Genomic DNA, 111383 nt, shown 5'->3' with positions numbered 1-111383 from the left:
CGCCATCGTCTCAGATGCGATCTGCCGGAAGGTCCGCGCCCCCGGTCCGCCCATTGTCACTACCCATTTCCGGCCCGCGATGATGCCGCCGGTTGCATGGAACATCGAAGGAGAAACGCCTTGAGCCGCATCGTCGAAGACGGCGCCGTCACCATGATCAAGTTCGACGGCACGTTGGAGGCCGCCGAGGAGATCGTCGCGTTCGCCGGCCTGCCGGAGACCGCCATCGTCCTCGGCGAGGAAGGACCGACCTCGATCCACGTCGAGGTTCACGATCACCTTGGCGAGCGCAATCCTGCCCGTCTGATGCCGGGCCAGATCCTCGTTCGCATCGCCGGCGAGTTCTGGGGCATCGTCGATCCCACCCCCGTCGAGGTCAATCCGAAGGTCGAGATGCTGGCGCGCATGTGGGTCGTCTGCGATCCGAACCGCGGCGGCGACGACATCGACGAGCTCCAGGGCTTCGGATCGATGCACGGTTCGCACAGCCCGTCGCGATACTGGGTCTCCGACCAGACGGGCAAGCCGAAGTGGCATTGGTTCATCCCGCGTGCCGAGGCGATCTTGCGTTTCCTCGACGAATAGGGCTTCCAGATCGTGCCGAAGGCGCAGACTGAGGAAATCAAGCGCCTCTTCCTTGAGCACCGCGAGACTAGGCTGGAGATCGCCGGCGCCCATGCGGCGAAGGACGCGGCGATGGCGACGCTCCTTTCGGAGATTGCAGACCTCATGGTCGCAGGAGCCTTCGGCGGGGAGCACCAGGAACGGGCGGAGGATCTCGCACGCAGGGCAAGCGCGATGGCCGACGCGCTCGCCAGGCGGACGGGAGGACTGCAGTGAGCTCCGTTCCCGCCCACGGCGACCGCGCCGGCACCGATCGCATGATGCGCACGCGCCTTCACCTCCCCCCGGCCGCCCGGTTCTGGCTCGGCTACCTCGCCTCCTACGCCGTCGTCGTCGCCCTGACGATCGGCGCCTTCGCCTGAACGCCGTCTCTTGCTGCGCCAACGCGTAAAACAACCAACGAAGATATCTCGAAAGGATTTCTCATGCTCGTTCCTCGTCCCAAGGTCACCAACGTCGGCGGCATCATCAACGCGGTGGTCCAGTGCCACGCCGCCGGCCGCTACAACCCCAACGTCGTCATCAACGGCAAGACCTACGCCCTATTCGAGGCGCAGGAGGGCGACATCGCCGTCGCCGGCGACGAGGGCGACTTCCAGTACCGCTCCGAGCTCCGCGTCAACGACCCACTCGACGACGTTGGCTCGCAGGATCTGACGTATTGGGGCTGGACGGGACTGATCCCGGCCGACTTTCCCGATCTCGTCGACCCCGTCACGGGGAAGAAGATCAAGGTCACGATCGGGCAGTGGCTCAACGGGGACTTCGATCCCCTGTGCATCGTCTACTACGGTGGCAAGGCCTACCTGCGCATCAACGCGCATGGCCCGGACGACAAGGACATCGAAATCGCTGGCGTCGTGAAGGGCACTCCCTTCCACCTCGATTTTGCGATCAAGTTCGTCGCCGGCGACAAGGCCTCCGCCGTCACAGTCTGGAAGGAAGGGGTCAAGATCATCGACATCCCTGCCGTCACGCTGTTCGTGAAGAAGTACACCAGCGTCTACTTCAAAATCGGCTGCTACCTGAACTCGACGCCGGCGCTCGACGACGCGGGATATCCGCCGTTGCGCTTCTACGTCGCCGACCTCTACGTCGGCCTCGCCAACAAGCCGAACACGACGCCGGTGGTGGTCGGGACGCCGACCGTGCCCGTGCCGGAGCCGACGAACGGCGTTTACGCCATCGTCGCCTCGATCCGGAAGCAGCTGTCCCAGCTTGAGAGCACGGTGAAGGACGGATACGGCGCCGAGACGTCCAAGTATTTGACTTCCAACGTCAAATACCTCGATTTGATGGTGACGAAGATGCGGAAGGCGGACGCGAAGGGATGACCGTCGAGATTACCTAGAGGAGCAGGCGGCGGCGGGGGGGGACCCCGCCGGCGCCTGCGGTACTGCTGGACACAGATCTGGCGCGTCCGCAACTAAGCTAAACTTCCCGGTCCTTCTTCATCTTTATCATTAGGCGTTCGCGAGCGAGGCGAGCGAGTTCCTTGTCGACCTGCTTTCTCCGACCCTCCGGCGACGAACTGCGCAGGCCGGCGATCGCTCTGGCTATAGGCGCCTCCAGCTTCGTGTAATGATCCTTGCGAACCCGATCGAGCCGTCGGAGTTCACCCAAGTGAACGATGAAGGACAACAACAGGTACCGATTGTTCCGGAGCCTCTCCGTCAGTGCGGTCGCGGTGGCTGGGGTCGCCGGTAGTCGCAGGTCGGCGACAAGGCTCGTTCGGAAGAAGTCATAAATTTTTGGCTCATGCTGTTCGTTCGGCGACGGTTCCGACAGCTGTCGTTCGAGCTTCTCGGTGCCCAAAGCGCCGGACAGCAGCTTCACGTGTATGTGTGGCAGCAACAGCATCATCTTCCGGAGAAGCGTCGTATCGCTCATACCGTGTGGAGCTTGGACCTCGTACAGGGCACCGTTGATCCTGATTCTCCTCTCTGTCGCGAGCCTCGGCGCGAGCCTTAGAGATGCGACGAGTAGGATCGCCCAACCACGCCAGATCTCGGAAAGATGCTCTCGCTTCACCGCGTCTGGGATCAACTCCATGTTCTTGATCAACCCGGAATACAGGAAGAGCGACAGGAGGACCTTGTCGCCGTCTTCCGTTATGCTCGGCCGGAAGACCTCCTGCCGATCCTCCGCATCGGTCGGTATCTCCGTCTCGAGTTCGGCATCTTTTTCGGCCTGAGATAGCGGCGGCGACGCGATTTCCCGTTCGAGGACCGAAACGGAGTCCCCGTCATCCCTTGGCAATACGATCGAGTCGAGCTGATCGAGGTCCAATGATTCGAACTCGGCTAGGGTTTCGACCAGGATCGTTTTGTGGCGTTCCGCAATCAGCGTAACTAGTCCGACGTCGTTTCTCAGCTTTCCAGCGTAGTATTGGATCTCGTTGACGTATCGCAGATATCGTTCGTCGGCGATGACCCATTCCTTAAACTCCGCATCAGTGGTCATGCGAAGTGCGATGAAGTACTCAAGGACACCACGGTATCGGAAGCTGATCCTCGAATCCGTCCGTTCGACGAAAATGCGTGCCGAAAGGAACTCAGCAAGGAGATCGTCGACCGGCTGGACGAGACCGACGTTCTCGATGTAGCTCTTCATTTCAGCTCGGACGGCCTCACGGCTGGGGACGTAATCATCGTTCCGCGCCATCCAAGCGGCGATCGATGAAAGCAGGCTGGTCTTGTTGGTGTAATCGAACGTTTCACGTCTACTCTGGTCGATCGAGGCCTTCCGGAGGGTCGAATCCACAAACTGCTCCATCAACACGGAGCGGTTGATGGGCGAGAAGTTGTACTTCTCAGCTAGGATCTCGATCAGGATCGAGCCGTTTGCTGCGGTGAACGGAAGGTTTATCTCGCGAAATTCGTCCTGCAGGCGGTCAAGCCAACCTTCGACGTCAGTGCATCGATCGTCTTTGACAAGCAGCTGGCGCATGTCGCTCCGGCGCAGTTCGAGGACCTCCACGAACTCGAACCGGACAGGCAGCTCAGGATCGATCGACGCCCCCATCTTCGTAGCCGAATATTGCGGGCTGGAGATGACGTATCTTGCCTTCGGATATCGTTCTACGAAGTCGCGAACGACCTTCATGCGCTTGGCGTCTGTGAACACCACATCGTCGATCATGACGCATGCGTGACCAAGCTTGAGGAGCGATTCGAGGTCGTTGGCTGCGGGTGTTTCCTCGCACCCTGCCTTCGCCTTCCTCAGCATGTTGTCGGCGTTCCCGCTGATGTCGGCGAATTCAATCAGGACCGGTACCCGTGGAAACCTTACCGCCGTCGCATCACTGAGTAGGCGGTAGCGAAGTTCGCGTAAGAGGGTAGTACGCCCGTACTCTGCGCGTGCGTAGAGGATGAGGTTCGCGTCGCCTTCAACGATCTCCTTGAACTGAACCGGCGTCTCGGCTTGAACCTTCGTGTCGTCACCGGTTTCTTCCTGAATGAACGTGCGTCTCAATGGCGGGGCAACGAACCGGTCGTGCAACTCCAGGTCGCCCTGACTTTCGCTTTCGCGAGCGAGCAGCGCCTCCAAGGCTGGGCCGCATAGATGCTTTCGGAACGCCACCTCGTCCACTGGCGCCGCGATCTTGCGGAAATGTTCGCGTGAAGCCTGGGAAGGCCACCAACGTCCCTCCTTCACGACGTCGGTGCCTTCGTCGAACTCGTCGCGGTCCTTGAAGTACGATCGGACCAGGATCTCCGCGTGACCGTTGCTGCGGTCTAGCGTGATCAGGGAGTAGCCGTTGTAATACTCCTTACGGCTGGTGAAGATAGCGCCCGCCTGATCAGTCAGCACCTCCCCACGAAGCCCGACAATGCTGCGCGGTTGCGGATCGTGCATGTGACCGAACAGATGAATCTGCGCGTGCTTGGTGATCTCGGATTCAAGATAGCGGGCTGACTGCTCGCTGAGATGTACCAGCGGATGGTGGGTCACGAAGATGCGTAGGGAGCCGGGCTCGAGGGTGCCGATCGCATCCATGACCGCGTATTCTGGAACGACGAGGTTGCGCTCGTCCCTTTCGTGCGCCTTATGGCCGCCGGTAGACAGAACGGCCGTATTGAACGTCACGACATCGACGTTCAGCGCTTCGATGTGGTCGACCGTAACGAACGCGTTTGTGAGGCGCCGTGCGCTGCTTCGAAAGCCCTTGCTGAGATACTTCTCGAGGTCGAGATAGTTCGCGAACTTTTCGCCTACGGCAGCGTCGAAGGCTCGCGCCTCATGCAGCTCGTTGAATTTCGCGGTTTCGTCCTGCCGTCCGATCAGCGCTCGCCATTCCCGCGTCTCCGTCTCGAACTTCTGTAATCCCGCCCAGGAGAGATCATGGTTGCCCGCTGCGATGTAGATGCGCTCGTCGCTGCATCCAGTCGCTTTGGAAACGCGATCCAGCAGGAAGTCGTACGCGGCGTCATGAAGATCTGTCCCCGCGGCCTGAACGAGGTCGCCGGTGAACATGACCAAATCCGGTTTGCGGTGTCCTATGCAGATATTCCGAAGGTCGGCCACAAGGGCGTCGACGATCGGCTTCTGTTCCCGGCTCCGACGGGAGGCGTAATGGAAGTCGCTGATGTGGAGGATCGTAAAAAGGGAACCGTTAGCCATCCAGTTACGATATTGACGCCCATCGGGTTCGACAACGTACAACTGTCGGTTTAACGCCCACGAATTTTCCTTCATCCACAATCATTGCGGTCTAGCCTGGCATTTGGCCGCATGACTCCGCCAGTCAGTCGTTCAAGCACGTCGCGTGGCTCGCGGCTGCACGTCGCGCTGCTTCGGACTCGGGAAGGCGGCCTCTCGATCACTCCGGCGCAGTCGGCCGTCCTGGCACGTCATTTTGGCGTGCCGATCGGTGGGATCGCCGTTAGTCCAGACGCCGGCACTCCTGGCCGCCCTTGCCGTCCGATATGACGGTGTCGAGGTCGATCACCCCGCCCATTGTCTCCTCGCGAAACTTACCACGTGCGAAATCGGCGTCCAGCAGCCGAACCGGCGAATCGAGCGAGTTATCGGCAGGCCGCGATATCGACGAGGCGACCACGCGCAGACCGTCGTCGGACCGCCAGACCGTCCCGTAGCGCACCGTGTCCGCATCTTCCGCCGGCCTTTTGCCCTCGGCGCGGGCGACAAGGAAGCCATCGGTTCCGTCGGTCGTCATCCGGACGAAGCGGCGGTTGGCCTTCAGACCGTCGGCGCCAACGCCGAAGGTCTCGCAGACCATCGATGCCGCGCCGGCATCGGTCGCGATCGCCAGCACGGCGATCGCAAGCATCGTCCTCATTCCGCTTCTCCATGCACGCAGTCGGCGAGGACGACTTCGTAGGCCGTCACTGTGGCCGGGTTTTCGAAGTCTCCAGGGTTGTCCGCAATAAACCGGCGCAGGTCGACGACCCGCTCGTCGTCCGTCCTCGCCTTGAGGCAGGCTTTCACGGCCTCGTCGCACGCCGCTGGAACGGAAAGGAAGGGCAGCGTGCGCAGGCCGTCGGCATACCCCCGCAGGAACGTCTTGAGGTCTCCGTCCGACATGGCGGCGAGGTCCCGTGTCGTGATGCTCCCGGTCAGGAGCTTCACCTCGACGTTCGGCAGGACGCAACCCGTTGCTGCATCGGCGGGACCGGCCGCGACGAGCATGAGGGCGACCAGGGCAGCGCGCATAGGCAATCCTTTCAGAGCAATCGGGACAGCATGTGTGCAATCCCACCCGAATGCTACATCCTCGACATGCATCGCAGGAGGCAGCGGACAGCCATGATCGAATCACCTATCGACCCGAGTGTGATCGCCGAAGTCGAGGATCTTCCTGCACAGTCCATCGGCCTTCGCAGCCGCCACGTTCTCATCGATACCAACATCTACAGGCAGGTCGGCTTCAACCTGCGTTCGAGGCTATTCTCCGCGTTCTACGACGTCGCATCTACCCACCAACTCAGGATCCACATCGACCCAGTAATTTCCAAGGAGATCGACCGCGGGATCGCCGAGGTAGTCGGCGAAATCTCCGCGCAACACAAGAAATGGGTCCGGACGCAGAACCAGTGGAATTCCCGTATCGCGAAACGCGAGACGGTCGAGCCGTTGGACGAAGCCGGTATGATACGAACTGCCAGGAGCCATTTCGATGGAATACTGCGACGGATCGGCATGGTCGATCACGGCCTCGGGCCACAGACCGTACAGGAGGCGTTGGAGCATTACTTCGCCCGGAAGCCGCCGTTCGACATGGAGGGATCGCGAGAGTTCCCCGACTACTTCATCCTGAACGCTGCAGCGCGTTCCGCCGAACTCTGTGGCGGCATGTACGTGGTCACCAAAGACAAAGCGATGCTTCGGGCCGTGAAGGAATTCGACAACCTCTATCCCGTCCAGGGTCTCGAAGCTTTCATGTCCATCATTGCGACGCTCCGCGATCCGAAAGTTGAAGAGTTGAAGGATCTGTTCCTTCGGGACGAGGATACGAAGTATCGGCTGGCCGACGCCTTCAACCAGGCCGTCGCGGACGAGGTCATCCTGTATGAAGGATGGAACTACGAGGACCTCGCGATCGATCGCTTCGACATTGAGAGCGTGGTCGATATCGTGGATTTCGTTGTTATCAGCATGACAGGCAACACCGTCGTCCTGAGCGGGATCCTGGTTGCCGATGGGCAGGTACAGGGGAACCAGGAGGTTGAGTACGACGAAGGTCCTGACAGGCCGCCGACCTCGGCTCGCGAGGAGGTCTATTTCACTGGACGCTCGTCTGCACGGGTCGTCCTGACCTTCGATCGCAGCACCTTCGATGTCGTCGAACTCGAAATCACGGATGCATTCCTGAACGTGAAAGAACCGCCTCGCTTTTAAGGCGGAGCGCTGAGGAATCGCCGATACGATTGCGGCCATCCACCACGCCTTATCCCCGGATTTCACACCTAAGCCGAGTTCGCCTAAGGACACTATTCCCAGACGCAACGTTCACGATATGTTCGATCGCTAGGCTGACCGAGTCGCGCCCTAGGAATCTAGCATGCTCCATCTCTCCAACCGCCCCCATCCGATCACTGCCATACCGCCCGGCTTTCGCCTGCGCGTCGTCGCGTCCGCCGGCGCCGGCTTTCCGAGCCCCGCCCAGGACTGGGAAGACGACGCCCTCTCGCTGATCGAGCTCCTACGGATCGACCGGCCGGCCGCGTTCGTGTTCCGGATATCGGGCTCGTCGATGGTCGAGGCCGGGATTGAGGATCACGACATCGTCGTCGTCGACCGAGATGCCCGACAGCGGAACGGCTCGATCGTGATCGCCACCGTTGAAGGCGGTTTCGTCTGCCGGCAGCTCTGCATCAAGTCCGGCACCGCATACCTTGAGCACCGCAACAGCCGCCTGACGTACCCGACCTGCATCTGCGACGAGACTGTCGAGATTTTCGGCGTCGTCCGCGCCTCCGTTCGGGACTATCAACGATGACCTGGGCGCTGGTCGACGTCGAAAATTTCTACGTGTCGAGCGAGCGCGTCTTCGATCCGAAGCTGCGGGGCGTGCCCGTCCTCGTCCTCTCCAACGGCGACCACTGCGCAATCGCGAGGAGCGCGGAAGCGAAGGCGTTCGGGGTCAAGATGGGCGCGCCGGTCTTCAAGATGCGCGATCTGATCAACCGCCACGGGTTCGAACTGCGGTCGTCGAACTACGAGCTCTATTCCGACATGAACCGGCGCTTCAACGCCGTCCTGGGCGAGTTCTCGGATCAGGTCGAGGTCTACAGCATCGATGAGTCCTGGTTCCGCCTTCCAGTCCTCCCGGACGGCCTCGGCGACACGCGGACTGCCTTCGCGGCGATCGCGAAGATCCGGCGCGACACCGGCCTGCCGACGCGAATTGGCCTAGGGCCGACTCGGACGCTGTCGAAGGTTGCGAACGCCTTGGCGAAGGCGGGCGAGAAGGTCTTCGGCCCGGTCGTCGATCTCCACGACGTAGAGCTGCGCCGGCGGCTCTTCATGACGTGGCCGGTCGGAGAGGTCTGGGGCATCGGACGAGCGTTGACGGAGCGACTCCATCCGTTGGGCGTTCGGACGACGGCCGACCTGGCTGTGATGGACCCGCATCAAGCTCGGAAGGTCGGCACCGTGGTGCTGGAGCGCCTGGTGCGGGAGCTGAATGGAATCGGCGACGAGCACCTCGTGGTCGAACCCGAGAAGCGGCAGGCGACGGCCGTAACGCGCATGTTCGGTGAGCCCGTCACGACGATCGACGAACTCAGGGAAGCTATGGCGCGACGGGCGGCGAGGGCGGCCGAGAAGATCCGGGAGCAGGGGAGCGTCGCCGGCCGGCTGATCGGCTTCGCGCACGGGAATGGGCGGAAGGCGAACGCGCCGAGCGCCCAGAGGTCCTGCCGCCTGTCGCCGCCGACGAACGACACGCGGGTGATCGTCCGCTGGGCGTCCCGGATGGTCGAATCGATGTGGCAGCCGGGCGGCATTTACACGAAGTGCGGCGTGATGCTCGAAGACCTGTGCGACGCAGGCAGGGAGCAGACCGACATGTTCGCACCGATCGACAGCCGCGGCGTCGACCTCATGTCGGCGATGGACGCCTTGAATGCCCGGTTCGGCCGCGAAGCTGTCGCGCTGGGTTCGGTAGGCATCGGCACTCGATCGTTCGACACGAAGCGTGCGATGAAGAGCCCCGCATGGACGACGCGCTTGGCCGAGATCCCGGTCGCGAGGTGAGGAGGACGGAATGAATCTCACGGGCGCCGCCGGCGAGCACTATGTCATGTGCCAGCTCCTGCGGAGGGACTTCATCGCCGCGCTCGCGCCCGTCGGCGTGCCCAACACGGACATCGTGGTCACGGACGCCGTCGGAGACCGCCTGGCTTCGATCCAAGTGAAATCTCGGCGGGATATCGGGTCCGACGGCGGATGGCATATGGGCAGGAAGCACGAGGGGATCGTCGGCGAACTGCTCTTCTATTGTTTCGTCGATTTCGGCGCGGACCTGAAGGCGCATCCGCGGTGCTGGGTGCTGCGGAGCGCCGTCGTCGCGGCAGCAGTCCGGGAATCTCATGCGAAATGGCTCTCGACACCAGGGAAGGGCGGAAGGGTGCGGAATCCAACCGATCTCCGCCGTTTCCTGCCTGACTATGATCGGACCGGCGTCGCGATCGATCGCGGGGCGGGATGGCTGGACAGGTACGAAGACAACTGGGAGCAGCTGCGGGGCGTCGTCTGACTCCACGAAGCGTCCGAACCCTGCCATCCTGAGCAGGAACGCTTCGGAGGATTCTATGGCATCGAAGAATGACGCGTCGATTTCGGTTCTGCTGACGTATCCATCCCACCGTCACTTCTTCGGATCCGGCCCGATCGAGCCGGACCGTTCCTACTACCACGACCGCAAGATGGCGCTCTGGACGTCCAACGGATCTCTGACGGCTGACGTCTGGATGACGATCGACGACGCTCCGAAGTTCGTCGACGCGATGGTCGCCGCGGCTTTGAACTACTCGGCCGCGGGGTATCACAGCGCCAAGAACCGAGCGATCCGGGAAATGCGGAGCGAAACCACCGATGACCGCAAGGCGGCACGTGTCGAACTGGCGGACGCGTTCGAAGCGGCGGCGAAGCGCCTGCGGGAGTCGAAGAAGCCGTAACCATCGACCAGGGTTCGCCTTGCGCTTCTCGCCAGCATCGTCGTAGCCTTCTTCTCGAACGGCACAGGCCGGAACACGATGGCGGACGAGCCTATGCGACTGCACCTCACCGTGTCGGGGCGGCCCGACCTTGCGTTCGAAACCGACGTCGCGACCGATGTCGTCGAGGCGGTAGCCGCATTCGTCGAGCGTTTGGACCGGGACGGTTTCGACGTCGAACAGGACATGCGGATCGTCGTCTCCGGGGACCACACCGGCTGGTATCGGCCGCACGTGACGTGGGTACCGATCGTGCGGGTTGAGCGGATCTCGCCCGTCGTCGACTATTCCGTGGAGCTGCACGCCGTCGGCTTCGACAAGCACGAGCCCCTGGGGACGATTGCCGTCCGAAGCACGTTTGGGCACGGCCATGCCGCAATGCTCGCCGTCGAGGACGCGCCAATGCCCGAGGGCGAACGCGCCGTCGAGGCGGTCGTCACGCGTGTCGGCGGTTCGCCGGTCGGCCGGATCCGGACGTTCGGACTGACGAGGACAAGGGCGCGGCCGGAGTGGAAAGTTACGCCAGCGGACCACGAGCCGGTCATGAAGGCCGTCTTCGGCATCGAGACGGAGTCGAGCGTCGCGGAGCGGATGGTGGCGCAGGAGTATCTCGACGCCGCGATTGTAGCGGCGTGGGAAGCGATCCTGCGGGAGCGGAAGCGGTGACGGAGCGCTTCCTCGGCGATATCCGGACCGCGTTCCGCGTGATGCGTGCCTACGGCCGTGTCGACGAGGCAACGGCGGCTGCGGTCGCGAAAGCCATTTGCCGTGCCGTGGCTCGAGGGCGATACGGGCTGCGTCTCATCCCGACAACCATCGCCGGTCCCGGCATCCGGAAGCCTGATCCGGAAATGCCGCCGGAGCTCGCAGCATGGGATCGTCGCGTCGTCGAGACCGGGCACTTCCTTCGGTTCGTCCCGAGCGATCTGCGAATGATCCGCGACTGGGTCCTGAGCACGAAGGGACGCGACCCAAGGCTCTACCTGAAGATTCCGCGCATGTCGTGGCCGGCGATCCGAGTGCACGCCGAGCGCCGGCACGCCCGGATCGCGAAGTCGGCCGTCAGGACGATCGAAAGGCCGGCAACACCTGGGCACGTCGTCGTCCGGCTCGACGGCGGCTGGACGTGGCAACTGCTCGACACGCCCGAACTCCTCGATGCCGAGGGCGCGGCGATGGGGCACTGCGTGGGGCACGGAGGCTACGACACGGACTGCATCATCTTCTCGCTCCGCGACGCCGGCGGCATTTCGCACGCGACGGTCGAGTTCCTAGTCGATGGAGGCCGAATCTCTCTCGGCAACGAGGCTGGGCCGAGAAACGCGAGAATCGGCGACGAGCATGACGCCGCGCTCCTGCGCCTCGTCCGTCGGATCGGAGCCTACGAGCCGGGAAGATCGATCCTGTAAAATCTTGCGTCGATACGGCGTATGACGGGACATGCCGGCCGAGGGCCGGAGATGGATGGCGAAAGGCCTGTACGATGACCGAGCCCAAGATTACCGACGTCCTCTGGATTCACTCCCGCCTATGGCGCGAGCCGTGGGACCTCGCAGAATCGTGGGTCGTCCTGCACACGACCCGACAGATCGCAAAAGCGGTCCGGATGAGAACGTATCCTCATCACCTCGAGGAAGCCCGTCAGCCCTATGCGTACGGAAAGCAGTATGCCTCCCGGGCGCCGACGATCTTCATGCAGGATCCTCGCCTCGTCAGGATGGCGGCCGAGGCGGCGAAGGCGCACGTCTTGCACATACCGCCGGCGTGGGATCTCGATCCAATCGGGGATTGGCTCGCGCACGTCGAGGTCGCGGAGCCGCGGGTCTGGGATGCAGTTCTGCGAATGCCCTTCCACGAGATCGATCGCCGTCAGCGGGAATGGCACCTGTCGATGCAAGACGGTGTCGCCAGCATCGCGCCGACGGCAGATATAGTCCATCGCTACGACGACGGTTGGAGCTGGCAGCACCTGCGGACGAAAGCGCAGCGTGTTGACGAGGGCCGCGTCATGCAGCATTGCGTCGGCAGCCCTGCCTTTGACGGCCTGGAGCCGACGTCCGCGGTCTTCTCGTTGCGCGACCCCGAAGGTAGGTCGCACATGACCGTCCTCATGCGCGGCACGACGATCGAACAAGCATACGGGCCCCGGAACACGAGGCCGTCTGACGCCGCCATCCTTCATACCGTCGACCTCCGGAATTTCGTTTTCGGGGGCTCGCTGCCGCCGGTTCCGCCAATCGACGATGACGACGCTTGGCGGAAGGTCGACTTTTGATGCAGAAGCCGCTCGGCTACGGCACCGGCAACGTCTTCCGCGATATCGGTGTCCCGGACCCGGACGAGCATCTGCGGAAGGCCGACATCGCGATCGCCATCCTGGACGAGATGGAGGGGAGGGGCCTCGATGCGGCCGAAGTGGCGGCGAAAACCGGGACCGATGCGGAGACGATCCGGCGGCTGACCGACGGGCAGTTCGACGATCTCGACCGTGATCAGTTGGAGGCGTTCCTGGCCGGCATTGTCATCTGACGCACCTTTCGCGGCACGACGCCTGAACACCCACCAGCGGCCCCGAGGATGTTCCTCCGGGGCCGTTTCACGTCTCGCCTCGTCGGACTCCCATGCAAACAACTGCAATCACCCCGTTTTCGCGTGTTTTCAAGCCGAGAGTCACGGAAACCGAGTCAGAGGAATCCGGAAACGGCCGGAGGAGGGCGACGGGAAGCCTTGTGGCGTTGATGATCCGGGCTCCCATGCAAACAACTGCAATCGGAAGGTTTTTTCGACTGCAATCGCTCCATGCAAACACGGAAGGCGAAGGGGCAGGAGAGGGCGGCCGAAGGGGCGGATCGGCGGCGGGGGGACGCGTGTGCAGGAGGCAGACGGGAAAAGCGTTTGCCACGCACACGGGGAGGAGCCCGGAATTTCAGAATCGGTGCGTGTCTTTAGAGGGGTCATGTGCCCTCCGCCACGGCGGCGAACCCCCTCCCCCCAGGGCGGCCGGCATGGGGTGTGGCGGGGGTCCGGATACGTCCGATAACGCATGCGGACAGGCGTGCGCATGCATGGAAACCCCTATGGCGCAGGCGATTGGCCCCTCAACGCATACGTCCGATAAGCGAACGTTATCGGACGTATGGGGCAGGCGGACGCAGGCTGGAAGGGCGGCGGCGGACAGGGGATTGACGCAGGCGGGATAGAGAACGGGCGCATGCGGGCGGGGGTGTGCGGGCGCATGTGCGGGCGGGCGCGGGCGCACGCAGGATATGTGAAGGCGTGCGTGAGGAGGGCGGAGCCTGGCCCCGGCGCCCTATCCTGCATCGGCAGCGGAGTCTTCCGTCGGCGCCCTGCATCGACGGGAGCGGCTAGTCTGGACCGTATGCATCCTGCACAGCTTCGCCGCATCTGCGACCTGGCCTGCCTTCCAGCGAAGCTGGCTGCGCGCTCAGGCGGCGGCGCCTTGCGCCCTGCCGCCGCCTGCCTTGTCGATGGCATCGTGCCTGGTCGTGTGCGGCTTCGTCGGTAGGGCACAGCTGCGTGTCGGCCGGACGGCGCCTTGCGCCCTGCCGTCCCGCCGGTATCGTGGCGACGTCGCTGGAGGAACCGCATGCAGACCTTCTACACCCGAGTCGTCCCTGTCCTGGTCTTCGGCTTCTTCATGTGGCTTGGGCTCGGCACCCTCGATCGCATCGACGCGAAGGTCGTGAAGGCCTGCGGACGGGTGGAGAACTGCGTGTCTATCGGCGAGGAGCGCGGGCTACTCTCCCTCGCCGTACTGATTGCTTCGGGCACGCTGGCTTGGGCTTCTGTCCGGTTCAACACTTCTGTCGAGAGCTGAGACATGGCCTTCCTCATGCTCGGCGTGTTCGGCGTCATGGCGTTGGGAGGCCTCGTCGCGTTCTGCACCGACTCCCGGAAGAGGCGTGAGTATCTGGACGACTGGCGCCGGGCTCCGTTCTCGACGACGCTGCTGCTGGCGGTCGTCTTCTTGATGTTCCTCTTCGCGGTCTCAGTCGTCCTACCGCCGATCGGCATGATCGAGCTACGGCTCGGACGGGAGCGGTGGCATCTATGGAGCGTGACAGGGATCGCTCTGATCGCGACGGCCGTGCCCGGGATCGTCTTCCACTTCGTCAGGGACGAGATGAGGGCGAGGCAACGGGGCAGACGACGCGGGTGAGCTCGTATGCATGGGCGTATGCATGGGCGACGGGCAGCAACGGCTTGCGGAGAGGCTGCCGCCGCGATTGCATCCTGCCAACGTCCTGTCCGATTGCAGATGGCATACGGCACGGTCGGACGGCGACACGGAAGAGGGATGCCGGCGTCGGGTGTGTGCATCCAGCATGCGGTTGCGTGCGGGGCGGGCGGCGGTGCTTCGAGGGACGGATTGTATATAGTGGTGGATACGGTGCAGGCGCCTGCCGGGAGGCAGGCACGTGCAGGTGTCTGAGGCTGCGCAGGAAGGCAGTAGGACTGCGTTCCGGACCGGATGCGCGTCAGAACCCGTACGCGTACGCCGGGGCGTCCCTGCCGTCTTGCTCGATCTCGGCGGCCGTCAGTTCGGACGGTTCCTCGATTGGCGCTGGCGGCGGCTCGTAGTCCGCGGCGATCTTCGTGAGGGCCCGCAGGCTGGGAGCTCGAAGCCAGACGCCGTGGACGGGATGCAGAAGGGCGTGGAAGCGTTCTTCCGCGAGGCGGGGGTAGCGGTGCGTGTCCCCCTTCGGTCGTGCGATCAGGCCGACGAACTTCAGAATGTCTACGCCGGCGCGCCTGACCTGGTCGACGGCGAGCGGCATGAAGAAGTCGACGTAGATCTCGGTTCCCTCCATGATCTCCTCGGCTTCCTCGACGGTCTCGAGGTGGTACGACACGTGTACGCCGAAGAGGTCTCGCCCTCGGCGTACAACCATGGCGGCGGCAGTCCCAGGCTCGGCAGGCGCGAAAGCCGTGTCGAGCCAAGGGTCTATCACCGCCACGTGCTCCTCGATGCGATTCTCGATGTCGAGCGACCTGCCGATGCGGTCGTGGTCTAGCCTAGGGTCGGCGTCCATCAAGGCGAGCGCGTTGCGGCCCGCCGTCGTCAGGACTGAACTGCTGGTCTTCGGGTGGATCCACCCCTTGCGATGCATGTCGGTAAAGCGGTCCCGGAACCGGGCGGAGCGGGGCAGCTCGTGGCCGGAATCGAAGCCATGATCGGCGATCCGCCGGAGAAGTGCGTAGTCGTATTCGACTTCGGTCGTCATCGTCCGTCCTATCGATCCTGCAGCAAGGATCGACGGACTGCCTTACTGGAGGGTGAACGGCATGATCGGCTCGATGTCCTCGTATTCCAGATCGGCGATGGCCAGCACGAGCGCCTCGTCGGTATCGAACAGGACAACGAGATCGTCGAGATCGAGACCGTCGAGAGCTGGATAATGGCCTCGCGTCCGGCGGTAAGCTTCAGCTAGGGCAGCGTGGTAAAGGGCGGCGCTCGAATTCACGGTTGCTCCTCGACGAAATCTCGATCTTCGAACTGGTGCGTCAGAAGCCGTCGGCCAGCGCCGCGTCGTCGATGTCGTCCTCTGCCGTTCGCGGCGCTGGCGAGGTCGGCGCGGTCTCAACAGGCACGTGCTTCTTCAACCGCAACTTCACGGCCCTCTCGGTCGGCGCGGAGATCCAGACGTCGTCGACGATCGACCGGATCAGGAAGATTGTCGTGACTGCCGGGTCCTGGCGCCGCAACGGCCTCCGCCAGCAGTGCTCGATACCCTGCACGCGATGCAGGACCTCGCCGCCGGGCAGCACTGACGCGTCGTCTCGAAGGGCAAGGACGTCGACGTCCTTCCAGATGCGGACGACGTTCGACCCGAGAAGCCGGCCGGCTTCGGCATACGCGTCCTCGTCGTAGCGGAGGCGGGCGGACCTGGGGGCGTAGAACGTGTCCATGCGACCGCCCCGGATCCGGACATCGATAGACGGGACGTCGCCCTTCGAGCAGGTCACCGTGTATTCGCCGAACCGCTCGAGGAACTGGCGGATACGATCCTGCTGCGCCAATGTGCGGTCGATCCTCCCATCTGCCCGGATGGCCTTGATCGCATCCTCTCCGCTAGCGGTCGTGGCATACTCGGAAGACACGATGCCGAACTTCGCCAGCCGCTCGACCGGGCGGTTCTCGATCAGGCCGCGCTGCTCGAGCCAATCGTATGCAGCGGCCATGAATGGGGACCAGCCGCTGATCTGATTCCTGCCGGCGAGCGAGTAGGCGCGGACGCGGCAGAGGATGCGGTAGCGGTACGGGGTGATCTCTGCGATACCGGTCATAGCGGGTCTTCCGCCAGCGTACCGATCGGCTCCACGACGACCTCGGTCAAAAACCCCCGACCCGGCTCCCGTACTTCCTCGGTTATAATTGCGTATGCGCCGTCAGGCCTGAGCATTGGCTTGAATCGGAAGACGTTGCCGTAACGGTCTCGCTGCGGCGGGGCAGCTTTCGTCAGCTGCCAGCCGTGACGAGCAAGCAGCTGCTCGATATCCGGGGGCCGCCGGTGCTCTTCAGTCGCGACCTTTTCGATCGGGCCGTATTCGCGTTCCAGCCGAAGAAGGTATCTCTTGGGCGGCTGTGCGAGATCGGTAGCGAACAGCTTACCCGCAACGGCGGCGCACACCTCCGCCAACGCAACGCCCGGTCCCTCGGTCTTGGTCGAGGTGGCCCGCGTCGAGTCGTCGCCAATATCCATCTTCACATTCCAGATTCCGTCGAGCTTGCGGACGAACGTAAAGCCGCCCGTCCTGAGCATATGTCCGTCGTCGGCGGGCAGTCTGACGCTCACAGTCTGCAAAGACTTGCGGCGGGCGATCGCGGCGGCGATCTCCCCCAAGCCTTCATCGTGGGAGAACCAGATTCCGACGTTCAGGCGGACTTCGACATTCGGCGGCAGGAGAGGCGTGGTCATATGCCCGACCCTTGATCGAGAAAGGGGTTGAGGGAGCGAGCGGCTAAGCCGCGTCCCTCATGCGTTTGATTGCCACCAGATCGACGAGGGCTCGAGCGACCGTGCTGGCCAGTTCGTCCGCGGCTCCTGGAATGTCTGCATTCGCAAGAAGACGCTTCGACACACGCCTCATCTCCTTGCGGCCAGCGAGAGGCAGCGTCTGGTCCGGATCGACGTCGTGCCAGTCGACCCGCATCCAACCCTTCTGGCCGTAGACCTGGCCAAACCGGGCGACGCACTGCGTGACCATCGGGTACGGTGCGTAGCCGAGATCGGCGACGTGCCATGCGAAGCCCAGCATCTCCCCAGCAAGCGCCGCGATCGGCGGAAAGGGATCGTCTTCGATGCCGGGAAGCCCGAACACTTCCGCCAGCGTGTCGAGGAGTTCGGCATTGAACGCTGGATCGAAACGCGCCCGGTCGAGCGCGAGCGCATGGCACTCGACGAGGAGCGGCCAGAGGGACAGGCAGACGAAAACGCGCTGGACGATCCAGGGCGGCCGAACTCCCGACGCGTCCGCTTCTCGGAGAGCGAGGCAAACGTCCGGACGGCCGGCGGGGTGCAGGAATGCGGCGGCGGCGAGGAGGCGGCTGGTCATGACATCTGGGTCTCTGAGAGACTTCGGGCAGGGCGACCGGGGCCGCCCTGCAGCTGGTTAGGCGGCGTCTTAGTCCAGATCGTCGTGGTTGGGCTTCTCGGCCCATTCGGCGAGCTCGCGCAGCGTCGGAAACCAGAGCCCCATCAGGAAGACGCCGCCGTCCTTCAGCTTGCGGCCGACGCGCCAGTCCCAATCGTGCGCCGGATCCTCGCCGACGATGACCAGGTCGGCGTCGCGGCGGGAAAGCGCGGCCTGCGCCTCCTCCTCGTCGATGTCGGGCACGTCGTGATCGGCGAGGTCGAAGTCCTCTTCGTGGACTTCCTCGCCCTCGGCGTCGTCGGCGTAATCGAAGACGCGGATCGTGGCAGTCTGGATGCGGCGCTCGATCAGATCGTCGCGGACGTCCTTGAGCTGGACGGCGAAGGCGCCATGGAGAGCTTCGAAGGCATCGACGTCGAGGTTGCCGTGCTTCTCGAAATCGTCCGAGTGGAGCACGACGGAAATGTAGTAGTTGCGGAGCTTGGGGGACTTCATGTGATCGATCCTTGCTGAGTTGCCGCATCCGAATTCGGACGCGGGGTAGCCGCCTTCCCGGCGGTGACGAGAGGAAAAAGGCGGCCGGAGCCGCCCCCAGGGATCGTCAGTTCTCGTCCGTCGCCGCAACGACGGAGCCGACGCGGCCGAAGCGTTCGACGAGCTCGTGGTCGCCAGCTTCCAGCGTTTCTGCGACCTTGGTCGGCACGCGATAGAAGTCGTACCCCTCCATGTTCAGGACAATCTGCCGAACTTCGACGTACGACGCGTGATCTCCACCGCCGACCTCGGCATCGACGGCCTCGGCCGCGACGGAAAGATCGTCGTTGTCGGGCACGACCGCCCAGACAAGGCGGTCACGATTACCGCCGCTGAGGACGGCGACGAGGCTGACATCCGATTCCAGCCACGCCTCGAGCGCGGCCCGAGCGTCGTTGAGAGCGACCGGCTCGCCGATACCGTACAGATCGATCTCGCGATCGCTGAAATTCGACTCGGTCTGGTGGTCAAAGGTCGCGACGTAGCTCCCTTTGGCGTCGTACGGCCTCACGCTCGCGTCGATCCGGGCACGACCGGGGTAGCGCACCTCGACGCGGGCGACGGAGTCCTCGGACCCGTCCGGGACGACCTTGCCGTCGGCATCCAGCTCGAAGCCGAGAGTGGGATTGGATTCATCCTGCTGCCACGTTGCGCCGGCGGCGACAGCATCGGCTTCGTAGGTGGCCTTGGCGGCAAGGTAGACGGCCTCGGCGGCGTCGTGGCCCGCAACGTGGGCCTCCGTTGCGTCGGCTTCGATGTCGCCCTCGTCCTCCTCAACAACTCTCTCTGACACGCATTCCGAAGCGACGGCCGAGCAGGCGGCGGCGCGGACGGGCTTCACGCTGTCCTCGTAGTCCCAGGTGAGTCCGTTGAGGTTGTCCTTCAGGGCCTCGAGCGTCTTCGGGCCGACGCCGCGGATGTCCTCGAGGCAGGCGCCCGGCTCCATCCTGTCGTTGTCGAGCGCGGCCTGCGGAGCGCGGTACAGGTCGCCGTAGGTGTGGATGCCGGCGGCGGCGAGGGCGACGATCGCCGACGGGGCGACGGGCGCGTAGTCGAAGTTGCGGCTGTCGAGGTCGGGCATGGCCGCGACGATCGGGAAGCCGGCGAGGTACGCGCCCTCGCGGTTCCAGGTGGAGGCGGGGGAGAGATTGATCCTGAAGGAGTGCTTGCGAGCGGTCATGGTCTCGGGTTCCTGTCTCGTGAAGTACGACAATCGCGGATACGTGCTGCTGTCCGGCCTCTGTCGGGCCGGTAATCAGAAAATTAACGCATATCCCGCGAATGGCAAGACAGGATAACGAGCCACAGACGAGAGTCGGTGAACTTTTTTGTCCGGCTAGCCGTCAGGTCAGTCCAGGCCGGCGATCTGGGCCGCAGCCTCGCCCCCCTTCGCGGTCATGAAATACATCCCGTACGCCGTTGCCCGCTTTTCGCAGTATCCACCGGCACAAAGAGCTTGCAATCTCGAATATGCGGCCTGTCGAGTAAGACCCATATGCTCTTTTACTTCGCCAAGGGAGCCTTTGCCACCGATCTCGGCAAGTGCAACGAGGGTGCGGGCGCGCTCTAGATTGAGGCCGGGATACCCGTCGAGCACTGACTTCATAGAGAATGCGGAGCGGCCGAAAATCCGGCTCGCAGCGATCGAGATCTGCTCGGCGCGGGCGATGCTCGGACGCTCTTCCCTTGTGGCTTCGTATGCTGTCAGGAATTCACTGAACAACAACTCGAAAAGCTCGGTAACCCTGGGATTCATGGCGGTTGTCTGAGGTGCCATGGCGGTCGGGCGCTTCCGTGCGGCGGGCTTGTCCATGCGAGTCGTCTCCGATGACTGTGTATACCAAACGGTTACAGCAACGGTGACTCTGTGTAAACAGATGGATTACAGGACGGGGAGATGGTCGCGAGGAGCGGACGGCGGTATGCGAAGTTGCAGGTGCCGCTGTCGTTGATAAATGTGATTCGGACTCCGAGAAAACGTTACGGCGTATGAAGGAGTAACGGGAGTGCTCTCAGGGTTGATGCACCGATCGCGCAACCTCCCGCCGCAGAATGCCGTCCGCGATTAGGCCACTGCGAAGGCGCTTCAGACGCAGTCCGATTGCGACGCGGGTCTTCCGACGCTCGTAACCCAGGTCCGCGAACGCCTCCCGAACCTCATCGACGATGCCGGGCAGGAGTTCAACAGGGCAGGCCCGAAGGAAGCCTTCGACCATCATCCGATCGACATCGCGCATCGACGGACGGTCTGCATTCGCGAGCCGCCAGTCGGCCGACGTCCGTCGGGCGTGCTCGCGACGGGCCTTATCCTCAGCTTCGAGTTCTCGCGACGTTGACACTTCTTCAATCCTTTCGTGTTCTGTTTTCCAGCAAGCCGGCCTCGAGCCGCACAACGATGGAGACGCTCCATGAACGCAGCCCGTTTTTGCGGTGGCCTCGAGGCCGGAATCTTCAACATCGTCAACGCGTCGATGCAGCAGCGTCGCCAGGATGCGGGCGGACAGCAGGCGGTTGATATGCTTGCCGACGCACTTCGTCGGGAGCGCATGGCCGTCGCCGCCCTCCGCGCCCGGGTGGCGGAATTGGAGGGCGACCTGACCATGGCTCGCGAGACGATCAACTCGCTCGTCTGACCGACTGCTTCTTCAGCTGCATCATGACGGCCGCCTGGCGGCCGTTTTCGTTCGCGTTGGCCTGGACCCGCGCCGATGCTTCCGACTTCTCGACGACATTGTCGAACTCGGTCACAAGCGGCATGGGCAACGCCCTCGTGCCGTTCAGATGGTTGTCCAGCCTCTTGAGGTCCGACATGGCCACGATCCCGAGCTGTACCCGGCTGAGAGACTGCAGCCATGCAAGCTTCCAAGCGTCGCCGGCGAACTGAGGATCCAGGTGGCGCCGGGACACCGTCTGATCCCTCATCAACTCTTTCGCGGCCGCCTGCACCCGCACGGCGTCGCGGCTCTCGTGCAGAGCACGAGCGGCTTTCGTCTCCGCCGACACCTCCGGCGGCTCGTCCTCGATCGCGTCCAGCGCCTGGTCGACAAGGGGAGGCTTGCGCCAAAGGATCTGACGGATGCCTGCGATGACGACCTCGACCGGCACGAGTGCGGCCGCCGCGATGTTACGCAGTATGGCTCTGATTGCCCTTCCGATGTTCTTCATTTCCGTTGCTCCACGGCATTTCGACGTGGGGACCGTGGCATACGGCGTAGCAAGAAAGGAGCGAAGGCTGCCGCGGGCGTAAGAGGGATAAGTTAAGTTGACCCGCCAAGAGCCTGCCGGCGATATCCGCGCCCTTCACAAACTTCGTATCGATCGCAGCGGATGCGGCGTTCGGCTTGAGAATCGCGGTTACCCGCCGTAGAAAGCTCGCATCGGTGTCCGCGGCGTTCGCGTCGAGGGTTACGATGCTGGAACTTCAGGCCGCCTCGGTGACGAGCGCGGCCTTTTTTCCGACCGGCGCCGGTCGCTTCTTCGTCCGCTTCGCCCGGACCTCGCGAAGATGATCGCGGAGGGCAGGGACGTCGATCACGATCTTCGCCGCGGCGGCTTCGACCGCGTCCGACCAGGCGGTCAGCAGACGAAGCTTTTCGTCCAGTTCCCGGAACCGGTCGTAGTGCCGTGCGGTCACGTCGTCGGTCCGACCCTCGCCGTGATCCAGGATCAGCGCAGCCGAGCCCCTTGGGAACCCGGCTGCCCGGACCGCCGTCGTGAAAGCACGCCGGACGTCGTGCGGCGAGAACCGGCTGCCCGGCAGCTCCGCGATGGCGTGCGTAAGAGAAGACTCATGGAGGTGCGTCATCGGCCCGCCTTCCCGACGAGGCCGGGTCTGCGGAAGAAGCCAGTCGCCGTCCCTCTCGAACGCAAGGGCGCGCTCGAAAGCCGACCGCGTTGCAGCGGGCAGGGGTAGCTCATGGTCGGGGACTGTCTCGCCGTGTCGACCGATGCGCCGATCGCCCGTTTTCAGATCCTCGAGTGGCAGGCGCCAGATCATTAAGTCGCCCTCAACGAGGAGGCACGACCGCCGAGCCTGGACGACGCTGAAGCGACGCTGCGCAGTCAGCATCGTCAGCTCGATCGCAGCCGACATGACGGGCGAGAGGGCGCCGCAACGGGCGATCGCGACTATGCGAGCAACGTCGTCGATGCCGGGGGTCCGTTCGACGCGCCGGCCGGACGAGACACGGCTACGTTTAGGCGCACGAAGACGGTCCATGACCCCTTCGGCGACACCCGATTTCGCCACGACGTGATCGGCCGACAGGAACGACCACATCGGACGAAGCGTGTTGCCCATATTTGTAGCCTGCGTCTCCGCGCCTAGGCCGAACACGTCCCCGAGAATGACCGCGAGGTCCTGCCTGCTGATGTCTGCGACCGGCCGTCCTGCGAGGGGGAGCAGGGCGGGGTGGGAAAGGAACTGCCGGTACCCTTCGACGGTCTTCGGCCGAAGGCGTCGGCCCGCGTCTTCTAGATACGCGTCGCGAGCCTGCTCCCACGTCCAGCGCGTCGGCCGATCGGGAGTCGGGGGAGCGACCGGGGCGTCGTCGATGCCGACCTCGACCCTCTTCGCTGCGATCCAGGCCGCGTCCACTTCGTCGCCGCGGCGCAGGGCGTCAGACGCATCGGACACCATCGACCTGGCCGACGCGATCGAGATGGCGGGGAACGTGCCGATGAGGAGGCGTCGGGGCTTTCCGGCGGCTTTCGTCCGGAGCCACCACGAGAGGCCGGTCGGCGCGGAGCGAAGGACCAGGCCGCGCTGCCGGCCGTCGGAAACGTCCTGCGGTTCACGGACACGTTGCGCCAGCAGTTTCTCGAGGAGCTTCTGAGTAAGGTCGGTCGGCACCCTGACACTTTCCTGACACCTCGGGTACACCATCGCCGGGTTGCGATGTCGAACCGATTGGCCCTTGTTAAGGCCTTAGTTGTCTGGAAACGCCCGGAACGCAAGGATTCCGGGAAGGATTGGTTAACGCGTCAAAATGGATTAAAAGTTACTGCACCTGAATGGGGTTCAGGGGGTCGGAGGTTCGAATCCTCTCGCTCCGACCACTTCCTTCCGAACAATTCACATCTCCCGAGACGACGCCGGCCGATGGCTGCGGCATTGCGCGTCGCGTTCGAGCCTCTCGACATCCGGCCCTTGGCTTTGGCACATTCGGGGGCAGCTATCGATCTGTCCTTCCGGCGGAGACGTCCGAGCTACCCATGAAGTCCGCGAACGATCAGGCAACAGCCTTGCTGGAGTTTCGCCTCTCAGCGCATCGCACTCTCGGCCCGAAGGAGCGGGATCTCATCTCGCATCTCTCCTGGCGCGTGGAAGAGTTGCCGGCGCGTCAGACCTTCATCCATGACGGCGACAAGCCCGCCCATTCCTGCCTGGTCCTTGCCGGGGTCGTCGCCCGCACGCAGTACACCGCCGGCGGGCAGCGCCAGATCCTGTCGGTCCACATCCCCGGCGACATGCCGGACCTCCAGAGCCTGCATATCGGGCGGATGGACCACGATCTCGAAACGGTCAGCGCCACGCAGATCGCCTTCATCCCGCACAAGGACCTCAATCATCTCTGCGCCATATCGCAGACCCTGAACGCCACCTTCTGGCGCGAGAGTCTCATCGACGCGGCGCTGCACCGGGCCGCGATCTTCCGCAACGCCCAGCTCGACGCGGATTCCCGACTGGCACATTTCCTGTGCGAGATGCACTTCCGGCACAAGGCCGTCGGGCTGGTCGACGAGGAGGGGTTCAGCTTTCCGCTGTCGCAGGAACTGATGGGCGAGGTTCTCGGCCTCACCATCGTCAGCATCAACCGTTCGTCACAGACCCTGCGGTCCCTCGACCTCATCCGCATGCAGAAGGGGCATATCCAGGTCCTCGACGTCGACGGCCTCGTTCGCTTTGGCCAGTTCGACGGCACCTTCCTGCACCAGCGCTTTGATCACGAAACGCTGGCGCGGGCGAGCTGACGGCTCGATCAATCAATGAGTCAGCCGAAGTTCGAGATTTCCGTCGTCCGGCGGACGCGGGATTGACTTTGCGCGTTCGAAAGCGAAATGCTCATTGCCGACAATAATCATTCCAAAGCTTGGAAAATCGCCATGTCGGCCGTCCTCGACGTTTCGCCCACCATCCGCCTGAACACCGACGACAACGTCGTGGTGGCGCGTCGCGCGGTCGTGCCGGGCGAGCCGATCGGCGTCGGCGACATCCGCGCCAAGGTTGAGATTCCGAGCGGACACAAAGTGGCGATCCGCGCGGTGGAGCCCGGCGGACGCGTCCTGAAGTACGGGCAGGTGATCGGCTACGCGACGGCGCCGATCGAGCCGGGCGACCATGTCCACCTGCACAACCTCGGCATGTTGGACAGCGAGGTCCACCACGAATTCTCCGCCGACGCTCGCCCGACGCCGCTCCTGCCGGAAGCCGAGCGCCGCACGTTCCTGGGCTACGCGCGGCCGGACGGGCAGGTCGGCACCCGCAACTATATCGGCATCGTGTCGTCGGTGAACTGCTCGGCCACCGTCTCGCGCGCGATCGCCGACCATTTCAACCGCAAGGGCGGGCTCGACGGGTTCCCCAATGTCGACGGCGTGGTGGCTCTCACCCACGGCCAGGGATGCGCCTTGAACCTCAAGACCGAAGGCTACACCTATCTCGCCCGCACGCTGAGCGGTTATGCGCACAACCCGAACTTCGGCGGCATCCTGATGATCGGTCTCGGCTGCGAGACCAACCAGATTTCCTTCATCACCGAGAAGTACGGGCTGGAGGAAGGGCCGCTGATGCGGACCATGACGATTCAGCAGCTCGGCGGCACCCGCAGGACGGTCGAGGAAGCGAGCGCGATCATCAACGAGATGCTGCCGGCGATCAACGCCGTGGAGCGGACCGAGCAGCCGCTCTCGAAGCTGAAGCTGGCGCTCGAATGCGGCGGATCGGACGGCTATTCCGGCATTTCGGCCAATCCGGCGCTGGGATACGCCTCCGACCTCCTGGTGCGGCACGGCGGTACCGCGTGTCTGGCCGAGACGCCCGAGATCTACGGCGCCGAGCACCTCCTGACCCGGCGCGCCGTCACCCCGGACGTCGCGCAGAAGCTGATGGACCGGATCGACTGGTGGCGGGACTACACCGCGCGCCACGGGGCCGAACTCAACAACAACCCCTCCCACGGCAACAAGGCCGGCGGCCTGACGACGATCCTCGAGAAGTCTCTCGGCGCCGTGGCTAAGGGCGGCTCGATGCCGCTGGAGGCGGTCTACGAATATGCCGAGCCGATCGACCGGACGGGTTTCGTCTTCATGGACACGCCGGGCTACGACCCGGTCGCCGTGACCGGCCAGATTGCGGGTGGCTGCAACATGCTGGTGTTCACCACGGGGCGGGGATCGGTGTCGGGCTGGAAGCCGGTGCCGACGATCAAGGTGGCCACCAACAACGCCATGTACGAGCATATGAGCGACGACATGGACGTGAACTGCGGCGGGATCGTCACCGGCGAGGAGACGATCGAAGAATCCGGCACGCGCATGTTCGAGACGATTCTCGCAGTCGCCTCCGGCAAGCGGACGCAGAGCGAGATCTACGACTACGGCGACAACGAGTTCGTGCCCTGGCAGCTCGGCGCGATCACCTGAGCGACCTCGCGCCACTCAATTCCGCCGATCGCGCGCCGACCTACGAGCGGATCGCGCGGCTCCTGCGCGAGGCGCTCGACGAAGGGCGGCTGCCGTCGGGAATCGTCCTGTCCGAGGCGCCGCTGGCACGTCTCTTCGGCGCCAGCCGATCGCCGGTCAAGCAGGCGCTGGCGCGGCTGGAGGCGGACGGGCTCGTCCGCCGGTTCGAGGGGCGCGGCCTCGTCGCCGGCTCTGCGGCGCCGAACCGGGCGGAGGTGACGCCCGCCATGCTCGGGCTCTCGGCCGGTGCGCTCGGCTCGCTCCACGAGCGGGCGGCCGACGCGCTCTACTACGGCGTCGAGCGCGAACTGATCCTGCACTCGCTGCGCGGCGCCTTTCGCGTCAACGAGCTCGCGCTCTCGCGCCACCTCGACATCGGCCGTAGTGTCGCACGCGACATCCTCCTGCGGGCGCAGGGCGCGGGGCTTCTCGACAAGGGGGACAACTCGCGCTGGGCGATCGTGCAACTCGGACCCGACCGGATCGACCATCTTTACGAAGTGCGGCTGCTGCTGGAGCCGGTGGCCCTGCGTCAGGCGGCGGACCGCCTGCCGCCTGACCTCCTGGCGGCCATCGCCGCGCGGCATCGCGAGGCCGGTGCGAACTGGCCGGAGCTCGACGCCGGAACGCTCGACCAGTTGGAGGAGGACCTTCACGTCGCCTGCCTCGGCTTCGCGCCCAATCCCGAGATCGCAGAGGCGCTGCGCCGCAGCCGGACGGTGATGCTGTCGGGCAAGCATGTGCAGCGGGCCCTGGGCGCCAAGGCCCGCGTCGATCGCTTCATGGACGAGCATCTGGAGGTGATCGATGCGCTGCGGGCCGGACGCGGCGAGGCGGCGGCCGAGCGCCTGACCGCGCATCTGGCGTCGTCGCGCGGAAAGGCGCTGGAGCGCCTTTCCGCGTTCCGCCAGCTCCCTGCGCCCGAACCCGTGCCCTATATCGACGCCTGAGCGCCGATCCATTCGCGGATGGCGGTTTCGGTCAGCACCGTCTCGATCTGCTGGCCGTAGCGCCGACGATAGACCGCGAGCATGGCGTCGTGCATTTCGTCGGAGGAAGAGCAGAGCGCGTCCACCGCGACGATGACACGGTATCCGCGATCGACCCCGCCGAGCACCGTCCCGAGCACGCAGACATCCGTCTCGCCGCCCGACACGATCAGCGTATCGACGCCGCGCTCGCGCAGGCGCACGTCCAACTCGGGCTCGCACCAGGGCGAATAGACGGTCTTGTCGATGATCTCGGCGGGCGGGTGGAAGGCGGCCAGCGAAGGGAGGAGGTCGGCCATGTCGCGGCCCATCTGCTCCAGCGTCATCGACTCCCAGCTCTCGTAGTATCGGCGCCAGGTGCCTTCGCCCTGGCCGGGCCGCTCGGCCGGAATGAAGCGGGTGAAGATGGTGCGATCGGGCGCGGCGCGGCATAGCGCCTCCACCCTCGGCAGCACCCGCTCCATCCAGGGCGTGCGCCAGTCCGTGTCCTCCGCGAACATGCGCTGCATGTCGACGCAGAGATGGACGCAGTTCGGCCCGATCGGGCCGTGGTGCAGGTCGAGATCGTCGCTCATCGTGTCTCCCTCCGGCAGAGGACGCGGCCGGAAGGGCGGAGTTCCCCGCCAAACCGGCAGGCGGCTAAGGGGCGGCCGAGGGTGGAACGCCGTCCCCGAATCGGACTTAACCTGTTCCGAAAGGGCCGGCGGGACGCGATCGGCCCCGAACATCGGAGACGATCGTGGCCCTTCCACCGACCACTCCCGAAGAGCGCGCAAACCGTTTCGCGGCGCTTCACTCGCACGGCTTCGTGCGCGTGGCCGTGTCGACGCCGCGCGTCCATGTGGCGGACCCGGCGGCGAATGCCGAGGCCATCCTGGCCGAGGCGCGGCGGGCGGCGGGCGAAGGCGTCGATCTCCTCGTCTTTCCCGAACTATCGCTCTCAGCCTATGCCATCGACGACCTCCACCTTCAGGACGCGCTGCTCGACCGGGTGGAGGAGGCGGTCGGCCGCCTCCGCGAGGCGAGCGCCGACATTCCGACGGTCCTGCTCGTCGGCGCGCCGATCCGGCGCAACGGCCGGCTCTACAACTGCGCGCTGGCCTTCTCTCGTGGGCGCATCCTCGGCGTCGTGCCGAAGATTTTCCTGCCGAACTACCGCGAATACTACGAGAAGCGCTGGTTCGCGTCGGGCCACGGGATTGTCGGAGAGGATCTCGACGTCGCGGGTGAGATCGTGCCCTTCGGCACAGACCTCCTGTTCGAGGCCGAGGATCTGCGCGATTTCGTCTTCCATATCGAGATCTGCGAGGACTACTGGGCGCCGAATCCGCCGTCGATCCGCGGCGCGCTGGCCGGTGCGCTGCTCTTATGCAACCTCTCGGCCTCGCCCATCGTCGTCGGTAAGTCGTCCGACCGGCATGTTCTGACCGCCGCGCATGCCATGCGCTGCATGGCGGCCTACATGTATTCGGCGGCGGGCGCGGGCGAGAGCACCAACGACCTTTCCTGGGACGGGCAGGCGGTGATCTACGAGATGGGGGACCTCCTCGTGGAATCGCAGCGCTTCGCCCGCGAGCCGCAGTTGACCGTGGCCGATGTCGATCTCCAGCGTCTGCGCCTGGAGCGCATGCGCACGCCGACCTTCAACGACGCGGCGGCCTTCGACGGGCATCCGGAACAGGAGTTCCGCCGCATCCGGTTCCGGCACGAGACGGTCTTCGCCGATCTCGGCCTGCGCCGACCCGTGCGCCGCTTTCCCTATGTGCCGAACGCGCAGGACCGCCTGGACGCCGACTGCTACGAATCGTTCAACATTCAGGTCCACGGCCTGGTGAAGCGGTTCGAATCGACGCCGGGCGACCGAATGGTGATCGGGGTCTCCGGGGGCCTCGATTCGACCCACGCGCTGATCGTCGCGGCCAAGGCCTGCGACTGGCTGGGCCTCCCGCGCACCACGATCCTCGGCTTCACCATGCCGGGCTTCGCCACGGGCGACGAGACCAAGGCGAACGCCTGGACGCTGATGCGGGCGCTCGGCATCGAAGCCGCCGAGATCGACATCCGCCCGACCGCGCGCCAGATGCTCTCCGACATGGGCCACGCCTTTTCCAAGGGGGAGCCGGTCTACGACATCACCTTCGAGAACGTGCAGGCGGGCCTTCGCACTGACTTTCTGTTCCGGCTCGCCAACCAGCGCAACGGCTTCGTGATCGGAACGGGCGACCTGTCGGAACTGGCTCTCGGCTGGTGCACCTACGGCGTCGGCGACCAGATGAGCCACTACAACGTCAACGCGGGCGTGCCCAAGACGCTGATCCAGTATCTGATCCGCTGGACGGTCGCGAGCGGCCAGTTCGACAAGGCGACGGGGCAGGTTCTGACATCGATTCTCTCGACCGAGATTTCGCCGGAGCTCGTGCCCGCCGACGCATCGGGCGCGATCCAGAGCACGCAGGCCAAGATCGGCCCTTACGAACTCAACGACTTCTTCCTCTTCCACACGATGCGTTACGGCCAGCCTCCGGCCAAGGTGGCGTTTCTCGCTTGGCACGCTTGGCGCGACGCGGCGACGGGCCGCTGGCCAGCGAATTTTCCGGAGGGAGCGAAGAACGCCTACGACCTCGCCACCATCCGCCATTGGCTGGAGCGATTCCTCGTGCGGTTCTTCCAGACGGCGCAGTTCAAGCGGACGGCCATGCCCAACGGACCGAAGGTCTCGGCGGGCGGCAGCCTCTCGCCCCGCGGCGACTGGCGCGCGCCGTCCGACGCCTCGCACAAGGCCTGGACGGCCGACATCGCGGCAATTCCGACGCAGGAGCCGCCCTGGCGCTAGGACGCACGGAAAAGGGCCGGTCCGATCCCGGCCCGCCGCGTCTTGGTCGTGTCATGGAAACGTGGAAATGGTGGGCGATACTGGGATTGAACCAGTGACCCCTGCAGTGTGAATGCAGTGCTCTCCCGCTGAGCTAATCGCCCGTCGCGCCGGTCGATGCCGTCTGCGAACGAGAGTGCGTATAGTCGGCGGCGGCGGGCTCGTCAATCCGCCAAGCGCATCCCTGTCTAGCGAAGAAGGCGCTCCACGAGACGGACGTCGATCTCGTCGAAATGCGACACGACGGCCGTGGCCTTCTCCCGTGCCGCGGCGTCCGCGTCGTAGCCGAAGCCGAGAAGGATGGAGGGCAGGCCGAGGCGACGAGCGGCTTCGATGTCGGTATCGGTGTCGCCGACCATCACCGCGCAGTCCGGGCGCCCGCCGGCCAGCGCGATCGTGCCGGACAGGTGAACCGGGTCGGGCTTGCGCGCGATGAACGTGTCGGCGCCGCAAATCGCCGCAAACCTCGTCGCCAAGCCGAGTTCGCCCAGCAGTCGGATCGCGAGGGCTTCCGTCTTGTTGGTGCAGACGGCGAGCGTCGCGCCCGCGTGCGTCATACGATCGAGCGTTTCCAGCGCACCCGGAAAGAGCGTCGAGGCGACCGCGATATGTTCGCCGTAAAAGGTTAGGAAGCGATCCGTCTGCCGCGCCAGATTGTCCGCGTCGAATTCGACGCCGGCGCGCGCATAGGCGGCCGTCAGCATGGCGCGCGCGCCGTGGCCGGCTTGCGGACGCACGGCTTCCAGCGTCGTGGCCGGCAGGCCGGCGCTCGCGAGGCAATGGTTCAGGGCACCGGTCAGGTCCGGCGCCGTATCGACCAGCGTGCCGTCGAGGTCGAACACCACCGTCGCGCCCTCCAGGGGCCGATCGCGGACCACCGAAAGCCCGCCGATCGGAAGGGCGGACGCGGGGCGGGCGAGGGACAGGGAACGTGCGACACTCATCGATGCGGACTTTGAGGAGCCTCGGGGCAGGGTCAAGCGACGCGGCCGGACGGAAGCGGTTTCGGGCGGCCGCACCGTCGCTTCCGCCCCGCGCTGGAACATTCGCGCCACAGATTAAGCCGCCATCCACCAAGAAAGAGTTGCGGCCTCCGGATGTCCGAACACTTTGCCTTCGCGCCTCGATCGACTAGACGCGGGCATGATTTTGCATGGAGACGGACAGATGGATGCAGCGGCGTTGAAGAAGGAGGTCGGTCGCGCGGCGGCGGTTCAGGTCGAATCCGGCATGCGGCTCGGCATCGGCACGGGCTCCACGGCGGAAGCCTTCGTCCGCGCCCTGGCGGTCCGTATCGGCGAGGGGCTGCGCATCGTCGGCGTGCCGACCTCCGAGCGCACGGCGGCGCTTTGCCGCGAGCTCGGCGTTCCGCTGTCGACCCTGGAAGAGGTGCCCGAACTCGATCTCACCATCGACGGCGCCGACGAGATGGACGCACAGCTTCGGCTCGTAAAGGGCGGCGGTGGCGCGCTCCTGCGCGAGAAGATCGTGGCCGCGGCCTCGGCGCGCATGCTCGTCATCGCCGACGCGTCGAAGAAGGTCGAGACCTTGGGCGCCTTCCCGCTGCCGATCGAGGTCAACGGCTTCGGCATCGTGTCCTCGCTGATCGCGATCGAGAAGGCCGGCTCGCTGCTCGGTCTGACTGGCTCGCTGGCCCTGCGCAAGATCGGCGAAAGCCCGTTCGTGACCGACGGCGGACATCTGATCGTGGACGCATCTTTTGGCCGTATTCCCGATCCAGAAGCGCTTTCGGCCGCCCTTCATGCGATTCCGGGCGTGGTCGAGCACGGCCTGTTCCTGGGTCTGGCGAACGCCGCCCTTCTGGCGGGACCGAACGGGATCGAACACGTCGAGCCGCGCTGACAGGGACCGACCGGCCCCTGCGGGGCTTGCGGTGACAGTCAGAGTTTGGCACTTGGGCCGCGAAAGCCCCATCGAGATCAATGGAGTGGGAACTTGAAGCTTCCTAGCGAAAAACTGCGTCGCGGACTGTGCGTTTCCGTTGCGCTGCTCGGCCTGTCGATGGCCCCGGCCATCGCGCAGGAGGTCAGCCCCTCGCACCTCTCGGCCGCGCGGGAAGCCGTGGACGCCCTCGACACGACCGAGCAGTTCGACCAGATCCTGCTCAACGCCGCGACCCAGATCAAGGCGGAGCTGATCGTCAACAATCCGGATCTCCAGTCGGAGATTTCCAACATGGTGGACGACGAGGCGCTGAAGCTGGCGCCGCGCCGCGGCGACCTCGAGAACGAGATCGCCCGCATCTACGCCAAGCTCTTCACCGAGCAGGAGCTGCGCGAGATCGCCGAATTCTACAATGGCGAGGCCGGCAAGAAGCTCTTGTCGCAAGGCCCGACGGCCTCGCGCGAGATGCTGTCGGCGGCCGACGTCTGGGCCAGCGGCATCGTGCGAGACCTGCGCAATGCGTCGATCAACGGCGCCGCGAAGCTCGCGCCGCCGGCGACGGCCTCCACGACGCAGTGACGCCAGCCGACACGGCACTATAATCGAATGCGAGGGCGGCTCCGGGCCGCCCTTTTCCATGTAGAAGGAGCGGTCATGGCGTCTGGCGGATACGATTTCGATCTCTTAGTGATCGGTGGAGGATCCGGGGGCGTGCGGGCCGCCCGCAAGACGGCGGCGCTCGGCCACAAGGTCGGCATCGCCGAGGAGTACCGCTTCGGCGGCACCTGCGTCATTCGCGGCTGCGTGCCCAAGAAGCTCATGGTTTACGCCTCGCAGTTCTCCGATCAGTTCGAGGATGCGAAGGGCTTCGGCTGGACGCTGGGTGAAACCGAGTTCGACTGGCCGGAACTGATCGCCGCCAAGGACCGCGAGATCGAGCGGCTGGAGGCGATCTACGCCCGCAACGTCGAGAACGCGGGCGCGGAGATCCTGAAATCCCGCGCCGTCCTCGAGAGCCCGCACGAAATTCGACTCCTCGCGACGGACAAGGTCGTCACCGCCGAGCGCATCCTTCTGGCGGCGGGCGGGCGCGCCAATCCGTTCCCGGGCCTGCCGGGCGCCGAACATTGCATCACCTCCAACGAGGCGTTCCACCTCAAGCGTCTGCCGGAATCCATCGTCATTCTCGGTGGAGGCTACATCGCGATCGAGTTCGCGCACATCTTCAACGGGCTTGGCTCGCAGGTGACGCTCGTCTATCGCGGCAAGAAGGTTCTCCAGGGCTTCGACGACGATCTGCGGGACTCGCTGCAGGCTTCGATGATCGCCAAGGGCATTCGGGTTCTCACCGAGGACACGATCGTCCAGGTCGATCAGAAGGCGGACAACCGGTTCCAGGCCCATCTGAAGAGCGGGACCCTGCTCGATGCCGACGAGGTGATGCTGGCCGTCGGCCGCATGCCCAACACGCTCGATCTCGGCTGCGACAAGGCGGGCGTCGAGCTGGACGAGAAGGGCGCGGTCAAGGTCGACGCCTATTCCAAGACCAGCGCGGACAACATCTGGGCGCTCGGCGACATCACCAATCGCGTGCAGCTCACGCCCGTCGCGATCCACGAGGCGATGTGCTTCGTCGATACGGTCTATCGCGGCACGCCGACGAAACCCGATCTCGACGATATCCCGACCGCCGTCTTCTCCCAGCCCGAGATCGGCACCGTCGGCATGACGGAGAGCGAAGCCGCAAAGGCGTTCGACGAGGTGGAGATCTATCGCACCACCTTCCGCCCGATGCGCAACACGGTGTCCGGCCGACAGGACCGCACGCTGATGAAGCTCGTGGTGGATGCCGCCTCGCGGCGCGTCGTCGGCGCGCACATCTTCGGTCCGGACGCGGCGGAGACCGTTCAGATCCTCGGCGTCTGCGTGAAGGGGCGCCTGACCAAGGACGTGTTCGACCGGACGATGGCCCTCCATCCGAGCGCGGCCGAGGAACTCGTTACGCTCTACGATCCGAGCTACCGGCTGCGCGGCGGGCAGCGGGTCGATGCCTGATCCGAGCGCGACCATCCATCCGGACGATCCCGACCTCGCCGCTCTTGCGGCGGAGGGCAGGGTGGTCGCCTATTTCGGCTACGGGTCGCTGGTCAACCGCGCGACGCTGCGCACGAAGTTCCTCGGCATCCGCCGCGCTACCGTCACCGGCTGGCGCCGTTTCTGGATGCCACGCCCGGCACCCGTCCCCGCGCTTCTGTCGGTGCGTCCGCACGAAGGGTTCGAGACGCAGGGCGTCGTGGTCTACGATCGCGCCGACCACCTGCCGGTCGTGGACGAGCGCGAGGCCGGCTATCTCCGGCGCGTCGTGATGCCCGGCCATGTCCGGATCGAGGCCGAACCGGCAGAGGGCGTTCCGCTCTTCATCTACGAGGCGTCGCCCGTCGAACTCGACGCCGCCGAGGCTGGGGCGACGATCCTGCAATCCTATCTCGACGCCGTGCTGCAAGGCTTCCTGTCGCTCTACGGCGAGGCGGGAGTCGTCCGTTTCGTGGAGGAAACCGAGGGGTTCGAGACCGCCGTCCTCGCCGATCGCGCGCGCCCGCTCTATCCGCGCGCCGTTACCCTGTCGACGGGCGAAGCCGCGCTTTTCGATCGCCTGATCCTGGCCAGGGGCGCCCGCATCGTTCCGGCGGGATGACGGGTTGCCGTCAACCCTTTGGTGACAAACGGCCGGGTTCGTGTCAGTAAGCCGCCACCGATCGCTCGGGCAGCCTCCGCTGCCCCGAGCCTTTCCGCCCGAACGAGAAACAGGAACCGGGCAGCCGATCGGGTAAGGAGATGTCATGGCCAAGGATTGGACCCCGTCGAGCTGGCGCGCAAAGCCCATCGAGCAGGTGCCGGCGTATCCCGACCTCGCGGCGCTCGCGGAAACCGAGAAGCGTCTGGCCTCCTTTCCGCCGCTGGTTTTTGCAGGTGAGGCGCGCAAGCTGAAGAGAGCGCTGGCCGAAGTCGCGGAAGGGCGCTCCTTCCTCTTGCAGGGTGGCGACTGCGCCGAGAGCTTCGCCGAGCACGGCGCGGACAATATCCGCGACTTCTTCCGCGCTTTCCTCCAGATGGCCGTCGTCCTCACCTTCGCCGCGTCCTCGCCGGTGGTGAAGGTTGGCCGCATCGCGGGCCAGTTCGCCAAGCCCCGCTCGTCCGGCAACGAGACGAAGGGCGGCGTGACGCTGCCGTCCTACCGCGGCGACATCATCAACGGGATCGAGTTCGACGAGACCTCGCGCGTGCCGGCGCCGGAGCGCCAGGAAATGGCGTACCGCCAGTCGGCGGCCACGCTCAATCTCCTGCGCGCCTTCGCCCAAGGCGGCTACGCCAATCTCGACAACGTGCACCAATGGATGCTCGGCTTCGTGTCGGGCAGCCCGCAGGCGGAGCGCTACGGTCAGCTCGCGGACCGCATCTCCGAGACGATGAACTTCATGCGCGCGATCGGCATCAATTCCGAGAGCCATCCGTCGCTGCGCGAGACCGACTTCTTCACCAGCCACGAGGCGCTGCTTCTCGGCTATGAAGAGGCGCTGACGCGCGTCGATTCGACCAGCGGCGAATGGTACGCGACCTCGGGCCACATGATCTGGATCGGCGACCGCACCCGCCAGCTGGACAATGCCCATGTCGAATACTGCCGCGGCATCAAGAACCCGATCGGCCTCAAGTGTGGCCCGTCGCTCTCGTCCGACGAGCTGATCCGCCTGATCGACATCCTGAACCCGCAGAACGAGGCGGGCCGTCTGACGCTGATCACCCGCTTCGGCCACGAGAAGGTCGGCGAGCACCTGCCTCGCCTGATCCGCGCCGTGCAGAAGGAAGGCCACAAGGTGGTCTGGTCCTGCGATCCGATGCACGGCAACACGATCACGGTGAACGACTACAAGACGCGGCCCTTCGACCGAATCCTGTCGGAGGTCGAGGCCTTCTTCGACGTCCACCGCGCGGAAGGCACCCATGCCGGCGGCATCCATATCGAGATGACCGGCAAGGACGTGACGGAGTGCACCGGTGGCGCGCGGCCTGTTCTCGCCGAGGATCTGTCCGACCGATACCACACGCATTGTGACCCGCGCCTCAACGCCAACCAGGCGTTGGAGCTTGCCTTCCTGACCGCCGAACGCATCAAGAAGGAACAGGAAGCCTACCGGCCCCCGCAGGCCGTGGGGTTCTGAGGATTGCGAAAAGCGAAAGGCCGGATGGAGACATCCGGCCTTTCTCGTTCGGTGCGGACCCATTTCTCCAGGGCGTCATCCTCGGCCTCGCCCCGAGGATCCGACCCCGTTAAAGCCGCTGAACCGTCGCCGATGCTCGGCTCAGCGCCGAGCATGACGGATTGGGGAACAGCCGGGAGTTTTTGAACACCGACGCGGATGCCGTACGCCAGCGCCGGTGGTGATCCGCCCTTTAGAACGCCTAACAAAACCTCGCAGGGTCGGTCTGCCGGGTGTTTGCAGCCGATGCGTCGTCGCCGATGCTCGCCCATGCGCTGCATGGTCTCCGCTCGGCTCCTCGCCTCGACGACAAATCCCTCGCCAGTCCTCCGCCCGGAGATATTGCTAGGCACTCTTAGTCCTTCGCCTTGCGCTCCGCCGGCGACGCAAGGCGAGAGGGGGCGGGCTTCAGCGGCGTCTCGGATTTGTCGTCGCGGCCGCGCGAGAAGAGCCGGTCGCGAATCACCGAGCCGCCCTGCTGCCAGGCGAAGAAGAGCGCGAGCAGCACGAACAGGATCGCCAGGCCGATCATCACCCCATGCTCCATCTGCTCGAGCCGCTGGAACACGGAGGTGATCGAGTATCCGAAGACGTAGCCGATCGTCGTGAACAGGCCGGCCCAGATGCCGGCGCCGATGAAGTTCAGGATCAGGAAGCGGGGCACCGTGATGGACGACAGGCCCAGCGCGATCAGCCCTGGCACCCGCAAGCCGTAGACGTAGCGGTTCACGATCACGAAATAGGCCTGGAAACGATCCACCAGCCTGAGCGCCTTAGCGAATTTCGGCTTCTTCTTCCAGCGCACGACCCAGCCGTTGCCGGAGAAGTAGCGCGAGAACAGGAATACCGCGAGGTCGCCGCAGAAGGAGCCCACGAAGGCGAGGCCGGCCATCAGCTCGATCGGATAGGAACCGCGATAGGCCAGGAAGCCGCCGATGATGGCGAAGACCTCACCTTCGAAGAACGTACCGGCGAACACGATGCCGGGACCGAACCGGTCGATCAGGGAGAGGATTTCGTACACGCGGTCTCCGCAGGCGTCGTCGTGATGCGAGGCTTGTCCCCTCGCGCCCTATGTCGGGCGGAATGCGCGATTTGCAAAGGGTAGGCAAGTCCAAGAGCGCCTCACTGTTGCGCGTATGGGCTCGCCGTGCTGTCAACAACCCGCGCCGTACGGCGCCCAGCAGCAAGCTCCAGGAGCCACGAATGACCGGCATGGACATGCCAGCGCCGACCGACGTTCTGGCGGCGGCCTTCATGGTCGGTGTCCTGTTCCTCGTTCGCTTCGCGCTTGCGCTGCGCCGGATCCGCTCGGAGCCCGGCGCGACGTGGCAGGGCGGCGTCGAGGCCTGGCGGGACGTCACGCGGCCGCAGAGCTACGGCGCGGCACAGGAGCCCAACCGGCGCCACGCCGCGCGGCAGCTCTATCTCGGCCTGTTCTTCCTGGCGCTGTCGGCGATTCTCGGCATGTGGCTCGCCGGCGCGGCGCTGTTCGGGTGGCCAGTACCCTTTGCTCGAAGCGCCGCGCTGTGAGCGCGAGCACTGAGCGTCCGGCAGCCTTCGTACCCTTCGTCACGGGCAACGCGCGCTGGCTCGGCGGCGCCTTTCTCCTGTGCGCCTGCTCGTCCTTCGGCCAGACCTTCTTCATCTCGCTGTCGGGCGGCGAAATCCGGCGCGAACTCGGCCTCAGCCACGGCGACTTCGGCCTCCTCTACATGCTGGCGACGCTGGCGAGCGCGGCGACGCTGCCGTTCCTCGGCCGGCTGATCGACCGATTCCCGACCCGCATTGTGGCCGCCGCTACGATTCTCGGCCTGGCGGCGGCCTGCCTCCTGATGGCGAGCGTTCCCACTGTCCCCTTGCTTCTCGTCGCCCTCTATCTCCTGCGCCTGTGCGGGCAGGGCATGATGTCGCAAACCGCGTTCACTGCCGTCGGCCGCTGGTTCGTCGCCCAGCGCGGCCGCGCCGTGTCCCTCGTCACCATCGGCTACCAGGCGGGCGAGGCGACGCTGCCGCTGATCTTCGTCTCCGCCGTCGGCATGCTCGGATGGCGCGGAAGCTGGTACGCGTCGGCCGCCTTCCTCCTGTTGCTCGGTCTGCCGGTCATCTACATCCTGGTGCACCGCGAGCGCGACCCGCGCTCGGTCCACGCGTCCGACGCGCCGAAGCCTGCCGCCCGCGACCGCAAGCTCTCGGAAGTCCTGCGCAGCCCGAGCTTCTATCTCCTGTGCGCTGCCGTGGTGGCGCCGCCCTTCATCGTCACGACGATCTTCTTCCATCAGGTGTATCTGGCGGACCTGCGCGGTTGGCCGGTGGAGTTCTTCGCCTCGGGCTTCGTGCTGATGTCGGCAGCGACGGCGACATGCGCCCTGACCTGCGGCTGGCTGATCGACCGGTTCACGGCGGTGCGCATCCTGCCCTTCTTCCTCCTGCCGCTGACGGTCGCCTGCCTCGTCATCTCGCAGGTGACCTCGCCGGTCGCGATCTTCGTCTTCATGGGGATCGTCGGAGTGTCCAACGGCTTTGCGGCGACGCTCTTCGGCGCGCTCTGGCCGGAGCTCTATGGCATCCGCCATCTCGGCGCGATCCGCTCAATCGTCCTGTCCGTTCTCGTCTTCGGCAGCGCGCTCGGCCCAGGTCTCACCGGCTTTCTGATCGATCGGGGCGTCTCCTACCCCCTCCAGATCGCCGTGATGGGGTTCTACTGCCTCGGCGCTGCCCTCGTGCTGACCGTCTGGTCGCGGCGGCACGTCCGGCTGGCCGACTGACCGGCCGATTGCCTCGCGCGCCGCCGGGGGCTATCGCGAAGGGATGACCGTCTTCGTTCGCTTCGCACCGTCGCCCACCGGCTATCTCCACATCGGCAATCTCCGGCCGGCGCTCTTCAACTGGCTTTTCGCCAAGGCTCGGGACGGACGCTTCCTCCTGCGCTACGACGACACCGACCGCGAGCGCTCGAAGCCCGAATATGCCGAGGCGATCGCCGAGGATCTCGCCTGGATCGGCATCCGGCCCGACGCCGTCGCCCGCCAGTCCGACCGGCTGTCGCATTACGACGCGGCGGCGGACCTCCTGCGCGACAGCGGGCTCCTCTATCCCTGTTACGAGACGGCGGACGAGTTGGAGCGCATGCGCAAGCGTCGCATGGGTCGCGGCCTGCCGCCCGTCTACGGCCGCGAGGCGCTGCGCCTTTCGCCCGAGGACCGGGCGCGGCTGGAGGCCGAGGGCCTGCGCCCGCACTGGCGCTTCCGCCTTCCGAACTTCGCGGACGACCCCTTCCAGCCGGCACGCACGGAGATGCACTGGGACGACGTCGTGCGGGGCCGCCAGACGGTGGACCTCGCATCCCTGTCGGACCCCGTGCTCGTGCGCGAGGACGGCACCTATCTCTATACCTTCTGCTCCGTGGTGGACGACGGCGAGATGGGCATCACCCATGTCCTGCGCGGCGACGACCATGTCACCAACACCGGCGTCCAGATCGCGATATTCGAGGCGCTCGGCCATGCCGTGCCCGCTTTCGGCCACTTCAATCTCCTGACCACGATCGACGGCGAGGGCCTGTCGAAGCGCAGCGGCGCCCTGTCGCTGCGTTCCCTGCGGGAGGACGGGCTGGAGCCTATGGCCGTCGCCTCGCTCGCGGTCCTGACGGGTCTATCCGGTTCGATCGAGGCGATGCCCGATCTCGACGCATTGGAGACGCGGCTCGACTTCGGCCATGTCTCCGCGTCGAGCTCGAAGTTCGATCCGGCCGAGCTTGAGCGGCTCAATGCCGAACTCGTGCACGCCATGCCCTATGACGCCGCAGCAGGCCGCCTGCGCGACCTCGGCGTGCCGGATGCCGCGGCCGAGCCCTTCTGGCTCGCCGTCCGGCGCAACTGCGAGCGGGTTCGGGACGCCGCCGCATGGCGGGACATCGTGTTCGGCGAACTGGCCGCCACGCCCGACCTCTCCGACGACGACCGCGACTTCGCACGTGCGGCTTTTGCCCTCCTGCCGGCAGCGCCGTGGGATGGAACGACCTGGAAGGCCTGGACCGATCGCGTGAAGGCGGAGACCGGCCGCAAGGGCCGCGCTTTGTTCATGCCGCTACGGCTCGCCCTGACGGGCTTGGAGCACGGTCCCGAACTCGCGGAACTCCTGCCCCTGATCGGCCCCGAGCGGGTCGCGGCACGGCGGCCTTGAGAGGCTGGTAAGCTGGCCGCAAGCGCTTAGCTCCCACGCCGTCATCCTCGGGCTTGACCCGAGGATCTGCGGCGGAACGGCGCCTCGACGTGTGTAGATCCTCGGGTCACGCCCGAGGATGACGACCTTGGGTTGGTCGCCCGAACTCTTTTCGGTCGACCGCGATGTCCGCGTGCTGTGCGCTCAGCCCCGCGCTTCCTCGTCCCGCTGCTTGGCCTCCGCCACGGCGATGGCGGTCATGTTGACCACGCCGCGCGAGGTGACGGACGGCGTGAGAATGTGAGCCGGCTTGGCGGTGCCCAGCAGGATGGGGCCGACATGCAGCGCGTCGGTCATCGTCTTCACCACGTTCATCGTGATGTTGGCGGCGTCCAGCGTCGGGAACAGGAGAAGGTTGGCGTCCTCCGTCAGCGTCGAGTTGGGCATGACGCGCTGGCGAAGCTCGCGCGACAGGGCCGCGTCGCCGTGCATCTCGCCGTCGATTTCGAGGTCCGGCATCTGCTCGCGCACCAGCGCCAGGGCGGCGCGCAGCTTGCGCGCGTCCGGCGTGTCGGCCGTGCCGAAGTTGGAGTGCGACAGAAGCGCGGCGCGAGGCTTGATGCGGAAGCGCTGGATCATCCGCGCTGCGAGCTGGGCGATCTCCGCGAGGTTCTCGGCCGAGGGGCTGTCCTGGACATAGGTATCGGCGAAGAACGTCGTCGCGTTCTGCGAGATCAGCAGGCTGAGGCCCGACAGGCGACCGACCTCCGGGGCGACGCCGATGATCTGACGGATGTCGCGGATCTGCCGCGAGAACCGCCCGGTCAGGCCGCAGATCAGGATGTCGGCGTCGCCGCGCGAGACGGAGACGGCACCGATCACCGTCGTGTTGGTGCGCACGAGGGCGCGTGCCGTGTCCGGGTTCACGCCCCGGCGGCCGACCTTGGAGAAGTAGTGGTCGACATAGTCGCGGTACCGCGGATCGTCTTCGGGGTTCACGACCTCGAAGTCCTGTCCCGGCCGGATGCGCAGGCCGAACCGCTCCAGGCGGGTCTGGATGACGCTCGGGCGGCCGACCAGGATCGGCTGGCAGACCTTGTCCTCCATCAGAACCTGAGCGGCGCGCAGAACGCGCTCGTCCTCGCCGTCGGAGAAGATGACCCGCTTTCCCGAATCGCGCGCGATCGCGAAGATCGGCTTCATCACGAGGCCGGAGCGGTAGACGAAGCGGTTGAGGCGGTCGAGATAGACGTCCCAGTCCGCGATCGGTCGCGCGGCGACGCCGGTCGCCTCCGCGGCACGGGCCACCGCCGGGGCGATCTTGAGGATCAGACGCGGGTCGAAGGGCGAGGGGATCAGGTATTCCGCGCCGAAGACCGGCGTCTCCGAGCCGTAGGCCTTGGCCGCGACTTCCGACACTTCCTCGCGCGCGAGCGCCGCGATCGCGTCGACCGCCGCGATCTTCATCTCCTCGTTGATCGAGGTCGCGCCGCAGTCGAGCGCGCCCCGGAAGATGTAGGGGAAGCAGAGGACGTTGTTGACTTGGTTCGGGAAGTCCGAGCGGCCCGTGCAGATCATCGCGTCCCTGCGCACGGCGCGCGCGAGGTCGGGCATGATCTCGGGGGTCGGATTGGCGAGCGCCATGATCAGCGGCTTCTCGGCCATCGATTCGAGAAGTTCGGGCTTCAGCACGCCGCCGGCCGACAGGCCGAGGAAGATGTCGGCCCCGCCGATGACCTCGGCCAGCGTGCGGGCCTCGGTGTCCTTCGCATAGACCGCCATCCAGCGGTCCATGCCCTTCTCGCGGCCCTGGTAGACGACGCCTTCCTTATCGGTGCAGGTGATGTTCTCGACCTTGGCGCCGAGCGAGACCAGAAGGTTCAGGCACGCGAGCGCCGCGGCGCCCGCGCCGGACGTCACGATCCGCACATCCTCGATCTTCTTGCCGGCCAGAAGCAGCGCGTTGCGCACCGCGGCGGCCACGATGATCGCGGTGCCGTGCTGGTCGTCGTGAAAGACGGGAATGCCCATCTTGGCGCGAAGCTGCTCCTCCACCTCGAAGCATTCCGGCGCCTTGATGTCCTCGAGGTTGATGCCCCCGAAGGTCGGCTCCAGCGCCGAGACGACGTCCACCATCCGTTCGATGCTGGTGGCGTCGATCTCGATATCGAAGACGTCGATGTCGGCGAACTTCTTGAAGAGGACCGCCTTGCCCTCCATCACCGGCTTGGAGGCGAGGGGGCCGATATTGCCCAGACCCAGCACCGCCGAACCGTTGGACACGACGGCCACGAGATTGGAGCGGCTGGTATAGTCGGCGGCGACCGACGGATCGTCGGCGATGGCCAGACACGGTGCCGCCACGCCCGGCGAATAGGCGAGCGCGAGGTCGCGCTGGTTGCCGAGCGGCTTGGTCGCGTGGACGCCGAGCTTACCGGGCTTGGGGTGGCGATGATAGAAAAGCGCCTGCTCGTCCAGATCCCGCTTGGCGGACGTGCTTCCGGTCTCGTCGGCGCTCGACATTCTCGATTCTCCACATTCTCGGATCGTGGCGGGTCGATGTGTCCGATCCGCACCACACGGCATGTTGGACCTATGCCAGCCGGGACGTTGGCAGACAACCTCCCGCCGATCGCCTCCGGCGTCACATGGCTGCAATGCAAAAGGGCGACTCTCGGCGCAGTTGAAAGCGAAGGGGTCGATACCCATGACGCCGACGAGACCGCCGGGTTCGCACCGGCATTTCCGCACCCTGTTCATCTCCGACGTGCACCTGGGATCCAAGGCGGCGCAGGCCGAGGCGCTGCTCGCCTTCCTAGCCTCGCACGACGCGGAAAAGATCTACCTCGTCGGCGACATCGTGGACGGCTGGCGGCTCAGGCGGGCCTGGCACTGGCCACAGTCGCACAACGACGTGGTGCAGGCCTTCCTGCGCAAGGCACGCAAGGGCACGCAGATCGTCTACATCCCTGGCAACCACGACGAGTTCCTGCGCGGCTTTCCCGGCCAGCATTTCGGCGGCATCGAAGTGCGGCTGAACGACGTTCACGAGACGGCCGACGGGCGCCGCCTCCTCGTCATGCACGGCGACGAGTTCGACGTCGTCGTGCGAAACGCCCGCCTCATCGCCTATCTCGGCGACTGGGCCTACGACGCGGCCATCGCCATCAATCTCGTCTTCAACCAGTTCCGCCGCCGCTTCGGCTTCGGCTACTGGTCCTTCTCCTCCTGGGCCAAGCTCAAGGTGAAGAACGCGGTGTCCTTCATCGGCGCTTTCGAGGGGGCGCTGGCGTCGGAGGCGGGGCGCATGGGCTGCGACGGCGTGGTGTGCGGCCATATCCACCACCCGCAGATCGCCGAGCGCGCCGGCATGCTCTACGTCAACAGCGGCGACTGGGTGGAAAGCTGCTCAGCCGTCGCGGAGCGCAACGATGGCTCGCTGGAACTCCTGACCTGGACCGGCGTGGAAGCCGTCCTGCCGCAGATCGTGGAACTGCCGCCGCCGGAGGAGACCCCGGTCCTCGAGCCCGCCCGCGCCGCCTGAGCCCCGCTCAGCCCCAAAGCGCGGGGCTCGGCGCGCCGACCGTCGAGCCTTCGTAGGCAAGCCCGTCCGGCCGGTCCTGCGACAGGAGCAGCGGCCCGTCGAGGTCGCAGAGTTCGGCGTCCTGCGCCAGAAGCACGGCGGGCGCCATCGCGAGCGAGGAGCCGACCATGCAGCCTGCCATGACGCCGAAGCCGAGGCGCCGTGCCTCGGCGAGGAACCTGAGCCCCTCCGTCAGGCCTCCGGTCTTGTCCAGCTTGAGGTTGACGTAGTCGTAGCGTCCGACGAGCGCTTCGAGATCGTCGGCGCCGTGGACGGATTCGTCCGCGCAGACCGGCACCGGGCGCGGCATGCGCGCCAGGATCTCGTCCCGTCCCGCGGGCAGCGGCTGTTCCACGACGAAGGCGCCGATCGCGGCGGCGGCCAGCATCTCCTGGCGGATCGTCTCCGGTCGCCAGCCCTCGTTGGCGTCGATGATCAGTCGCGCCTGCAGCGCCGCGGCCCGAACCGCCCGCATCCGGTCCGCGTCGCCCTCCGGCGCGCCGACCTTGACCTTGAGAACGCTGCGCTGCGAGACGGCCCTGGCCGCCGCGTGCATCTCGTCCGCCGTGCCGAGCGAGATGGTGAAGGCCGTGTCGATCGCGCGCGGGCGGTCGATCCCCAGCATCTCGGCCACGCGGCGCCCGCTCTGCTTGGCTTCGAGGTCCCAGAGTGCGCAATCCACCGCGTTGCGCGCGGCGCCGGCCGGCAGAAGCGTCTGGAGCCTGTCCCGATCCGCGCCCGCCTCGATCGCCTCGCGCACGCTCTCGATCGCGGCCAAGACGCTCTCGACGCTCTCGCCGTAGCGCGCATAGGGCACGCACTCGCCGCGCCCCTCCGCCGTGCCGTCCTCGATCCGGCAGGTGACCACCACGGCTTCCGTCTTCGACCCTCGCGCAATGGTGAAGCGGCGCGCCAGCGGGAAGCGATCCACTGTGGCCCAAAGACGACGCGTCATCATATTTCCTTGTCAATTCTTAACGGGCATTGCATCGCACACGACGGAAGCTAACTCTGGCTTCACCTTGTTAGCCGGCGACGATCGACTCGCCGCGTCCCGTCTCCACCCGAAGACACTAGACCGAGCGATCGCATGCTGGATACTCCGCAACCCGAAAGGGCTCCGAAGAAGGACGGGCGTCCCGAAGGCGCTCCGCCTTCGCTCGAGGCGGAGAAGGGCAAGGGCGGCGTCGTTCTCCACTTCGGCGGCGACTGGCTGGCCCGCACCATCGGCAGCGTGGAAGGCGTGGTCGAGGAGACCCGCAAGGCCGATCTCGGAAAGTCCGTCACCTTCGACCTGTCGGACGTCGGGCGTCTCGACACGTCCGGCGCGCTCATTGTCGAGCGCCTCCAGCGAAGCCTGTCCGAGAAGGGGGCCGACGTCCGCTCCGAGGGCGTCGGCGCGTCGGACGGCGCGCTGTTCGAGGCCGTGCGCAAGGCGCTGGACACGCCCCGGCCCGAGCCGAAGTCCAAGGACACGTCGGCCGTCGGGGACTTCTTCGCCGCGATCGGTGCCAACGTCTTCGCCGCCGGCCGCGAGACGATGATGGGTCTCAACGTCGTCGGCGCCTCGCTCTACGGCGCCGGCCGCCGCATCACCGGCAAGCAGCGCTGGCGGCCCGCCGCGATCGTCAGCCAGATGGACCGCATGGGCGTGCGAGCCGTGCCCATCATCGCGCTGATGAGCTTCCTGATCGGCGCGGTCATCGCGCAGCAGGGCGCCTTTCAGCTCCGCAACTTCGGCGCCGAAATTTTCGTGGTCGATCTCGTCGGCATCCTTCAGTTGCGCGAGATCGGCGTCCTTCTCACCGCCATCATGATCGCCGGCCGCTCGGGCAGCGCCATCACCGCCGAGATCGGCTCGATGCGCATGCGCGAGGAGGTCGACGCGCTCCAGGTCATCGGCCTCAACCCGATCGGCGTCCTGGTCTTCCCGCGCATCGTCGCGCTGACCATCGTCCTGCCGCTGCTCGCCTTCATCGCCGACATCACCGGCCTCCTCGGCGCGATCGCCGTGACCTGGGTTTATTCCGGCATCACGCCCGACGCCTTCATCACGCGGCTGCGCAGCGCCATCGACATCGGGACCGTCTTCGCCGGCCTGATCAAGGCGCCGTTCATGGCCATCGTCATCGGCGTCGTCGCTTCGATGGAGGGCCTCAAGGTCGGCGGCAGCGCCGAGAGCCTCGGGCGCCACGTCACCGCGTCGGTCGTCAAGTCCATCTTCCTGGTCATCCTCATGGATGCCGTTTTCGCGATCTTCTATGCCGCCATCGGATACTGACACCCAAGCCCGCCCGAAGGACGACGACGTCATCATCCGCGCCACGGACGTGACCGTGCGCTTCGGCTCGAAGACGATCCTGGACGGCCTCTCGCTCGACGTGCGCCGCGGCGAGATCCTCGGTTTCGTCGGCGCGTCGGGCACCGGCAAGTCCGTGCTTCTGCGCACGATCCTGGGGCTGAACGCCAAGCAGGGCGGCACGATCGAGGTGTTCGGCGTCGACTACGAGCGCGCCGACGAGGCCGCCCGGCTCAGCGTCGAGCAGCGCTGGGGAGTCTTGTTTCAGCAGGGCGCACTGTTCTCCTCACTCACGGTGCTCGAGAACATCCAGGTGCCGATGCGCGAGTATCTCGACGTCTCGCCCAAGCTCATGGACGAGATGGCGCGGCTGAAGATCGACCTCGTCGGCCTCGCGGCCGATGCGGCCGACAAGTATCCGTCCGAACTGTCGGGCGGCATGATCAAGCGCGCGGCTCTGGCCCGCGCCCTGGCGCTCGACCCCGACATCGTCTTCCTCGACGAGCCGACGTCCGGCCTCGACCCGATCGGCGCGGCCGACTTCGACGAGCTGATCATGACGCTGCGCGACACGCTGGGCCTGACCGTCTACATGGTGACCCACGACCTCGACAGCCTCTTCATGGCCTGCGACCGGATCGCCGTGCTCGGCAAGAAGAAGGTCCTCGTGGAAGGGCCGCTCCAGACCATGCTGGATTTCGACGACGACTGGGTTCGCTCGTACTTCCACGGCAAGCGGGCGCGCACCGTCGTGCCCAAGGACGAGAATCCGTATTTCAGCGGGAACGAGTGATGGAAACCAGAGCCAACTACATCCTCGTCGGTGTCTTCACCGTCGTGGTGCTCCTGGCAAGCTTCGGCTTCGTCTACTGGTCGGCGAACGTTTCCGACCGCGATTCCCGCGTCACGCTTCTCGTGCGCATCGAAGGGTCCGTCTCCGGCCTCAGCCAGGGCAGCCAGGTCCTGTTCAACGGCCTGGCGGTCGGTACCGTGACGAACCTGCGCATCGACCCGAACAACCCGCGCGTCGTGATCGCCACGACGCAGGTCGACCGCGAGACGCCGATCACCACTTCGACCACGGCCACGATCGGCTTTCAGGGCCTCACGGGTATCGGATTCATCGGGCTGACCGGCGGCAACGTCAACGATCGCAGGATCATCCAGTCGGCGCTGGAGCAGGGCGCGACGCCCGTGATCACCGCCAACCCGTCCGACGTGACCGACATTCTGGCGACGGCGAAGGACATCGCCGACCGTGCCAACAACATTCTCGGCGAGTTCGAGCAGCTCGTACAGGCCGTTGGCCCGGCCGTCCGCACCACGGCCGACAACGTGGCGCAGACATCGACCAACGTGCGCACCTTCACCGACAGCCTCGCCGCCAACGCCGACCAGATCGACGACTTCCTGGCCAGCCTCGCCGACCTCTCGCGCAGTGCCAACAATGTCGCGCTCCAGCTTCCCGCGCTGATGAGCCGCGCCAGCGACTTCATCGGCACGCTCGACGTTGCGGCGGTCAACCAGTCGATCCAGAACGTCTCGGCCATCACGCAGGCGCTACGCGGACAGACCGACAACGTCACGCGGGCGATCGAGTCCGTATCGACGGCAGTCTCCGGCTTCGGCTCGGTCGGCGATACGATCAGCCAGAACCTGCCGAGCGTCCAAGCCTTCCTCCAGCGGCTCGGCCCGATCTCCGAAACCGCATCGAGCGTGGCGACGCGCCTCGATTCGACGCTCGCCGACGTGTCGCAGATCACCGCTGCCGTGAACCCGGATCAGGTGCGCTCCACCATCGACAGCGTCAGCGGCTTCACCGGCGCGCTGAACGCCCAGTCGGGCCGCGTCGGTTCGGTCGTGGCCGGCGCCGACACGATGCTCCAGACGCTGAACGGCGCGCTGGAAGGGCTGAACGGAACCCGTGCCCGCATCGACACGCTGCTCGCCGCCGTCAGCGCCTCGACCATCAACCAGGCCGTCAACGACGTGTCCTCGGCGACCAACAACATTGCCGCCGCCGCCGACAGCGTTCGCGACGTCGCCGACAACATCAACTCGCGCCGGCAGGACATCAACGACATCATCACCAATGTCGAAGACACGAGCGCGGCGCTGAAGGTGGCGTCCAATCAGGTCCAGACGTTGATCAACTCGGTCAACGGCCTCGTCAACAGCCCGGACGGGCAGGGTCTCACGGCCGAGGCGCGCGCGACGCTCCAGAGCATTCGCCAGACCGCCGAGACCATCCAGCGCTCGGTCGGCCCGATCTCCGCCAACCTGCAGAACTTCACGGGCCAGGGCCTGCAGGACGCCCGCAACCTGATCCGCGAGACCACGCAGGCCGTTTCGCGGATCGAGAGGGCGATCATCGATCTCGCCAACAATCCGAACCGAGTCATCTTCGGCGGCGATGGAGGCGGTCAGGTCCGGCAGTTCGACGGCCGCGTTCGGCGCTAGCCGGAGGCCCGTGCCCGCCGCCGGTGGCGGGGCGGCAACAGTGCTTCGCGAACCGCCCGCACGCGGCGGTTCGCGCCTTTGAAACCCGGAGGAAGCGCGCCAGCTTGGGCCTTCCACCCAGTACATGCGTCGAGGATCGAGATGGCACGAAACGCTGCGGCAAGATGGTCCGGACTGGTGGTCGCAGCCGTGGCGCTGTCGTCCTGCTCCACGCTGAAGACACCGCCCGCCACGTTCGAGCTGTCGCCCCCCGAGCCCGTTTCCGTGGGCGCCGCGTCGACGCGCTCGCAGATCCTCCTGCCGGAGCCGACGGCCACGCAGGCGCTCGACAGCCAGCGTATCGTCGTGAAGCCCACCCCACAGACGATCGAGAACCTGGCGAACAGCCAGTGGAGCGACCGTCTTCCGCGCCTCGTCCAGCTCCGCTTGCTCCAGGCCTTCCAGAACACCGGGCGCATCGGCGCCGCGGGCGTGCCGGGGCAGGGGCTGGCGATCGACTATCAGGTCGTCACCGAGCTTCGTCGCTTCGAGATCGCCTTCCAGCCGGGCGCCACCGCCGTCGTCGAGATTTCAGTCAAGGCTCTGAACGACCGCACCGGCGTGGTTCGCGGCTCGCGCGTCTTCCAGGCCGCCGTGCCGGTGGCGAACGGCGAACCCTCGGGCTACGTCACGTCGCTGGACGCCGCCTTCGGGCAGGTGGCCGACGAGATCGTCGCCTGGATGATCCGCCTGATCTGACCGCTTCATGCCCCTTTCGCCCTGATGGAAAGCCCGCTTCGGCGGGCTTTTTCGTGCCGAGCCTCCAGCGCCGCGTGGTTCGTTCTCCCCTGCCGCCAGGGTTGCGGCGGCCCGAACGAGGTGTGACCGGCCTAAGTCCGGCGCCGATCGCTACCCCAAACGAGAAGGGTGGAGCCTTGCGGCTCCGCCCTTGTGCATTTTGTCGGCGCCTGCCTCAGTCGAAGCGTCCGGAGGCGTGGGTCAGCATCGTGTAGACCTTGCCCGTGTCGGAGGTCGGACTCGCCTCATGCCCCCTCTCGACCTGACGGTAAGCCCGCTTCGGCGGGCTTTTTCGTGCCCGGCCTCCAGCGTCGAGTGGTTCGTTCCGCCCGGCCGCGAGGGTTGCTGCGACTTGAACGAGGCGTGACCAGCCGAAGCCCGGCTTGAATCGCGGGCCCAAACGAAAAGGGCGGAGCCTCGCGGCCCCGTCCTTATGCATGTCGTCGGTGCTCGCCTCAGTCGAAGCGACCGGAGGCGTGGGCCAGCATCGTGTAGACCTTGCCCGTGTCGGAGGTCAGATACGACTTCGAGCGGGTGTTGTCCGGGTCGCGGCGCGAGGCGTCCTGCAGGAGCGACTCGAAGTCCGCGATGTAGCGATCCACCGCATGGCGGAAGTCCGCGTCTCGCTGGTACTTGCGGCGGATCTCGTCGAACGTCTGCTGGCCCTTCATCGTGTACAGGCGCCGGGTGAAGACGTTGCGCTCGCCGTTGCGGTAGCGGTCCCACAGCTCGACGGAGACGTTGTGGTCGATCGCGCGGGCGATATCCACCGACAGCGAATTCAGCGAGTCGACCACATGGGCGGAGCTGCGCTCGGGACGGGCGGCCTGGGCCGGCGCCGGGGCGACCGGTGCGGCGCTCGTCTCGTCGGCGTCGTCCTGCGAGGCGCGACGCAGAAGGTCGGACACCCAGCCTCCTTCGCCTTCGACCTCGGTCGGAGCGGCTGCCGGCGCGGCCGGACGGGCCGGGGGTGCCGCCGGACGCAGCGGCGAGAACTCGCCGGTGCGCTGCGGCTGCGCCGGGGCGGCGGGCTGGATCGGCTGCGAGGTGATCATCCGGGCGGCGTCCGCGTTGCCGCGCTGGTCGAAGGCGAGATTGCCGCCGACCAGCGGTGCGGGACGACGTTCCGCCTCCGCAGAAGCGGCCGGACGCTCCGAGGCCTGAGGCGCGGCCGGGCGAGCGGCGCGGGTGTCTGCCACCGGCCGACGAACGTCCATCGCGCGACCCGAGGTCGAGACGATGTCGCTCAGCTCGCGAAGGGCGCGGATCTGGTCGGTCACCGCACGGCGCATGGCCTTCGTGCTCTCGCGGGTCTCTTCCGGCAGCTCGAACACGCCGCGGCGGATTTCCGTGCGGGCGGTCTCCAGCTCGCGGCGCATGTCGCCGGCCGCGCGGCGCATTTCGCCCGTGGCCGTCGCGAACTTCTCCGACGCTTCCTCGACCACGAGGCGCAGCGCCTCGCGGATCTCGGCGGCGGCGGCCTGCGACCGGCGCTCGGTCTCCTCCAGCTGCTGCTCGGCCTCGCCGAGGCTGGCGCCGAGTTCGCCGGAGACCGCGCCGGCCACGGCCTTCGCACGGGCCTCGGCCTGCGAGAACAGCCGCTCCACCACGCCCTCGAAGGAGGAAAGCATGGTCGAGATGTCCTGCGAGCGTTCGGCCAGCGTGCCGGCCAGAAGCGTCAGGCCCTCGTGACGTTCGTCCAGGGTCGCCTGGAGGTTGGTCTGCGTCTCGTCGAGCAGGCGCGCGGCTTCCGACAGAAGGCGGCCGTGGTCGGCGAACTTGTCGGTCAGGCCGCCGATCTGCAGGAACGCGCTCGACGCGACGCCGTCCATGCGGGCGATCGACTGCTCCAGCCGCTCGGACGACGACGAGATTTCGTCCTCGACCCGCATGGCCTCGGTGCGGAAACGCTCGCGCGTATCGACCAGCGAGGTCTCAACGCGGCCGATCGAACCGCTGGCGTCGTCCAGCATCGTGCGCAGGGTTTCGTTGCTGTTGTCGAGCCGGTCGAGGAGACCGGTGATCTCCTGGCCGAGGCGGCCCTTTGCGTCCGCAACGCGGTTCACCGCGTCGTCGGATCGCTCGTCGAGAGCCGAGACGAGGTCGCCGGCGGAGCGTGCGAGCCGCTCGACGGTCTCCTGCGTGCGCTGCATGAAGGCCGAGACGATCGCCGCGTTCTCGGCCCGCAGACGCTCGGCCACCTGCTCGGACGTTCCTTCCAGCGCGTGCACGGCAGCCGATCCGGTCTCCGACAGGCGCTCGACGATCGGGCGTGTGCGGGTCTCGATGAGGTTGGCCAGCTCCGAATTGCGCTCGGAGAGAAGCTGCGACAGCGACCGCGCCCGGTCGGCCATCAGTTCGCCCACGCGATCGGCGCTGGTCGCGAGATCGCGCTCGGAGGTGGAGACGCGGTCGGCGATGTCGGCGGTGAAGCCGGCGCTGACCTCGGACATCTGCTCGCGAGCCCGCTCCGCCTCGACACGCAAGGCGGTGGCCGCGGCCGACAGGCCGTGGACGAGCTGCGAGCCTTCGCCGGCCAGCGCCGCCCGGGCTTCTTCGGCCTCGCGCAGGATCTGGCCCGAAACCGCCGCCGTCTCGTCGCGGATGCTTCCGGCCACGGAGACGATCTCGCCGCGGATGCGCTCCGAGGTACCGTTGATCTCGTCGCGCAGCTCGACCACCGAGCGGGTCAGGCTGTCGTTGAGGCCGACCGACGTGCTGCCGAGCAGAGAGGTGAGGCGGTCGGCGAGGGCGGAGAGTTCCACGACGAACCCATCGGCCCGCTCGCCGAGCAGCGAGACGCTGCGGCCGGTCTCGTCCTGGATGATCGTCGCGGTGCCGCGAACGCGCTCGGCAAAGCCCTCCGCATCCTGCAGGAAGCGCTGGCGCGCGGCCTCCGCCTGCTCGTTCATCGACATCGCGACGGCATCGATCTCGCCGACGAGGCGCGCCGCGTCGTTCGACATCCGCTCGCGCACGTCGCCCGAGCTGGCCTCCAGGCGGTCCGTCGCGCCCTGCAGTTCGGACACGAGCTGGCCGACCGTCTCGCCGATCTGGTGGCGGACGCGATCGGTCTCGCCGCGCATCGCCTCGGCGACCCGGCCCACTTCTGCCGTGATGCGGCCGGCGTCCTCCAGAAGAGTCCGGCGCGACAGCTCGCCGGTCTCGCGAAGGCGGGCGCTGGCCTCGCTGAACTGCGTGCCGATGGCGGCGGTCTGCTCCGCGACTTCGCGGCGCAGGACATCCGAACGGTCGCGCACTTCCACGGCCGCGGCCGCGACTTCCTCGCGAATCTGCGTGGCGTCGGCCGCGAACTGCTCGCGGGTCTTGTCGCCGATCACCCGCAGGCGCTCGGAAGCGCTCTCGATGTCGCCGGACAGTGCGGTAGCCTGCATTTCGACGATCCGGCGCGCCGTCTCCGCGTCATCGCGCAGACGCTCGGCCATAGCCTCCAGGCCGCCGGCGAACTCGCCCGCCACTTCCGCCAGGCGCTCGCGCGCCGCCTCGGCTTCCGAGCGCATGGCGAGCGAGGCGCCGCCGATCTGGGTGGTGAACGCGTCGCCTTCGAGAGCCAGGGCCTCGCGCAGCTCCTCCGCGTCGGACCGCATGCGGCCGGCGACGTCCTCGACCTGGCGGCCGAGCGACTGGGCCTCGGCGGCGAAGCGCTGCTGCGCCTCCTCGCCGATCCGGCGGATCGTCTCGGCGGACGCGGCGATGCCCTCGGCGATCTGCGCGCTCTCGCCGGTCAGCTGGTTGCGGGCCGCCTCGGCGGTCTCCTGCACCGACACGGTGACGGCGCGGATGCGCTCCTCGAAGCGCTCGGCCTCGGCCACGAACTCCGCCTGCGCGGCGGCGGACGAGGTGCGGAACGTCGAGCCGAGCTCGCCGATGATGATGGCGATCTTCTGTGTTTCGTTCTCCAGACCCGCGCGGGCGCGGTCGGCTTCCTGGCCCATGATCGTCGAAGCTGAGACGATCGCCTCGCGCAGCGTTTCGGCGATCTTGGTGGTGCGGCCCGAAAGCGTGCGCTCCACGTTGTCGAGACCGCGCTGAAGGCTCTCGGAGATCACGCCCGTCCGCTCGTCCACGGCGGCAGCCAGGCTCACCGTGCCGGCGGCCAGAGCCGCGGAGATTTCCTCGCGCTTGGCTTCCAGCGCGTTGGTCACGTTGGTGGCGCTAAGCTCCAGCGAACGGCGCACGTCGTCGGCGCGGTCGCCGAGCGTCGCGGCCAGCGAGCCGGCCACGTCCTCGATCGCGGAGGTGAGGTTGTCGCGGCGCTCGTCCATCGCCGTCGCGAGGAGACCGTCGGATTCCACCAGCGCCTCGCGCAGGGCGACGATGCGCGATTCCAGCGTCGAGAGGATGGCGGCGTTGCCGGTTTCCAGCGTGGCGGCGATGCGGCCGGTGCGCTCGTCGAGATCGGCGATCAGCGAGCTTTCGGACGCGTCCACCATCTGGCGCATCGACAGGACGCGCTCGTCCAGCCCATCGAGAATGGCGCTGCGGGCGTTCTCCACGGCGTCGCGCAGGCTGGCACCACGGCCGTCGAGGCCCTGGATCAGAAGCGACAGTGCGTTCTCGACGGCCGAAAGCACCGTTCCGGCGTTCTGATCAATGTCGCGTGCGAAGCGCGTGGTGCGCTCGTCGAGGGTGGCGGTGAGGCCGGTGTGCGAATTGTCCACGGCGGCCGACAGGTCGCGGACGCGGGCGGCGAGTTCGGCCACCACGCGCTCGACCGACTGCTCGAAGCTCGCCTCGATGCCCGCCGTGCGGGTCTCGAGGCTCGCGAGGAACTCCTGGCGCCGGTCGTCGCCCGTCATCAGCGCGGCCTCGAGGCGGCCGATGACCTCGTCGCTGACGCGCGAGGTGTAGAGCTCCAGCGACCGGGAAAGCGACTCGCCGCTGCTACGCATGAAGGCTTCGCTCGCCGCAAGGCGATCGGACAGACCGACGGTCAGCGTCTCGTTGCGCTCGTCGAACTCGGACACGAAGCGCTGCGTGCGCTGCTCCAGCATGGCGTCGATCGCCTGAAGGCGGGTCTCGAACTCGCTGGACAGGACCTGCGTGCGCTGGTCGAGCGCCACCTCGATCGCCGAGCCGCGCTCGGCCAGCATGGCGTTCATCCGCTCGAGGCGCGAGGCGAAGCGCTCGTCCGCGTTGCGATCGGCTTCGGCCAGCGCCGCTTCGAGGCGATCGGCGCGCGTGTCGACGCCCGACACCAGGCGACCCTCGGCCGAGCCGATGATCTGCTCCATGCGCGCGACGTTTTCTTCGATCGTCTGGGTCAGCGCGGTGCCGCGCTCCTCGAACTGGGCGAGAAGGGTCTGCTGGGCGAAGGCGAGCGAGGTGTCGATATCGGCCGCGCGATCGCTGAGGACGGCGCCGAGCGAGCCGATCTGCGCGTCGAAGCTCGACCGCACGTGCTCGGAATGCGAGGCAAAGCTTGCGTCAATCCCCTGGCGGGCGGACTCGGCGGCCGCCGCGAGCTCGCCGCGCCCGCTCTCGATGGCGCCGCGCATTTCCTCCGTGCGCTCGGCGACGGTGCGCGAGAAGGCGCCCGTGGTCTCGGACAGCGACACGGCGAAGCGGTCGGCCGTGCGATCGATGGCCATGGCCTGACCCTCGATCGTCTGGACGAGCTGCGCACCCTTGCCGGACAGGGCGCCTTCGAGCTGGGCGAGGCGCTCGTCGAACCGGCCGAGAACGTCCTCGTTGCGCGCGCCGAGAAGCGCCGTCGCGGTCTGGATGCGGCGGTCGAACGCCTCGTCGAGGTTCCGGAGCAGCCGCTCGGTCTCGCTGGCGAGATGGGCGAGCTTCTGGTCGAGGCCGCCGGTGAGCGAAAGGAGGAGGGACTCGTTTTCGGCCAGCATGCGAGCCGAACGCTCGTCCAGCGTTTCGGCCAGCCGCCGGTCGAACATCTCCGAACCCGTGGCGAGGCTTTCGGTGCGCTCGTTCAGCGTTCGCAGGACGGTCTCATTGGATTCGCGCAGGCGCTCGCCGGCCTGATCGCCGATGGCGGACACGCGCTGGATCAATTCGTCCGAGCGAGCCTGCAGCTCTTCGGCCTGCGCGCGCAGGCTGCGTGCCAATTCTTCGCCGGTCTGCGCCAGGCGTTGGGTGGTGGCTTCGGCGGTCTCGCCGATCTGCTGGATCACGCTGGCGCTGGACCCGCCGAGCGCGGTCTCGATCTCGCGGCTGCGGCTGTCGAACATGGCCGTCAGCGCCTGACTGCGCTCCTCATAGGCGCGCGACAGGGACTCACCGCGCTCGTCGAGCAGCGAGTGGAACCGGTGGGTCGCTTCCTCGACCTGGCGGATGATCCGAGTCGAGGCCGTGTCGACGTCGCCGATCAGGCGATCGTGCGAGCCGACCACCGACGAGCGGAGACGCTCGGCATGCGAGAGCATCGCTTCGCGCTCGTTCGACAGGTCGGTGACCAGCGATCGGATCTTGACCTCGTTGTCGGCATAGGCGCGCTCGAGCGAGGACACCTCGGAATGAACGATGCCTTCGAGCTCGCCCATGCGCGACAGGGCGCGCTCCACGCCTTCGCCCAGCGCCGAGACCTCCCGGCGGATCGCGTTGCCGACACTGGTGACCTTTTCGGAGGCAATGTTCTCGGGCTCTGCGAGACGCAGCGCAACCTCGGCGAGCGAGCGGCTCATCAGGCGAAGATCCTGCGAGCGGCGCACCATCACGGCGAAGGCCAAGATCAGAAGGGCAGGCAGCACCACGGCCGACGCCGCGAGAACGAGCGTCAGCCCGGCGGGAGCGGGCGATGCGCCCGATCCGAGGAACGCGAAGGAGGCCGCGCCCGCCAGGATCGCCCAGCCCGCGGCCACGACGCCGCCGATCACGAGGGTGCGGCGGGAGGAGCGGCGCGTGAGGAGGGCGTCCGCCATCACGGCGGCGGAGCGCTGCTCGTCGTTGGCGACGGTGGATTTGAAGTCGCGGGTGCGGGACGGCCGCGCCGGCTCGGGCGCCGCGGGGGCTTCCCGGCGCAGCGGGGGCGCTTCCTGGGCCGCGCTGCGCGCGTCGGACGCGGCGGCGCTGGCGCGTCCGGCGGCTATCGCTTCTGCGACAGGCGGCACGGCGGCCGGAGCGCTCTCGGCGGGCATGGGGGCGTCGATGCGGTCCGCTTCGCTCAAGGAGGCGATCAGCTCCTCCTCGGCGAGCTGAAACTCGGGCTCGGGCGGAAGCTCTTCGGGCGACGCCAGCGGAGATGGGGCGGCCACGGGCTCGGCGGCGGCTTCTTCGCGAAGCGCGCTCGTGGCCTCCGCCACGGAGCGGTCGAACTCGTCCAGCGCGAAATCGATGTTCATTTCGGAAGGCTGGAGCGTCTCCGCCTCGACATGTCCCTGCACCTCACCGGAGACGCCGGTCTCGGAGCCGTCGAAGTCGGTGCCCTGAAGGGCCGCCTCCAGTTCGTTGACCGCTTCGTCCGAAAGCTGTTCAGCCGTCTTGATCTTGGACATGATCCGCCGCGCCCCGTACTCGTTACTCGATCGGAAGAAGGGCTGCCTGCTGCCGCAATGCAGGCTACACGTTCCTTCGTCCGCACATGGCACACCTCCCCCATCGGGGAAGAGAGCCGTCCTCATCCCAGCAAATTAGAGAGCGACGGGCGGGAAGGAAACCGGAATCTCCGGGCATCGGTACAAGTTTAAACATTTGGTTAACGTCGAAATCGAAATGCGGAATGTTCCGGTAGGAACCGCTTGACTCAACGACGGCGGCGCGCGCCCGAACGTTTACCTCTGCGTGCGGGGTCGAAGCCCCTGATAGCACGGCCGTCCGGCACCGCGAAACGGCCGGATGCGCCGAACGGCGTTAACGTCGCCGCACCGTTTCCCGATACGCCGACCGCTGCCGAGGCGCGGCTTTCCCGGCGAAGAACGTGGCTGTTGATAAGTCTTGCGAAGGGGATCGTGCGGGCTCGCGACGCAGCGCTGTTGACCGCCGCGTGCCGCCGGTCTAACCGCGGGCATGACCGCGATCACCTTCATCGGCCAAGACGGCACCCGCTACGACATCGACGCGCCCGACGGGTCGAGCGTGATGCAGGCCGCCATCCGCAACGACGTGCCGGGCATCGACGCCGACTGCGGCGGAGCCTGCGCCTGCGCCACCTGCCACGTCTATGTGGACGAAGCCCATGCCGAGCGTCTCGCCCCGATGGACGCGATGGAGGAGGACATGCTCGACTTCGCGCTCGACGTGCGGCCGAACTCGCGCCTGTCCTGCCAGATCCGTGTGCGGCCCGACCTCGCCGGGCTGGTTCTCACGGTGCCCGCGCGCCAGGCGTGAGCAGCAGGCACCGGAGGCTAGCGGGCGGCTTGGCGGGTGGCCGCGGCCAGCTTGCTTTCGAGCTGCGCGTCCACGACGCGCGCTTCCGACCGGTCGAACTCGCGTTGCGCCTTCTCGTGGCCGAGAAGCAGCTCCCGTGCGCGGCGCGTGGCCACGACCTCCATCTGCGCGCAGCTTCGTTCGGGCGGCAGCCCGAGAAGCTCGAGGTTCATCCGCTCCAGCCAGGACTTGGCGATCTTGGAATGATGCGCCTCGTGCTCGGCGATGTAGCGTTGCAGCACCTTCCACATGGTCCGCGTCTTGGGGTCGGCACCGCGCGGCGCGTTCCACTGCGGCAGCGTCGTGACCAGATCCAGCCGGAGATTGGTTCGCGAGACCCCGCATCCGCCCTTCTTCTCGGCGAATTCAAGGTTCCGGCGAAACGACACCTTGGTCGCGCCGGAATGGCGCTCGCCGCCCGACAGGAGCGGACCGCTGACGCCCAGCGCCCGATCGATTTCGGCGAAGGTCGCGCCCTTGACCATGAAATAGGTCGTCCGCTCGGTGATCTCCGCACCGTGGGCCAGCCCGGTAGACATGCATCCGGCCGCGAGGCCGGAGATAAGAAGTCGCCGCATCGATCGTCGCTCGGCCCCTTGAAACACATCACCCCTACGCTACGCGGGTCGGGAAGAGATACAAGAGACGATTGTGGAATATTTGCGTTCGCCAATATCGAGCGCAACCGCCTTTCTTCGTCTAGGGCACGAACATGACGAACGGACGTCACTGGGAAGTCAAGGGTGGACGCCGACTGGCGCTCGGTCGGCGGTCTGTGATCATGGGCGTTCTCAACGTCACGCCGGACAGTTTTTCCGACGGCGGACGCTTTGCTGGCGAAGTGAAGCCGGCGGTGGAGGCTGCGCTCGCGATGGTCGCGGACGGCGCTTCGATCATCGACATCGGCGGTGAATCGACCCGTCCCGGCGCGGAGCCGATCGACGCGCAGGAGGAGCAGCGCCGCGTCCTGCCGGTGATCCGCGCGTTACGCGCGGCAAGCGATGTCGCGATCTCCATCGACACCTATCGCGCGGAGACGGCCGAGCTCGCCATCGCCGCAGGCGCATGCATCGTCAACGACGTGTGGGGCGGGCAGCGCGATCCCGGCATCGCAGCGGTCGCCGCCCGCACGGGCGCGGGCCTGTGCCTGATGCATACGGGGCGCGAGCGCGAAACGCTTGCCGACGTGATCGAGGACCAGCGCGCCTTTCTGGAACGCTCGATCGCCATCGCGCGCGAGGCGGGGGTTCCCCACGCGGCGATCGTGCTCGATCCCGGCTTCGGCTTCGCCAAGTCGCCGCGCGAGAACTTCGAACTGATGATGCGGGCCGGAGAGCTTACGGATCTCGGTTTTCCGCTTCTGGCCGGCACCTCGCGCAAACGCTTCGTGCGCGGCGCGCTGGACCATCCGGCAGCCGATGCCGACGTGGCCACGGCGGCTACCAGCGTGCTCCTGCGCGAGCGCGGCGTCTCGATCTTCCGGGTGCATGCCGTCGGTCCGACGCGCGATGCGCTGGCGATCGTGGACGCGGCGCTCGGCGGGGAGTCCGCATGACCCGGGCCTATCTCGGCCTCGGCGGCAATCTCGGCGACCCCGTGAAGGCGATGCGACAAGCGCTGCACGCCCTGGATGCCGATGACCGGACGCAGGTCGTGTCCGTCACGCCGGTCTACCGCACGCCGCCCTGGGGCCTGGTCGAGCAGCCGCCTTTCCTCAATGCCTGCGCGGCCGTCGAGACGCGGCGCACGCCGGAGGAACTCCTGGACCTCTGCCTGTCGATCGAAGCGTCGCTTCACCGCGATCGCGCGGTGCGTTGGGGGCCTCGCACGGTGGATCTCGACATTCTGGATTTCGGCGGGGTCGCGCTCCACACGGAGCGGCTCACCCTGCCGCACCCGCGCATGGCCGATCGCGCCTTCGTGCTGGTGCCGCTCGCCGATCTCGCGCCGGGGCTGGCGGTCGAAGGCGTCGGCATCGCCGAACGGCTTCAAACGCTCGACCGCAGCGGCATCGAACCCGTCGTGACCGCGCCGGACTGGTGGCGATCCGCCTGATCAGTCGGCGAGGGACGCGCGCTTGACCGTCTCGTCGCGCTTCAGGGTCATGCCGATCACCGGCACCAGCTCGCCGGCCACCTGCACGGAGATTGTGATGCTGAGCTTGTCCTTCTCCTGCAGCCGCGCGACCATGGCGCCCTTGAGCTGCTTGCGATCGAGACCGACCACCACCTTGTTGCCCGACACGTCGCCCGACACGATGTCGAGGCCCTTGCCGCCCGAGCCGTCGAGGAAGGTGCCCTTGTAGGAGCTGCCGCCCTTGGTGAAGGTCGCGTTCATCGGCTGCGAGAACATGCCGACGCGGCAGGAACCGTCGAGCGACATGCCGATGGCCTTCTCGGGCTGGAGGCCCGACAGGTCGCAGACGAACTTCGTGCCCTTGTACTTGCCGGCGACGATCTCGCCGGGGCCGCTCCAGCGGCCGAACACGGTCTTGAAGAAGGCCTCGTCCGCGTCCGCCGCATGGGCCGGAACCGCCGCGAGCGTGGCGAGGGAGAGAAGCGACAAACCGGCGACGATCGGGCGGAGCATGACGGGCCTTCGGAGCGGCGAGGACATGGGTCCATCTATCGCCTGAAACGGTTAACCGAACCTTTCTCTGCCGCCAATACCCCTTCGAGCCTGCGCCGTCATTCGCCGCCCATCGGCTTGAGATCGTTGAGAAAGTCTCCGATCCGCGGCCGTTGGACGCTGAGAAAGGGCAGGGGCCGGCAGAGATCCATCGCGGCGATCCCGATGCGGGCCGTCAGGAGCCCGTTGACGAGGCCCTCGCCGAGCTTGGCCGACAGGCGCGCCGCGAGCCCGTGACCGACGACCTGACCGACGATCCCGTCGCCGACCGCGATCGAGCCGGTCACGGCCAGATGCGCCAGAACGTCGCGAACCAGCCGAAACAGGCCGATCGTCCCCGGCCGCGCGCCGTAGAGCGTCGAGACGGCGCGGATCAGCCGCACCGTCTCGAAGAGGACGAAGGCGAGGTCCATGAAGGCGCGGGGACTGACAGCTGTCACCACCGAGACCCGCTTGGACGAGGCAAGGACGAGCGCTCGCGCCCGCGCGTCGAGCGGCATCAGAAGCTCGCGCTCGGCCAGCGTGATCAGGTCGCGCCCGTCGATCACGTCGTCGCGCAGCGCCTGGAGCCTCTCACGCCCGGCCGCGGTTTCGGGCCGGGCGGAGACGAGCTTCGACAGGCGCGACACGACGGCCGTCGCCTCGGGCGCGGAATCGGTCTCGAAGGCACGGCGCCCATCGCTGCGCTCGCGCTCCACGTCGTTCAGCCGCATGATGCCGAGCATCTCGCGCCCGACGACACCGGCAAGCCCGACGACGAGAAGCCCGGCCAGCCCGAGCGCCGCCCAGCCCAGCCAGTCGGACCGCGCGAAGAGGTCGCGCACGAAGGCGTCGAGCGCGAGGCCGAAGGCGAGCGAGACGAGCGCGCCCAGAGCGCCGAGTGCCAGCTTGCCGAAGGAGAAGGTCCGGCGGCGACGGGTCGCCGGCTCGGCATCCAGCGCCGCGGCAGCCTCTGCTTCCAGCGCCTCGTCCGGCTCGATCCGCACTCGCTCCAGATCGGAAAAGCTGCGCGGCGCACGCGCAGGCTGCGGGACCGGCGTGCTCGGAACCGGATCCACCGCGAAGGCGGCGGGGCGGCGGGGCGGCAAGTCGCTCATGCCAGTCGATCTCCGAGAAGGAACTGCAGGGCGCGGTCGAGCCGGATCTGCGGCAGCGAAAGCGTCAGTCCCTCCGCCGTCCGTTCCAGACGGGGCGGCCGGAAGCGCACGAAGGTGATCGGGTCGAGCGCGCCGCTTCCGTCCTCGCGGCCGCGCAGGATGCGCGCGGCATCCTCCGGCAGGTCGCCCGGAAACACGGCGGTTTCGGTCTCGCCGTCGAAGCGCTGACCGGCGATCTCCTCGCCGGCGATCGGCGTGCCGACGATCACCGGCAGCGTGTCGCCGCGATCGGTCACCGTCGCCTCCCGCGTCGCGCGCACGGCGGCCATGGCGGCCACCTCCGTCTGGGCGCCCGAAAGCTTGGCCCGGTCCACCGCACCGTCCACCAGCCGCCGCACGATGTTCTCCAGCCGCTGGTGGCTGGTCCGGTGGAGGTGGTCGGCCTTGGTGGCCGCGACCAGGATCCGGTCGATCCGCCGGGTCAGCAGCGAACCCAGCCACGACGCGCGTCCGGGTCGAAAGCAGGCGAGGATGTCGGCGAGCGCCGTCTCGAGGTCCTGCACCGCCTCCGGCCCGGCATTGATCGCCTGGAGCGCGTCCACCAGCAGGATCTGCCGGTCGAGCCGCGCGAAATGCTCGCGGAAGAACGGCTTCACCACCACCGTCTTGTAGGCCTCGTATCGCCGCGCATGGACGGCGCCGAAGCTGCCCTTGGGATAGACGCGCCCATGCTCCACCGGCAGCGGCGCGAAGGTCAGGGCGGGGGAGCCTTCGAGATCGCCCGGCATCAGAAACCGCCCCGGCGGCAGCGTCGAGAGCGCCGTCCGGTCTTCGCGGCAGGCGCGCAGGTAGTCCGCGAACAGGGCGCTCAACCGTTGGCTCGTCGGCTCGTCGGCCGGCGAAGCGGGATCGATCGCGGCCAGTGCATCCAGAAACGGACGCGCCATCCGGTCTCGCGAGGGCAGGCGGGCCCGCGACAGCGACTCGTCGGAAAAGGTCGCGAAGTCCTTTTCGAGCAGCGGCAGGTCGAGCAGCCATTCGCCGGGATAGTCGACGATGTCGATGGAGAGCTTCCCCGCCGACAGGAAGCGCGCCCAGCGCGAGGCCGACTCGAACTCGATCGTCAGCCGCAGCTCGGAGATCGCGCGCGTCGATTGCGGCCAGACCCGCTCTTCCAGCATGGCCCGCAGATGCTCCTCGTACTGGAAGCGCGGCACGGCGTCGTCCGGCTGCTCTTCCAGATAGGTGCGGGAGATGCGGCCCGAACTCTGCGCCTCGAAGACGGGGAGTCGCCCGCCATGGAGGAGGTTGTGCACCAGGGCGGTGATGAACACCGTCTTGCCTGCGCGCGACAGGCCCGCGACGCCGAGCCGGAGCGTCGGATGGAACAGCCCAGCTCCCCGGTCCGACAGGTTGTCGAAGACGATACGCGCTTCGTCGGCAATGGAGGGCATGGGCAACCGATCGGGTCTCGAAGGAGCGGGCAGGAGCCCCGCATATAGTCGGCGCACCCGGCCTTCGACAGATCGGGAGATGGCTTACGGTCTCAGGATGGTTCGCAGCACCCCGCGCGTCGTGCCCTCGGCGCCGTCGGCCTCCCGGTCGATCACCAGCCAGTTGGCCGTGCCGACGCCCGCGCGGGCCTCTCGCAGGGCGGCGCTCTCCGTCTCGCACAGCTGGAACACCAGGTCTTCGATGGTCGGGTTGTGTCCGACGAGCAGGAGATCGCCCGACCCGGAATGCGAGCGGATCTCCGCCTCGTAGGCTTTCGCCCCGAGCGCATAGAGGTCGTCGCTGAACCGCACCTCTGCCGAGGGCGGAAGGGCCTTTCGGACGAGATCCAGCGTCTGGCGCGCGCGCACCGCCGTCGAGCAGACTACGCGCTCGATGCGCGACGCCGTTTCGCCGAGGCTCGCTGCCAGGCGTGCCGCGTCCTTGCGGCCGCGATCGTCGAGCACGCGCTGGTGGTCCCGCTGGCCCGGTACGGCCCAGGACGAGTGCGCATGGCGCAGAATGTGGATCGTCTGTCCAAACGTCATGATTCTTCGATAGGGCATGTCCGTCGCCGGGTCGAGATTCGGTCGAAAGGCGTATGTGGCGCCCTGCAACCGCCGGCTGCATCCTTCGATCCCCTCAGGCTGACGACACGATGTCGAGACCTGCTCGGCCCGTTCACCGGAAGGTCACAAATCCGCTGCGATTATCGCAGTTTAGCCAAAGGATATGCGTTGGAGACCCTGGCGAACACGAGCTTGTCGCTCTCTTCAACGCTCGCTATAAGCCCGGCCACGGCGTAGATGGAGGATCCGCATGATTGAAACCCTTCCGTTGGGAACCGGTTTGCCGGAAGACGGGGCCTTCATGAATGACCGCCAGAAGGAGTACTTCCGCAAGAAGCTCCTGAACTGGAAGGCGGACATTCTCCGGGAATCGCGCGAGACGCTGGAAGCTCTGGCAAGCGAGAACGCCAATCTGGCCGATGCGGCAGATCGTGCCTCCTCCGAGACCGACCGCGCCATCGAGCTCCGCGCCCGAGACCGCCAGCGCAAGCTGATCGCAAAGATCGACGCGGCGATCGAGCGCATCGACGACGGCACCTATGGCTACTGCGAGGAAACGGGCGAGCCGATCAGCCTGCGCCGTCTCGACGCCCGCCCGATCGCCACGCTGTCGCTGGAGGCGCAGGAGCGTCATGAGCGCCGCGAGAAGGTCTACCGGGACGAGTAGACGAGACATTGGGAGAAACGAAAACGGGCCGCGCAAGCGGCCCGTTTTCGTTTGATCTCGTCTCGCGCCTCAGCGGCGCTCGGACACGTCGATCGTGAAGTCGTGGAGGAGGCGCTCCATCTCCTCCTCGAGCGTCAAAACGCGTGTGTCCTCGCTCGGCGCCTCCGGAGCGGTAGCCTCCGTGCGGGGTTGTGCCGCCGGAGCCACGGGCGCGCGCGCCTGCTCGGGCTCCGGAGGCGCCACGGCTCGCGTGGGCTGGACCGCGGGGGCTTCGGGTGGCGTCGGCGTCCGCCGCTCCTGGATCGTCGTGGCGAAGCTGCGGACGGACAGGGGCGCCGGCGCCGGCTCCGGCGCGGGTTCCGGCGTCTGCGTCGAAGGACCTGCGAACCCGACTTCGGCCTTCGCGGTCTCGTCCTGGCGGGGCGCGATGGGAGCGGTGGGCCAGCGAACCGGCGTTGCCACCGGGTCCGGCCTCGGCGTCGCAGGCGCGATCGGCGATCCCGCTTGAGGCGACGTGCCGAGCTCGGGCGGCGCGACGCGCTCCGGTGGGTTCGGGGGCGAAACGACCGGCGCGGGGACACTCGGAGCCGTCGACCAAAGCGAGCGGGCGGGCGTCACGTCGGGCTCGACGCGAGGCGGTGCGGAGACGGGGGGCGCCACCGGCGTCGCGCGCGAGAGTTGCGGCAGCGTCGGCGTCGCCATCGAACGCGGCAACGGGGCAGCCGGTACCGGGGGTGGCGAAACAGGTGGCAAAACGGGCGGCGCGACCGGAGCCGGAGCGGCCGGTTGAGCGGCTGCGGGCGCAGGTTGCGGCGTCGGCAGGGGCGGCGCGACAGGGGCGGTCGCGGCGGGAAGCTGAGGCGTCTGGGCGAACGCGGGCGTCGTCGTCGAAGCGGGCACCGGAGGCGCCGGGCGCGGGGCGACCGGCGGAGGCGCGACGGTGCGGACAGGCTCCGGGGACGCTGCGACGGGCTCCACGCGCTCGGGCTGGCGCTGCGCCGGGAATGGCGGGTCCGCTCGGCGCGGCGGCTCGGGCGCGACTATCGGAGGCGCGGCTCGCGGCGGCTGCGGCTGCGGGGGCTGCACGGGTCTGGCCGGATCCTCCGCCCGGCGGGCGGGCTGGACAGGCTCGACTGGGTCGCGTCGCTCGGTTCGAACCTCCGGCTCGGTCGCCCGAACCGGGGCCTCGACGGGCGGCGCGCCGATCGAGACCGGCGGCACGATGGGAGGAGCGTTCCGCTCCGGCCGGGGCTCCTCGCTCGCCGGCTCGACCGGCGGCGCGATGGGCGGAGCTACGGGCCGGGCGCGCTCCTCGGGCGCCGGTGCGCGGTCGGGCACAATAGCCGGCGCACGGGCCGCTTCCGGCACGGGGACCTGACGCGGCTCGGCGACGGGAGCGATCGGCGGAGAAACGCCCGGCGCCTGCGCGTCGCTGGGAACAGGCTGCGACGAAGGCTTGGGAATCCGGCGATGGGGCAGGGGCGGCTGTTGCGGCTGCGGCGCGCCGGCGCGTTCGGCCTCGCCGAAACCCGGCTCCTGGCGTACCCGGCGCGCCTGGCCGCGCACGATGCCGGGCTCAACCACGAGGTCGTTCTGCCCGCCGATCAGGATCAGGTGCTCGACGTCGTCCCGCCGCACCAGCACGAGCTTACGCTTCGGGTCCACCGCCGCCATGTCGAGCACGGCCAGCCGCGGCGCCCGCGAGCGCCCGCCGATGCCGCCGCTTCCGGCGAAGACGCGCTTGGCCAGCCCAATCAGCACCAGCGCCAGGAGCACGACGAGCGCGGCCGCCAGAATCACCGTCATGATCGGTGCCAGGCTTTCGCCGACGATGCTCGCGAGCCACTCACGCATGTACCATATCCTCTCGGCTCACCGGGACCGATCGGAGCCTGTGTTCCGGTCGCGCGGCGTCATTTCTGTATTTAGCGTACGTCCCGCGTCGCTCCAGCGCCGCGTCAGCTTGGGAACATAGTGCCGTGTCATCATGTCGGAGGATTGCGCATGGCGCAAATTCGACAGATTCTCGTGCCCGAGCCCTCCCGCTCTAATCTGTTCGGCTTTGCCTCGGAAGGGTCGATCTTTCGCATATGGAACGTCACCTGTGGACCACATGCCTTCGGCCGCGCCGATGACGAGCGACAAACCCCTGATCGACGGCCGTTCCGACTCGAGCGGCGTCCGCCGTCTCCTGTTCCTCGCCGGCTTCGTCTTCGTCTTCGCGGCGACCCTGGCGCTGCTGGGCCACGCCTACGGCACGATCGCGCTTCTCGGCATGTTCGCGATTCTGGCCATGTGCGGCATCGCGGCCGTGTTCGCCGTGGCGCTCGGCTTCGTCCATATCGGCCCACGCGAGATGGGCGCCGACATCGCACGCGAGGCCCTGAACTCCCTGCCGACCGGCATGCTGGTGACCGACCGCAAGGGACGTATCGTCTATGCCAATCGCGCCTATGGCGAGGAGACCGGTGCGGCCGGCGCGGCGTCCGTCCGCAGCCTGGAGCGGCTCCTGTCGCGCGAGGCGGAAGCGTCCGAGGCGATCTACCGGCTGGCCAATCTGGCGCGCGAGAACCAGACCGGTCAGGAGGAATTCCGCCTGACGCGCAAGCTCGGCAGCACCGGGCCGTCCTCGCCTCATTGGTACCGCGCCTCCGTCGGCCCGTTCGGCAGCGAGGCGGCGGGCCTGCAGCTCTGGCAGATCACCGACATCACGCCCGAGCGCGAGGAGCAGGAGTCCTTCTTCAAGAACCTGCAGCATGCGATCGACTATCTCGATCACGCGCCGGCCGGCTTCTTCGCCGCCGACGAGGGCGGGCGCATCGCCTACATCAACGCGACGCTGGCGGACTGGCTGTCCCTGGACCTGGCGACCTTCAAACCCTATTCGCGCTCGATCGCGGATTATCTGGGCGAGAGCGCCTCGAGCTTCCTTCGCCGCGCGGGCGAGCCGGGCGCGCCCGGCACCGTCGAGACCTTCGACCTCGACCTCGTGACCGCCACGGGCCAGCGCCTGCCGGTGCGCCTCCTGCGCAACTCCACGCGCACCGCCGACGGCGCACCGGGCCTCACCCGCACGCTCGTCCTCGACCGCACGCCGCGCGGCGACGACGAGAACGCCCTGCGCGCGGCCGAAATCCGCTTTACCCGCTTCTTCAACTCCTCGCCCATGGCGATCGCCGCGCTCGACGCGAGCGGTCGCGTGAAGCGCGCCAACGCCGCCTTCGCCAACCTTTTCGGAGACGACGCGGCGCTCGGGCGTCAGGCGGTGTCCGACTGCCTGCGCGACGAGAACCGCGAGGCGCTGCGCCAGGCGGTCGCCGCCGCGATGCGCGGTCAGGCCGGCATTCCCTCGATGGATGCCGACATCGTCGGCGAGCCGCCCCGCTCGGCGCGGCTGTATCTCAGCGCCAACGCCGACATCAGCGACGGCTCGGGCGAGGTGGCGATCCTTTACGGCGTGGACATCACGCAGCAGCGCACACTGGAGGACCAGTTCGCCAAGGCGCAGCGCATGCAGGCGATCGGCAACCTGGCCGGCGGCATCGCCCACGACTTCAACAACGTCCTGACCATCATCACGGCCTCGGTGGACTTCCTGCTCCTCAACCACCGCACCGGCGACCCGTCGTTCCAGGACCTCCTCCTGATCAAGCAGAGCGCCAACCGCGCCGCTTCGCTGGTCCGCCAGCTCCTGGCCTATTCCCGCCGCCAGACCATGCGTCCCAAGATGCTGAATCTGACGGACGTCGTCGCCGACATGCACCTTCTCCTGAAGCGCATCTCGGGCGACCATGTGAAGCTGGAGCGCCAGCACGCGCGCGACCTGTGGCCCGTCATGGCCGATATCGGCCAGTTCGAGCAGGTCGTCACCAACCTCGTCCAGAACGCACGCGACGCCATGTCCGCCAATGGCCGCGTCACCATCGCGACGCGCAACGTACCGGCGTCGGAGGCCGCCCAGTTCGGCTACAGCGAGCTCGGCGAGGGCGACTACGTGCTGATGGAAGTCTCGGACACCGGCAGCGGAATGCCGGCCGATGTGGCGGAGCGGATCTTCGAGCCTTTCTTCACGACCAAGGAGATCGGCAAGGGCACGGGTCTCGGCCTGTCCATGGTCTACGGCATCGTGAAGCAGTCCGGCGGCTCGATCTTCGTCGAGACCAAACCGGGCGAGGGCACGACCTTCCGCATTTTCCTGCCGCGCCATATCCCGGTCGAGACGCCCGCGCTGAAGGGCGAGGCGCAAGCCCCCGCCGCCTCCAACGCCAAGCAGGATCTCTCCGGCACCGCCACGATCCTTCTGGTCGAGGACGAGGACAACGTGCGCGCCGGCAATGTGCGTGCCCTCAAGATGCGCGGCTACGAGGTCCACGAGGCATCCAGCGGCCTGGAAGCCCTGGAAGTCATGGAGGAGATCGACGGCAAGGTCGATCTCGTCGTCTCCGACGTCGTGATGCCCGAGATGGACGGCCCGACCCTCCTGCGCGAGATGCGCAAGCAGCGGCCGGACCTCAAGTTCATCTTCGTCTCCGGCTATGCCGAGGACGCCTTCGCCAAGAACCTTCCCGAAGGCGAGAAGTTCGGCTTCCTGCCCAAGCCCTTCTCGCTGCGCGAACTCGCCGTGGCGGTCAAGGAAGCGCTGGAGGAGTAAGGCGTCAGGCGGCCGCGCGAGCCACCGCGATGCGGGCGGCGAGCCGCGCGTTGGAGCGCACCAGCGCGATGTTGGCTTCGAGCGAGCGCCCGCCGCTCAACTCAAACATGCGCCCGAGCAGGAAGGGCGTCACCTCCTTCGCCCGAATGCCCTGCGCATCCGCATCGGCCAGCGCCGCGGCGATCCAGCCGTCCACGGTGGACTGGTCGATCTCGTCTTCCAGAGGCAGCGGATTGGCGACCAGCACACCGCCGCCCAGAGCCAGCGTTTCCCGCGTCTTCTGGAAGGCGGCGATGGCCTCCGGCGTGTCCAGCCGCAGGGGCGCAGGAATCCCTGAGCGCCGCGACCAGAAGGACGGGATCTCGTCCACGCCGTAGCCGACCACAGGCACGCCCTTCGTCTCCAGGACCTCGAACGTCTTGGGAAGATCGAGGATCGCCTTGGCTCCAGCGCAGACCACGGTGACCGGCGTCCGCGCCAGCTCGTCGAGATCGGCCGACACGTCGAAGCTCGTTTCCGCCCCGCGATGCACGCCGCCGATGCCGCCCGTGGCGAACACCCCGATCCCCGCGAGCGCCGCCGCGATCATCGTGGCGGCGACCGTGGTGGAGCCGGTTCGGCCGGTGGTCATCGCGAAGGCGAGGTCGGCGCGCGACAGTTTCATCGCGCCTTGGGTCTGGCCCAGCGTCACGAGTTCCTCGTCCGTCAGCCCGATGCGAAGGACGCCATCCAACACCACGATCGTCGCCGGCTCGGCGCCTTCCGCGCGGATCAGGGCCTCCACGCCGCGCGCCATCTCGACGTTCTGCGGCCAGGGCATGCCGTGCGTGATGATGGTGGATTCCAGCGCGACCACGGGGCGCCCGGCGGCGAGCGCGGCCTCGACGGGTTTCGAACAGACAAAGGGTTGCGACACGATCGGTCTCCGTCAGGCGGTTATGGGTTGCGGCGCGGGAAGGGCATCGGCGAGGGATGGCGCACGTGCCGCCGAGGCTTCGGTGAGCCCCGTGGTGATGCGAAGGGAAGCCGCGACGAGGCCGGTGCGCACCGCATCGACGAGCGGGCGGCCGGACAGGGTCGCATGGAACGCGGTCCCCGCCAGCGTGTCGCCGGCTCCGACGACATCGGCGATGCTGTCGACCGGCGGGGGCGCTTGCCGCAGCGCCTTGCCGTCGGCGATCACGAGGACCGGGCGCGGACCGTCGGTGATCACCGCGCGCGGCAGGCCGGTCTCGGCGATGGCGTTCACGATCGCAACGTCCGTCGCGTCGCCCTCGAGATCGAACAGTCGGGCTGCCTCTGCGCGGGAGGCGAACAGGATGGAAAGATCCGGCAGCGCCCCGCGAAGGCGCGCGGCCTTGGCCGGCGAAACGGCGATGGCGGCCACCGGCTTGCCTGGCTCGCAAGACGCGAGGTGCTCAAGCGCGTCCGCGGGAAGGTTGGCGTCCACCAGCAGACCGTCCGCCGAGCCGAACAGGTCCTTCAGGTGGCGGCGGGACAGGACGCGCGGCACGAGCCGTTCGTAGATCGCCATGTCGGCGACACCGCCGACGAGATCGCCGGACGCGTCCACGAGCGCCGTGTAGGTCGCGGAGCGCCGGTCGAGCCATGAGATTCGCGCGTCCGCGATGCCGGCGAGGTCCAGTTCCACGCCGATCCGCTCCGCCACCGCGTCGCCCCCGCAGGCGCTGACGAGGTGAGTGCGGGCGCCGAAGGCGCGAAGGGCGAGCGCCGCGTTGAACGACGCGCCCCCGAGCCGTTCGATCACGCGTCCCGGGTTCGAACAGCCCGGCTGGAACGCCGCGTCGCTGACCGCGATGCGGTCGAGATGCGCGGCTCCGACGAGCACGACATGGGGAAAATCGGCCCCTCCCGCCATTAACGCTTCATCAACCATCGACCGGTGCAACCCAGACCCGAATCGCGGCCGGAAAACGAGAACAAAGAGCGATCATCCCTTGCGGAATGAGAACAAAAAGAGTACATGATGAACCACGCCAATCACGTTGCACCCCAACATTCCTCATGGAATAAGGTCCTGCCCCATGGCCCAGAATTCACTCCGTCTCGTTGAGGATACATCGGTGGACAAAACAAAGGCGCTCGACGCAGCCCTGTCGCAGATCGAGCGTGCCTTCGGCAAGGGCTCGATCATGCGTCTCGGCGCGACCGAGAAGCTCGACATCGAGACGGTCTCCACCGGCTCGCTCGGCCTCGACATCGCGCTCGGCGTCGGCGGTCTGCCCAAGGGCCGCATCGTCGAGATCTACGGCCCGGAATCCTCGGGCAAGACGACCCTCGCGCTCCACACCGTCGCCGAGGCGCAGAAGGCCGGCGGCGTCTGCGCCTTCGTGGACGCCGAGCACGCGCTCGATCCGGTCTACGCCCGCAAGCTCGGCGTCGATCTCGACAACCTCCTGATCTCGCAGCCCGACACGGGCGAGCAGGCGCTTGAGATCGTCGATACGCTGGTGCGCTCGGGCGCGATCGACGTTCTGGTGGTCGACTCGGTCGCCGCGCTCACCCCGCGTGCCGAGATCGAGGGTGAGATGGGCGACTCGCTGCCCGGCCTCCAGGCCCGCCTGATGAGCCAGGCGCTGCGCAAGCTGACGGGCTCGATCTCGCGCTCCAAGTGCATGGTCATCTTCATCAACCAGATCCGCATGAAGATCGGCATCTCCTACGGCTCGCCGGAGACGACGACGGGCGGCAACGCGCTGAAGTTCTATGCCTCGGTGCGTCTCGACATCCGCCGCATCGGCTCGATCAAGGACCGGGACGAGGTGACGGGCAACCAGACCCGCGTGAAGGTCGTGAAGAACAAGCTCGCGCCGCCGTTCAAGCAGGTCGAGTTCGACATCATGTACGGCGAGGGCGTCTCCAAGCTCGGCGAGCTGATCGACTTCGGCGTCAAGGCCGGCATGGTCGAGAAGTCCGGCGCCTGGTTCTCCTACCGTTCGCAGCGGCTCGGCCAGGGCCGCGAGAACGCCAAGCAGTTCCTGCGCGACAATCCCGCCGTGGCGAACGAGATCGAGGCCGCCATCCGCCAGAACGCCGGTCTCATCGCCGAGCAGATGCTGGAGAACGGCGGGCCGGACCCGAACGACGACGTGGAGTGATGCACTGAAAAAGGGCGCCGCGAGGCGCCCTTTTTCATGTCCGCTGTTGGTGGTCAGCGCCTCGGATCGATCATCGCGATCCCGTCCGGCGCCTGCGACCCCATCGCCACCAGCGCCGGTACGGCGTCCTCCAGCGACAGGGTCTCGCCGATCAGCCGGTCCGGGCGAAGCGTTCCCGCCAGGATCATCTCCAGCATGGCGTCGTAGCGCCAGGACTGCATGCCGTGGCTGCCGTAGATCTCGAGTTCGTGGGCGATGACCTGCGCCATGGGGATCGAGGCCCGCGCGTTCTCCGCGAGCATCAGCCCGACCTGCACGTGGCGGCCCCGACGGCGCAGGTTGGCGACGGAATTGTAGCAGGTCTCGGGATGCCCGAGCGCGTCGAGCGAGACGTGGGCGCCGCCGCCGGTGATCTCGCGCACGGCCTCGACGACGTCCGTCACCTCGCGCGCGTTGACCGTCGCCGCCGCGCCCATGGCCCGCGCGAGCGCGAGCTTGCTGTCCGCGACGTCGATCGCCACCACCCGCGCGCCGAGCGCTGCGGCGATCATGACGGCCGAGAGGCCGACGCCGCCCGCGCCGTGCACCGCCACCCACTCGCCGCCGCGCACGCGCCCCTGGTCGGCGACGGCCCGGAACGAGGTTGCGAAGCGGCAGCCGAGGCTCGCGGCCGTCTGGAAGTCCATCGCCTCGGGCAGGCGCACCAGATTGTTGTCCGCGCGGTCGATGGCGACGAATTCGGCAAACGAGCCCCAATGCGTGAAGCCCGGCTGGAACTGCGCCTCGCAGACCTGCTGATGCCCCGCGTGGCACTCGCGGCAGTGCCCGCAGGCCGCGATGAACGGCACCGTCACCCGCTCGCCGACGCGGAACCCCTTCACCTGCGAGCCGACCGCCGCGACGACGCCGGCGAACTCGTGGCCCGGCACGTGCGGCAGGCGGATGTCGGTGTCGTGGCCGACCCAGCCGTGCCAGTCGCTGCGGCAAAGGCCGGTCGCCATGACCTCGATCACCACGCCGTCCGGCGCGGGCGAGGGATCGGGCACCTCGCGCACCTCCGGCGCGGTCCCGAAACGTTCGAAGATCATGGCTTTCATGGCGTGCGCGTCCTCTTGGGTCACGCCTGCCTGTCGAGCCCAACCGGCAGGACGCGTCAAGCCTCCGCGGGCACCTCGTGATCGCAAAGCGCCAGAAGATGACGGCGCAACCGCTCGGCGCCGGTCTCGGCCGCCCCGCCGTTGTCGATCCGCAGGAGACCCCGCGCGCCCTGCGGCATCTCCAGCCCAACCTGCCGCGCCAGGCGCGCCTCGATCTCAACGGGCGTCTCCCGTCCGCGCGCCGCGATGCGCTGGACCAGCACGTCGCGCGGTGCCGTGATCTCCACGACCGCGATCCCGCCGAAGCGCGCGTTCGCCTCGCCGAGCGAGCGGCGGGAGAGGTTGGCCACCACGACCGCGCCGCCGCGCACCCCGTCCTCCACCGAGCGGGGCAGGGCATAGGCGAGTCCGTGCGCCCGCCAGGTCAGGCAGAACGCGCCCGCCGCCTCCGCCGCCGCGAAGCCGTCGGGGTCAAGGCTGTCGTGATCCTCCGACCCGCCGTCGCAGGCCCGCGTGATCACCCGCCGGGCCAGACGGATGCGCGGGTGACCGGCCAAGTCCCGGAAGGCCAGCCTGATCAGCGTATCCTTGCCCGCGCCGCTGGGGCCGACCACGGCCACCAGCAGCCCGGCACCGCGTCCGCCCTCATGCAACGCGCCGGCCCTCGCGCCAGACGCTGCGCACCACGGGCGGCACCGCCGCGCCAACTTCCGCCCGCACGCGGATGAGGTCCGCGCGCAGTCCGGGCCGTATGGCCCCGCGATCGTCGAGGTTCGCCACGCGCGCGGGCGTGCGCGTCACCATGGCCGCCGCCTCGGGCAGGCCGATCGAGCCCGCGAGGAGGAACGTCGCCTGGATCAGGCTGAAAGGCACGTAGTCCGATGATAGAACGTCGAGGACGCCGATCTCCACGAGATCCTTGGCCGAGACGTTGCCCGAGTGCGAGCCGCCGCGCACGACGTTGGGCGCCCCCATCAGCACCGAAAGCCCCGCCTCGCGCGACAGGCGCGCGGCTTCCAGCGTGGTTGGGAATTCGGCGAGCGCGATGCCGAGATCGCGGCTCTCCTCGACATGGTCTGCGGTGGCGTCGTCGTGGCTCGCCAGGGTGATCCCGGCCTCGCGGCACCGGTCGGCGATCGTCCGGCGGCTGCGAGGCGAGTTGGCTTCCGATTCCGCGATGCGCCGCGCGCAGAAGCGGTCGAACTCGGCGTCCGTCATCCGCATCTTGCCCTGATAGTAGGTGCGATAGGTCTGCAGATCCACGAACTGCCGCTGTCCCGGTGCATGGTCCATCAACGAGGCGAGACGCACGCGCCCGTTGCCCGCCAGCCGCTCGAAAGCGGGAATGACGTCCGGCGCCGAGACCTCGCAGCGCAGGTGGATGAAGTGCTCGGCGCGTAAGCGGTCGTCCGCCGTTGCCTCGGTGATGGCGTCGGCCATGTCCGCCATGTCCTTGGAGCCGAGCGCGGCGTCCTCGTCCATGCCGACGCGCAGGGCGTCGAAAACGGTGGTGATGCCCGAGCCCGCGACCTGCGCGTCGTGCGCCTGGAGCGCGGCGTGGATGTTCCAGCGCACCTTGGGCCGCGGCAGGTAGTGTCCTTCGAGGTGGTCGGTGTGGAGTTCCACGAGGCCCGGCAGGATGTGGTCGCCGGCGCAGTCCAATCCGTTGCGCGCGGTGCCTTCCGACACGTCCGCGATCCGCCCGTCGCGGACCAGCACGCTGCCGTGCAGGACCTCGTCGTCGAGGACGATGCGGGCGTTGGTGAAGACCTCTTCGGTCGGAAGGCTGCTCATGTCGAACTCGTTCGGGATGCGGAAAGGAGGGGATGAAGGGCGTGGACGCGGAACGCCATTCCAGGCGCGTCCTCGACGAAGAGGGCGAGGCCGTCGATCGGTAGGGCGCGACAGATGACGGGCGCGAAGCGCTCCGTGAGCCGCGCCTCGACGACCTCGGCCTCCTCGTCCGCGACCGGACCTGTCAGGGTCATGTGGAAGCGGAACTCCTCGAAGACGTAAGGGTAGCCCCACTGCGCCAGAAGGGCACGCTGTCGCTCCGTAAGGCGCTCGGGCGCCCGGCGGGCCGTCTCGGCCTCGGTGAGCGGCGCGCGGAACGGCTCGAAGCGGCGCACCGTCTCGTCCGCGAGCGCCGCGAGGTCCGGCTCCGACCCGTCGGGCACGAGCGCGAAGAAGCGCCCGATCCGGCGCAGCGCGAGCTTCCGGATTTCGGTCGCCCGCGTTCGCGAGCAGAAGGCGGCGAGCGCCGCGTCGAGTTCATTCAGCGTGCGCCCCTCGGCCAGCCGGAACGGCGGCTTCATCGTCGCATGGAAGCCGTAGCGCGCGGGCTCGGTCACCAGCGGGTCGCCCGGCATGGCGGCATCGCGCGTAAAGGAGTCGCGCCCGAGCCATTGGGCAGCGAGACGCGTCAGCTCCGCATCGCGCGGCGGGGTGAAGTAGATCGCGGCCCGCATCAGATGACGCGCTTGCGCAGGGTTTGGGAGATGAGGTCCATGACCGTGACGGTGGCGACGATGATGATGAGGATGGCCGAGGCCTGGGGATAATAGAAGCCCCGGATCGTCTCGAACAGCACCTGCCCGATGCCGCCCGCACCGATCACGCCGAGAACCGTGGCGGCGCGCACGTTGGATTCCAGCCGGTAGAGCGAGAAGGAAATCCAGAGCGGCAGCACCTGCGGGATGACGCCGAAGATGATCTCCTGCAGCCGCGAGGCGCCGGTGGTGCGGATCGCCTCGACCGGGCGCGGATCGATCGCCTCGACCGCCTCGGAGAAGAGCTTGGCGAGGATGCCCGTCGTGTGGATGAAGAGCGCCATGACGCCGGCGAACGGCCCGAGGCCGACCGCCACGACGAAGAGCACGGCGAACACCACCTCGTGGATCGCCCGGAACAGGTCCATCAGGCGGCGCGCCGGCTGGTGAAGCCACCAGGGCGCCATGTTGCCGGCCGAGAGGATGCCGAAGGGGATCGACAGGAGCACGGAGAGGAACGTGCCCCAGATGGCGATCTGCACCGTCACCACCATTTCCGAGAGGTAGTAGCGCCAGTCCGAGAAGTCCGGCGACAGAAAGCCGGAGGCGTATTCCGCCATGTTGCCGGAATCGGTGAAGAGATAGGTCCAACGGCTCATGTCGGCCGGACCCCAGCTCCACACGAGGGCCGATACCAGGCCGACCCAGATGGCGAGGTCGAGCCAGGATCGTTTCGGCGCAGCCGCCTCGAGGGCGGCGTCGGAAGGGGCGGTCGCGGTCGGAGCCTGGGTCATGACGGGTCCTTCGATCCGTGGGGTCCGCCGCCGCGGCGCAAGATCGGCGCGGCGGCGGATGGTGGGTCGGCCGAGATCAGCCCTGCGGCGCGGCGGCCAGCTTGGCCTCGTAGCCGGCCTTCTTCTCCTCCAGCTCCTTGAGCTTGGCGGCCTTGGCGTCGGCGGCGAGCGAGGCGTCGCTCTGAACTTGAGCCATCGACTTCGACACTTCCATCACGCGGATGGGCAGGAGCTGGTCGTCGGTGGACGCGCGGAACGGCGCCCATTCGAGGCCCGCCAGCGTCTTCAGCTCTTCGGCCTTGTCGCCCTTGGTCCGGTCGGTGCCGTAGTCGAGGACGAAGGCGCGCAGCTTGTCCTTGGTCTCGGCGGAGAGGTCCTTCGACCAGACCAGCGGGTCCGACGGGATCAGCGGCGACTTCCAGATCACCTTGGTCTTGGCGAAGGCCGCCGGCTGGTTCTTTTCGATCAGCGCCATGTTCTCGGTGTTGTTGGCGGCCGCATCGAGCTGGCCGTTGGCAACGCCCATCGCGTTGGTCTCGTGGTTGGCGTTGGTCACCGTCTTGAAGCAGGTCTTCGGATCGACGCCCTTGGCGCCAAACACGAAGGTCATCGGCACGAGATAGCCGGAGGTCGAGTTCGGGTCGCCGAGGCCGAAGTTCAGCGACTTGTCGCACGTCAGGAGGTCGTCCACGCTGTTCAGCGGAGAGTCCTTGGGCGCCAGGATCAGCGAATAATAGCCCGGCTCGCCGTTGTCGGGCACGGTCTGCGCGAAGACCTCGCCGTTGGCGCGGTCGACGGCTTCCATGGCCGACTTGTTGCCGAACCAGCCCATCTGCACCTTGCCGAAGCGCATGCCCTCGATGACGCCGGCATAGTCGGTGGCGAAGAAGGGCTCGATCTCGAGACCCGTCTGCTTCTCCATGTCGTCCAGGAACGGCTGCCACTTGGTGCGCAGGTTCTGCTGCGACTCGGTCGAGATGATGCCGAAACTGATGGTTTCGGCGAGGGCCGTGCCGGCAAACGTCGAGGCGAGCGCGAGCGCCGCCAGACCCTTGAGGATCGCGTTCATTGTCGTCTCCGATGGTGAAAGGTGGTTGGGCTTCTTGTCGGGGTTTAGGCCGGCTCGAAGGCTCCGAGCCGCTTGTGCGGAACAGGCCCGGGCCGGTGCTCCGTGGGCGCTACCGGGGCTTCCGGCAGGACGAGTTCCTCCGAGGCCGCGCCGTAGAGCTCGGACAGGAAGGCGTTGGTGAGGGCGCTGGACGGGCCGTCGAAGACGATCCGCCCGTCCCGCATGGCGACCGTGCGCGGGAAGTAGCGCCGCGCGTATTCCACCTGATGCAGCGACACGAGGACCGTGATTCCGTCGGTGCGGTTGATCTCGGCGAGGATGTCCATCACCCGCCGCGCCGAGGCGGGGTCGAGGGAGGCGATCGGCTCGTCGGCGATCAGGATGCGTGACTTCTGCACCAGCGTGCGCGCGATGGCGGCGCGCTGCTGCTGGCCGCCCGACAGCGTCGAGGCGCGCTGGCGGAACACCTGGTCGATGCCGACACGGGCGAGGGCACTTTTCGCGACCTCCCGCTCGGCGGCGTTGAACAGGCCGAACGTGCCGCGCCAGCGCGGGATGCCGCCGAGCTTTCCGATCAGGACGTTGGTGAGCACCGACAGGCGCGTGACGAGGTTGAACTGCTGGAACAGGATCGACACGTCCCGCCGCCGCGCCCGCATGCCGGGAAGGATGCGCCCGCCGGCCTGGGTCGGCGTGTTGAAGATCGACACCCGGCTTTCCGCCCCGTCGCCGGTTTCCAGCCCTGCGATGTGCCGGATCAGCGTCGACTTGCCCGAGCCAGAGGCGCCGATGAGGCACACCATCTCGCCGGCCTGGATCGACAGATCGATGTCCGAAAGAGCCTGGGTCGAGCCGAAGCGCTTCGACAGGTGGGATACCGAGATTGCCGTCATACGGTTCGTCCTTCCGGTTTGGCGGACAGTGTCACGAGGCGATGCGGTTCGCGTGACGGGCGGATGAAGGTTCGATGACGCCTTCGTAGCGGCCGAGGAAGGCCTTCGCGTCGAGCCGGCGGAAGTCCTCCAGGGCCGCGTGCAGCGTCTCGTGCGGCCAGTCCCACCAGGCCAGCGCGTCCATCCGGGTCCCGACGACCGGCTCGAACCGGTCGCGGATCGGCCTTGCGGGGACGCCGCCGACGATCGTGTAGGGAGCGACGTCGCGCGTTACCACGGCGCCGGAGCCGACCACCGCGCCGTTTCCGATCGTGACACCCGGCAGAACGGTGGCCCCGTGGCCGATCCAGACGTCGTGCCCGATCGTCACGACGTTGCGGAGGCGAGCCTCGAAGAAGTCCGCCTCGTCGGCGGCGCCCTCGAAATAGTCGCCGGCGCGATAGGTGAAATGGTGCAGCGTCGCGCGCCAGGTCGGGTGGTTGGTGGCGTTGATGCGCACGCTCGCGGCGATGTTGGCGAACTTGCCGATGTGGGCCGCGAAAATGCGGCAGTCCTGCATGACGTAGGAATAGTCGCCGAGCACCGTCTCGGTGAGCACCGACCGCGCCTCGACCTCGGTGAAGCGACCGAAGGTCGTGGCCTCGATCTCGGCCGTCGGGTGGATCAGCGGCGCGTGTTCGGACAGCTTCGGCATCACGCGGCGCTCCGCGCCGAGAAGGCGGACACGTCGAGGATGCGGGTGGCGACCGCCGCGCGCACCGGTTCGTCGTGGAAGATGCCGAGGATCGCCACCCCTTGGGCGAGCTTTTCGCGGATCATGGCCACCACGACGTCGCGATTGGCCGCGTCCAGCGAGGCGGTCGGCTCGTCGAGGAGGAGGATCGGATGATCCGTGAGGAAGCCGCGCGCGATGTTGACGCGCTGCTTCTCGCCGCCGGAGAAGGTCGCGGGCGGCAGCTCGAACAGCGCCTCCGGCAGGTTCAGCCGCCGCAGCATGACGGCCGCCCTCTCGCGCGCTTCCTCGCGCGGAACGCCGAGCCGCACCAGCGGATCGGCCACCACCTCCAGCGCGGAGGCGCGCGGCACGGCACGCAGGAACTGGCTGACATAACCGATGGAGCGCTCGCGCAGCCGCAGGACCGTGCGCGGATCGCCGGCACCGAGATCGCGCATCGCCCCGTCGGCGGCATCGCGCACCAGGATGGCGCCGCGGTCCACCGCGTAGTTGCCGTAGATCATCCGCAGGATCGAGCTCTTGCCGACGCCGGACGGGCCGCCCAGCACCACGCATTCCCCGGACCGGAGCTCGAAGGCGACGTTCTCCACCACCGGCAGCGTCACGCCGCCGCGCAGGTGCATGGTGAAGGACTTGGCGACGCCCTCGACGGACAGAAGCGGTTCGGACATCGTCAGGACTCCGGGATCGAGGCGACGAGGAGCTGGGTGTAGGGATGGTGCGGGTCGTCCAGCACGCGGTCGGTCAGGCCTTCCTCGACCACGCGCCCGTCCTTCATCACGATCATCCGCTGCGACAGGAGCCGCGCGACCGCGAGGTCGTGCGTCACGATCACGACCGACAGGCCGAGGTCGGCCACCAGCCCGCGCAGGAGGTCGAGCACCCGCGCCTGGACCGAGACGTCCAGCCCGCCGGTCGGCTCGTCCATGAAGACGAGGCGCGGATGGGTCACGAGGTTGCGCGCGATCTGGAGCCGCTGGCGCATGCCGCCCGAGAACTCCGTCGGGCGGTCGTCGATGCGGCTCTCGGAAATCTCGACCCGGCCCAGCCAGTCGCCCGCCATCTCCCGCAGCCGCCCGTAATGCCGCTGCCCGATCGCCATCAGCCGCTCGCCGACATTGGCGCCCGCCGAAACCCGCATCCGCAGGCCATCGGCCGGGTTCTGATGCACGAAGCCCCAGTCGGTGCGCATCAGGAGCCTACGCTCGGCCTCCGACAAGGTGGCAAGGTCCCGCGTCACGCCGTCGCGCATCGCATAGGATACGGACCCGCCCGTGGCCTCCAACCGCGCCGAGATGCACGACAGCAGCGTCGTCTTGCCCGACCCGGATTCCCCGACGATCGCCAGCACCTCACCCGGCCACAGGTCGAAGCTGACGCTCGTGCAGCCGATCCGCACGCCGTAGCGCTTTTCGAGGTTCCGGACCTGAAGGAGCGGGGTCTCGATGCTCATTCCGCAGCCTCCCCGAGCGAAAGGCCGACATGGCCAGTTGCGCGGCGCGTCTCGCAATGGTCCGTATCCGAACACACGAACATCCGCCCGCCGCGGTCGTCCGTGATCACCTCGTCCAGATAGACGCCCGTCCCGCCGCACAGGGCGCAAGGCGTGCGGAAGCTCTGCACACGGAACGGATGGTCCTCGAAATCGAGGCTCCGCACCCGCGTGAAGGGCGGCAGGGCGTAGATGCGCTTCTCTCGTCCGGCGCCGAAGAGCTGCAGCGCCGGCGAGCGGTCCATCTTCGGGTTGTCGAACTTCGGGATGGGCGAGGGGTCCATGACGTAGCGTCCCTCGACCTTCACCGGGTAGGCATAGGTCGTCGCGATATGCCCGTGGCGCGCGATGTCCTCGTAGAGCTTGACGTGCATCAGGCCGTATTCCTCCAGCGCGTGGAGCGTGCGCGTCTCGGTCTCTCGCGGCTCCAGGAAGCGCAGCGGCTCGGGGATCGGCACCTGGTAGACGAGGATCTGCCCGGCCCGGAGCGGCGCCTCGGGAATGCGATGACGCGTCTGGATGATTGTCGCGTCGGTCGTCTTCGTGGTCGTCGCGACGCGCGCCACGGACTGGAAGAAGGCGCGGATCGAGACGGCGTTGGTCGTGTCGTCCGCGCCCTGGTCGATCACCTTGAGCACGTCGTCCGGCCCGATCACCGCCGCCGTCACCTGCACGCCGCCCGTGCCCCAGCCGTAGGGCATCGGCATCTCGCGGCTGGCGAAGGGCACCTGGTAGCCGGGGATCGCGATGCCTTTCAGGATCGCGCGGCGGATCATCCGCTTGGTCGCCTCGTCGAGATAGGCGAAGTTGACGGCGGGAAGCTCGGTGCTCATTCGGCCGCCTCCTTTCGGGTATCGCGCTCGGCATTGAGCCGGCGCACCAGATCGAGTTCGGCCTGAAAGTCGACGTAGTGCGGCAGCTTGAGATGCTCGACGAAGCCCGTCGCGGCGACGTTGTCGCAGTGCTCCATCACGAATTCCTCGTCCTGCGCTGGGCTACGGCGTTCCTCGCCGTACTCGTCGGCGCGCAGCGCCCGGTCCACAAGGCTCATGGCCATCGCCTTGCGTTCCGACTGGCCGAACACCAGCCCGTAGCCGCGCGAGAAGCGCGCCGGCTCGTCGGACCCGCCGGTGAACTGGCTCACCATCTGGCACTCGGTGACGCGCACGCGCCCGATCGTCACGGCGAAGCCGAGCTCGGGAAGCTCCACCTCGACATCGACCAGACCGATGCGGATCTCGCCGACGAACGGGTGCGTCCGCCCGTAGCCGCGCTGCGTCGAATAGCCGAGCGCCAGGAGGAAACCCTCGTCGCCGCGCGCCAGCGCCTGGAGCCGCAGGTCGCGCCCGGCGGGAAAGTCGAGCGGATCGCGCGTGATGTCGCCGGGTTCGCCCGCCGCGTCTCCGTCGCCCTCCATCAGCCCTTCGGCCCCGAGGAGATCGGTCACGCGCGGCGCCGCTTCGAGCGTGGCGGGGCGGCGTTCGGGCGCGGCGACGGTCTCGTCGCGTGCCATGGCAGGGTCGAGCAGCCGGTGGGTATAGTCGAAGGTCGGCCCCAGGAGCTGGCCGCCCGGCAGGTCCTTGTAGGTCGCCGAGATCCGGCGCTCCAGATGCATCGCACCCGTGTCCAGCGGCTCGGCGGCGCGAAAGCGGGGCAGCGTGGTGCGGAACGCGCGCAGGAGAAAGATCGCCTCGATCAGGTCTCCGCGCGCCTGTTTCACGGCCAGCGCCGCAAGGTCGGGATCGTAGAGCGAGCCCTCGGCCATGACCCGATCGACGCCGAGCGCGAGCTGCGAGGCGATCTGTTCGATCGTCAGCGCCGGGACGTTCCGGTCGCCGCGACGCCGGTCGGCCAGAAGCTTGTGCGCCTTCTCGATGGCGGCCTCGCCGCCCTTTACGGCCACGTACATCTCAGATCTCCTCGACGCGCGTGGTGCGGGGAAGGGCGACGCAAAGGTCGCCCGCAACCAGCACGAGGTCGTGGCCGCGCGGAAACAGCGCGCGATTGACGGCCCGCGCCGCGATGAAGCCGTCCGGCAGGCCGCGCGGCGCGATCCGCGCCGCGGTTTCGATCCCCGGCCCGGTCAGTTCCAGAACGGGGCCGCCCTCCAGCGCCTCCACCGGCAGGACCAGTGTCGCCGAGCGGTCGGGATAGGCGTCGTCGCCCACCGGAAAGCGGCTCCACGTCGCGACGTCCGAACACGGCGTCAGGACCGCGAAGGCCGCCTCGGCCGGATCGGCGACCACCGCCGCGCCCGTCTGGAAGGCGATCCAGCGAGCCGCCTCGGCCGTGTCGGCGCCGTCGAGAAACACCGGCGCGTCGGCGTCCGCCAGGGTGGCGATCACGGCCGCCGCGGCGCCGCCGAGGGGCGCGGGCGCCGAGACGAAGCCGGCGAGGTCGGCCAGGGTGCCGGGCCGCGCGAAGGCGTCCATGATTCGGCGGAACGCCGCCTGCGAACCCAGCACCGGGTCCGCGAAGCCGCCCGACACGGCCGAAGTGGAAAGGGATGCGGTCACGATCAGTCCTCCCCACGCGCGACGGTGAAGAAGTCCACCCGCGTCGCCGCGGTCTCTTCCGCGCGCTCCCGGAGTGCCTGGGCGTCGGCAGCGAGGGCCGGCGCCACGACCTCCGCCTCGATCCGCTCGCGCCAGGCATCGACCTGCCACAGCGCGTCCAGATGCGCGGCGATGCGCGCCTTCTCGGCGTCACGACCGAGGATCATCGCGTGCCCGACCTCGCCGGTTTCGAGGCGCACCGTCGCGCGGCAGACGCTTGCCTCGCCGAGGTTGAACGCCGCGCCGCCGCCGCCCGCCCGGCCGCGCAACATGACCAGCCCAACCTCCGGCCCGCGCACCGGCAGGGCGGAAGGCGCCGCATCGACGAGATCGGCATAACGCGACTTTAAGAAAGGCGAAGGCGCGAGCGCCACAGCCGCCATGGCGCGTCGACGGTCGGCTGCCCCGGAGGGACTGGTCGGGAGGAAAGGTATCGTCATCGCCATCGTACCGATCTCAGTTGTCTATTTGTCTAGACTACTGCACTGAACGGCTCCGGTATAGCCTTGCGTCGATGACACCCCTATGACGGCTGGCAAGCTGCAGCGGAGCGTGCGGAATGAACGATACGGACGAGGGCGTCACCCTCTGGCGGCGCGTCGCCGATCGTCTGCGCGTCGGGATCGCCGAGGGCGCGCTCGGGGATCGCCTGCCTCCCGAGACGGAACTTGCCGAGCGCTATGCCGTGAACCGCCATACGGTGCGCCGGGCGATCCAGTCCTTGGCGGCGGAAGGCCTTCTGCGCTCCGAACGGGGGCGGGGAACCTTCGTCAACGCGGCGTCGCCGCGCCTGTCCTATCCCGTCGGTCCCCGCACGCGATTCTCCGAGAACGTGACGGCGCATGGTCAAAGGCCCGCCGGGCGCCTGATCCGCTCGGAATCGGTGCGGGCGGACAAGGCGCTCGCCGCCATGCTCGACTGCGCGACCGGTGCCCCGCTGTTCCGCCTGGATACGCTGTCCGTGGCCAACGGCCTCCCGCTTTCCGTTTCCACGGGCTTTTTTCCGGCGGATCGCTTTCCCGCAATCGTCCGGCACTATGCCGAGACAGGCTCCGTCACCGAGGCGCTGAAACTCCACGGTCTCCTGGACTACCGCCGGCTGGAAACACGAATCACCGCCGAGCACGTGCAGCCGATCGACGCCGAGCACCTGCATCTGCCGCCCGACGCCATCGTGCTCGTGTCCGCGGCGGTGGACGTGGACGCCGACTGCCGGCCCATCCAGGCCATGCGCTCACGTTTCCCGGCGGATCGCATGGAACTCGTGTTCCGCCCCTGACCCTTTGTTTCCCCGTCTTTTCCGCACCCGTGGCCCTCTCGCCTAACCTCCCTTCATCGCCGCCCCATCGAATGGGCGCGAATGATCACCGGGATCGTTCGGAGGGGTGGCGAGCGGTGTCCGCGACGCGTCTCCTGCCGGAGGAGGCGTGGCCCGGACGGTTCCTTTCGGCACATGGGGGTTGGCTGCCCAAAACGAGGCGGCTCTCGGAAAACTCGGCGTTGGAGACAGCCCAAGGCAAGCGGGGTGAGAGACCGCCGCCGCATCGGGCCGAGACGCCCTGCGTAATCCCCGAACAAAAGGCCAGGGCCGGCTTCGCATCCCGGTCCGGAACCGCAACCACCGCGCGGGTCGCCGGAGGCGGACCACTTATACACACCACCCACAGAGGTTCGCCTCCGGCGGCCCGTCGCCCGTTCCAAGGAACGGCGGCACGAGACGCAACCACCCCATCACCCCGGCCGCGATCAGCGGTGCGGGCGTTTCGGCATATCCATGCAGCACAGCGCGCGCCAGCATGGACAGGGTTCCGGCCCATCGCTAAAAGGCTGGCGCTGCGGCGTATTCTCGCTGCGATCCTACCGAAGCGTTAAGGGTTTCCCATGAGCGGCGTGAACGAGATCCGGTCGACGTTCCTCCAGTATTTCGCGAAGAACGGGCACGAGCCGGTCGCCTCCTCGCCGCTGGTGCCGCGCAACGATCCGACGCTGATGTTCACGAACGCCGGAATGGTCCAGTTCAAGAACGTCTTCACCGGCCTGGAGAAGCGCCCCTACACCCGCGCGACCACCGCGCAGAAGGTCGTTCGCGCCGGCGGCAAGCACAACGATCTCGACAACGTCGGCTACACCGCCCGGCATCACACCTTCTTCGAGATGCTCGGCAACTTCTCCTTCGGCGACTATTTCAAGGAGGAGGCGATCAGCCTCGCCTGGAATCTCGTCACAAAGGAGTTCGGCCTCGACAAGTCGCGCCTCCTCGTCACCGTCTATTCCGAGGACGACGAAGCGGCCAAGCTCTGGAAGTCGATCGCCGGCTTCTCCGACGAGCGCATCATCCGCATCCCGACCTCCGACAACTTCTGGACCATGGGCGAGACCGGCCCCTGCGGGCCGTGCTCGGAGATCTTCTACGACCAGGGCGAGAGCGTCTGGGGCGGACCTCCAGGCTCGGCCGAGGAAGACGGCGACCGCTTCCTGGAGTTCTGGAACCTCGTCTTCATGCAGTTCGAGCAGGTCTCGCCCGGCGAGCGCCTGAACCTGCCGCGCCCGTCCATCGACACCGGCATGGGCCTCGAGCGCATGGCCGCCATTCTCCAGGGTGTCACGTCGAACTATGAGACGGACCTCTTCCGCCGCCTGATCGCGGCCGTCGAGGAAGCGATCGGCTCGCGTGCCGAGGGCGACGCGCTGGCGTCGCACCGCGTCATCGCCGACCACCTGCGCGCCACGGCCTTCCTGATCGCCGATGGCGTCCTGCCGTCCAACGAGGGTCGCGGCTACGTCCTCCGCCGCATCATGCGGCGCGCGATGCGCCACGCGAAGCTGCTGGGCGCCCGCGAGCCGGTGATCTACAAGATCCTGCCGACGCTGGTCGCCGAGATGGGCCGCGCCTACCCGGAGCTCGTCCGCGCCGAGGCGCTGATTTCCGAGACCTTGAAGCTGGAGGAGAAGCGCTTCCTCACGACGCTCGACCGCGGCCTCTCGCTCCTCAACGACGCCTCCGGCTCGCTGGGCCAGGGCGACATGCTCGACGGCGAAACCGCCTTCAAGCTCTACGACACCTACGGCTTCCCTCTCGACCTGACGCAGGACGCTCTCCGTGCGCGCGGCGTCGGCGTCGATCTCGACGCCTTCAACGCCGCCATGCAGCGTCAGAAGGCTGAGGCCCGCGCAAGCTGGGCGGGCTCCGGCGAGGCGGCCGCCGAGACGATCTGGTTCTCGATCCGCGAGCGCGACGGCGCGACCGAGTTCCTCGGCTACGACACCGAGACCGCCGAGGGACAGGTCCTGACGCTGGTTCGGGACGGCAAGGAGGTGGAGAGCGCCGAGGCCGGGCAGGAGGTCGCCGTTGTCCTCAACCAGACGCCCTTCTATGCCGAGTCCGGTGGCCAGGTCGGCGACACCGGCACGATGAAGGGCGAGGGCGTCCGATTCACGGTCACCGACACGCAGAAGGTGGCCGACGGCCTCTTCATCCATCGCGGCAAGGTGGCCGAGGGCACGCTGCGAAAGGGAGCGGCGCTGGAACTCGCCGTCGATCACGACCGCCGCACCCGCATCCGCGCCAACCATTCCGCGACGCATCTCCTGCACGAGGGTCTGCGCGAAGTGCTGGGAACCCACGTCGCCCAGAAGGGCTCCATGGTCTCGCCCGACCGCCTGCGCTTCGACTTCTCGCACCCGAAGCCCGTCGAAGCGGACGAACTGGCCCGCATCGAGGCGCTCGCCAACGACGTGATCCGCGAGAATACGCCGGTTGAAACGCGATTGATGGCCGTGGACGACGCGATCGCGCTCGGCGCCATGGCGCTGTTCGGCGAGAAGTACGGCGACGAGGTGCGCGTCGTCTCGATGGGTGGCGCGAAAGAGGGCAGCGCCAAGGCCGCCTACTCGATCGAGCTCTGCGGCGGCACCCATGCCCGCGCGACCGGCGATATCGGTCTCGTCCATGTGGTTTCGGAAAGCGCCGTCGGCGCCGGCGTGCGCCGCGTCGAGGCGCTGACGGGCGCCGCAGCCCGCGACTACTTCCTGGAGCAGGATGCCCGCGTCCGCCGGATCGCCGCCTCGCTGAAGGTCGGTCCGGCCGAGATCACCGAGCGCGTGGAATCGCTCGTCGAGGAGCGCCGCCGTCTGGAGCGCGAGCTGACCGAGGCGAAGAAGAAGCTGGCGCTGGCTGGCGACGGTTCGGCGTCCTCTTCGGCGCCCAAGGAGATCGGCGGCGTCTCCTTCGTCGGCCGCGTCCTCGACGGCGTGGCCGCCAAGGACCTCAAGGGTCTGGTGGACGAGGTGAAGTCGGGTCTGGGCTCCGGCGTCGTCGCCTTCGTGGGCGTGGCGGACGGCAAGGCCAGTATCGTCGTCGGCGTGTCCGCCGATCTGACCGGCCGGTTCAGTGCGGTCGATCTCGTCCGTGCTGCGTCGGAAGCGATCGGCGGCAAGGGCGGAGGCGGCCGTCCGGACATGGCCCAGGCCGGCGGTCCGGATGCGGACAGGGCCGACGAAGCGATCGCCGCGATCGAGGCGAAGCTCGCTGCCTGACCCCGAATACGGAAGAGGCCGGCATCGAGCCGGCCTTTCTGGTTCCGGCGTTCGGCCGGATCAGTCGTCCCAGGTCGGCAGTTCGGCCACCGCCTGTGGCGTCAACGAGATGATCAGGCGATTGGCGTCTAGCGTGAAGGCTTCGATCGGCACCAAGACGTCGCGGTCGGCGAAGCCCGCCTGATTGTCGAAGTCGACGGCGAGATGCGTCGGCGTGTTGGCATCCGGCCCGAGAATCTCCTCCACGTCTCCAACCTCGACGCCCTCGGCGGTATAAACGTCGATATCGTCGAGAAGGCCGGCCGCGATGTTGAAGGGCGGCACGATGGTCGCGTCCGGCACCTCCACGAGGGCGGTCTGCGCGCTGGCGGCGGCGGCCCAGAGCATAGAGCCGGCGAGGAGGGTGGCGGCAATCTTCGGCTTCATAGAAGTCTCCGTGGCTGTTTCGTGCCCGACCAACAAAGGTTCGCCCCCGCCGTTCCGTCAGGACTGTCACAAGTAGTTCAAGCCGCGCACGAAAATGGCCCGGTGCGTGGTGCACCGGGCCTCGTGTCTTGCAAAGTAAGGCGAGAGGCTTAGGCCGCCATCGCCTTCTTCAGGTTCTCGTCGATCTTGTCGAGGAAGCCGGTCGTGGAGAGCCAGGGCTGGTCCGGACCGATCAGGAGCGCGAGATCCTTGGTCATGTGGCCGGCCTCGACGGTGTCGATGCAGACCTTCTCCAGCGTGTCGGCGAAGCGCTTCAGCTCGGCGTTGTCGTCGAGCTTGGCGCGGTGCGCGAGGCCACGCGTCCAGGCGAAGATCGAGGCGATGGAGTTGGTCGAGGTCTCCTGGCCCTTCTGGTGCTGGCGGTAGTGGCGCGTCACGGTGCCGTGGGCGGCTTCCGCCTCGACGGTCTTGCCGTCCGGCGTCATCAGCACCGAAGTCATCAGGCCGAGCGAGCCGAAGCCCTGCGCCACGATGTCGGACTGCACGTCGCCGTCGTAGTTCTTGCAGGCCCAGACATAGCCGCCCGACCACTTCAGCGCCGAGGCGACCATGTCGTCGATCAGGCGGTGCTCGTAGGTGAGCTTGCGCTTGTCGAACTCGGCCTTGAATTCGGCGTCGAACACCTCCTGGAAGATGTCCTTGAAGCGGCCGTCATAGGCCTTCAGGATCGTGTTCTTGGTCGACAGGTAGACCGGGAAGTTGCGCAGGAGGCCGTAGTTGAACGAGGCGCGCGCGAACTCGCGGATCGACTCGTCAAGGTTGTACATGGCCAGCGCGACGCCGGCGGAGGGCGCCTGGTAGACCTCGTGCTCGATGACCTCACCGTCCTCGCCGACAAACTTGATCGACAGCGTGCCCTTGCCGGGGAACTTGAAGTCGGTCGCGCGATACTGGTCGCCGAAGGCATGGCGGCCGACGACGATCGGCTGGGTCCAGCCCGGCACGAGACGCGGCACGTTCTTCATGATGATCGGCTCGCGGAAGATCACGCCGCCGAGGATGTTGCGGATCGTGCCGTTCGGCGACTTCCACATCTTCTTGAGCTTGAACTCCTCGACGCGCTGCTCGTCGGGGGTGATCGTGGCGCACTTCACGCCGACACCGTGCTTCTTGATCGCGTTGGCGGAATCGATCGTCACCTGGTCGCCGGTGGCGTCGCGGTTCTCGACGGACAGGTCGTAGTACTCGAGGTCGATGTCGAGATAGGGGTGGATCAGCTTGTCCTTGATGTACTGCCAGATGATCCGGGTCATCTCGTCGCCGTCGAGCTCCACGACCGGATTCTGGACCTTGATCTTCGCCATCGCTGTTTTCCCCTGGGAGCGCGCCCGTCAGGAAGGGGCGGGCGCTTTCGAATGAAGGGGGCGGCCGCCCCCGGCATGATGCCGGGGCTATAGCATCGCACCCATGAGGAGCAAAGCCGCGCAGGCCTTTGCGCGGGTCCCTTCCTTCGGATAATCGTGCGCTGCAATCACAGACGAGCGAGGACGGGCGGACTTGGCCGGCACCAACAGAAGCGACGAGAACCGGACCGGCGGTCCCGCCATCATCCTGGTCGAGCCGCAGCTCGGCGAGAACATCGGCATGGTGGCGCGGGCCATGGCCAATTTCGGCCTGGACGACCTGCGCCTCGTCAACCCGCGTGACGGCTGGCCGAACGTGAAGGCCCGCGCCAGCGCCTCGCGCGCCGACCATGTCATCGACGCCGTGCGCCTGTTCGAAAGCGTGCAGGACGCCGCCGCCGATCTCACCTACCTCCTCGCCACGACCGCGCGTCCGAGATACTCGATCAAGCCGGTGCGCGGGCCGGAGGAGGCAGGCGGCGAACTTCGGGCGCGGATCTCTGCCAGCCAGGGCGCAGGCATCCTCTTCGGGCGCGAGCGGTTCGGCCTGTCCAACGAGGAGGTCGACCTCGCCGACGAGATCGTGACCTTCCCCGTCAACCCGGCCTTCGCCTCGCTGAACATCGCCCAGGCCGTGCTTCTGATGAGCTACGAGTGGATGAAGTCGGGCCTCGGCGAGGGCGCCGCGCCGCGTTTCCAGGCGCCCGAGATCGTGCCGGCGGCCAAGGAAGACCTTTACCGCCTGTTCGATCACCTGGAAGCGTCGCTCGACACGACGAACTTCTTCTTCCCGCCGGAGAAGCGGGAATCGATGGTGCACAATCTGCGGATCATGCTGACCCGCGCCGGCTTCTCCGACGCCGAGGTGCGCATGCTGCGAGGGGTGCTGCGGGCCTTCGAATACCGCATCGAGAAGGGCTCGAAATGACCGACAGGCCGGTCCTCCTCTTCGATTCCGGCATCGGCGGGCTGACAGTGCTGCGCGAGGCGCGCGTCCTGATGCCCGAGCGCCGCTTCGTCTACGTCGCGGACGACGCGGCCTTCCCCTATGGGGACTGGGAGGAGGAAGCGCTTCGGACCCGCATCGTCGGCCTGTTCGGCCAGCTTCTCGCCGAGCACGACCCGGCGCTCTGCATGATCCCCTGCAACACGGCCTCGACGCTGGTGCTGGGCGATCTGCGCGCCGCCTTCCCGCACATGGAGTTCGTCGGCACCGTTCCCGCGATCAAGCCGGCGGCCGAGCGCACGCGCTCCGGGCTCGTCTCGGTTCTGGCCACGCCCGGCACGGTGAAGCGCCAGTACACGCGCGACCTCATCACGCAATGGGCGTCGAAATGTGAGGTGAATCTCGTCGGCAGCGTCCGCCTCGCCGCGCTGGCCGAGAGCTACATGCGACACGGATTCGTGGAAGAGGATGCCGTGGCCGCCGAGATCGCGCCCTGCTTCATCGAAGACCGCGGGCGGCGCACCGATATCGTCGTGCTGGCCTGCACACACTACCCTTTCCTCGCCAACCGCATGCGCAAGACGGCGCCTTGGCCGGTGGACTGGCTCGACCCCGCCGAAGCCATCGCCCGCCGCGCCCTGTCGCTTCTCCCGCCGCCGGCAGGCGAGCTGCCCACGGGGCCGGACCGCGCGATCTTCACCCGAGGCGAGCCCGACGCGGCGACGCGATCCCTGATCCGGGGGTTCGGCCTTTCGACCTTATCCGCGTGAGCCGCGCCGAAGCATAATATCGGAGGTGCGACGCGGCGTGCCGTCAACGTCGTCGGTGACGGTGAGCGCGAAGGTGCCGTTCCCGCTGTTGCGGATCGCCATGGTCGCGGTCCGGTCGCCGTGGACCGTAACGGGGTAGGTGAGGGTGAAGGTCAGCGTGTCGCCCCGCAACCGTCCGTTGGAGAGGCGCGACACGCCCTTGGTGGACCCCGTGTAGGAGCCGGAAAACTGCCCGCTCGCCGGATCGAACCGGATGTCCGCGCCGATCTCGCGCCGCACGATCACAGCCGCGCGGCAGACCCCGGCGATACGCAGGCGGTTGGCGGAGGGCTGGCTTCCCTCCACGCTGCAATTCACGCGCCGGGGCGAGGTGTCCTGCTCGCGCTGCACCGAACCGGTGCCGCGGAAGGCACCGTCGAAGCGCGCGAGATACTCGGCATCGGCGAGCGCCGAGGTGGGGACGAACAGGGAAGCGAGGAGAACGGCACGGGCTGCATTGGACATCGGAGGTCTCCCTCTGCATGGCTGCGAAGTGGGTGGTCGGGACCAACGCACCGGGACGCCGTAGGGAACGGATGCGACGTGCTCTCGTTCGTTAGGCGGACGCAAACCCAACGGACCGATCCATGGACCTGATCAAGATCATCTTCGCCATCCTCCTGCCGCCGCTCGGCGTCTTCATGGAGGTCGGCCTCGGCAAGCACTTCTGGATCAACGTCATCCTGACGCTCCTTGGCTACATCCCCGGCATCGTCCACGCCGTCTGGGTGATCGCCCGCAAGTGATCGGTTCGGCTTGACTTCTGGAGCCTCGGCCAATAGGGACTGCGCATCGGCGGATCGGAAGGTCCGCCGGTTTCATTTTTACGTGTCCCGTGGGCATGCCGTGCGCTTCGTTCGGCGGCCCTGTCGGTCCGGCCGAGAGGCCGGACAAAGGAGGGCGCGTTTCCTGGCGTCGCGGGTGGTCCGCGCGCCTCATCCTATGGGAAATGCGATGTCAAAGCGCGAGTCTTCCAAGTACAAAATCGATCGCCGCATGGGCGAGAACATCTGGGGCCGTCCGAAGTCCCCGGTGAACCGCCGCCAGTACGGCCCGGGCCAGCACGGCCAGCGCCGCAAGGGCAAGATGTCCGACTTCGGCACGCAGCTGCGCGCCAAGCAGAAGCTCAAGGGCTACTACGGCGACATCTCCGAGAAGCAGTTCCGCAAGACCTACGAGGAAGCCGCCCGTCGTCGTGGCGACACCTCGGAGAACCTGGTCGGCCTGCTCGAGTCGCGTCTCGACGCGATCGTCTACCGCGCGAAGTTCGTGCCGACGATTTGGGCCGCCCGCCAGTTCGTCAACCATGGCCACGTCAACGTCAACGGCGTTCGCACCAACATCGGTTCGTACCGCTGCAAGGCCGGCGACGTGATCGAGGTTCGCCAGAAGTCGAAGCAGCTCACCGTCCTCATCGAGGCGACCCAGCTCGCCGAGCGCGACGTGCCGGACTACATCGAGGCGGATCACTCCAAGATGGTCGCGACGTTCCAGCGCGTTCCGGGCCTCGGCGACGTGCCGTACCCGGTCGTGATGGAGCCGAACCTGGTCGTCGAGTTCTACTCGCGCTGATCGGTTCGCCATCTGCGAAACGGACGAGAAGGCCGCCTCCGGGCGGCCTTTTGTTTTTCGGCCCCGCTTGTTAAGCGAAGCCCGAAACGAGGACCGGAACCCATGCTGGACGACGCGCCGAACCAGCCTCTCGACGAGGCGGCCGAGACCGCCGACAGCGGCGGGGCGCACCCGCTGTTCCGCGAGGTGCCGGACTCGGTCTCCTTCAAGAAGCTGCGCAAGCGGCTCCTGCGCGAGATGCGCGAGACCATCGAGACGCACGCCATGGTCCGGCCCGGCGCGCGCTGGCTGGTGGCGATCTCGGGCGGCAAGGATTCCTATTCGCTGCTGGCGCTGCTTCTTGACCTCCAGTGGCGCGGCCTGCTGCCGGTCGATCTCCTGGCCTGCAACCTCGACCAAGGCCAGCCGAACTTCCCCAAGCACGTCCTCCCCGACTGGCTCACCGCCAACGGCATCGCGCACCGGATCGAGTACCGGGACACCTATTCGATCGTGAAGGAAAAGGTGCCGACGGGCGCCACCTACTGCTCGCTCTGCTCGCGCCTGCGCCGGGGCAACCTCTACCGCATCGCGCGGGAGGAGGGCTGCGAGGCTCTGGTGCTCGGCCGCCACCGCGACGATAGCCTCGAGACCTTCTTCCTCAACCTGTTCCACGGCGGCAAGCTCTCGGCCATGCCGGGTAAGCTCCTCAACGACGAGGGCGACCTCCTCGTGCTGCGTCCGCTGATCCGCTCGGCCGAGGACGACCTCGCGCGCTTTGCGAGCGCCATGCGCTTTCCCATCATCCCCTGCGACCTCTGCGGCAGCCAGGATGGGCTCCAGCGCAACGCCATGAAGGCGTTCCTATCGGATATGGAATCGCGCTTCCCCGGCCGCCGCGAGACGATCGGCCGGGCGCTCGCCAACGTGCGGCCGAGCCATCTCCTCGACCCTGCGCTCTTCGACTTCGCCAGCCTCCAGCCCCGATCGGACGAGACACCGTGACCTTCGACATCGATACGCTTGCCACCATCCTGCGCGACGCCGCCAAGGCGGAGGTCATGCCGCGCTTCCGCCGGCTCGGCGAAGGCGACATCCGCGAGAAGACGTCCGCGATCGACCTCGTGACGGAAGCCGACGAGAGCGCCGAGCGCTTCATCAAGGCGGCTTGCGGTGGGGCCTTTCCGGATGCGCTCTTCGTCGGCGAGGAGAGCGTCGCCGCCGATCCGGCGCTCCTCGCCAAGATCGGCGAGGCCGACCTCTCCATCATCGTCGATCCCATCGACGGAACCGCGAACTTTGCGATGGGCGCGCCGCTCTTCGGCGTGATGGCGGCCGTCGTCTCGAAGGGCCAGACGATCGGCGGCATCATCTACGATCCGCTTGGCGACGATTTCATGATCGCCGAGCGCGGCGCCGGTTCGTTCCTCGTTCGCCCGAACGGCGAGCGCCAGCGCCTTCAAGTCGCCGCTCCCGCGCCGATCGACGAACTGTTCGGCGTCGCCTCGTCCAGCTTCCTGCCACGCGAGCAGCGCCGTCTGCTCCTCCAGCGGCTCGCCGACATCCGCGTCTTCGCCAACTACCGCACGGCGGCCCACGAATATCGCCTCATGGCCTCCGGGCATGTGCACTTTCAGTTCTACCTGAAGCTGATGCCCTGGGACCATCTCGCCGGCTCGCTGCTCATCGAGGAGGCGGGCGGCACCGTACGCAAGCTCGACGGCTCGCCCTATCTGCCGACCGATATCGGCGGGGGCTTGCTGACGGCGCCGGACGCGGAGACGTGGCGGGCCGTGCGCGACCTCGTCGGTCCCGAGATCACCGCCTGACGATGCAGACGCGGCGGCCTATTCGGCCGCCGCCGGCTCCACGACACGGGGGCCGCCGTCGCGCGGGCTCGGCCGCTCGTTGAAGAGCTTGCCGTTCTCGGCCACGATGGCGCAGCCGAAGGCACCGATCGACAGAAGCACGTAACCCACCAGGAGCGGGATCAGCGTGCCGTCGTACATGTAGCCAACGATGGCACCAAGGACACCGCCGCCGAAGGTCTGCATGAAGCCAAGCACGGAAGAGGCCGTCCCGGCGACATGGCCGAGCGGATCCATCGCCAATGCGTTGAAGTTGGTGCCGATGAAGCCGAACATGCAAAGCGACAGGATCGTCATCGGCAGATAGACGGCGAAGGGCGGAACGCCGCCATAGAGCAGCGCAATCGCAAGGTGCAGGACGTTCAGCGCCAGAAAGATGCACAGCGCGCCGTGCGACAGGTGCCGCATGCCGAAGCGCTCCACCAGCCGCGAGTTCGAGAACGAGGCCACCGCCATGAAGATGGCGCCGGCCGAAAAGTAGAGCGTGAACTCGGGTCCGAGGCCGTAGACCGAGACATAGATCTGCTCGGCCTGATTGATGAAGGCGAATAGCACGCCGAAGGTGAGCGCCGTCGAGAGCGTGTATGCGAAGGCCGTGCGGTTGGTCACGACCACCCGGAAGGCCTGTGCGACGCGGCTCACGGTCAGCGGCAGCCGATCCTCGGGGTGCTGCGTCTCCGGCAGCCGGACATAGGTCCAGAGCATCACGAAAGCCCCGAAGACGGCCACCGCGATGAAGATCTCGTGCCAGTCGCCGAAGAAGAGCACGACCTGTCCGAGGTTGGGCGCGATCACCGGGATGGCCATGAAGATCATCATGACGAGCGACATAACACTTGCCATGCGCGCCCCGCCGAAGCAGTCGCGCACCACGGACACGGCGATGACGCGCGTCGCAGCCGCACCGATGCCCTGGATCGCGCGAAGCGCCAAGAGCATGCCGAAGGTCGTCGAGAACACGGCCGCGACGGAGGCGAGCACGTAGACGCCGAGGCCGAAGAGCAGCACCGGCCGACGCCCGAACCGGTCGGACAGCGTGCCGTAGAAGATCTGCGAGATCCCGAAACCCATCACATAGGCGGTGATGACGAACTGCGCGTGGTTTGGATTCGCCAGTTCCAGCGTCTGCGTGATGTTGGTGAGCGCCGGAATGAAGATGTCGATCGCCGCGGCGTTCAACGCCATGATGCAGGCGATCAGGGTCACGAGTTCCCAATAGGGAATCCCGCGCACGGTGTTGGGCGCGCTCGACATGGGGTCCGGTCTTTCGTTGGTCGAGATCGTTCTAAGCCGGGCGGTACAAAAAGCAAGGCGGGCTGACGAACGCGCCCGCCAGCCCGAAACGAAAACGGCCCGCTCGGAGGAGCGGGCCGCTTGGAGAGCGTCGTCCGGGGCCTCAGGCCGCCGGCGACGGAGCGTTGAGAGCGATGCCCTTGTCGCCCATGAAGTCCTGCAGCTCGCCCGCCTGGAACATCTCGCGCAGGATGTCGCAGCCGCCGACGAATTCGCCCTTCACGTAGACCTGCGGAATGGTCGGCCAGCCGCCGTATTCCTTGATGCCGTTGCGCAGCTCGTCCGACGTGAGAACGTTGACGCCCTTGTAGGGGACGCCGAGGTAGTTGAGAATCTGGACGACCTGACCGGAGAAGCCGCACTGCGGGAAGTCCGGCGTGCCCTTCATGAAGACGATCACGTCGTTCGTCTTCACCTCGTTGTCGATCCAGTCGATGATGCCGGCCATGGCGCAATCCTGTTTGTCAGGCCCGCCTCAGTCGCGGGCAACGATACGTCCCGGCTCACATACGATGTCCGGGCTCGGCTTTAAAGGCCGTGGATCCCCGACGCCTACTTCGGCGCGCTGGTTTGGAGGGCGAGGGCGTGCAGGATGCCGCCCATGTTACCCTGGAGCGCCTGATAGACCATCTGGTGCTGCTGGACGCGCGACTTGCCCCGGAAGCTCTCGGCCACGACCTCGGCGGCGTAGTGGTCGCCGTCGCCGGCCAGATCGCGAATGGTCACGGTGGCGTCGGGAATCGCGTCCTTGATCATCTTTTCGATGTCGTGGGCGTTCATGGGCATGCGGTGATCTCCTGCCGGCGGCGCGATAGGAGACTCGCGACCGTCGTCAGGAGGATAGGGCCAATGCCGAGTCTCGGCAATCGAACCGGGCTCGGCGGTGTCAGGCGGCGGCCGCCTCGACAGGCAGAGTGCCGGACATGAAGGCCGGGAACCAGCTCTCGTGCGCCACCGTGAGGTCGGATACGGCGACGGAAAGAACGCCGTCGATCCTCAGTGCCGAACCGCCGGCCGTGCCGAGACGGCGATGGGGCAGGGAGGAAAGCTCCGAAGCGACCGCCTCGGCGGCGCTGGCGGGCACCGCGATCACGTAGCGCGCCTGGTCCTCGCCGAAAAGCGCCGCATGGCGTGCGCCGTCGCCGACGGAAACCTCGGCGCCAAGGTTCGCGGCGATGCACATTTCGGCGAGCGCGACAGCCAGGCCGCCGTCCGACAGGTCGTGGCAGGCCGATACGCGACCAGAGCGGATCAGCCCGCGCACCACGTCGCCGTGCCGGCGCTCGGCCGCGAGATCCACGACCGGCGCGCCGCCATCTTCGCGGCCCGCGATCTCGCGCAGGAAGATGGACGAGCCAAGATGCTTGCCATCTGCGCCGACGAGAAAGAGCGTGTCGCCTTCCTGCCAGCCGCCGATCGTCGCCGTCTTGGAGCGGTCCTCGATCAGGCCGACGCCGCCGATGGTGGGCGTCGGCAAGATCGCCTGGCCCAGCGTCTCGTTGTAGAGCGAGACGTTGCCGGACACGATCGGGAAGCCGAGCGCCTCGCAGGCGGCGCCGATCCCCTGGATGGCCTTCACGAGCTGGCCCATGATCTCGGGCTTTTCGGGATTGCCGAAATTCAGGTTATCGGTCGCGGCCAGCGGCTCGGCGCCGACGGCCGTCAGGTTGCGCCAGCATTCGGCGACGGCCTGTGCGCCGCCCTGGTAGGGGTCGGCCTCGCAATAGCGCGGCGTCACGTCCGACGAGAAGGCGAGCGCCTTGGTCGGATGGCCGTCGACGCGCACGACGCCCGCGTCGCCGCCGGGACGCTGCATCGAATTGCCCTGGATCAGCGTGTCGTACTGCTCGAAGACCCAGCGGCGCGAAGCGATGTCGGGCGAGCCCATGATCCGGAGGAGGGCGGCGCCGTAGTCCTCGGGCTCGGCGACGTCAGCCGCCGAAACGGGCGCCGCGGCCTTGGGCTCGACCCACGGGCGGTCGTATTCCGGCGCCTCGTCGCCGAGTTCCTTGATGGGAAGGTTCGCGACCTCCTTGCCATCGAACAGGATGCGGAAGCGCAGGTCGTCCGTCGTCTTGCCGACGACGGCGAAATCCAAGCCCCACTTCACGAAGATGGCCTCGGCCTCCTCGTGCTTCTCGGGACGGAGCACCATGAGCATGCGCTCCTGGCTTTCCGAGAGCATCATCTCGTAGGGCGTCATGCGCGCCTCGCGCACGGGCACCTTGTTGAGGTCGAGCTCGATGCCGAGGTCGCCCTTCGCGCCCATCTCGACGGCCGAACAGGTGAGGCCCGCCGCGCCCATGTCCTGGATCGCGATCACGGCTCCGGTCTGCATCAGCTCGAGGCAGGCTTCCAGCAGGCACTTCTCGGTGAACGGATCGCCGACCTGAACGGTCGGGCGCTTCTCCTCGATCGTCTCGTCGAACTCGGCCGAGGCCATGGTCGCGCCGCCGACGCCGTCTCGGCCGGTCTTGGCGCCGAGATAGACGACGGGCAGGCCGACGCCCTCGGCCTTGGACAGGAAGATCGCGTTCGACTTCGCGAGACCCGCCGCGAAGGCGTTGACGAGGCAGTTGCCGTTGTAGCGCGGGTGGAAGTTCACCTCGCCGCCGACCGTCGGCACGCCGAAGGAATTGCCGTAGCCGCCGACACCCGCGACGACGCCGGACACGAGGTGCCGCGTCTTCGGGTGGTCCGGGGCGCCGAATCGCAGGGCGTTCATGGCGGCGATCGGCCGCGCGCCCATGGTGAACACGTCGCGCAGGATGCCGCCGACGCCCGTAGCGGCGCCCTGATAGGGCTCGATATAGGACGGGTGGTTGTGGCTCTCCATCTTGAAGACGACGCAGTCGCCGTCACCGATATCGACCACGCCCGCGTTCTCGCCCGGCCCCTGGATGACGCGCTCGCCCTTGGTCGGCAGCGTCCGCAGCCAGCGCTTGGACGACTTGTAGGAGCAGTGCTCGTTCCACATGGCCGAGAAGATGCCAAGCTCGGTGATGCTCGGCTCGCGCCCGATCAGATCGAGGATGCGCTGGTACTCGTCCGGCTTCAATCCGTGGCTGGCGATGAGCTCCGGGGTGATCTGGATGTCGGCCATGGAGACTCCGAAACCGTCTTCAGGAATGGCGAAAGGCCCTCGCCGCCGGGTCGACGGGAAAGCTGCGTGTTATCTGGCGGGTACCCAATCCGACCGGCTGCGGCAAGGGCCGACATCGGCGCTCGCCCGCAGGATCGTCGCGTCGTCCTCGACCTGACTCACCGCGCCCTCGATCCGGCGCTGGAGGATCAGGAGCGTGTGATCGGGGCGACCGTCGCGAAGCCGCCCGCGTAGGCAGACGGCGAAGCCGCGCGAAGGATCGGCGAACACGAAGGCGCGCGTTCGTTCGAACGACTGGCGGCGATAGATCGCGGCGCCCGTGTCGCGGATGTAGCGGACTTCGGCCGGGTTGGGCGCGGGGCCGGCCGCGGCGGCCAAAGGGGCGGCATCCGTGCGACAACCGCCCAGCGCGACCAGCGCGAGCACGAGAGAAGCGAAGCCGGACCGCCCGCCCATCGTCGCCCGGTCAGGCATCGCAGCTCGTCGAGCCTGCACGCCAGCGGTCGAGATCGGCCTCCAGGCGAGATCGAAGCGGCGTGTCGAGAAGCGGCCCGTAGGTTGCCACGTCGGTCGAGCCGGCGGCGCCCTCCACCACTAGGAGCGGACGAGCCTCCAGACGGCCCTTGGGCACGAGGAGGAATCGCGGGCGCCCGGAGAACGAGGAAAGTTCGGGGGCGATGCTGTAGGGCGCGAAGGCGGGATCGCGCGACTTGAACCAGCAGCGGTTGGCCGTCAGCGTCAGCCGCTCCATCCGGTCGAGACCGGTATCGGCCCGCTTGGCGGGAGCCCGCTCCGGCGAGGGCGCGCGGGAGGCACAGCCGGATATCGCAACGATGGCGACGAGCGCGAGACCCAGTCCCGGCAGGCGGCTCCGGCTCAAGCGGCCAAGCCCCGGCCGAGGAGCCCGAGCGCGCCCTCGAACAGCGGACGACCGTCCGTGCCGCCATGCTCCAGCTCGATCAGGTTCTCGGGATGCGGCATCATGCCGAGCACGTTGCCGCGGTCGTTGACGATCCCGGCGATGTCGTTGATCGCGCCGTTCGGGTTGGTGCCCTCGGCATAGCGGAACACGACGCGGCCTTCGCCTTCGATACGAGCCAGGGTTTCGCTTTCGGCGAAGTAGTTGCCGTCGTGATGGGCGACGGGGCAGCGGATCACCTGATCCTGGGCATAGCCCGAGGTGAACATGGTCTGCGCGTTGGTGACCTTCAGCTTCACCTCGCGGCACACGAACTTGAGGCTCGTGTTGCGCATCAAGGCGCCGGGCAGGAGGCCGGCCTCGCAGAGGATCTGGAAGCCGTTGCAGACGCCGAGCACCGGCACGCCGCTCGCGGCCTTCTCGGCCACCGCCTGCATCACCGGCGAGCGCGCGGCGATCGCGCCGCAGCGCAGATAGTCGCCGTAGGAGAAGCCGCCCGGCACGACGATCAGGTCAACGTCGGGAATGGCGGTCTCGGTCTGCCAGACCGTGACCGGGGCCTGGCCGGAAATCTTGGTCAGTGCCGCGATCATGTCGCGGTCGCGGTTGAGGCCGGGCAGCAGAACGACGGCGGACTTCATGGTGAGGGCTCCTCAGGCGAGCTCGATCGCGTAGTTCTCGATCACCGTGTTGGCGAGGAGCTTCTCGCACATCGCCTTGAGGTCTCCCTCCGCCTTGGCGCGGTCGGTGCCGTCGATCTCGACGTCGAAGACCTTGCCCTGGCGCACGCCCGAGACGCCGGAAAAGCCCAGCGTGCCGAGCGCCCCTTCGATCGCCTTGCCCTGGGGATCCAGGACGCCGTTCTTGAGGGTGACGACGATGCGCGCCTTGATCACGGTATCTGCCTGCCTTGCGAATGAACCAAACGGAGAGCCGGAGCCGGCTGCGACACGGGACGCCGTGCTACTTGACCAACACCGGCCCGGAAGGGCGGGGCGGCTCGTTCTCGTTCATGATGCCGAGCCGGCGGGCCACTTCCTGATAGGCCTCGACGAGGCCGCCCATGTCGCGACGGAAGCGGTCCTTGTCGAGCTTGTCCTGGGTCTGGGTGTCCCACAGGCGGCAGCTATCGGGAGAGATCTCGTCGGCCACGATGATGCGCATCATGTCGCCCTCGAAGAGGCGGCCGGTCTCGATCTTGAAGTCCACGAGCTGGATGCCGACGCCGAGGAAGAGGCCGGACAGGAAGTCGTTGACGCGGATGGCGAGCGCCATGATGTCGTCGATTTCCTGCGGCGTCGCCCAGCCGAAGGCCGTGATGTGCTCTTCCGAGACCATCGGGTCGTCGAGCTGGTCGGCCTTGTAGTAGAACTCGATGATCGAGCGGGGCAGCACCGTGCCTTCCTCGATGCCGAGGCGCTTGGCGAGCGAACCCGCCGCCACGTTGCGCACCACGACCTCGAGCGGGATGATCTCGACTTCCTTGATCAGCTGCTCGCGCATGTTGAGCCGCCGGATGAAGTGCGTCGGGATGCCGATCCGGTTCAGATGACTGAAGATGTATTCCGAGATGCGGTTGTTCAGGACACCCTTGCCGTCCACGACCTCGTGCTTCTTCTTGTTGAAGGCGGTCGCGTCGTCCTTGAAGAACTGGACCAGCGTGCCGGGCTCGGGACCTTCGTAAAGGATCTTGCCCTTGCCCTCGTAGATACGGCGGCGACGTGTCATGGATGATGCCTGATCGCGATAGAGGCGAGTCGAGTGCCGACCCGCGAAAAAACCATATGTCTCCGCCGGGTGAATAGACCAAACGTCGGGCCTAAACAATCGCAAACGGGAGATCTCGCGCCGGGAACAGGAGCGTGAGCGTCGCTGGACAAGACGGACCCGGCCGCTAGCATCCACCGCACAACGACGAAAGCCGACCAGAAGGAGATGGGAATGTCACTGAACGATCGGGGCCAGGACTTCGAAGCCCGCTACGCGCACGACGAGGAGCGCAAGTTCCGCATCGAAGCCCGCGCGACCAAGCTTCTGGGCCTCTGGGCCGCGGAGAAGCTCGGGAAGAGCGGCGCCGATGCGGACGCCTATGCCACGGCGCTGGTCCAGCTCGACCTCGGCGCCAAGGGGGTGCAGGACGTGTTCGCCAAGCTCCGGACCGATTTCGACGCTGCCGGCGTGCAGCAGTCGGACCATCAGATCGAGCGCCACCACGCCGAGTGCATGGCCGAGGCCGAAAAGCAGATCGCAGCGTCCTGACATGAGCCTCGGCCGCCTGCGGGAGCTTCTGTCCCGTTCCGAGCCCACGCTCTGCGGCTGGTCGAGCCTGGCCGACCCCGTGGTCCACGAAATCCTGCTCGGCGGCTTCGACGCGCTGATCCTCGACGGCCAGCACGGGCTCCAGGGCGCGGCCGATCTGCGCGAAGGTTGTGCGCGGGCAGCCCTGCTCGGCAAGCCTGCCATCGTCCGCGTGGCGCCTGGCGACCTCGCGCTGGCGGGCCGCGCGGTGGATTTCGGGGCGTCCGGGGTAATCCTGCCGATGGTGGACAATGCCGACGACGCGCGGCGTTTCGCCAAGGCGCTGCGCTACATGCCCGGCGGAATGCGATCCTTCGGCCCGACCCGCGCGGCGGATCTCTTCAAGATGGCGCCGCGCGACTATCTCGCGGCCGCCGACGACGCCGTCCTGTCCTTCGCGATGATCGAGACGGCGAATGCCTATGCCGATCTCGACGCCATCCTTGCCGTCCCAGAACTCGGCGGCGTGTTCATCGGACCGTCGGACCTGTCGATGGCGCTCGGCGGTGGCGTGCTCGACCCGAAGGGCGAGGCGACCGACCGCGCCATCGACGATATCGCGGCTCGTGGTCGCGCGGCGGGCAAGGCCATCGCGATCTACGCGCTCGATTCGGCCGACGCACGGCGCTACGCCGAAATGGGCTGCCAGCTGATCGGGATCGCATCGGACGTCGCGATCCTGAAGGCCGGTTGCGCGCGGCTCGTCGCGGAGTTCCGCGGTTAGGAACTCAGGGCGCGGGCAGGCGGGACAGGAACTTTCCGAAGGTCAGCAGGCCTTCGGGCCAGGGGCCGTGGCCGCTGGCCTCGTCCAGACGCCCCGATTCGCCCGCATCCACGAAGAGGGAGCCCCAGGCGGCGGCCACGTCCTCGATCGCGTCGAAGGAATGGTCCGGCCCGCCCCGGCTGGCAACGACGATGGACGGAAAGGGCAGCGGGTCTCGAGAATAGGCGGCGAAACCCGACGCGCCCTCGCCGAGATCCGCCGGGGCGACGAAGAAGGCGCCGGCCACCTTTCCCCCGAACATCGGCACGGCCGCCACGGCGGCGGCGACGCCCAGCGCATGGGCCACGATCACGGGCGGCCGGGTCGAGCGCGACACGGCCTCGGCCACCGCGCCGATCCAGGCCTTCGCATCGTGCGGATCGGCGGCGGGCGGAACCACGCGGCTGGCGGTGGAAAGCTTGGCCTCCCAGCGGGACTGCCAATGCTGCTCGGAAGCGCCGGAAAGGCCGGGCACGATCAGGATGTCGACGTCGGAAACTCGCATCCCTCGCAGATGCGAAGCATGGAACCGCATGTCAAGCCGGCGGGTCAGAGGAGCGGGCTGATCAGGCGGGTGACGTTCTCGCCGAGCTGGATCAGGAAACCGCGCTTGTTCCAGTCCTCGAGGTTCAGCCTGTGGCTCTTGGTGCGGTAGTCGTCCTCGATGGCCCGCAGGTCGCGCACCACGTCCTCGCTGTAGCTGATCAGGGTCACCTCCGAGTTCAGCTCGAAGGAGCGACGGTCCATGTTGGCCGAACCGATGATGGCGATGTCGTCGTCGATCGACAGATGCTTGGCGTGCAGGAAGCGCTCGCGATAGAGCATGACCTCGACGCCCGCTTCCAGAAGCTCATCGTAGTAGGACTGCTGAGCCCGGTCGATGAGGAGGCTGTTGGTGGTCGAGGTGACGAAGAGCGTCACCCGCACACCCTTCGATACGGCCGTGCGCATGGCGAGGAGCAGCGGCTCGTTGGGGATGAAATAGGGCGTGGCGAGCACCACGCGCTGGCGGGCGCTGTAGATCAGGTCGGTGAAGAGAATGTCGACGCCGGATTCGGGATAGTCCGGCCCCGACGGGAGGACCTGGGCCGTCGCCGTGCGCTCGGCGGAGGGGGGCTCGGGCGCCGGCATCAGCTCGGGCGAGCCGATGTCCTCGGCGGTCTCCAGATACCAGTCGCCGATGAAGATCGCTTGCAGCTCCAGGACGACGGGGCCTTCGACGCGCGCCATCAGCTCGCGATAGAAGGTCTTCGGCTCGTATTCGATGCGATGCATGTTCTGCGAGCCGACCCAGCCGATCTTGCCGTCCACGACCACGATCTTGCGATGGTTGCGCAGATCCATCCGCGTCGCCTGGTTCCAGAAGCGTAGCGGCAGGATGAGGCGCAGCTCGACCCCCGTGTTCTTCAGGCGCTTGGCGATGGCCTTCCGGTCGCGCGAGGAGCCGACCGCGTCGATCAGGAGGCGACACTTCACGCCGCGTTTGGCAGCCCGCTCCAGCGCGCTCAGCACCTTGTTTCCGGCCTGGTCGTTCTGGAGGATATAGACCATGACATGCGCGTGGTGCCGTGCGGAGTCGATGTCGGCGGCGATGCGGTCCACCACCCGGTTGTAGTCGGCGTCGAGCACGATGCGGTTGTCGGCGAGGCACGGGAAGCGGCCGATCCGGTGGACGAGATGAGCCGTCATGCGGTGGTGCGGACGAAGGGTGCGCATTCCGCCCGTGCCTTCCAGCGTCATGTGCGCGATGGCGCGGCGAATGATGTCGGGGACCTTGGCCAGCCGGTCCTGCCGCCACTTCGGGTGGCGCGCGTTGCCCACCGCCAGATACACGACGAGAGCCGCCCAGGGCAGAAAGAAGAACAGGAGAAGCCACGCCTGCGCCGCCACGGGGCTGCGGCGGAACGGGATGTAGATGACAGCGCCGATCAGGATGGCCCAGCTCATGAACGCCAGCACCATGGGCAGGATCGTGCCGTCGAAGAATTCGACCATCCGTGTGTCTCGACCTCGATCGTCCCGCCGTCGGGCTCGCCTTGCGCTGCCGCCCAACCACCGATATGGGCGTCGGCGCGCCGCGGACGAGAGAGCGCGGGCCAAGATCGTGGCGGGAACGCGCGGGTTCGACCCGCGTTAGGCGCTTCGGTCTCCCCAGGGGCGGAGCGGTGAGGGCATGTTGCGGATCGTCTACGCCAACCTGGGTTACAGCCGCGACATCGACGGCTCGATCGGGCATCATGTGCGGCGCGTGCACCACCACGTCTTCACCACGCGCCGGGTGCAGCTGAGGAGCCTCGGCCTGGTGCGCGAGCGCCTGCGCGAGCTGAAGCCGGACCTGTCCTGCTTCGCCGAGATCGACAAGGGCTCGCTTAACAACGGGTTCTTCGACCAAGTCGGCGCGCTGGCCGAGGCGCATCACACGACCGTGCGCATCGACAACAAGTACGGCGCCGGACGGCGCTTCCGGCGCCTTTCCGTCTCGCGCGGAAAGTCCAACGCGTTTCTGGCCTCCCGGCCGCTGACCTACGTCGCGCGCTATCTGTCCTGGGGCAAGAAGCGGCTGGTCTACGACATCGACATCTCGGGAATCCGGGTGCTGATGGCGCATCTTTCGTTGCGCTACCGCATCCGCGGCCTGCAACTCGCCGAACTCGCGCGATGGGTGGCCGAGAGCGACAAGCCCACCGTCGTGATCGGCGACTTCAACCTGTTCCGGGGCGTCGGCGAGTTGCGCCCGCTCCTGGCCGACGGGCGGCTCGTCCACGCCAACGCTCATTCCGGCCCGACCTTCCGGCTCGGCCCCTATCGCGCCGCGCTCGACATCTGCCTCCTGTCGCAGGACCTCCGCGACCGCTGCCAGGTCACGATCCTCGACCAGCCCTATTCCGACCACCAGATGATCCAGCTCGACATCGCCGATGCCGAGCCGGGTGGTGAGATGCTGGAAACGCCAGTCCTCGTCGCGGCGGACGCCGAGGCCGCCTAGAGGTCCGTTCGATCAGGCCGCGCCGAAGACGCGACCGAAGATCGTGTCGACATGCTTGGTGTGGTAGCCGATGTCGAACTTCTCGCGGATGTCGGCCTCCGACAGCGCCGCGGTCACTTCCGCGTCGGCCAGCAACTCGGTGAGGAAGTCCGCGCCGTGCTCCCAGACCTTCATCGCGTTGCGCTGCACGAGGCGATAGGCGTCCTCGCGGCTGACGCCCGCCTGGGTGAGGGCGAGCAGCACGCGCTGCGAATGGACCAGACCCTTGAACTGGTTGAGGTTGCGGTCCATCCGCTCGGGGTAGACGAGCAGCTTGTCGATCACGCCCGTGAGGCGGGCGAGGGCGAAGTCGAGCGTCACCGTGGCGTCCGGGCCGATGTAGCGTTCGACCGAGGAGTGCGAGATGTCCCGCTCATGCCAGAGCGCGACGTTCTCCATGGCAGGCATCGCGAAGGACCGCACCATGCGGGCGAGACCCGTGAGGTTCTCGGTGAGCACAGGGTTGCGCTTGTGCGGCATGGCCGACGAACCCTTCTGGCCCGGCGAGAAATACTCCTCGGCCTCCAGCACCTCCGTGCGCTGGAGATGGCGGATCTCGGTGGCGAGGCGCTCGATGGAGGAGGCGATGACGCCCAGCGTCGCGAAATACATCGCGTGGCGGTCGCGCGGGATGACCTGGGTCGAGACCGGCTCGGGCTTGAGCCCGAGCGCCTTGGCGACATGCTCCTCGACGCGCGGGTCGATGTTGGCGAAGGTGCCGACGGCGCCGGAGATGGCGCAGGTCGCCACTTCCTCGCGCGCCGCCAGAAGGCGGCTGCGGCAGCGGTCGAACTCGGCATAGGCGAGGGCGAGCTTGACGCCGAAGGTCGTCGGCTCGGCGTGGATGCCGTGACTGCGGCCGATCGTGACCGTGTCCTTGTGCTCGAAGGCGCGGCGCTTCAGCGCCACCAGCAGCGCGTCCATGTCGGCGAGCAGGATGTCGGTCGCGCGAACGAGCTGGACGTTGAAGCAGGTGTCGAGCACGTCGGACGAGGTCATACCCTGGTGGATGAAGCGCGAGTCCGGCCCGACGAACTCGGCGAGATGCGTCAGGAAGGCGATCACGTCGTGCTTGGTGACGCGCTCGATCTCGTCGATCTTCTCGACGTCGAACGTGGCGGCGCCACCCTTTTCCCAGATCGTCCGGGCGGCTTCCTTCGGGATCACGCCGATCTCGGCCAGCGCGTCGCAGGCGTGCGCCTCGATCTCGAACCAGATCCGGAACTTGGTCTCCTGCGACCAGACGGACACCATCTCGGGGCGGGAATAGCGGGGGATCATCGGCGGGGCCTTTCGCGAGCGGCGTTCGATATGTTCGCCGCGCTGTAACAGACCCCCGCCCGCGCCTCAATCAAGGGCGCGGCTTCATGCTTCCAGGTCTCGCCAGCAGGGGCGCAGATCGCCGGGAGCCGGCGTTGCGGCATGCACGCCGCGCGCGATCGCCCGCGCCATGGTCGCGGCGGCGGCGGCGGCCAGCTCGACCCGCTCCGCGCCGTCGGGCCGCCAGCCACTCCCGCCGGTGGCGGCGGCGAACACGAGGTCGCCGTCGAAATCGGTATGGGTCGGCCACAGGGCGTGGGCGAAGCCGTCATGGGCGGCCACGGCGAGCCGCCTCGCGCCGCCCTTGTCGAGGACGGCGTCGGTAGCGATCACCGCGATCGTCGTGGCGCCGCCCGGCTGGGGCGAGAGCTTGGACGGAGGCGACATCGACAGGGAAGGATGCGGATGGGGCAGGCCGAGGCCGCCGAACTCGGCGGCCATCTCGAAGGGGGCGGCGTGGAAATGGAGCGTCGTGCCGACCAGCGGCGAGCCCAGCGCGTTGACCGCCACGAGCGCCGCCACCGTCGCGCCGGACGGGAGCAGAGTGGAAGCCGAACCCAGCCCGCCCTTGACGCGTGCCGTGGACGCTCCGGTCCCCGCACCTTGGCTGCCGAGGCCGAAGTCGGGGCCGGCGGCAGTTGCCGCCTGGAACCCGAGGTCGCGATAGGGCGCTTGGAGGCCCCAGTTCTTGTCGCCGCCATTGGCGAGATCGAACAGGATCGCCGCCGGCACGAGCGGCACCCGGTGCCCCGCCACCTCGAATCCGCGCCCGACCGAGCGCAGGTAGGCCTGGACGCCGGAGGCCGCGTCGAGCCCGAAGGCCGAGCCGCCGGAAAGGACCAGGGCGTCGATGCCGAAGACCAGCTTGTCCGGCGCCAGCAGTTCGGTCTCGCGCGTGCCCGGTGCGCCACCGAGGATTTCGACGGCGGCGACGCACGGGGCGTCGAAGAGGATGGCGGTGGTTCCGCTCTTCAGTCTCTCGTCCTGCGCGTTGCCGACGCGAAGGCCGGAAACGTCGGTCAGGAGGTTTCGCGGCCCCGGCCGCCAGACGGAGGACACGCTCAACCTTCCGGCTCCGCTACGAACCGTGCTCCGTCCCACCGGTAGGCCCGGAAGGGCACGACGTCGGTGGTGCCGTCGCCCTGGAAGCGGACGAGGCCGGACGTGGTGACGAAGGTCTCGGCGTTCAGGACGTCGGGGAGAGCCCGACCCTCCTGCGTCGCCCGGCGGGCGGCCCCGATCGCGATCTCGGCCCCGGTGCGCGCGACCCGGGCATAGCCCTCGTCCTCCGGCGCGGTCTCGGAGGGCGCCCAGTCGACGTCGAAGCCCGAGACGACAGCTGTCGTGCCGGGCGCAAGGGGCACGGCGTCCGCCGCGTCGAGGAGGGATTCGCCGCCCATGGCCTCGATCGTCAGGCCGAGTTCGGCCGCATCGCGCAGGATGATCGCGACATCGCTGCGGGCGCCCAGAAACAGGACGCGCGTGACGCCGCTCTGCTGGATCCTGCGGGCGAGGGGAAACTGCTTCTCCTCGGCGGGGCGATAGGTTTCCGTCAGGGCCGGGCGCAGTCCGCTTTCCTCCAATAGCCGGCGCACGTTGTCCGCAAGGTCGCGCGAGAACGGCGTTCCATCGTCTACGAGGGCGAACGGAGCGGTCGACCAGCGCTCGCGGACGGTGCGGGCGAGCGCTTCGGCCTCGGCCGTCGAGCCGGGAGCGAGGCGCCAGACGAGCGCGCCGTCCTTTTCGCGCTGACGCAGGATGCGCGCCGCGCGCACGCCGACGTCGATCACCGGAATGCCGGCCTCGGTCAGCTTCGGCAGCGCGGCCTCGAGCGCGACGGCGCAGAGGAAGCCGACTGCGACCGACGCTTTCGCCGCGATGAAGTCGTCCGCTGCCTTGCGTCCGCCATCTGCGGTGCAGCCCGTATCCGCCTCGACGACCGTCGCCCCGGCGTCACCCGCCGCCCGCGTTGCACCCGCCACGGCCTGCCGTCCGAGGATGTCGCTCGGCCCAGAGAGGGGCGCCGCGACGCCGAGCACGACCGGTCCCGACGGCTGGGCGAAGACGCCGAGCGGAGGGGCGGCGGCGAGCAAGGTTCCAACGAGAAGCCGGGCCGGGAAACGCATCATGCGTCCGTTCTAACGTCTTCGCGTTTGGTATGCGAGGCGGCTTCGCTTGACCCTTTCGGTAAGCCCCGCTTAAGTCGAACCGAGCCGCTCAAAAAGCGCGCGGCCAACTTGAGGCCGGAGCTACAAGCCTCTGGCCCACAACCATTTCGGGAGTTCGCGCATGATCGGCGGAAAGACAGCCATTCTCGGCCTCACGGCCTCTCTCCTCGCGCTCGGCGTTTCCGCCGCGTCGGCGCAGGATGCAGCGCTCAAGATCGGCATGATCGGCGGCATCACGGGACCGATCGAGAGCCTCATGCCGCCGATCGCCGATGCGGCTCGCCTCGCCGTCGCCCAGGTGAACGAGGCCGGCGGCATCGGCCCCAACGGCTCGAAGGTCGAGATGGTGATCGGCGACGACGGCTGCGTCGACGCTGCCCGCGCCTCGGACGCCGCCGACCGTCAGGTCAACTCCGAGAAGGTGGCCGGCATCGTCGGTGCCATGTGCTCGGGCGCCACCATCGCTGCCGCGAATTCGGCCGCCATCCCCGGCGGCGTCGTCATGGTCTCGCCGGCCTCGACCTCGCCGGCCGTGAGCGATCTCGACGACAAGGACCTCGTCTTCCGCACCGCCCCGTCGGACGCCTACCAGGGCGAGGTGCTGGCGCGCGTCGTGAAGAAGAACGGCATCGACAACGTCGCCATCACCTATGTGAACAACGACTACGGCACCGGCTTCGCGCAGGCCTTCCAGAAGGCCTTCGAGGCCGACGGTGGCACCGTGACCGTGTCGCAGGCGCACGAAGACGGCAAGGCCGACTACCGCGCGGAGATCGGCTCGCTCGCCTCGTCCGGCGCCGACGCGCTGGTCGTGCTGGCCTATGTCGACGGCTCGGGCGGCCGCATCGTCTCCCAGGCACGCGAGACGGGCGACTTCTCGACCTTCATCGGCGGTGACGGCATGGTCGGCGGCAACCTCACCAACGTGGCGGGCGGCGATGAGAAGCTGATCCTCACGCGTCCGGGCGGCACGGCCGCCGTCGGCGCCGAGGCCTTCGCGACCGCGGCGCGCGCCGCCAATCTCGATCCCGCCGCGACCTACACGTCCACCTCCTACGACGCGGCCTTCGCTCTGATGCTGGCTCTGGAGAAGACCGGCGGTTCGCGTGAGGGCCTCAGCCAGGCGCTTCGCGACGTGTCGAGCGCGCCGGGCGAGGTGATCCTGCCGGGCGAGTGGGCCAAAGCCAAGCAGCTCATCGCCGCCGGAACCGACATCAACTACGAGGGCGCGTCGGGCGCGCTGGAGTTCGACGCCAAGGGCGACGTTCCCGGCTCCTACGACGAAGTGACCATTCGCGACGGTGCGATCGTGGTGGTCGGCCCGGCGATGTAAGACGGACCGGCGCGACGCGCGGCGATACCATGGTGGTTCTGGTTTTCGGGGCCAACCGTGCTGCGCAACCGCGCCGCTCCCGCCGCCGTTGCCCTTGGGTCCGCGCTCGACGCCACATGAACCCCGGAGCGTTGGCTCCGGGGTTTTTCGTTGTCGTCAGTGCTTCTTCATGGGGTCGTGGCCCCAGTTCATCAGCGAGTAGCGTCAGGGCGTGTCCTCGATCTCGCCCTTCGGCTTCTGCTTCATGTGGCGCTTGATGTAGCCGACGACCTTCTGCATGTGCTCGTACTCGGCATCGGTCAGGTCGGACTTCTTCATGCCCTTGATCTCGATGATCTCGCGGCCCGACTTGTGGCCGACCGACTCGCCCTTGCCGCCTGACTTGAAGCCGACTTGTTTGGACTCGTCTGTCTCGAGCCAGTGCTCGATCTGCTTGGGCGTCATGTTCACGAGGTCCTTGAACTCGGCATAGACCTCGGC

112 protein-coding genes, 1 tRNA gene and 1 pseudogene (2 of these 114 only partly in view) are annotated in these 111383 nt (G+C 67.4%); 53 read left to right on the top strand and 61 right to left on the bottom strand.

Going from position 1 to position 111383, the window contains the following annotated elements; translation table 11 throughout:
- From O5O54_RS06145 to O5O54_RS06125, 5 genes are all read left to right on the top strand, one after another.
- On the top strand, positions 1-124 hold the 3' portion of the coding sequence (locus tag O5O54_RS06145) for a PcfJ domain-containing protein (RefSeq protein WP_279479891.1). 848 nt of this gene lie to the left of the window's left edge; the window shows 124 of its 972 coding nt (coding positions 849-972); its start codon lies off the left edge, out of view; the stop codon is at positions 122-124.
- Positions 121-585: a hypothetical protein gene (locus tag O5O54_RS06140; protein WP_279479890.1), complete on the top strand. Its 465-nt coding sequence runs from the start codon at positions 121-123 to the stop codon at positions 583-585. Before O5O54_RS06145 ends, O5O54_RS06140 begins: the two co-directional genes overlap by 4 nt.
- 12 nt (positions 586-597) lie before the next feature.
- Positions 598-840 (top strand): hypothetical protein, encoded by a 243-nt coding sequence (locus O5O54_RS06135; RefSeq protein WP_279479889.1) that lies wholly within the window; start codon positions 598-600, stop codon positions 838-840.
- On the top strand, positions 837-986 hold the full coding sequence (locus O5O54_RS06130) for a hypothetical protein (protein ID WP_279479888.1): 150 nt from the start codon (positions 837-839) through the stop codon (positions 984-986). Before O5O54_RS06135 ends, O5O54_RS06130 begins: the two co-directional genes overlap by 4 nt.
- A gap of 63 nt (positions 987-1049) precedes the next feature.
- On the top strand, positions 1050-1958 hold the full coding sequence (locus O5O54_RS06125; protein ID WP_279479887.1) for a heparin lyase I family protein: 909 nt from the start codon (positions 1050-1052) through the stop codon (positions 1956-1958).
- Positions 1959-2055: 97 nt separating this feature from the next.
- On the opposite strand, the gene O5O54_RS06120 is transcribed toward O5O54_RS06125, so the two are convergent.
- The 3 genes from O5O54_RS06120 to O5O54_RS06110 form a co-directional block, all read right to left on the bottom strand.
- Positions 2056-5247: a metallophosphoesterase gene (locus O5O54_RS06120; protein ID WP_279479886.1), complete on the bottom strand. Its 3192-nt coding sequence runs from the start codon at positions 5245-5247 to the stop codon at positions 2056-2058.
- Positions 5248-5509: 262 nt separating this feature from the next.
- Complete coding sequence (locus O5O54_RS06115; RefSeq protein WP_279479885.1) at positions 5510-5917, bottom strand: hypothetical protein; 408 nt, start codon at positions 5915-5917, stop codon at positions 5510-5512.
- A 5-nt stretch (positions 5918-5922) separates the two neighbouring features.
- Complete coding sequence (locus tag O5O54_RS06110; protein WP_279479884.1) at positions 5923-6300, bottom strand: hypothetical protein; 378 nt, start codon at positions 6298-6300, stop codon at positions 5923-5925.
- A 93-nt stretch (positions 6301-6393) separates the two neighbouring features.
- Here O5O54_RS06110 and O5O54_RS06105 point away from each other — a divergent pair, with 93 nt between their 5' ends.
- The 11 genes from O5O54_RS06105 to O5O54_RS06055 all read left to right on the top strand — a co-directional run bounded on the left by O5O54_RS06105 (position 6394) and on the right by O5O54_RS06055 (position 14487).
- Positions 6394-7485 carry a PIN domain-containing protein gene (locus O5O54_RS06105; protein WP_279479883.1) on the top strand — a complete coding sequence of 364 codons (1092 nt, stop codon included), beginning with the start codon at positions 6394-6396 and terminating at the stop codon, positions 7483-7485.
- A gap of 163 nt (positions 7486-7648) precedes the next feature.
- Positions 7649-8086 (top strand): LexA family transcriptional regulator, encoded by a 438-nt coding sequence (locus tag O5O54_RS06100; protein WP_279479882.1) that lies wholly within the window; start codon positions 7649-7651, stop codon positions 8084-8086.
- On the top strand, positions 8083-9345 hold the full coding sequence (locus tag O5O54_RS06095; protein ID WP_279479881.1) for a Y-family DNA polymerase: 1263 nt from the start codon (positions 8083-8085) through the stop codon (positions 9343-9345). Before O5O54_RS06100 ends, O5O54_RS06095 begins: the two co-directional genes overlap by 4 nt.
- Positions 9346-9391: 46 nt before the next feature.
- Positions 9392-9847 (top strand): hypothetical protein, encoded by a 456-nt coding sequence (locus O5O54_RS06090; protein ID WP_279479880.1) that lies wholly within the window; start codon positions 9392-9394, stop codon positions 9845-9847.
- Positions 9848-10016: 169 nt separating this feature from the next.
- On the top strand, positions 10017-10268 hold the full coding sequence (locus tag O5O54_RS06085; protein WP_279479879.1) for a hypothetical protein: 252 nt from the start codon (positions 10017-10019) through the stop codon (positions 10266-10268).
- A 93-nt stretch (positions 10269-10361) separates the two neighbouring features.
- The gene (locus tag O5O54_RS06080) at positions 10362-10973 is read left to right on the top strand and encodes a hypothetical protein (RefSeq protein WP_279479878.1); all 612 of its coding nucleotides are present in this window, start codon (positions 10362-10364) and stop codon (positions 10971-10973) included.
- Complete coding sequence (locus O5O54_RS06075) at positions 10970-11716, top strand: hypothetical protein (RefSeq protein WP_279479877.1); 747 nt, start codon at positions 10970-10972, stop codon at positions 11714-11716. The genes O5O54_RS06080 and O5O54_RS06075 overlap by 4 nt, the downstream gene beginning before the upstream one ends.
- Before the next feature lie 74 nt (positions 11717-11790).
- Positions 11791-12582 carry a PcfJ domain-containing protein gene (locus O5O54_RS06070; protein WP_279479876.1) on the top strand — a complete coding sequence of 264 codons (792 nt, stop codon included), beginning with the start codon at positions 11791-11793 and terminating at the stop codon, positions 12580-12582.
- Complete coding sequence (locus tag O5O54_RS06065; protein WP_279479874.1) at positions 12582-12836, top strand: XRE family transcriptional regulator; 255 nt, start codon at positions 12582-12584, stop codon at positions 12834-12836. Before O5O54_RS06070 ends, O5O54_RS06065 begins: the two co-directional genes overlap by 1 nt.
- Positions 12837-13914: 1078 nt before the next feature.
- Complete coding sequence (locus tag O5O54_RS06060) at positions 13915-14145, top strand: hypothetical protein (protein WP_279479873.1); 231 nt, start codon at positions 13915-13917, stop codon at positions 14143-14145.
- A gap of 3 nt (positions 14146-14148) precedes the next feature.
- Complete coding sequence (locus tag O5O54_RS06055) at positions 14149-14487, top strand: hypothetical protein (RefSeq protein WP_279479872.1); 339 nt, start codon at positions 14149-14151, stop codon at positions 14485-14487.
- A gap of 319 nt (positions 14488-14806) precedes the next feature.
- Here O5O54_RS06055 and O5O54_RS06050 read toward each other — a convergent pair whose 3' ends face one another.
- From O5O54_RS06050 to O5O54_RS06010, 9 genes are all read right to left on the bottom strand, one after another.
- On the bottom strand, positions 14807-15553 hold the full coding sequence (locus O5O54_RS06050; RefSeq protein ID WP_279479871.1) for a hypothetical protein: 747 nt from the start codon (positions 15551-15553) through the stop codon (positions 14807-14809).
- Between the two features lie 42 nt (positions 15554-15595).
- Positions 15596-15793: a hypothetical protein gene (locus O5O54_RS06045; RefSeq protein ID WP_279479870.1), complete on the bottom strand. Its 198-nt coding sequence runs from the start codon at positions 15791-15793 to the stop codon at positions 15596-15598.
- 40 nt (positions 15794-15833) lie between these two features.
- Entirely contained in the window at positions 15834-16616 is a 783-nt protein-coding gene (locus O5O54_RS06040; RefSeq protein ID WP_279479869.1) for a hypothetical protein, read from the bottom strand.
- Entirely contained in the window at positions 16613-17248 is a 636-nt protein-coding gene (locus O5O54_RS06035) for a hypothetical protein (protein WP_279479868.1), read from the bottom strand. The genes O5O54_RS06040 and O5O54_RS06035 overlap by 4 nt, the downstream gene beginning before the upstream one ends.
- Positions 17249-17291: 43 nt before the next feature.
- Positions 17292-17885 carry a hypothetical protein gene (locus O5O54_RS06030; protein WP_279479867.1) on the bottom strand — a complete coding sequence of 198 codons (594 nt, stop codon included), beginning with the start codon at positions 17883-17885 and terminating at the stop codon, positions 17292-17294.
- A gap of 69 nt (positions 17886-17954) precedes the next feature.
- Complete coding sequence (locus tag O5O54_RS06025; protein WP_279479866.1) at positions 17955-18419, bottom strand: hypothetical protein; 465 nt, start codon at positions 18417-18419, stop codon at positions 17955-17957.
- A 106-nt stretch (positions 18420-18525) separates the two neighbouring features.
- Positions 18526-19539 carry a hypothetical protein gene (locus O5O54_RS06020; RefSeq protein ID WP_279479865.1) on the bottom strand — a complete coding sequence of 338 codons (1014 nt, stop codon included), beginning with the start codon at positions 19537-19539 and terminating at the stop codon, positions 18526-18528.
- A gap of 267 nt (positions 19540-19806) precedes the next feature.
- Positions 19807-20271 (bottom strand): hypothetical protein, encoded by a 465-nt coding sequence (locus O5O54_RS06015; RefSeq protein WP_279479864.1) that lies wholly within the window; start codon positions 20269-20271, stop codon positions 19807-19809.
- A gap of 199 nt (positions 20272-20470) precedes the next feature.
- A complete protein-coding gene (locus O5O54_RS06010; protein WP_279479863.1) occupies positions 20471-20797 on the bottom strand; it encodes a hypothetical protein in 327 nt (108 codons plus the stop codon).
- A gap of 69 nt (positions 20798-20866) precedes the next feature.
- On the opposite strand from O5O54_RS06010, the gene O5O54_RS06005 reads away from it, so the two are divergent.
- Entirely contained in the window at positions 20867-21091 is a 225-nt protein-coding gene (locus O5O54_RS06005) for a hypothetical protein (protein WP_279479862.1), read from the top strand.
- Here O5O54_RS06005 and O5O54_RS06000 read toward each other — a convergent pair.
- Complete coding sequence (locus tag O5O54_RS06000) at positions 21075-21623, bottom strand: hypothetical protein (RefSeq protein WP_279479861.1); 549 nt, start codon at positions 21621-21623, stop codon at positions 21075-21077. The genes O5O54_RS06005 and O5O54_RS06000 overlap by 17 nt on opposite strands.
- A 256-nt stretch (positions 21624-21879) precedes the next feature.
- Positions 21880-23310, bottom strand: a complete 1431-nt coding sequence (locus O5O54_RS05995; RefSeq protein WP_279479860.1) for an integrase family protein — start codon at positions 23308-23310, stop codon at positions 21880-21882.
- Between the two features lie 362 nt (positions 23311-23672).
- Here O5O54_RS05995 and O5O54_RS05990 point away from each other — a divergent pair, with 362 nt between their 5' ends.
- The 4 genes and pseudogenes from O5O54_RS05990 to O5O54_RS05975 all read left to right on the top strand — a co-directional run bounded on the left by O5O54_RS05990 (position 23673) and on the right by O5O54_RS05975 (position 27091).
- Complete coding sequence (locus O5O54_RS05990; protein WP_279479859.1) at positions 23673-24431, top strand: Crp/Fnr family transcriptional regulator; 759 nt, start codon at positions 23673-23675, stop codon at positions 24429-24431.
- A gap of 132 nt (positions 24432-24563) precedes the next feature.
- On the top strand, positions 24564-26102 hold the full coding sequence (locus O5O54_RS05985; protein ID WP_279479858.1) for an altronate dehydratase family protein: 1539 nt from the start codon (positions 24564-24566) through the stop codon (positions 26100-26102).
- Positions 26078-26311, top strand: a pseudogene (locus O5O54_RS05980) (GntR family transcriptional regulator); the annotation flags it as partial. The gene O5O54_RS05985 and the pseudogene O5O54_RS05980, both read left to right, overlap by 25 nt.
- A 57-nt stretch (positions 26312-26368) precedes the next feature.
- Positions 26369-27091: a GntR family transcriptional regulator gene (locus O5O54_RS05975; RefSeq protein ID WP_279479857.1), complete on the top strand. Its 723-nt coding sequence runs from the start codon at positions 26369-26371 to the stop codon at positions 27089-27091.
- Here O5O54_RS05975 and O5O54_RS05970 read toward each other — a convergent pair.
- On the bottom strand, positions 27076-27705 hold the full coding sequence (locus O5O54_RS05970) for a cysteine hydrolase (RefSeq protein WP_279479856.1): 630 nt from the start codon (positions 27703-27705) through the stop codon (positions 27076-27078). The genes O5O54_RS05975 and O5O54_RS05970 overlap by 16 nt on opposite strands.
- A gap of 164 nt (positions 27706-27869) precedes the next feature.
- Here O5O54_RS05970 and O5O54_RS05965 point away from each other — a divergent pair, with 164 nt between their 5' ends.
- On the top strand, positions 27870-29963 hold the full coding sequence (locus O5O54_RS05965; RefSeq protein WP_279479855.1) for an NAD(+) synthase: 2094 nt from the start codon (positions 27870-27872) through the stop codon (positions 29961-29963).
- A gap of 68 nt (positions 29964-30031) precedes the next feature.
- Here O5O54_RS05965 and O5O54_RS05960 read toward each other — a convergent pair.
- Both O5O54_RS05960 and O5O54_RS05955 read right to left on the bottom strand, forming a co-directional pair.
- A tRNA-Val gene (locus O5O54_RS05960) sits at positions 30032-30106 on the bottom strand.
- A gap of 84 nt (positions 30107-30190) precedes the next feature.
- Positions 30191-30946 (bottom strand): HAD hydrolase-like protein, encoded by a 756-nt coding sequence (locus O5O54_RS05955; RefSeq protein WP_279479854.1) that lies wholly within the window; start codon positions 30944-30946, stop codon positions 30191-30193.
- Between the two features lie 223 nt (positions 30947-31169).
- Between O5O54_RS05955 and rpiA the strand changes: the two genes are divergently transcribed.
- From rpiA to O5O54_RS05930, 5 genes are all read left to right on the top strand, one after another.
- On the top strand, positions 31170-31865 hold the full coding sequence (gene rpiA, locus O5O54_RS05950; RefSeq protein ID WP_279479926.1) for a ribose-5-phosphate isomerase RpiA: 696 nt from the start codon (positions 31170-31172) through the stop codon (positions 31863-31865).
- A gap of 93 nt (positions 31866-31958) precedes the next feature.
- Positions 31959-32486, top strand: coding sequence for a DUF2059 domain-containing protein (locus O5O54_RS05945; protein WP_279479853.1), 528 nt, complete (start codon positions 31959-31961; stop codon positions 32484-32486).
- A 75-nt stretch (positions 32487-32561) separates the two neighbouring features.
- Entirely contained in the window at positions 32562-33962 is a 1401-nt protein-coding gene (gene gor / locus O5O54_RS05940; RefSeq protein WP_279479852.1) for a glutathione-disulfide reductase, read from the top strand.
- Positions 33955-34602, top strand: coding sequence for a gamma-glutamylcyclotransferase (locus O5O54_RS05935; RefSeq protein WP_279479851.1), 648 nt, complete (start codon positions 33955-33957; stop codon positions 34600-34602). The genes gor and O5O54_RS05935 overlap by 8 nt, the downstream gene beginning before the upstream one ends.
- Positions 34603-34747: 145 nt before the next feature.
- Positions 34748-36127: a class II 3-deoxy-7-phosphoheptulonate synthase gene (locus O5O54_RS05930; RefSeq protein WP_279479850.1), complete on the top strand. Its 1380-nt coding sequence runs from the start codon at positions 34748-34750 to the stop codon at positions 36125-36127.
- 394 nt (positions 36128-36521) lie between these two features.
- Here the strand turns inward: O5O54_RS05930 and O5O54_RS05925 are convergent, their stop codons facing one another.
- Positions 36522-37190 (bottom strand): DedA family protein, encoded by a 669-nt coding sequence (locus tag O5O54_RS05925; protein ID WP_279479849.1) that lies wholly within the window; start codon positions 37188-37190, stop codon positions 36522-36524.
- Positions 37191-37372: 182 nt separating this feature from the next.
- Between O5O54_RS05925 and O5O54_RS05920 the strand changes: the two genes are divergently transcribed.
- Genes O5O54_RS05920 through gltX form a run of 3 tightly spaced genes read left to right on the top strand, consistent with a single transcriptional unit; the run spans position 37373 to position 40351 of the window.
- Positions 37373-37699 (top strand): hypothetical protein, encoded by a 327-nt coding sequence (locus O5O54_RS05920; RefSeq protein ID WP_279479848.1) that lies wholly within the window; start codon positions 37373-37375, stop codon positions 37697-37699.
- Entirely contained in the window at positions 37696-38934 is a 1239-nt protein-coding gene (locus O5O54_RS05915; protein WP_279479847.1) for an MFS transporter, read from the top strand. The genes O5O54_RS05920 and O5O54_RS05915 overlap by 4 nt, the downstream gene beginning before the upstream one ends.
- Positions 38935-38977: 43 nt before the next feature.
- A complete protein-coding gene (gene gltX / locus O5O54_RS05910) occupies positions 38978-40351 on the top strand; it encodes a glutamate--tRNA ligase (RefSeq protein WP_279479845.1) in 1374 nt (457 codons plus the stop codon).
- Between the two features lie 183 nt (positions 40352-40534).
- Here the strand turns inward: gltX and O5O54_RS05905 are convergent, their stop codons facing one another.
- Positions 40535-42853 carry an NADP-dependent malic enzyme gene (locus tag O5O54_RS05905; protein ID WP_279479844.1) on the bottom strand — a complete coding sequence of 773 codons (2319 nt, stop codon included), beginning with the start codon at positions 42851-42853 and terminating at the stop codon, positions 40535-40537.
- Positions 42854-43037: 184 nt separating this feature from the next.
- Here O5O54_RS05905 and O5O54_RS05900 point away from each other — a divergent pair, with 184 nt between their 5' ends.
- Complete coding sequence (locus tag O5O54_RS05900; RefSeq protein ID WP_279479843.1) at positions 43038-43874, top strand: UDP-2,3-diacylglucosamine diphosphatase; 837 nt, start codon at positions 43038-43040, stop codon at positions 43872-43874.
- A 7-nt stretch (positions 43875-43881) separates the two neighbouring features.
- Here O5O54_RS05900 and dgcA read toward each other — a convergent pair whose 3' ends face one another.
- Positions 43882-44868, bottom strand: a complete 987-nt coding sequence (gene dgcA, locus O5O54_RS05895; protein ID WP_279479842.1) for an N-acetyl-D-Glu racemase DgcA — start codon at positions 44866-44868, stop codon at positions 43882-43884.
- A 135-nt stretch (positions 44869-45003) separates the two neighbouring features.
- Between dgcA and O5O54_RS05890 the strand changes: the two genes are divergently transcribed.
- From O5O54_RS05890 to O5O54_RS05875, 4 genes are all read left to right on the top strand, one after another.
- The gene (locus O5O54_RS05890; protein WP_279479840.1) at positions 45004-46194 is read left to right on the top strand and encodes an ABC transporter permease; all 1191 of its coding nucleotides are present in this window, start codon (positions 45004-45006) and stop codon (positions 46192-46194) included.
- Positions 46175-47005 carry an ABC transporter ATP-binding protein gene (locus O5O54_RS05885; protein WP_279479837.1) on the top strand — a complete coding sequence of 277 codons (831 nt, stop codon included), beginning with the start codon at positions 46175-46177 and terminating at the stop codon, positions 47003-47005. Before O5O54_RS05890 ends, O5O54_RS05885 begins: the two co-directional genes overlap by 20 nt.
- On the top strand, positions 47005-48672 hold the full coding sequence (locus O5O54_RS05880; RefSeq protein WP_279479834.1) for an MlaD family protein: 1668 nt from the start codon (positions 47005-47007) through the stop codon (positions 48670-48672). Before O5O54_RS05885 ends, O5O54_RS05880 begins: the two co-directional genes overlap by 1 nt.
- 141 nt (positions 48673-48813) lie before the next feature.
- Complete coding sequence (locus O5O54_RS05875) at positions 48814-49410, top strand: ABC-type transport auxiliary lipoprotein family protein (protein WP_279479832.1); 597 nt, start codon at positions 48814-48816, stop codon at positions 49408-49410.
- Positions 49411-49904: 494 nt separating this feature from the next.
- On the opposite strand, the gene O5O54_RS05870 is transcribed toward O5O54_RS05875, so the two are convergent.
- Complete coding sequence (locus O5O54_RS05870; RefSeq protein ID WP_279479830.1) at positions 49905-56924, bottom strand: hypothetical protein; 7020 nt, start codon at positions 56922-56924, stop codon at positions 49905-49907.
- A gap of 511 nt (positions 56925-57435) precedes the next feature.
- Between O5O54_RS05870 and O5O54_RS05865 the strand changes: the two genes are divergently transcribed.
- Positions 57436-57756 (top strand): 2Fe-2S iron-sulfur cluster-binding protein, encoded by a 321-nt coding sequence (locus O5O54_RS05865; protein ID WP_279479829.1) that lies wholly within the window; start codon positions 57436-57438, stop codon positions 57754-57756.
- Positions 57757-57773: 17 nt separating this feature from the next.
- On the opposite strand, the gene O5O54_RS05860 is transcribed toward O5O54_RS05865, so the two are convergent.
- A complete protein-coding gene (locus tag O5O54_RS05860) occupies positions 57774-58373 on the bottom strand; it encodes a DUF922 domain-containing protein (protein WP_279479826.1) in 600 nt (199 codons plus the stop codon).
- 134 nt (positions 58374-58507) lie between these two features.
- On the opposite strand from O5O54_RS05860, the gene folP reads away from it, so the two are divergent.
- Complete coding sequence (gene folP / locus O5O54_RS05855; RefSeq protein WP_279479824.1) at positions 58508-59350, top strand: dihydropteroate synthase; 843 nt, start codon at positions 58508-58510, stop codon at positions 59348-59350.
- Positions 59347-59850 carry a 2-amino-4-hydroxy-6-hydroxymethyldihydropteridine diphosphokinase gene (folK, locus tag O5O54_RS05850; protein ID WP_279479823.1) on the top strand — a complete coding sequence of 168 codons (504 nt, stop codon included), beginning with the start codon at positions 59347-59349 and terminating at the stop codon, positions 59848-59850. The genes folP and folK overlap by 4 nt, the downstream gene beginning before the upstream one ends.
- Here the strand turns inward: folK and O5O54_RS05845 are convergent, their stop codons facing one another.
- From O5O54_RS05845 to O5O54_RS05830, 4 genes are all read right to left on the bottom strand, one after another.
- Positions 59851-60384, bottom strand: a complete 534-nt coding sequence (locus O5O54_RS05845) for a hypothetical protein (protein ID WP_279479819.1) — start codon at positions 60382-60384, stop codon at positions 59851-59853. It abuts the gene before it with no gap.
- Positions 60385-60482: 98 nt separating this feature from the next.
- The gene (locus O5O54_RS05840; RefSeq protein WP_279479817.1) at positions 60483-61520 is read right to left on the bottom strand and encodes a TIGR01620 family protein; all 1038 of its coding nucleotides are present in this window, start codon (positions 61518-61520) and stop codon (positions 60483-60485) included.
- On the bottom strand, positions 61517-62974 hold the full coding sequence (locus O5O54_RS05835; RefSeq protein WP_279479816.1) for a YcjX family protein: 1458 nt from the start codon (positions 62972-62974) through the stop codon (positions 61517-61519). Before O5O54_RS05835 ends, O5O54_RS05840 begins: the two co-directional genes overlap by 4 nt.
- Before the next feature lie 84 nt (positions 62975-63058).
- Positions 63059-63559, bottom strand: coding sequence for a histidine phosphatase family protein (locus O5O54_RS05830; RefSeq protein WP_279479813.1), 501 nt, complete (start codon positions 63557-63559; stop codon positions 63059-63061).
- Between the two features lie 271 nt (positions 63560-63830).
- Between O5O54_RS05830 and dksA the strand changes: the two genes are divergently transcribed.
- Complete coding sequence (gene dksA / locus O5O54_RS05825) at positions 63831-64247, top strand: RNA polymerase-binding protein DksA (protein ID WP_279479812.1); 417 nt, start codon at positions 63831-63833, stop codon at positions 64245-64247.
- A 69-nt stretch (positions 64248-64316) separates the two neighbouring features.
- On the opposite strand, the gene O5O54_RS05820 is transcribed toward dksA, so the two are convergent.
- Complete coding sequence (locus tag O5O54_RS05820) at positions 64317-66101, bottom strand: flagellar biosynthetic protein FliO (RefSeq protein ID WP_279479808.1); 1785 nt, start codon at positions 66099-66101, stop codon at positions 64317-64319.
- Positions 66102-66378: 277 nt separating this feature from the next.
- Between O5O54_RS05820 and cckA the strand changes: the two genes are divergently transcribed.
- Positions 66379-68898 carry a cell cycle histidine kinase CckA gene (cckA, locus tag O5O54_RS05815; RefSeq protein WP_279479806.1) on the top strand — a complete coding sequence of 840 codons (2520 nt, stop codon included), beginning with the start codon at positions 66379-66381 and terminating at the stop codon, positions 68896-68898.
- A gap of 4 nt (positions 68899-68902) precedes the next feature.
- Here cckA and O5O54_RS05810 read toward each other — a convergent pair whose 3' ends face one another.
- Positions 68903-69814, bottom strand: a complete 912-nt coding sequence (locus tag O5O54_RS05810; protein WP_279479803.1) for a pseudouridine-5'-phosphate glycosidase — start codon at positions 69812-69814, stop codon at positions 68903-68905.
- 12 nt (positions 69815-69826) lie between these two features.
- A complete protein-coding gene (locus tag O5O54_RS05805) occupies positions 69827-70777 on the bottom strand; it encodes a PfkB family carbohydrate kinase (RefSeq protein ID WP_279479801.1) in 951 nt (316 codons plus the stop codon).
- Between the two features lie 166 nt (positions 70778-70943).
- Here O5O54_RS05805 and recA point away from each other — a divergent pair, with 166 nt between their 5' ends.
- Positions 70944-72017: a recombinase RecA gene (recA, locus tag O5O54_RS05800; RefSeq protein WP_279479799.1), complete on the top strand. Its 1074-nt coding sequence runs from the start codon at positions 70944-70946 to the stop codon at positions 72015-72017.
- A gap of 53 nt (positions 72018-72070) precedes the next feature.
- On the opposite strand, the gene O5O54_RS05795 is transcribed toward recA, so the two are convergent.
- The 14 genes from O5O54_RS05795 to phnG all read right to left on the bottom strand — a co-directional run bounded on the left by O5O54_RS05795 (position 72071) and on the right by phnG (position 83582).
- Positions 72071-73114: a zinc-dependent alcohol dehydrogenase family protein gene (locus O5O54_RS05795; protein ID WP_279479798.1), complete on the bottom strand. Its 1044-nt coding sequence runs from the start codon at positions 73112-73114 to the stop codon at positions 72071-72073.
- 56 nt (positions 73115-73170) lie between these two features.
- Positions 73171-73767 (bottom strand): phosphonate metabolism protein/1,5-bisphosphokinase (PRPP-forming) PhnN, encoded by a 597-nt coding sequence (gene phnN / locus O5O54_RS05790; RefSeq protein WP_279479795.1) that lies wholly within the window; start codon positions 73765-73767, stop codon positions 73171-73173.
- Entirely contained in the window at positions 73760-74908 is a 1149-nt protein-coding gene (locus O5O54_RS05785) for an alpha-D-ribose 1-methylphosphonate 5-triphosphate diphosphatase (protein WP_279479793.1), read from the bottom strand. Before O5O54_RS05785 ends, phnN begins: the two co-directional genes overlap by 8 nt.
- Positions 74905-75582, bottom strand: a complete 678-nt coding sequence (locus O5O54_RS05780) for a DUF1045 domain-containing protein (protein ID WP_279479792.1) — start codon at positions 75580-75582, stop codon at positions 74905-74907. Before O5O54_RS05780 ends, O5O54_RS05785 begins: the two co-directional genes overlap by 4 nt.
- Complete coding sequence (gene phnE, locus O5O54_RS05775) at positions 75582-76397, bottom strand: phosphonate ABC transporter, permease protein PhnE (RefSeq protein ID WP_279479790.1); 816 nt, start codon at positions 76395-76397, stop codon at positions 75582-75584. Before phnE ends, O5O54_RS05780 begins: the two co-directional genes overlap by 1 nt.
- A 76-nt stretch (positions 76398-76473) precedes the next feature.
- Complete coding sequence (gene phnD / locus O5O54_RS05770) at positions 76474-77466, bottom strand: phosphonate ABC transporter substrate-binding protein (RefSeq protein ID WP_279479789.1); 993 nt, start codon at positions 77464-77466, stop codon at positions 76474-76476.
- A 44-nt stretch (positions 77467-77510) separates the two neighbouring features.
- Positions 77511-78359: a phosphonate ABC transporter ATP-binding protein gene (gene phnC, locus O5O54_RS05765; protein WP_279479786.1), complete on the bottom strand. Its 849-nt coding sequence runs from the start codon at positions 78357-78359 to the stop codon at positions 77511-77513.
- A 31-nt stretch (positions 78360-78390) separates the two neighbouring features.
- On the bottom strand, positions 78391-79053 hold the full coding sequence (locus tag O5O54_RS05760) for a DapH/DapD/GlmU-related protein (RefSeq protein ID WP_279479784.1): 663 nt from the start codon (positions 79051-79053) through the stop codon (positions 78391-78393).
- Positions 79053-79766 (bottom strand): phosphonate C-P lyase system protein PhnL, encoded by a 714-nt coding sequence (gene phnL / locus O5O54_RS05755; RefSeq protein WP_279479782.1) that lies wholly within the window; start codon positions 79764-79766, stop codon positions 79053-79055. Before phnL ends, O5O54_RS05760 begins: the two co-directional genes overlap by 1 nt.
- A 2-nt stretch (positions 79767-79768) precedes the next feature.
- Complete coding sequence (gene phnK / locus O5O54_RS05750) at positions 79769-80548, bottom strand: phosphonate C-P lyase system protein PhnK (protein ID WP_279479780.1); 780 nt, start codon at positions 80546-80548, stop codon at positions 79769-79771.
- Positions 80545-81420 (bottom strand): alpha-D-ribose 1-methylphosphonate 5-phosphate C-P-lyase PhnJ, encoded by an 876-nt coding sequence (locus O5O54_RS05745; RefSeq protein ID WP_279479779.1) that lies wholly within the window; start codon positions 81418-81420, stop codon positions 80545-80547. Before O5O54_RS05745 ends, phnK begins: the two co-directional genes overlap by 4 nt.
- Complete coding sequence (locus tag O5O54_RS05740; protein ID WP_279479777.1) at positions 81417-82496, bottom strand: carbon-phosphorus lyase complex subunit PhnI; 1080 nt, start codon at positions 82494-82496, stop codon at positions 81417-81419. The genes O5O54_RS05745 and O5O54_RS05740 overlap by 4 nt, the downstream gene beginning before the upstream one ends.
- Position 82497: 1 nt before the next feature.
- Complete coding sequence (gene phnH / locus O5O54_RS05735; protein ID WP_279479775.1) at positions 82498-83103, bottom strand: phosphonate C-P lyase system protein PhnH; 606 nt, start codon at positions 83101-83103, stop codon at positions 82498-82500.
- A gap of 2 nt (positions 83104-83105) precedes the next feature.
- Complete coding sequence (phnG, locus tag O5O54_RS05730; protein ID WP_279479773.1) at positions 83106-83582, bottom strand: phosphonate C-P lyase system protein PhnG; 477 nt, start codon at positions 83580-83582, stop codon at positions 83106-83108.
- Positions 83583-83701: 119 nt separating this feature from the next.
- Between phnG and phnF the strand changes: the two genes are divergently transcribed.
- A complete protein-coding gene (gene phnF / locus O5O54_RS05725; protein ID WP_279479771.1) occupies positions 83702-84421 on the top strand; it encodes a phosphonate metabolism transcriptional regulator PhnF in 720 nt (239 codons plus the stop codon).
- Positions 84422-85023: 602 nt separating this feature from the next.
- Positions 85024-87678 carry an alanine--tRNA ligase gene (gene alaS, locus O5O54_RS05720; RefSeq protein WP_279479769.1) on the top strand — a complete coding sequence of 885 codons (2655 nt, stop codon included), beginning with the start codon at positions 85024-85026 and terminating at the stop codon, positions 87676-87678.
- A 60-nt stretch (positions 87679-87738) separates the two neighbouring features.
- Here alaS and O5O54_RS05715 read toward each other — a convergent pair whose 3' ends face one another.
- Together O5O54_RS05715 and O5O54_RS05710 are read right to left on the bottom strand one after the other, a co-directional pair.
- Complete coding sequence (locus O5O54_RS05715; RefSeq protein ID WP_279479768.1) at positions 87739-88104, bottom strand: PRC-barrel domain-containing protein; 366 nt, start codon at positions 88102-88104, stop codon at positions 87739-87741.
- Between the two features lie 149 nt (positions 88105-88253).
- Positions 88254-89468, bottom strand: a complete 1215-nt coding sequence (locus tag O5O54_RS05710; protein WP_279479766.1) for an NADP-dependent isocitrate dehydrogenase — start codon at positions 89466-89468, stop codon at positions 88254-88256.
- A gap of 193 nt (positions 89469-89661) precedes the next feature.
- Between O5O54_RS05710 and O5O54_RS05705 the strand changes: the two genes are divergently transcribed.
- Together O5O54_RS05705 and murI are read left to right on the top strand one after the other, a co-directional pair.
- Positions 89662-90435 (top strand): RNA methyltransferase, encoded by a 774-nt coding sequence (locus tag O5O54_RS05705; protein WP_279479765.1) that lies wholly within the window; start codon positions 89662-89664, stop codon positions 90433-90435.
- Positions 90432-91223 carry a glutamate racemase gene (gene murI / locus O5O54_RS05700; RefSeq protein WP_279479763.1) on the top strand — a complete coding sequence of 264 codons (792 nt, stop codon included), beginning with the start codon at positions 90432-90434 and terminating at the stop codon, positions 91221-91223. The genes O5O54_RS05705 and murI overlap by 4 nt, the downstream gene beginning before the upstream one ends.
- Here murI and O5O54_RS05695 read toward each other — a convergent pair.
- Complete coding sequence (locus O5O54_RS05695; protein WP_279479761.1) at positions 91212-91727, bottom strand: hypothetical protein; 516 nt, start codon at positions 91725-91727, stop codon at positions 91212-91214. The genes murI and O5O54_RS05695 overlap by 12 nt on opposite strands.
- Before the next feature lie 122 nt (positions 91728-91849).
- On the opposite strand from O5O54_RS05695, the gene O5O54_RS05690 reads away from it, so the two are divergent.
- The 4 genes from O5O54_RS05690 (at position 91850) to O5O54_RS05675 (ending at position 94642) form a co-directional block, all read left to right on the top strand.
- Entirely contained in the window at positions 91850-92008 is a 159-nt protein-coding gene (locus O5O54_RS05690; protein ID WP_279479760.1) for a YqaE/Pmp3 family membrane protein, read from the top strand.
- 208 nt (positions 92009-92216) lie between these two features.
- Complete coding sequence (gene rpsD / locus O5O54_RS05685; RefSeq protein WP_090959598.1) at positions 92217-92834, top strand: 30S ribosomal protein S4; 618 nt, start codon at positions 92217-92219, stop codon at positions 92832-92834.
- A 102-nt stretch (positions 92835-92936) separates the two neighbouring features.
- Positions 92937-93818 carry a tRNA 2-thiocytidine(32) synthetase TtcA gene (gene ttcA, locus O5O54_RS05680; protein WP_279479755.1) on the top strand — a complete coding sequence of 294 codons (882 nt, stop codon included), beginning with the start codon at positions 92937-92939 and terminating at the stop codon, positions 93816-93818.
- Positions 93815-94642, top strand: coding sequence for an inositol monophosphatase family protein (locus O5O54_RS05675; protein ID WP_279479753.1), 828 nt, complete (start codon positions 93815-93817; stop codon positions 94640-94642). The genes ttcA and O5O54_RS05675 overlap by 4 nt, the downstream gene beginning before the upstream one ends.
- Positions 94643-94660: 18 nt before the next feature.
- On the opposite strand, the gene O5O54_RS05670 is transcribed toward O5O54_RS05675, so the two are convergent.
- The 9 genes from O5O54_RS05670 to purC form a co-directional block, all read right to left on the bottom strand.
- A complete protein-coding gene (locus tag O5O54_RS05670) occupies positions 94661-95962 on the bottom strand; it encodes a multidrug effflux MFS transporter (RefSeq protein WP_279479925.1) in 1302 nt (433 codons plus the stop codon).
- Between the two features lie 115 nt (positions 95963-96077).
- A complete protein-coding gene (gene grxD, locus O5O54_RS05665) occupies positions 96078-96422 on the bottom strand; it encodes a Grx4 family monothiol glutaredoxin (RefSeq protein ID WP_279479751.1) in 345 nt (114 codons plus the stop codon).
- A gap of 104 nt (positions 96423-96526) precedes the next feature.
- The gene (locus O5O54_RS05660) at positions 96527-96760 is read right to left on the bottom strand and encodes a BolA/IbaG family iron-sulfur metabolism protein (protein ID WP_061935856.1); all 234 of its coding nucleotides are present in this window, start codon (positions 96758-96760) and stop codon (positions 96527-96529) included.
- Between the two features lie 100 nt (positions 96761-96860).
- The gene (gene purL, locus O5O54_RS05655) at positions 96861-99077 is read right to left on the bottom strand and encodes a phosphoribosylformylglycinamidine synthase subunit PurL (RefSeq protein WP_279479748.1); all 2217 of its coding nucleotides are present in this window, start codon (positions 99075-99077) and stop codon (positions 96861-96863) included.
- A gap of 69 nt (positions 99078-99146) precedes the next feature.
- A complete protein-coding gene (locus O5O54_RS05650) occupies positions 99147-99551 on the bottom strand; it encodes a hypothetical protein (protein WP_279479747.1) in 405 nt (134 codons plus the stop codon).
- Positions 99544-99957 carry a hypothetical protein gene (locus O5O54_RS05645; protein ID WP_279479745.1) on the bottom strand — a complete coding sequence of 138 codons (414 nt, stop codon included), beginning with the start codon at positions 99955-99957 and terminating at the stop codon, positions 99544-99546. Before O5O54_RS05645 ends, O5O54_RS05650 begins: the two co-directional genes overlap by 8 nt.
- Positions 99954-100637, bottom strand: a complete 684-nt coding sequence (gene purQ, locus O5O54_RS05640; RefSeq protein ID WP_279479744.1) for a phosphoribosylformylglycinamidine synthase subunit PurQ — start codon at positions 100635-100637, stop codon at positions 99954-99956. Before purQ ends, O5O54_RS05645 begins: the two co-directional genes overlap by 4 nt.
- A 12-nt stretch (positions 100638-100649) precedes the next feature.
- Complete coding sequence (gene purS, locus O5O54_RS05635; protein ID WP_279479742.1) at positions 100650-100892, bottom strand: phosphoribosylformylglycinamidine synthase subunit PurS; 243 nt, start codon at positions 100890-100892, stop codon at positions 100650-100652.
- A 67-nt stretch (positions 100893-100959) separates the two neighbouring features.
- Positions 100960-101724, bottom strand: coding sequence for a phosphoribosylaminoimidazolesuccinocarboxamide synthase (gene purC / locus O5O54_RS05630; RefSeq protein ID WP_279479739.1), 765 nt, complete (start codon positions 101722-101724; stop codon positions 100960-100962).
- Between the two features lie 213 nt (positions 101725-101937).
- On the opposite strand from purC, the gene O5O54_RS05625 reads away from it, so the two are divergent.
- Entirely contained in the window at positions 101938-102255 is a 318-nt protein-coding gene (locus O5O54_RS05625) for a DUF1476 domain-containing protein (RefSeq protein ID WP_279479737.1), read from the top strand.
- Between the two features lies 1 nt (position 102256).
- Positions 102257-103018, top strand: coding sequence for an HpcH/HpaI aldolase/citrate lyase family protein (locus O5O54_RS05620; RefSeq protein ID WP_279479735.1), 762 nt, complete (start codon positions 102257-102259; stop codon positions 103016-103018).
- A 4-nt stretch (positions 103019-103022) separates the two neighbouring features.
- Here O5O54_RS05620 and O5O54_RS05615 read toward each other — a convergent pair whose 3' ends face one another.
- A complete protein-coding gene (locus O5O54_RS05615; RefSeq protein WP_279479733.1) occupies positions 103023-103562 on the bottom strand; it encodes an alpha/beta hydrolase in 540 nt (179 codons plus the stop codon).
- 44 nt (positions 103563-103606) lie between these two features.
- Positions 103607-105052 (bottom strand): cardiolipin synthase, encoded by a 1446-nt coding sequence (gene cls / locus O5O54_RS05610; RefSeq protein ID WP_279479731.1) that lies wholly within the window; start codon positions 105050-105052, stop codon positions 103607-103609.
- A 178-nt stretch (positions 105053-105230) separates the two neighbouring features.
- On the opposite strand from cls, the gene O5O54_RS05605 reads away from it, so the two are divergent.
- The gene (locus O5O54_RS05605) at positions 105231-106043 is read left to right on the top strand and encodes an endonuclease/exonuclease/phosphatase family protein (RefSeq protein ID WP_279479729.1); all 813 of its coding nucleotides are present in this window, start codon (positions 105231-105233) and stop codon (positions 106041-106043) included.
- A 12-nt stretch (positions 106044-106055) separates the two neighbouring features.
- On the opposite strand, the gene purB is transcribed toward O5O54_RS05605, so the two are convergent.
- From purB to O5O54_RS05590, 3 genes are all read right to left on the bottom strand, one after another.
- On the bottom strand, positions 106056-107363 hold the full coding sequence (gene purB, locus O5O54_RS05600; protein ID WP_279479727.1) for an adenylosuccinate lyase: 1308 nt from the start codon (positions 107361-107363) through the stop codon (positions 106056-106058).
- Between the two features lie 84 nt (positions 107364-107447).
- Entirely contained in the window at positions 107448-108461 is a 1014-nt protein-coding gene (locus tag O5O54_RS05595; RefSeq protein ID WP_279479924.1) for a P1 family peptidase, read from the bottom strand.
- A gap of 2 nt (positions 108462-108463) precedes the next feature.
- Complete coding sequence (locus O5O54_RS05590; protein ID WP_279479725.1) at positions 108464-109531, bottom strand: ABC transporter substrate-binding protein; 1068 nt, start codon at positions 109529-109531, stop codon at positions 108464-108466.
- A 160-nt stretch (positions 109532-109691) separates the two neighbouring features.
- Between O5O54_RS05590 and O5O54_RS05585 the strand changes: the two genes are divergently transcribed.
- Positions 109692-110903, top strand: coding sequence for an ABC transporter substrate-binding protein (locus O5O54_RS05585; RefSeq protein ID WP_279479723.1), 1212 nt, complete (start codon positions 109692-109694; stop codon positions 110901-110903).
- Positions 110904-111107: 204 nt separating this feature from the next.
- Here the strand turns inward: O5O54_RS05585 and O5O54_RS05580 are convergent, their stop codons facing one another.
- Positions 111108-111383 carry the 3' portion of a DUF3140 domain-containing protein gene (locus tag O5O54_RS05580; protein WP_279479720.1) on the bottom strand. Its footprint extends 18 nt past the window's final position, so 276 of the gene's 294 nt are visible here — the last part of the coding sequence; its start codon lies off the right edge, out of view; its stop codon occupies positions 111108-111110.

It is taken from the genome of Aureimonas sp. SK2, from assembly GCF_029813115.1.
Taxonomy (GTDB): Bacteria; Pseudomonadota; Alphaproteobacteria; order Rhizobiales; family Rhizobiaceae; genus Aureimonas.
Note: the sequence above shows the minus strand (reverse complement) of the source record. Positions and strands in the feature narration are given on the sequence as shown.

Coding starts and splice junctions, on each gene's coding strand:
- O5O54_RS06020 (WP_279479865.1), bottom strand. CDS start 19,539: ATGCCCGACCTCGACAGCCGCAACTTCGACTACGCGCCCGTCGCCCCG.
- cckA (WP_279479806.1), top strand. CDS start 66,379: ATGACGAGCGACAAACCCCTGATCGACGGCCGTTCCGACTCGAGCGGC.
- O5O54_RS05715 (WP_279479768.1), bottom strand. CDS start 88,104: ATGAAGCCGAAGATTGCCGCCACCCTCCTCGCCGGCTCTATGCTCTGG.
- O5O54_RS05785 (WP_279479793.1), bottom strand. CDS start 74,908: ATGAGCAGCCTTCCGACCGAAGAGGTCTTCACCAACGCCCGCATCGTC.
- cls (WP_279479731.1), bottom strand. CDS start 105,052: ATGGTCGAATTCTTCGACGGCACGATCCTGCCCATGGTGCTGGCGTTC.
- O5O54_RS05660 (WP_061935856.1), bottom strand. CDS start 96,760: ATGCCCATGAACGCCCACGACATCGAAAAGATGATCAAGGACGCGATT.
- O5O54_RS06055 (WP_279479872.1), top strand. CDS start 14,149: ATGGCCTTCCTCATGCTCGGCGTGTTCGGCGTCATGGCGTTGGGAGGC.
- O5O54_RS06040 (WP_279479869.1), bottom strand. CDS start 16,616: ATGACCGGTATCGCAGAGATCACCCCGTACCGCTACCGCATCCTCTGC.
- O5O54_RS06100 (WP_279479882.1), top strand. CDS start 7,649: ATGCTCCATCTCTCCAACCGCCCCCATCCGATCACTGCCATACCGCCC.
- gltX (WP_279479845.1), top strand. CDS start 38,978: ATGACCGTCTTCGTTCGCTTCGCACCGTCGCCCACCGGCTATCTCCAC.
- O5O54_RS05875 (WP_279479832.1), top strand. CDS start 48,814: ATGGCACGAAACGCTGCGGCAAGATGGTCCGGACTGGTGGTCGCAGCC.
- O5O54_RS05710 (WP_279479766.1), bottom strand. CDS start 89,468: ATGGCGAAGATCAAGGTCCAGAATCCGGTCGTGGAGCTCGACGGCGAC.
- O5O54_RS05695 (WP_279479761.1), bottom strand. CDS start 91,727: ATGTCCAATGCAGCCCGTGCCGTTCTCCTCGCTTCCCTGTTCGTCCCC.
- O5O54_RS05865 (WP_279479829.1), top strand. CDS start 57,436: ATGACCGCGATCACCTTCATCGGCCAAGACGGCACCCGCTACGACATC.
- O5O54_RS06110 (WP_279479884.1), bottom strand. CDS start 6,300: ATGCGCGCTGCCCTGGTCGCCCTCATGCTCGTCGCGGCCGGTCCCGCC.
- O5O54_RS06015 (WP_279479864.1), bottom strand. CDS start 20,271: ATGGACAAGCCCGCCGCACGGAAGCGCCCGACCGCCATGGCACCTCAG.
- O5O54_RS05745 (WP_279479779.1), bottom strand. CDS start 81,420: ATGAGCACCGAGCTTCCCGCCGTCAACTTCGCCTATCTCGACGAGGCG.
- O5O54_RS05620 (WP_279479735.1), top strand. CDS start 102,257: ATGAGCCTCGGCCGCCTGCGGGAGCTTCTGTCCCGTTCCGAGCCCACG.
- O5O54_RS05890 (WP_279479840.1), top strand. CDS start 45,004: ATGCTGGATACTCCGCAACCCGAAAGGGCTCCGAAGAAGGACGGGCGT.
- O5O54_RS05970 (WP_279479856.1), bottom strand. CDS start 27,705: ATGAGCGACGATCTCGACCTGCACCACGGCCCGATCGGGCCGAACTGC.
- phnE (WP_279479790.1), bottom strand. CDS start 76,397: ATGACCCAGGCTCCGACCGCGACCGCCCCTTCCGACGCCGCCCTCGAG.
- O5O54_RS05930 (WP_279479850.1), top strand. CDS start 34,748: ATGGCCAAGGATTGGACCCCGTCGAGCTGGCGCGCAAAGCCCATCGAG.
- O5O54_RS06085 (WP_279479879.1), top strand. CDS start 10,017: ATGGCGCTCTGGACGTCCAACGGATCTCTGACGGCTGACGTCTGGATG.
- O5O54_RS06090 (WP_279479880.1), top strand. CDS start 9,392: ATGTGCCAGCTCCTGCGGAGGGACTTCATCGCCGCGCTCGCGCCCGTC.
- O5O54_RS05845 (WP_279479819.1), bottom strand. CDS start 60,384: ATGCTCCGCCCGATCGTCGCCGGTTTGTCGCTTCTCTCCCTCGCCACG.
- O5O54_RS06105 (WP_279479883.1), top strand. CDS start 6,394: ATGATCGAATCACCTATCGACCCGAGTGTGATCGCCGAAGTCGAGGAT.
- grxD (WP_279479751.1), bottom strand. CDS start 96,422: ATGGCCGGCATCATCGACTGGATCGACAACGAGGTGAAGACGAACGAC.
- rpiA (WP_279479926.1), top strand. CDS start 31,170: ATGGATGCAGCGGCGTTGAAGAAGGAGGTCGGTCGCGCGGCGGCGGTT.
- phnL (WP_279479782.1), bottom strand. CDS start 79,766: ATGTCCGAACCGCTTCTGTCCGTCGAGGGCGTCGCCAAGTCCTTCACC.
- dgcA (WP_279479842.1), bottom strand. CDS start 44,868: ATGACGCGTCGTCTTTGGGCCACAGTGGATCGCTTCCCGCTGGCGCGC.
- O5O54_RS05615 (WP_279479733.1), bottom strand. CDS start 103,562: ATGCGAGTTTCCGACGTCGACATCCTGATCGTGCCCGGCCTTTCCGGC.
- O5O54_RS05990 (WP_279479859.1), top strand. CDS start 23,673: ATGAAGTCCGCGAACGATCAGGCAACAGCCTTGCTGGAGTTTCGCCTC.
- phnF (WP_279479771.1), top strand. CDS start 83,702: ATGAACGATACGGACGAGGGCGTCACCCTCTGGCGGCGCGTCGCCGAT.
- folP (WP_279479824.1), top strand. CDS start 58,508: ATGACGAACGGACGTCACTGGGAAGTCAAGGGTGGACGCCGACTGGCG.
- O5O54_RS05885 (WP_279479837.1), top strand. CDS start 46,175: ATGCCGCCATCGGATACTGACACCCAAGCCCGCCCGAAGGACGACGAC.
- O5O54_RS05900 (WP_279479843.1), top strand. CDS start 43,038: ATGACGCCGACGAGACCGCCGGGTTCGCACCGGCATTTCCGCACCCTG.
- dksA (WP_279479812.1), top strand. CDS start 63,831: ATGATTGAAACCCTTCCGTTGGGAACCGGTTTGCCGGAAGACGGGGCC.
- O5O54_RS05905 (WP_279479844.1), bottom strand. CDS start 42,853: ATGTCGAGCGCCGACGAGACCGGAAGCACGTCCGCCAAGCGGGATCTG.
- O5O54_RS06000 (WP_279479861.1), bottom strand. CDS start 21,623: ATGAAGAACATCGGAAGGGCAATCAGAGCCATACTGCGTAACATCGCG.
- murI (WP_279479763.1), top strand. CDS start 90,432: ATGACCGACAGGCCGGTCCTCCTCTTCGATTCCGGCATCGGCGGGCTG.
- phnC (WP_279479786.1), bottom strand. CDS start 78,359: ATGACGGCAATCTCGGTATCCCACCTGTCGAAGCGCTTCGGCTCGACC.
- O5O54_RS05860 (WP_279479826.1), bottom strand. CDS start 58,373: ATGCGGCGACTTCTTATCTCCGGCCTCGCGGCCGGATGCATGTCTACC.
- gor (WP_279479852.1), top strand. CDS start 32,562: ATGGCGTCTGGCGGATACGATTTCGATCTCTTAGTGATCGGTGGAGGA.
- O5O54_RS05780 (WP_279479792.1), bottom strand. CDS start 75,582: ATGCGGGCCGCGATCTACTTCACCCCGCCGCGCGATGCGGAGCTGACG.
- O5O54_RS06065 (WP_279479874.1), top strand. CDS start 12,582: ATGCAGAAGCCGCTCGGCTACGGCACCGGCAACGTCTTCCGCGATATC.
- O5O54_RS06035 (WP_279479868.1), bottom strand. CDS start 17,248: ATGACCACGCCTCTCCTGCCGCCGAATGTCGAAGTCCGCCTGAACGTC.
- purQ (WP_279479744.1), bottom strand. CDS start 100,637: ATGAAGTCCGCCGTCGTTCTGCTGCCCGGCCTCAACCGCGACCGCGAC.
- O5O54_RS05955 (WP_279479854.1), bottom strand. CDS start 30,946: ATGAGTGTCGCACGTTCCCTGTCCCTCGCCCGCCCCGCGTCCGCCCTT.
- O5O54_RS06095 (WP_279479881.1), top strand. CDS start 8,083: ATGACCTGGGCGCTGGTCGACGTCGAAAATTTCTACGTGTCGAGCGAG.
- O5O54_RS05795 (WP_279479798.1), bottom strand. CDS start 73,114: ATGAAAGCCATGATCTTCGAACGTTTCGGGACCGCGCCGGAGGTGCGC.
- purC (WP_279479739.1), bottom strand. CDS start 101,724: ATGACACGTCGCCGCCGTATCTACGAGGGCAAGGGCAAGATCCTTTAC.
- O5O54_RS05835 (WP_279479816.1), bottom strand. CDS start 62,974: ATGCCCTCCATTGCCGACGAAGCGCGTATCGTCTTCGACAACCTGTCG.
- O5O54_RS05820 (WP_279479808.1), bottom strand. CDS start 66,101: ATGCGTGAGTGGCTCGCGAGCATCGTCGGCGAAAGCCTGGCACCGATC.
- O5O54_RS05805 (WP_279479801.1), bottom strand. CDS start 70,777: ATGGCGGGAGGGGCCGATTTTCCCCATGTCGTGCTCGTCGGAGCCGCG.
- O5O54_RS06120 (WP_279479886.1), bottom strand. CDS start 5,247: ATGGCTAACGGTTCCCTTTTTACGATCCTCCACATCAGCGACTTCCAT.
- phnG (WP_279479773.1), bottom strand. CDS start 83,582: ATGACGATACCTTTCCTCCCGACCAGTCCCTCCGGGGCAGCCGACCGT.
- O5O54_RS05870 (WP_279479830.1), bottom strand. CDS start 56,924: ATGTCCAAGATCAAGACGGCTGAACAGCTTTCGGACGAAGCGGTCAAC.
- O5O54_RS06070 (WP_279479876.1), top strand. CDS start 11,791: ATGACCGAGCCCAAGATTACCGACGTCCTCTGGATTCACTCCCGCCTA.
- O5O54_RS06060 (WP_279479873.1), top strand. CDS start 13,915: ATGCAGACCTTCTACACCCGAGTCGTCCCTGTCCTGGTCTTCGGCTTC.
- O5O54_RS05985 (WP_279479858.1), top strand. CDS start 24,564: ATGTCGGCCGTCCTCGACGTTTCGCCCACCATCCGCCTGAACACCGAC.
- O5O54_RS05590 (WP_279479725.1), bottom strand. CDS start 109,531: ATGATGCGTTTCCCGGCCCGGCTTCTCGTTGGAACCTTGCTCGCCGCC.
- folK (WP_279479823.1), top strand. CDS start 59,347: ATGACCCGGGCCTATCTCGGCCTCGGCGGCAATCTCGGCGACCCCGTG.
- phnK (WP_279479780.1), bottom strand. CDS start 80,548: ATGAGCATCGAGACCCCGCTCCTTCAGGTCCGGAACCTCGAAAAGCGC.
- O5O54_RS06030 (WP_279479867.1), bottom strand. CDS start 17,885: ATGACCAGCCGCCTCCTCGCCGCCGCCGCATTCCTGCACCCCGCCGGC.
- rpsD (WP_090959598.1), top strand. CDS start 92,217: ATGTCAAAGCGCGAGTCTTCCAAGTACAAAATCGATCGCCGCATGGGC.
- O5O54_RS05740 (WP_279479777.1), bottom strand. CDS start 82,496: ATGTACGTGGCCGTAAAGGGCGGCGAGGCCGCCATCGAGAAGGCGCAC.
- phnD (WP_279479789.1), bottom strand. CDS start 77,466: ATGAACGCGATCCTCAAGGGTCTGGCGGCGCTCGCGCTCGCCTCGACG.
- O5O54_RS06115 (WP_279479885.1), bottom strand. CDS start 5,917: ATGCTTGCGATCGCCGTGCTGGCGATCGCGACCGATGCCGGCGCGGCA.
- O5O54_RS05585 (WP_279479723.1), top strand. CDS start 109,692: ATGATCGGCGGAAAGACAGCCATTCTCGGCCTCACGGCCTCTCTCCTC.
- O5O54_RS05935 (WP_279479851.1), top strand. CDS start 33,955: ATGCCTGATCCGAGCGCGACCATCCATCCGGACGATCCCGACCTCGCC.
- O5O54_RS06080 (WP_279479878.1), top strand. CDS start 10,362: ATGCGACTGCACCTCACCGTGTCGGGGCGGCCCGACCTTGCGTTCGAA.
- purB (WP_279479727.1), bottom strand. CDS start 107,363: ATGATCCCCCGCTATTCCCGCCCCGAGATGGTGTCCGTCTGGTCGCAG.
- O5O54_RS06125 (WP_279479887.1), top strand. CDS start 1,050: ATGCTCGTTCCTCGTCCCAAGGTCACCAACGTCGGCGGCATCATCAAC.
- recA (WP_279479799.1), top strand. CDS start 70,944: ATGGCCCAGAATTCACTCCGTCTCGTTGAGGATACATCGGTGGACAAA.
- O5O54_RS05920 (WP_279479848.1), top strand. CDS start 37,373: ATGACCGGCATGGACATGCCAGCGCCGACCGACGTTCTGGCGGCGGCC.
- O5O54_RS05650 (WP_279479747.1), bottom strand. CDS start 99,551: ATGCCTGACCGGGCGACGATGGGCGGGCGGTCCGGCTTCGCTTCTCTC.
- O5O54_RS05605 (WP_279479729.1), top strand. CDS start 105,231: ATGTTGCGGATCGTCTACGCCAACCTGGGTTACAGCCGCGACATCGAC.
- O5O54_RS06050 (WP_279479871.1), bottom strand. CDS start 15,553: ATGACGACCGAAGTCGAATACGACTACGCACTTCTCCGGCGGATCGCC.
- O5O54_RS05760 (WP_279479784.1), bottom strand. CDS start 79,053: ATGCCGAAGCTGTCCGAACACGCGCCGCTGATCCACCCGACGGCCGAG.
- O5O54_RS06025 (WP_279479866.1), bottom strand. CDS start 18,419: ATGAAGTCCCCCAAGCTCCGCAACTACTACATTTCCGTCGTGCTCCAC.
- alaS (WP_279479769.1), top strand. CDS start 85,024: ATGAGCGGCGTGAACGAGATCCGGTCGACGTTCCTCCAGTATTTCGCG.
- O5O54_RS06005 (WP_279479862.1), top strand. CDS start 20,867: ATGAACGCAGCCCGTTTTTGCGGTGGCCTCGAGGCCGGAATCTTCAAC.
- O5O54_RS05830 (WP_279479813.1), bottom strand. CDS start 63,559: ATGACGTTTGGACAGACGATCCACATTCTGCGCCATGCGCACTCGTCC.
- O5O54_RS05975 (WP_279479857.1), top strand. CDS start 26,369: ATGCTCGGGCTCTCGGCCGGTGCGCTCGGCTCGCTCCACGAGCGGGCG.
- O5O54_RS05625 (WP_279479737.1), top strand. CDS start 101,938: ATGTCACTGAACGATCGGGGCCAGGACTTCGAAGCCCGCTACGCGCAC.
- purL (WP_279479748.1), bottom strand. CDS start 99,077: ATGGCCGACATCCAGATCACCCCGGAGCTCATCGCCAGCCACGGATTG.
- ttcA (WP_279479755.1), top strand. CDS start 92,937: ATGCTGGACGACGCGCCGAACCAGCCTCTCGACGAGGCGGCCGAGACC.
- O5O54_RS05690 (WP_279479760.1), top strand. CDS start 91,850: ATGGACCTGATCAAGATCATCTTCGCCATCCTCCTGCCGCCGCTCGGC.
- O5O54_RS05840 (WP_279479817.1), bottom strand. CDS start 61,520: ATGAGCGACTTGCCGCCCCGCCGCCCCGCCGCCTTCGCGGTGGATCCG.
- O5O54_RS05880 (WP_279479834.1), top strand. CDS start 47,005: ATGGAAACCAGAGCCAACTACATCCTCGTCGGTGTCTTCACCGTCGTG.